87 protein-coding genes and 1 pseudogene (1 of these 88 cut by a window edge) are annotated in these 82,827 nt (G+C 66.7%); 40 read left to right on the top strand and 48 right to left on the bottom strand.

Annotated elements, in window-relative coordinates:
* Nucleotides 1-435 (top strand): HNH endonuclease (locus HB677_RS12990; protein WP_213816136.1); only part of this gene is annotated, 435 nt, incomplete at its 5' end.
* Nucleotides 436-663: 228 nt separating this feature from the next.
* Complete coding sequence (locus HB677_RS12985) at nucleotides 664-1,509, top strand: AbiV family abortive infection protein (protein ID WP_213816135.1); 846 nt, start codon at nucleotides 664-666, stop codon at nucleotides 1,507-1,509.
* A gap of 243 nt (nucleotides 1,510-1,752) precedes the next feature.
* On the opposite strand, the gene HB677_RS12980 is transcribed toward HB677_RS12985, so the two are convergent.
* The 7 genes from HB677_RS12980 to HB677_RS12950 all read right to left on the bottom strand — a co-directional run bounded on the left by HB677_RS12980 (nucleotide 1,753) and on the right by HB677_RS12950 (nucleotide 6,712).
* Nucleotides 1,753-2,880 carry an FtsX-like permease family protein gene (locus HB677_RS12980; RefSeq protein ID WP_213816134.1) on the bottom strand — a complete coding sequence of 376 codons (1,128 nt, stop codon included), beginning with the start codon at nucleotides 2,878-2,880 and terminating at the stop codon, nucleotides 1,753-1,755.
* Complete coding sequence (locus HB677_RS12975) at nucleotides 2,877-3,524, bottom strand: ABC transporter ATP-binding protein (protein WP_213816133.1); 648 nt, start codon at nucleotides 3,522-3,524, stop codon at nucleotides 2,877-2,879. Before HB677_RS12975 ends, HB677_RS12980 begins: the two co-directional genes overlap by 4 nt.
* Entirely contained in the window at nucleotides 3,521-4,351 is an 831-nt protein-coding gene (locus tag HB677_RS12970; RefSeq protein ID WP_213816132.1) for a peptidoglycan-binding protein, read from the bottom strand. The genes HB677_RS12975 and HB677_RS12970 overlap by 4 nt, the downstream gene beginning before the upstream one ends.
* 253 nt (nucleotides 4,352-4,604) lie before the next feature.
* Nucleotides 4,605-5,126 carry a hypothetical protein gene (locus HB677_RS12965; RefSeq protein ID WP_213816131.1) on the bottom strand — a complete coding sequence of 174 codons (522 nt, stop codon included), beginning with the start codon at nucleotides 5,124-5,126 and terminating at the stop codon, nucleotides 4,605-4,607.
* A gap of 40 nt (nucleotides 5,127-5,166) precedes the next feature.
* Nucleotides 5,167-5,499 carry a hypothetical protein gene (locus HB677_RS12960; RefSeq protein ID WP_213816130.1) on the bottom strand — a complete coding sequence of 111 codons (333 nt, stop codon included), beginning with the start codon at nucleotides 5,497-5,499 and terminating at the stop codon, nucleotides 5,167-5,169.
* 119 nt (nucleotides 5,500-5,618) lie between these two features.
* Nucleotides 5,619-6,173 carry an RNA polymerase sigma factor gene (locus HB677_RS12955; protein ID WP_255546605.1) on the bottom strand — a complete coding sequence of 185 codons (555 nt, stop codon included), beginning with the start codon at nucleotides 6,171-6,173 and terminating at the stop codon, nucleotides 5,619-5,621.
* Nucleotides 6,170-6,712, bottom strand: coding sequence for a hypothetical protein (locus HB677_RS12950; RefSeq protein ID WP_213816128.1), 543 nt, complete (start codon nucleotides 6,710-6,712; stop codon nucleotides 6,170-6,172). The genes HB677_RS12955 and HB677_RS12950 overlap by 4 nt, the downstream gene beginning before the upstream one ends.
* 1,181 nt (nucleotides 6,713-7,893) lie before the next feature.
* Here HB677_RS12950 and HB677_RS12945 point away from each other — a divergent pair.
* On the top strand, nucleotides 7,894-9,504 hold the full coding sequence (locus tag HB677_RS12945; RefSeq protein ID WP_213816127.1) for an SIR2 family protein: 1,611 nt from the start codon (nucleotides 7,894-7,896) through the stop codon (nucleotides 9,502-9,504).
* 55 nt (nucleotides 9,505-9,559) lie between these two features.
* Here HB677_RS12945 and HB677_RS12940 read toward each other — a convergent pair whose 3' ends face one another.
* Nucleotides 9,560-10,066: an SDR family NAD(P)-dependent oxidoreductase gene (locus HB677_RS12940; protein WP_213816151.1), complete on the bottom strand. Its 507-nt coding sequence runs from the start codon at nucleotides 10,064-10,066 to the stop codon at nucleotides 9,560-9,562.
* Nucleotides 10,067-10,418: 352 nt separating this feature from the next.
* Between HB677_RS12940 and HB677_RS12935 the strand changes: the two genes are divergently transcribed.
* From HB677_RS12935 to HB677_RS12925, 3 genes are all read left to right on the top strand, one after another.
* Nucleotides 10,419-10,628, top strand: coding sequence for a hypothetical protein (locus tag HB677_RS12935; RefSeq protein WP_213816126.1), 210 nt, complete (start codon nucleotides 10,419-10,421; stop codon nucleotides 10,626-10,628).
* Between the two features lie 175 nt (nucleotides 10,629-10,803).
* Entirely contained in the window at nucleotides 10,804-11,403 is a 600-nt protein-coding gene (locus tag HB677_RS12930; RefSeq protein WP_213816125.1) for a M15 family metallopeptidase, read from the top strand.
* A 157-nt stretch (nucleotides 11,404-11,560) separates the two neighbouring features.
* On the top strand, nucleotides 11,561-11,881 hold the full coding sequence (locus HB677_RS12925) for a hypothetical protein (RefSeq protein WP_213816124.1): 321 nt from the start codon (nucleotides 11,561-11,563) through the stop codon (nucleotides 11,879-11,881).
* Between the two features lie 9 nt (nucleotides 11,882-11,890).
* Here the strand turns inward: HB677_RS12925 and HB677_RS12920 are convergent, their stop codons facing one another.
* Nucleotides 11,891-13,210 (bottom strand): LLM class flavin-dependent oxidoreductase, encoded by a 1,320-nt coding sequence (locus HB677_RS12920; protein WP_213816123.1) that lies wholly within the window; start codon nucleotides 13,208-13,210, stop codon nucleotides 11,891-11,893.
* A gap of 270 nt (nucleotides 13,211-13,480) precedes the next feature.
* On the opposite strand from HB677_RS12920, the gene HB677_RS18880 reads away from it, so the two are divergent.
* Complete coding sequence (locus tag HB677_RS18880; RefSeq protein WP_213816122.1) at nucleotides 13,481-13,864, top strand: LysM peptidoglycan-binding domain-containing protein; 384 nt, start codon at nucleotides 13,481-13,483, stop codon at nucleotides 13,862-13,864.
* Between the two features lie 7 nt (nucleotides 13,865-13,871).
* Here the strand turns inward: HB677_RS18880 and HB677_RS12910 are convergent, their stop codons facing one another.
* Both HB677_RS12910 and HB677_RS12905 read right to left on the bottom strand, forming a co-directional pair.
* A complete protein-coding gene (locus tag HB677_RS12910) occupies nucleotides 13,872-14,369 on the bottom strand; it encodes a hypothetical protein (protein WP_213816121.1) in 498 nt (165 codons plus the stop codon).
* A gap of 112 nt (nucleotides 14,370-14,481) precedes the next feature.
* Nucleotides 14,482-15,462 (bottom strand): NAD(P)H-quinone oxidoreductase, encoded by a 981-nt coding sequence (locus HB677_RS12905; RefSeq protein WP_213816120.1) that lies wholly within the window; start codon nucleotides 15,460-15,462, stop codon nucleotides 14,482-14,484.
* A gap of 112 nt (nucleotides 15,463-15,574) precedes the next feature.
* Here HB677_RS12905 and HB677_RS12900 point away from each other — a divergent pair, with 112 nt between their 5' ends.
* Complete coding sequence (locus tag HB677_RS12900; RefSeq protein WP_213816119.1) at nucleotides 15,575-15,760, top strand: hypothetical protein; 186 nt, start codon at nucleotides 15,575-15,577, stop codon at nucleotides 15,758-15,760.
* Between the two features lie 90 nt (nucleotides 15,761-15,850).
* Here the strand turns inward: HB677_RS12900 and HB677_RS12895 are convergent, their stop codons facing one another.
* Genes HB677_RS12895 through HB677_RS12885 form a run of 3 tightly spaced genes read right to left on the bottom strand, consistent with a single transcriptional unit; the run spans nucleotide 15,851 to nucleotide 17,811 of the window.
* Nucleotides 15,851-16,471 carry a GNAT family N-acetyltransferase gene (locus HB677_RS12895; protein ID WP_213816118.1) on the bottom strand — a complete coding sequence of 207 codons (621 nt, stop codon included), beginning with the start codon at nucleotides 16,469-16,471 and terminating at the stop codon, nucleotides 15,851-15,853.
* Nucleotides 16,472-16,526: 55 nt separating this feature from the next.
* Nucleotides 16,527-16,796, bottom strand: a complete 270-nt coding sequence (locus HB677_RS12890; RefSeq protein WP_213816117.1) for an HPr family phosphocarrier protein — start codon at nucleotides 16,794-16,796, stop codon at nucleotides 16,527-16,529.
* A 10-nt stretch (nucleotides 16,797-16,806) separates the two neighbouring features.
* A complete protein-coding gene (locus HB677_RS12885; RefSeq protein WP_213816116.1) occupies nucleotides 16,807-17,811 on the bottom strand; it encodes a DUF1963 domain-containing protein in 1,005 nt (334 codons plus the stop codon).
* A gap of 50 nt (nucleotides 17,812-17,861) precedes the next feature.
* On the opposite strand from HB677_RS12885, the gene HB677_RS12880 reads away from it, so the two are divergent.
* Nucleotides 17,862-18,140, top strand: coding sequence for a helix-turn-helix transcriptional regulator (locus HB677_RS12880; RefSeq protein WP_213816115.1), 279 nt, complete (start codon nucleotides 17,862-17,864; stop codon nucleotides 18,138-18,140).
* Nucleotides 18,140-18,619, top strand: a complete 480-nt coding sequence (locus tag HB677_RS12875) for a hypothetical protein (RefSeq protein ID WP_213816114.1) — start codon at nucleotides 18,140-18,142, stop codon at nucleotides 18,617-18,619. Before HB677_RS12880 ends, HB677_RS12875 begins: the two co-directional genes overlap by 1 nt.
* Before the next feature lie 16 nt (nucleotides 18,620-18,635).
* On the opposite strand, the gene HB677_RS12870 is transcribed toward HB677_RS12875, so the two are convergent.
* From HB677_RS12870 to HB677_RS12850, 5 genes are all read right to left on the bottom strand, one after another.
* A complete protein-coding gene (locus HB677_RS12870; RefSeq protein WP_213816113.1) occupies nucleotides 18,636-19,016 on the bottom strand; it encodes a DUF2255 family protein in 381 nt (126 codons plus the stop codon).
* A gap of 74 nt (nucleotides 19,017-19,090) precedes the next feature.
* Entirely contained in the window at nucleotides 19,091-19,837 is a 747-nt protein-coding gene (locus HB677_RS12865; RefSeq protein WP_213816112.1) for a sulfite exporter TauE/SafE family protein, read from the bottom strand.
* A gap of 33 nt (nucleotides 19,838-19,870) precedes the next feature.
* Nucleotides 19,871-21,391 carry an SLC13 family permease gene (locus HB677_RS12860; protein ID WP_374193820.1) on the bottom strand — a complete coding sequence of 507 codons (1,521 nt, stop codon included), beginning with the start codon at nucleotides 21,389-21,391 and terminating at the stop codon, nucleotides 19,871-19,873.
* Complete coding sequence (locus HB677_RS12855; protein ID WP_213816111.1) at nucleotides 21,388-21,981, bottom strand: gluconokinase; 594 nt, start codon at nucleotides 21,979-21,981, stop codon at nucleotides 21,388-21,390. The genes HB677_RS12860 and HB677_RS12855 overlap by 4 nt, the downstream gene beginning before the upstream one ends.
* Before the next feature lie 103 nt (nucleotides 21,982-22,084).
* Nucleotides 22,085-23,251 (bottom strand): MFS transporter, encoded by a 1,167-nt coding sequence (locus HB677_RS12850; RefSeq protein WP_213816110.1) that lies wholly within the window; start codon nucleotides 23,249-23,251, stop codon nucleotides 22,085-22,087.
* Nucleotides 23,252-23,402: 151 nt separating this feature from the next.
* On the opposite strand from HB677_RS12850, the gene HB677_RS12845 reads away from it, so the two are divergent.
* Nucleotides 23,403-23,957, top strand: coding sequence for a TetR/AcrR family transcriptional regulator (locus HB677_RS12845; RefSeq protein WP_213816109.1), 555 nt, complete (start codon nucleotides 23,403-23,405; stop codon nucleotides 23,955-23,957).
* 100 nt (nucleotides 23,958-24,057) lie between these two features.
* Here HB677_RS12845 and HB677_RS12840 read toward each other — a convergent pair whose 3' ends face one another.
* Nucleotides 24,058-24,402 (bottom strand): Lsr2 family protein, encoded by a 345-nt coding sequence (locus tag HB677_RS12840; protein WP_213816108.1) that lies wholly within the window; start codon nucleotides 24,400-24,402, stop codon nucleotides 24,058-24,060.
* A gap of 104 nt (nucleotides 24,403-24,506) precedes the next feature.
* Nucleotides 24,507-25,322 carry an IclR family transcriptional regulator gene (locus tag HB677_RS12835; protein WP_213816107.1) on the bottom strand — a complete coding sequence of 272 codons (816 nt, stop codon included), beginning with the start codon at nucleotides 25,320-25,322 and terminating at the stop codon, nucleotides 24,507-24,509.
* Between the two features lie 228 nt (nucleotides 25,323-25,550).
* Between HB677_RS12835 and hutH the strand changes: the two genes are divergently transcribed.
* The 9 genes from hutH (at nucleotide 25,551) to HB677_RS12790 (ending at nucleotide 37,972) form a co-directional block, all read left to right on the top strand.
* Nucleotides 25,551-27,107 (top strand): histidine ammonia-lyase, encoded by a 1,557-nt coding sequence (hutH, locus tag HB677_RS12830; protein WP_213816149.1) that lies wholly within the window; start codon nucleotides 25,551-25,553, stop codon nucleotides 27,105-27,107.
* Nucleotides 27,091-28,209, top strand: coding sequence for an aminotransferase class I/II-fold pyridoxal phosphate-dependent enzyme (locus HB677_RS12825; RefSeq protein WP_213816106.1), 1,119 nt, complete (start codon nucleotides 27,091-27,093; stop codon nucleotides 28,207-28,209). The genes hutH and HB677_RS12825 overlap by 17 nt, the downstream gene beginning before the upstream one ends.
* A gap of 170 nt (nucleotides 28,210-28,379) precedes the next feature.
* Nucleotides 28,380-30,077: an ABC transporter ATP-binding protein gene (locus HB677_RS12820; protein ID WP_213816105.1), complete on the top strand. Its 1,698-nt coding sequence runs from the start codon at nucleotides 28,380-28,382 to the stop codon at nucleotides 30,075-30,077.
* On the top strand, nucleotides 30,074-30,934 hold the full coding sequence (locus HB677_RS12815) for an ABC transporter permease (protein ID WP_213816104.1): 861 nt from the start codon (nucleotides 30,074-30,076) through the stop codon (nucleotides 30,932-30,934). The genes HB677_RS12820 and HB677_RS12815 overlap by 4 nt, the downstream gene beginning before the upstream one ends.
* Before the next feature lie 9 nt (nucleotides 30,935-30,943).
* Entirely contained in the window at nucleotides 30,944-31,936 is a 993-nt protein-coding gene (locus HB677_RS12810; RefSeq protein ID WP_213816103.1) for an ABC transporter permease, read from the top strand.
* A gap of 124 nt (nucleotides 31,937-32,060) precedes the next feature.
* Nucleotides 32,061-33,644 (top strand): ABC transporter substrate-binding protein, encoded by a 1,584-nt coding sequence (locus HB677_RS12805; protein WP_213816102.1) that lies wholly within the window; start codon nucleotides 32,061-32,063, stop codon nucleotides 33,642-33,644.
* A gap of 91 nt (nucleotides 33,645-33,735) precedes the next feature.
* The gene (locus tag HB677_RS12800) at nucleotides 33,736-35,070 is read left to right on the top strand and encodes an LLM class flavin-dependent oxidoreductase (RefSeq protein ID WP_213816101.1); all 1,335 of its coding nucleotides are present in this window, start codon (nucleotides 33,736-33,738) and stop codon (nucleotides 35,068-35,070) included.
* A 272-nt stretch (nucleotides 35,071-35,342) separates the two neighbouring features.
* Nucleotides 35,343-36,062, top strand: a complete 720-nt coding sequence (locus HB677_RS12795; protein WP_213816100.1) for a class II aldolase/adducin family protein — start codon at nucleotides 35,343-35,345, stop codon at nucleotides 36,060-36,062.
* A gap of 245 nt (nucleotides 36,063-36,307) precedes the next feature.
* Nucleotides 36,308-37,972: an HNH endonuclease signature motif containing protein gene (locus HB677_RS12790; protein ID WP_213816099.1), complete on the top strand. Its 1,665-nt coding sequence runs from the start codon at nucleotides 36,308-36,310 to the stop codon at nucleotides 37,970-37,972.
* A gap of 29 nt (nucleotides 37,973-38,001) precedes the next feature.
* Here HB677_RS12790 and HB677_RS12785 read toward each other — a convergent pair whose 3' ends face one another.
* From HB677_RS12785 to hutU, 5 genes are read right to left on the bottom strand one after another with little or no spacing between them, the layout of a single operon-like run.
* Nucleotides 38,002-38,592, bottom strand: a complete 591-nt coding sequence (locus HB677_RS12785) for a HutD family protein (RefSeq protein ID WP_213816098.1) — start codon at nucleotides 38,590-38,592, stop codon at nucleotides 38,002-38,004.
* Complete coding sequence (gene hutI, locus HB677_RS12780; RefSeq protein ID WP_213816097.1) at nucleotides 38,582-39,760, bottom strand: imidazolonepropionase; 1,179 nt, start codon at nucleotides 39,758-39,760, stop codon at nucleotides 38,582-38,584. Before hutI ends, HB677_RS12785 begins: the two co-directional genes overlap by 11 nt.
* Nucleotides 39,757-41,115 carry a formimidoylglutamate deiminase gene (locus HB677_RS12775; protein WP_213816096.1) on the bottom strand — a complete coding sequence of 453 codons (1,359 nt, stop codon included), beginning with the start codon at nucleotides 41,113-41,115 and terminating at the stop codon, nucleotides 39,757-39,759. Before HB677_RS12775 ends, hutI begins: the two co-directional genes overlap by 4 nt.
* Entirely contained in the window at nucleotides 41,112-42,386 is a 1,275-nt protein-coding gene (locus HB677_RS12770; protein ID WP_213816095.1) for an allantoate amidohydrolase, read from the bottom strand. The genes HB677_RS12775 and HB677_RS12770 overlap by 4 nt, the downstream gene beginning before the upstream one ends.
* Complete coding sequence (hutU, locus tag HB677_RS12765; RefSeq protein ID WP_307852596.1) at nucleotides 42,387-44,051, bottom strand: urocanate hydratase; 1,665 nt, start codon at nucleotides 44,049-44,051, stop codon at nucleotides 42,387-42,389.
* Between the two features lie 200 nt (nucleotides 44,052-44,251).
* Between hutU and HB677_RS12760 the strand changes: the two genes are divergently transcribed.
* Complete coding sequence (locus tag HB677_RS12760; RefSeq protein ID WP_213816093.1) at nucleotides 44,252-44,944, top strand: hypothetical protein; 693 nt, start codon at nucleotides 44,252-44,254, stop codon at nucleotides 44,942-44,944.
* On the opposite strand, the gene HB677_RS12755 is transcribed toward HB677_RS12760, so the two are convergent.
* The 7 genes from HB677_RS12755 to HB677_RS12725 all read right to left on the bottom strand — a co-directional run bounded on the left by HB677_RS12755 (nucleotide 44,941) and on the right by HB677_RS12725 (nucleotide 49,667).
* Complete coding sequence (locus tag HB677_RS12755) at nucleotides 44,941-46,125, bottom strand: MFS transporter (RefSeq protein ID WP_213816092.1); 1,185 nt, start codon at nucleotides 46,123-46,125, stop codon at nucleotides 44,941-44,943. The genes HB677_RS12760 and HB677_RS12755 overlap by 4 nt on opposite strands.
* A gap of 106 nt (nucleotides 46,126-46,231) precedes the next feature.
* On the bottom strand, nucleotides 46,232-46,747 hold the full coding sequence (locus tag HB677_RS12750) for a DUF4190 domain-containing protein (protein ID WP_213816091.1): 516 nt from the start codon (nucleotides 46,745-46,747) through the stop codon (nucleotides 46,232-46,234).
* A 36-nt stretch (nucleotides 46,748-46,783) separates the two neighbouring features.
* Complete coding sequence (locus tag HB677_RS12745; protein WP_255546591.1) at nucleotides 46,784-47,197, bottom strand: DUF4190 domain-containing protein; 414 nt, start codon at nucleotides 47,195-47,197, stop codon at nucleotides 46,784-46,786.
* Nucleotides 47,198-47,238: 41 nt separating this feature from the next.
* Entirely contained in the window at nucleotides 47,239-47,619 is a 381-nt protein-coding gene (locus HB677_RS12740; RefSeq protein ID WP_213816090.1) for a hypothetical protein, read from the bottom strand.
* A 53-nt stretch (nucleotides 47,620-47,672) separates the two neighbouring features.
* A complete protein-coding gene (locus tag HB677_RS12735; protein ID WP_213816089.1) occupies nucleotides 47,673-48,092 on the bottom strand; it encodes a nuclear transport factor 2 family protein in 420 nt (139 codons plus the stop codon).
* Nucleotides 48,093-48,144: 52 nt separating this feature from the next.
* The gene (locus tag HB677_RS12730; RefSeq protein WP_213816088.1) at nucleotides 48,145-49,308 is read right to left on the bottom strand and encodes a hypothetical protein; all 1,164 of its coding nucleotides are present in this window, start codon (nucleotides 49,306-49,308) and stop codon (nucleotides 48,145-48,147) included.
* Nucleotides 49,305-49,667, bottom strand: a complete 363-nt coding sequence (locus HB677_RS12725) for a PadR family transcriptional regulator (RefSeq protein ID WP_213816087.1) — start codon at nucleotides 49,665-49,667, stop codon at nucleotides 49,305-49,307. Before HB677_RS12725 ends, HB677_RS12730 begins: the two co-directional genes overlap by 4 nt.
* Before the next feature lie 237 nt (nucleotides 49,668-49,904).
* Here HB677_RS12725 and HB677_RS12720 point away from each other — a divergent pair, with 237 nt between their 5' ends.
* The 4 genes from HB677_RS12720 (at nucleotide 49,905) to HB677_RS12705 (ending at nucleotide 53,173) form a co-directional block, all read left to right on the top strand.
* Nucleotides 49,905-50,462 carry a TetR/AcrR family transcriptional regulator gene (locus HB677_RS12720; protein ID WP_213816086.1) on the top strand — a complete coding sequence of 186 codons (558 nt, stop codon included), beginning with the start codon at nucleotides 49,905-49,907 and terminating at the stop codon, nucleotides 50,460-50,462.
* 88 nt (nucleotides 50,463-50,550) lie between these two features.
* Nucleotides 50,551-51,606: a type III polyketide synthase gene (locus tag HB677_RS12715; protein WP_213816085.1), complete on the top strand. Its 1,056-nt coding sequence runs from the start codon at nucleotides 50,551-50,553 to the stop codon at nucleotides 51,604-51,606.
* The gene (locus HB677_RS12710) at nucleotides 51,603-52,139 is read left to right on the top strand and encodes an isoprenylcysteine carboxyl methyltransferase family protein (protein ID WP_213816084.1); all 537 of its coding nucleotides are present in this window, start codon (nucleotides 51,603-51,605) and stop codon (nucleotides 52,137-52,139) included. Before HB677_RS12715 ends, HB677_RS12710 begins: the two co-directional genes overlap by 4 nt.
* Nucleotides 52,136-53,173 (top strand): FAD-dependent monooxygenase, encoded by a 1,038-nt coding sequence (locus HB677_RS12705; protein WP_213816083.1) that lies wholly within the window; start codon nucleotides 52,136-52,138, stop codon nucleotides 53,171-53,173. The genes HB677_RS12710 and HB677_RS12705 overlap by 4 nt, the downstream gene beginning before the upstream one ends.
* Here the strand turns inward: HB677_RS12705 and HB677_RS18515 are convergent.
* From HB677_RS18515 to HB677_RS12690, 4 genes and pseudogenes are all read right to left on the bottom strand, one after another.
* On the bottom strand, nucleotides 53,138-54,289 hold the full coding sequence (locus tag HB677_RS18515) for a bifunctional 2-methylcitrate synthase/citrate synthase (RefSeq protein WP_255546597.1): 1,152 nt from the start codon (nucleotides 54,287-54,289) through the stop codon (nucleotides 53,138-53,140). The genes HB677_RS12705 and HB677_RS18515 overlap by 36 nt on opposite strands.
* A 105-nt stretch (nucleotides 54,290-54,394) precedes the next feature.
* Nucleotides 54,395-54,934 (bottom strand): annotated as a pseudogene (locus HB677_RS18510) (GNAT family N-acetyltransferase); the annotation flags it as partial.
* Nucleotides 54,934-56,448 carry an MmgE/PrpD family protein gene (locus tag HB677_RS12695; RefSeq protein ID WP_213816147.1) on the bottom strand — a complete coding sequence of 505 codons (1,515 nt, stop codon included), beginning with the start codon at nucleotides 56,446-56,448 and terminating at the stop codon, nucleotides 54,934-54,936. The gene HB677_RS12695 and the pseudogene HB677_RS18510, both read right to left, overlap by 1 nt.
* 734 nt (nucleotides 56,449-57,182) lie before the next feature.
* Nucleotides 57,183-57,647: a MarR family winged helix-turn-helix transcriptional regulator gene (locus tag HB677_RS12690; protein ID WP_213816081.1), complete on the bottom strand. Its 465-nt coding sequence runs from the start codon at nucleotides 57,645-57,647 to the stop codon at nucleotides 57,183-57,185.
* A 75-nt stretch (nucleotides 57,648-57,722) separates the two neighbouring features.
* On the opposite strand from HB677_RS12690, the gene HB677_RS12685 reads away from it, so the two are divergent.
* A complete protein-coding gene (locus HB677_RS12685; RefSeq protein ID WP_213816080.1) occupies nucleotides 57,723-57,992 on the top strand; it encodes a hypothetical protein in 270 nt (89 codons plus the stop codon).
* Nucleotides 57,993-58,117: 125 nt separating this feature from the next.
* On the opposite strand, the gene HB677_RS12680 is transcribed toward HB677_RS12685, so the two are convergent.
* Complete coding sequence (locus tag HB677_RS12680; protein ID WP_213816079.1) at nucleotides 58,118-58,771, bottom strand: HAD hydrolase-like protein; 654 nt, start codon at nucleotides 58,769-58,771, stop codon at nucleotides 58,118-58,120.
* Nucleotides 58,772-58,922: 151 nt separating this feature from the next.
* Between HB677_RS12680 and HB677_RS12675 the strand changes: the two genes are divergently transcribed.
* The 4 genes from HB677_RS12675 to HB677_RS12660 are packed head-to-tail and all read left to right on the top strand — an operon-like array spanning nucleotide 58,923 to nucleotide 62,440.
* On the top strand, nucleotides 58,923-59,228 hold the full coding sequence (locus HB677_RS12675; protein WP_213816078.1) for a hypothetical protein: 306 nt from the start codon (nucleotides 58,923-58,925) through the stop codon (nucleotides 59,226-59,228).
* Nucleotides 59,228-60,529, top strand: a complete 1,302-nt coding sequence (locus HB677_RS12670; protein ID WP_213816077.1) for a putative T7SS-secreted protein — start codon at nucleotides 59,228-59,230, stop codon at nucleotides 60,527-60,529. The genes HB677_RS12675 and HB677_RS12670 overlap by 1 nt, the downstream gene beginning before the upstream one ends.
* Nucleotides 60,526-61,299, top strand: a complete 774-nt coding sequence (locus HB677_RS12665) for a hypothetical protein (protein ID WP_213816076.1) — start codon at nucleotides 60,526-60,528, stop codon at nucleotides 61,297-61,299. Before HB677_RS12670 ends, HB677_RS12665 begins: the two co-directional genes overlap by 4 nt.
* Nucleotides 61,292-62,440 carry a hypothetical protein gene (locus HB677_RS12660; RefSeq protein WP_213816075.1) on the top strand — a complete coding sequence of 383 codons (1,149 nt, stop codon included), beginning with the start codon at nucleotides 61,292-61,294 and terminating at the stop codon, nucleotides 62,438-62,440. Before HB677_RS12665 ends, HB677_RS12660 begins: the two co-directional genes overlap by 8 nt.
* An 84-nt stretch (nucleotides 62,441-62,524) precedes the next feature.
* Here HB677_RS12660 and nucS read toward each other — a convergent pair whose 3' ends face one another.
* Both nucS and HB677_RS12650 read right to left on the bottom strand, forming a co-directional pair.
* On the bottom strand, nucleotides 62,525-63,220 hold the full coding sequence (gene nucS, locus HB677_RS12655) for an endonuclease NucS (RefSeq protein WP_213816074.1): 696 nt from the start codon (nucleotides 63,218-63,220) through the stop codon (nucleotides 62,525-62,527).
* A gap of 9 nt (nucleotides 63,221-63,229) precedes the next feature.
* Nucleotides 63,230-64,510, bottom strand: a complete 1,281-nt coding sequence (locus HB677_RS12650; protein ID WP_213816073.1) for an MFS transporter — start codon at nucleotides 64,508-64,510, stop codon at nucleotides 63,230-63,232.
* Between the two features lie 80 nt (nucleotides 64,511-64,590).
* Between HB677_RS12650 and HB677_RS12645 the strand changes: the two genes are divergently transcribed.
* Nucleotides 64,591-65,655: a LacI family DNA-binding transcriptional regulator gene (locus HB677_RS12645; protein ID WP_213816072.1), complete on the top strand. Its 1,065-nt coding sequence runs from the start codon at nucleotides 64,591-64,593 to the stop codon at nucleotides 65,653-65,655.
* On the opposite strand, the gene HB677_RS12640 is transcribed toward HB677_RS12645, so the two are convergent.
* Complete coding sequence (locus tag HB677_RS12640; RefSeq protein ID WP_213816071.1) at nucleotides 65,645-66,907, bottom strand: MATE family efflux transporter; 1,263 nt, start codon at nucleotides 66,905-66,907, stop codon at nucleotides 65,645-65,647. The two genes, HB677_RS12645 and HB677_RS12640, sit on opposite strands and share 11 nt — an antisense overlap.
* Nucleotides 66,908-67,025: 118 nt before the next feature.
* Here HB677_RS12640 and HB677_RS12635 point away from each other — a divergent pair, with 118 nt between their 5' ends.
* The 3 genes from HB677_RS12635 (at nucleotide 67,026) to HB677_RS12625 (ending at nucleotide 72,730) form a co-directional block, all read left to right on the top strand.
* Nucleotides 67,026-68,993, top strand: coding sequence for a M13 family metallopeptidase (locus HB677_RS12635; protein ID WP_213816070.1), 1,968 nt, complete (start codon nucleotides 67,026-67,028; stop codon nucleotides 68,991-68,993).
* A gap of 35 nt (nucleotides 68,994-69,028) precedes the next feature.
* A complete protein-coding gene (locus HB677_RS12630; protein WP_213816069.1) occupies nucleotides 69,029-69,937 on the top strand; it encodes a serine hydrolase in 909 nt (302 codons plus the stop codon).
* A gap of 351 nt (nucleotides 69,938-70,288) precedes the next feature.
* Entirely contained in the window at nucleotides 70,289-72,730 is a 2,442-nt protein-coding gene (locus tag HB677_RS12625; RefSeq protein WP_213816068.1) for an LPXTG cell wall anchor domain-containing protein, read from the top strand.
* Between the two features lie 89 nt (nucleotides 72,731-72,819).
* On the opposite strand, the gene HB677_RS12620 is transcribed toward HB677_RS12625, so the two are convergent.
* Both HB677_RS12620 and HB677_RS12615 read right to left on the bottom strand, forming a co-directional pair.
* The gene (locus tag HB677_RS12620) at nucleotides 72,820-73,782 is read right to left on the bottom strand and encodes a Dyp-type peroxidase (RefSeq protein WP_213816067.1); all 963 of its coding nucleotides are present in this window, start codon (nucleotides 73,780-73,782) and stop codon (nucleotides 72,820-72,822) included.
* Between the two features lie 185 nt (nucleotides 73,783-73,967).
* Nucleotides 73,968-74,585: a TetR/AcrR family transcriptional regulator C-terminal ligand-binding domain-containing protein gene (locus tag HB677_RS12615; protein WP_307852595.1), complete on the bottom strand. Its 618-nt coding sequence runs from the start codon at nucleotides 74,583-74,585 to the stop codon at nucleotides 73,968-73,970.
* 92 nt (nucleotides 74,586-74,677) lie between these two features.
* Here HB677_RS12615 and HB677_RS12610 point away from each other — a divergent pair, with 92 nt between their 5' ends.
* Nucleotides 74,678-75,424 (top strand): SDR family oxidoreductase, encoded by a 747-nt coding sequence (locus tag HB677_RS12610; RefSeq protein ID WP_213816065.1) that lies wholly within the window; start codon nucleotides 74,678-74,680, stop codon nucleotides 75,422-75,424.
* Nucleotides 75,425-75,462: 38 nt separating this feature from the next.
* On the opposite strand, the gene HB677_RS12605 is transcribed toward HB677_RS12610, so the two are convergent.
* Genes HB677_RS12605 through HB677_RS12595 form a run of 3 tightly spaced genes read right to left on the bottom strand, consistent with a single transcriptional unit; the run spans nucleotide 75,463 to nucleotide 77,920 of the window.
* Nucleotides 75,463-76,059 carry a GNAT family N-acetyltransferase gene (locus HB677_RS12605; RefSeq protein ID WP_213816064.1) on the bottom strand — a complete coding sequence of 199 codons (597 nt, stop codon included), beginning with the start codon at nucleotides 76,057-76,059 and terminating at the stop codon, nucleotides 75,463-75,465.
* Between the two features lie 10 nt (nucleotides 76,060-76,069).
* Nucleotides 76,070-76,633, bottom strand: a complete 564-nt coding sequence (locus HB677_RS12600) for a GNAT family N-acetyltransferase (RefSeq protein WP_218624683.1) — start codon at nucleotides 76,631-76,633, stop codon at nucleotides 76,070-76,072.
* Between the two features lie 24 nt (nucleotides 76,634-76,657).
* Nucleotides 76,658-77,920, bottom strand: coding sequence for a glutamyl-tRNA reductase (locus HB677_RS12595; protein WP_213816063.1), 1,263 nt, complete (start codon nucleotides 77,918-77,920; stop codon nucleotides 76,658-76,660).
* A gap of 17 nt (nucleotides 77,921-77,937) precedes the next feature.
* Between HB677_RS12595 and hemE the strand changes: the two genes are divergently transcribed.
* Genes hemE through HB677_RS12570 form a run of 5 tightly spaced genes read left to right on the top strand, consistent with a single transcriptional unit; the run spans nucleotide 77,938 to nucleotide 81,382 of the window.
* Nucleotides 77,938-78,996 carry a uroporphyrinogen decarboxylase gene (hemE, locus tag HB677_RS12590; RefSeq protein ID WP_213816062.1) on the top strand — a complete coding sequence of 353 codons (1,059 nt, stop codon included), beginning with the start codon at nucleotides 77,938-77,940 and terminating at the stop codon, nucleotides 78,994-78,996.
* An 8-nt stretch (nucleotides 78,997-79,004) separates the two neighbouring features.
* On the top strand, nucleotides 79,005-80,354 hold the full coding sequence (locus HB677_RS12585; RefSeq protein ID WP_307852594.1) for an FAD-dependent oxidoreductase: 1,350 nt from the start codon (nucleotides 79,005-79,007) through the stop codon (nucleotides 80,352-80,354).
* A 48-nt stretch (nucleotides 80,355-80,402) separates the two neighbouring features.
* Nucleotides 80,403-80,741 (top strand): YtxH domain-containing protein, encoded by a 339-nt coding sequence (locus HB677_RS12580; RefSeq protein WP_213816061.1) that lies wholly within the window; start codon nucleotides 80,403-80,405, stop codon nucleotides 80,739-80,741.
* Nucleotides 80,742-80,744: 3 nt separating this feature from the next.
* The gene (locus tag HB677_RS12575) at nucleotides 80,745-81,152 is read left to right on the top strand and encodes a phage holin family protein (protein ID WP_213816060.1); all 408 of its coding nucleotides are present in this window, start codon (nucleotides 80,745-80,747) and stop codon (nucleotides 81,150-81,152) included.
* Nucleotides 81,153-81,154: 2 nt separating this feature from the next.
* Nucleotides 81,155-81,382 (top strand): DUF3618 domain-containing protein, encoded by a 228-nt coding sequence (locus HB677_RS12570; protein WP_213816059.1) that lies wholly within the window; start codon nucleotides 81,155-81,157, stop codon nucleotides 81,380-81,382.
* Here HB677_RS12570 and HB677_RS12565 read toward each other — a convergent pair.
* Together HB677_RS12565 and HB677_RS12560 are read right to left on the bottom strand one after the other, a co-directional pair.
* A complete protein-coding gene (locus HB677_RS12565; protein WP_213816058.1) occupies nucleotides 81,379-82,407 on the bottom strand; it encodes a zinc-binding dehydrogenase in 1,029 nt (342 codons plus the stop codon). The genes HB677_RS12570 and HB677_RS12565 overlap by 4 nt on opposite strands.
* Nucleotides 82,408-82,453: 46 nt before the next feature.
* Nucleotides 82,454-82,827: the end of a LuxR C-terminal-related transcriptional regulator gene (locus HB677_RS12560; RefSeq protein ID WP_213816057.1), read on the bottom strand. Its footprint extends 928 nt past the window's final position; only the last 374 of its 1,302 coding nucleotides appear in the window; the start codon falls outside the window, past its right edge — the gene reads right to left on this strand; it ends in the stop codon at nucleotides 82,454-82,456.

The raw sequence follows: 82,827 nt of genomic DNA, 5'->3' as shown, positions 1-82,827 counted from the left end.
GGGAAACCCGGCTCTGAAATTGACCACATCGCGGGGAGTACCGGCGAGCTTGAGAACCTGCAACTCCTCTGCGGGGACTGCCACCGAGCGAAAACCTCAACCCATTTGGTACCCGCGTCAACGGATCAGGCAGCGCTCTTGCAATCCTTGATGCTGAACCGAGTGGCGCCTGAGGCGCCACGGCTCCTCGCCGATGACGATGCCAACTGGCAGGACGCGTGGAGGGGCCTGAAAGCCGCTCGGAGGCGACGGTTCATCGACAAGCTCGAATCGGAAGGCGTAGACCTGCACGGCTTGAAGACACGGGCCGACATGGTGCTCGCTCGCGAAGACGCGATGGACGATTGGTCTTCCGGGCCTGTGTTCATGCTGGATGACGACGGCGGGTACGGACCGAGCTCGTATTTCGCTCGGCTGACGCGAAGTGACGACTAACAGAGACTTGAGAAGTCCTTAGCGCCGAGCTCAACCTCATTTGTGTGGCCGGGGCGTAGGAAAGGAGTTGTGCCGCCGGGTCCCGGTGAAGCGAGGGCTCTCGCTGCGCTTCGGAATGATGAATTAAGCGTTTGTCGGTACGGCGCCCCCGACTCAGGCATTCCGAAGTCGGCGACCTGTACAGGACGCGCGCCGCTTCACGAAACGGACCGCCATTAGAGTGTCGACGTGGAACCCAGAGCGCTAAAAGGAATCGTCAACTTACCGGAGGGCGAACGATACGGCGTTATCGCAGAAGGAATGCAGCTGCTTGTTCAGCATGTACGAGCGCTCTCGCTGAGCTCGGAGATCCTCCGTAAGGCCAGCCAGGAGACTTCGGCTGCCGTCTTGGATGCCTTTGCCAGAGAGGAAGCATCGAAGGTCTTGATTCTTCTGGACATGGCGCGTCATGGTTGGCGGGAGCACGAGAATATAGGTCGGCTAATCGCCAACTTCAGCAACCACATCGGACGAGGCGTCTATATCGAAGCATCGTCAATGAATCCCGGCACATTTTCTGAACTGCAGCGATTCGTGCAAAACCTGCTGCCCAGTCACTTTCTGGACGGGCCCAACGACATCGACTGGATCTTCCGTAACAGGATTGAATCTGAGCGAGAGGAGGCCCTCTATGTCGACTACATCAAGGATGAAGACGGACACAGGTGGATATCTCCTGACCACAAGAGGCCTGGGTACCCGGGGAGATACCAGAACGTCGAGACCGTCTTCGCGATGGACAACCTAGGGCTGCTGTCAGAACTGGGAATGCAGAAGACTTCTGACGCTTGGGCTGACACACAAAACTATTCCGACCTCGGATGGCCGGACAATCGTTCGCGGAACCACGAAGTGCTGAAAAAACTCTGGGAAGCGTCGGCGTTCAAGGGTGATACCTCAGAGTCCGACTTCTCATTCGTGCTCGAAAGATGGACCTTTCCTATGGGGACTCTCAACCTGCGAAAGAAGCCCGTAAAAACACGAGAGCTCGATCTGGAACGTACAAGTCAGAGTCAATCGGAGGATTACCGTTAGATTTGCCCCAATTTCGTAAGGACACTAGCGGGCCGGATATCGCTCAGTCTCCGCGTGGCCCGTCTGTTCAACAATCCGGCGTCGTTCGAAACTGATTGGGACCTCCGCCGTCGGCCGCATCCGGACTCGAACGGGAGCCCGCTTGATGCCTCGTCTGATGGCCGGGGGTGTTCGAAATCGCAACTCGTGTGGCCCGATGCTTCAGCTAGTCCTAGGAGCGCTGGAAGATCCGCGAAATCATGGTCACGGCACCCTCAGCTCCCGAATCGGTTCCCGCCTCGCCGCAATGATCGCCGGCAGAACACTCGCGATCAGAGCGATCAAGACGGACAACGTGCCCAGTGCCGTGCAGTACCCAATGTCGGGAAGTGGCGATCGGGTGATTGCCAGGTACGCGTAGGCGCCAATGGATCCGCAGACAGCGCCGACGACGGATGTGACCGCGGTTTGGAGAACGATGAGTGTGACGACGAGACGTCGTGATGCGCCGAGCGCTCGTCGACGTCCGAAGTCTTTTCGTTTCAGTACCACGAGTCCTAGGAGTACGGCTGAAGTGAGAACTGCGGAGGAAGCGAATAGGAGGATGATCAACACTCGTCCGGAGCCTGCGAGTTGCGAGTCCAATATGCCACGGAGGTCCGCAAGCGTGCGGCTTGTCTGGACTTTGACTTTGGTTGGATCGGATTCGCCGAGGAGTGTGAGCGCGGTGTGGGTGAGCGGCTCGACGGCGGCGGGCGAGTTCGCGACCAGCACAAGCACAGCGACCGTGTCCGTAGCGGGCGACGAAGCCTGAGCTGGCACGACGATCAGCGGTTCGAGGAACCGCAGGTACTGTGGCGTGTTCACTCCTCCGCCGACGCCGACAGTTCGGCCCGTTCCGGTGACCGCCACGCCTCGACCGTGTTGCATTCCGAGGGTGCTGAGCCCGCTCGAGGAAGCGAATGCGATCGGAGCCGACGTTGGTGCGCTCGGTCGGTCCAGGCCGACACCCGCAGGGTCGGTGGTCCATAGGGTGCGAAAGGCGACGTTGCCTGCAGCGCTGCCAAGCGCGCTATTGCGATAGTCGATGGCTTCCCCAAACGCGCCTGCCCACTCAACCTGGTCCAACGCGGTGAGCCGGTCGAGGACGGTCGGATCGACGCCAGCTCCGGCATCCATGGTGAAGATGATGGACCTGGTGCCAACTGAGTCGACGGCCGCGAGGACGTCTCGTTGGCTGGCGTCAGTGCGCCCGGCGGTGAGGAGGACTGTGGCGCACAGGGCTGCGAGCAACAGTGCTGTCATGACGGTCGTAACCGGTTGCGCCACAGCGGACCGGTACACCTCGGCAACGACGTCACCGGGACGCAGGTGGGTGCGACGCCGGGTCACAGCTGCAGGACCGAATCGCAGTGCGCCACGGTTGCCGGATCGTGAGTGACGATGACAACTGTGGACCCTTGCGACGCTCGTGATCGGAAGCCTTCGAGGACTGTGGATGCAGAGGTGGGGTCGAGATTCCCTGTTGGCTCGTCGGCGAGGATGATTTGCGGGCTGAGGATGAGGGCTCGAGCCAGAGCGATGCGTTGTGCTTGCCCTCCTGATACCTGTCCGGGGCGGGCGTTGGCGCGCACGTGCACGTCGAACTCTTCGAGCAGTTCCATCGCTCTGATCTTGAGCATTTTCCTGCTGGCGCCCGCGTACAGAGCTGCCTCGGTGACGTTGTCGAGGACGGTTCGTGTCGAGTCGAGAGCTGCGTCTTGGAAGACAAATCCGTAGGTGCGTGCGCGGAGTGCCGCCCGTTCTGCGTCCGACAGGCGAAGAAGGTCGGAAGGCGATTGGGAGCCGAAACTGACTGACCCGCTAGTCGGACGAAGCATGAGTCCCAATATGTAGAGGAGTGTGGATTTCCCTCGACCTGAGGGTCCGGTGACGGCGGTCAACGTGCCGGCCTCGAAACCGGCGGACCAGCGATTAAGTACTGGTTTGCCGCGTTCATATTCGAAGACAATGTCGGTGGCCTGGAGACCTATCACTGGGTGGCCGGGATTTGGTAGTGGGCACCGTCGTGCAGATTGGTGCCATCAACGATTGCCTGCCCTTGGGCTGTTGCACGAATGGTCACTGCCTGTTCTGTTCCGGCGGAATCCACGAGAGCGACTCCGCCGCCGTCTGTGGACACCAGCGCTGCCGTCGGTACTATCCAGCCGGTTGTCTTGGGCACGAGGACAACGTCAGCGTCTAAGGCGGTGACCCCTGAGGCAGGGAGCAGATCACACTGAGATGCGCAGATAGATTCCTTCGATGTCGGCGCTCCTAAATTGACGGTCACATTTCCGTCTGCAGCCTGAGCTCTTCCCGTTGTGAGCGCAGCCCACTGTTTACCGTCCGGGGACGTGATCGCCACCGCAGCGTTGTCGGGCACAGCTGCGGCCTGCTCTCCGGAGAGCACGAGGGAAAACTTCGGCGTGGCCAGGGTGCTGAGAACTTTCTCCCCGCCTACGAGAGGGAGACCGCGGGATACCACAGCTCCGTCCAAGAGAACCCGTATCGGAAGATGGTCGACGTAGATCACATCCGAAGCCGACACAGCGCCGGTGGCCTCAATCCCGAGGCTGCGCTGCCACGCACGCACGGCGCTATCCGTCCGTGCGTCGAAGATGCCGGTAATGGGATCGTGGAACAGCGCGAGCGACCTCAACATCGCTTGCAACTGGCGGACATCTTTGCCGCTAGACCCCGAAGAGAGGTCCTCATAGGAGGGGATGGTCCCCTGGGCAATTACTACCGGGCGCAAGCCAACCGTATAAAGGACGTCACCGGCTTTGACTTTGTCGCCGGGTTCGGCGTTGACAGTTGTCACGATGCCAGCTGCCAAGTTCGTGCCAGCGGTTTGGGCGGGCCAGCTGGCGGAGGCACTGTACGTGAGGCTGGACGCGAGCGTCCCCTGGGCGAGGGTGAATGAGGGAGGGGCTGCGGTGGGAGCTGCCGCGGGGACGAAGAGTCGGCTGGCCGACCACAACCCGAGAGCAACTACCGCAATGGAGAGAAGGACGACGGCCATGATGAGTCCTCGAGGGGAGGAGCCGCGCACTGATCCAGAGAAGCCGGCCACCTCACCACACCGGCTCGGGCTGGGGGCATTCGGAATTGATCACCGATTGCACCTTGGCGAGGGGAACGTTCGCGTACGGGTCCCACATACCGGCTTTGCCGTATGTGTCGCGGAAGGTTTGAAGGGACGGTTGATCGGGAACTGAGTACCCGTGATCCGTCAGACATGTTGCCGAGGCGACATTTTCGGCGAAGACCTTTGACCAGTCCGCGTCATCCCATGGTGCTGTGCCGGCGTCGACCTTGTCGCTGCACGCGCCCAGGTCAGCGTTCATCTTTTCTGCTTGTTCGTTGGGCACGCTGTATCCGCCGCCGGGGTTCTCCACGTACCCCCTTTCGGCCATGCAGGTCTTCATCACATCGGCTGCTTGAGCTTCTGAGCTGATGGCCGCTGTTGATGGGGAAGCTGTTGATGGGGCTTCGGCGTTCGGCGTGGAGCTGGTCGCGCAACCGCTTAATGCGAGGAGCAGCACGATTCCCGCTATGAGCGGGGTGGCCCCCTGAGTTCTATTGAGATTTTTCATTGATGTTCTCCTCAGGGGGCCGGTAATGCGGGTGGAATGGTTAGGACGAGCAGGTCACGTAGTTCGAGGCGGTTCCGCCCGAGAAGCCTCCCGTTGCGTAGAGGCTGTTGGCGACGGTCACCTGGTAGCGCCCCCAGTAGTGATGGATGATGTTGTTGCCGTCGGTGTACGTCGGGCTGGAAGTCGTTGTGGTGCTCGTTGCGTGTGAGTGGTAACCAGTTCCGCTGCTGAAGCTGGCGGTGTAGGTGACCCAGGCGGTAGTGCAGCTGCGACCGGGAAGACTGGTCGTCGCGGCCATCGCGGGGGCCGCCGCGCCGAATGCCAGCGCCAAGACCAACGCTGCCGAACCCAAACCGATAGTGCGTTTTCTCATTGCAATCTCCTGCTCATTGATTCCAAAGGTGAGGAATTCACCACAATGTGGATCGTATGTTAAGGAATATTCAATAACATGTCGGCATTAGAGAGGACTGACCGTTCTGTGCACAACGGTTATGGTTGCGGAAGTATGCGTAGACCTGCGGGGCCTGCTCGGTCGTGATGTGCGCTCGCTCCCTTTGATGCCGAACTTTCAAGCAGCGTCCGGAGTTCCGTCAGCGCGGCCGAGTATCGGCTTCTCGCTGTCGAGGCGTTCAGGCTGAGGACACTCGCAGCTTCGGCGATGCTCAGCCCGTCGCCATTGACGAGGAGCACCAGTTCGCGTTTCGCCTCAGGCAGTGCGAGCAGCGCACGCTCGAGATCGATGGATTCGGTGCGCATCTCGTACACTGATCCGTTGGATCGATCGTGCAGCAGCGAGGCGAGCCTCTCTGTCTTGATCGCGCTTCGTGCGTGAGAGAGCAGAACATTCCGCGCGATGCCGAAAAGCCACATGCGTGCCTCAACAGGTGCGGGTGGAAGGTCCGCGGCTCGACGCCATAAGACGACAAATGTCTCGCCCACGAGGTCGGCTGCATCCTCCGGGTTGTGAACGCGTCGGAGAAAATATCTCAATAGGTCCGCGGAGTTGTCTCGGACCGCTTTGCGCACGCGAGACGTTTTTGTCATCGGCATGACGTCGAAACGCTCCACGTGGCGCCAGAATCGGGATCCGCGAGTTGAAACATCTGATTTTGTATCGCGACGATAAGTGCTTGGCGCTCGGCAACGTGCGCAGTTGCTCCGGCTGAATCAGGGGCATCGCGCTCTGCGTCGGCCAGGTAGCCCAAGACCGTGTTGTCGTCGAGCTGGAGCCTCCGGGCGGCGTTGAGCACGTCAGCGACTTCGCTCGGCGTCGGCTTGCCCGCACTGTAGTTGGCGCTTGCGGTGATATTCGCGACGCACTCCAGTTGACCTGGGAAGGTGAAAGATTTGGATACGGCTTGGGGGAACAACCACGCCCACGTTTGAGGCGCGGCGTAGGCCACCGCGCTGCCGCCGACCAGGAGACCGCCCGTGATAGCAAGCGTTATAAGGGCGCGAAACCTGGTGTTGGAGCGATTTCGCGCGCCGGCTGCAAGACCCAAACGTTTTGTTTCTCTTATGGCCGCTGGTGAAACGTCAACTTGGAGGTGCGCACTTAACCGTTCTTCAAGCTCGCGATCCATGTCGGTCCCGCCTCCTTCCTTTACCTGTACATGTCCGTAGGCAGGCGAAGTGTCCAACCGCGTGGAAAAATTTCTGGGATTTCGTCGCCGACGTGGACTTCACCCGGGTGGGTCGGGAGTGATCGCTGGCGCGAGCCGCCGATTCAGAGAAACAGTACGAGCTGACATTGAGTACACCGCCAGTGTCCACCCTCATCCGGTTCCATGCGCGTTAAGTCGCGCGGACAGTTTGGCGTATCGAGGTCGTCGTCTTCGATGGGGTGAGCGTAGGTGGGTGGGGCGAGGGGTCGAGGGAGTTATCCAAAGGGCAATCGTTTCCTTCGAACATAGATTCGAATACGATCTGGGAATGGGGACAAACAGGCGGTACCCGAGCGATGCCTCGGCGGAAAAGATGAAACCTGCAGTGCCGCTTCCTGCTGCGGACACCGCAATCAGTCTCAGCGATGAAGAGCTGGACAAAGCGCATCAGCAACTGTTCACGGCAGGGAATCCGGTGCGGGCGCGGGCATGGGTGCGATTTGGTTCGCTCCCGGTTCAAGTCGAGTGCAGGGCGGTGGCCTGGACTAAGCGGGCGGTGCTCGTTGAATGGGATACGCCGGAGGCTGCGGGGGTAGGGCGCGTCTGGGGGTGGGCGTCAGCAGTTGAGCGCCCCCCTTCATTGAACCCGAGCCGGTACGACTGAATACGGCGTGTATATAGAGGCCGGACCCAGACTGCGGGGCGTCAGTTGCCGCAACGGTGAGGATAAGAACAACCGACTTTGCTGGAATCACTCTCATTCTCGGCGGCGAGGGGTCTGGAGATGTGCAGATGGCGCGTCGATTCAGGCAGCAATGAATCGCTGCCTTGTCGCAAACAGCGACTGTGCACTCAGGCCTAAGTAACATATTGATAACTAAACCCATGATCGGGGCGCGGATCTGACGCTTAGTGCGCAGTTTTGTTTAAACAGACCGGTCTGTGTGCGGTAGCTTTCATCAAACGGGCTCGAAAGTTGACGTGCGAGAAGAAGACGGCGGAGTTGTCGTGCCCGCGAACCCCGCGACCGAGTTCGGTCCTAGAGCCATCGTGTTCGACATCGGAGACCAAGAGCCCGGCGGGGCACCGGTTCGGCTGCAGCCCCGCCGGACTTCATGAATTTGGCACGATCAGGCGTGACTTTCGAAAGGATGGGGACCGTGAACACCGCGACACCCGTCCCGCGTACGTCTGTGTTGTTGGGCGCCGGAGCGTCTGTTGACGCCGGGCTGCCGCTGACCCAGGAACTTGCCGAACGGCTCGTCGAAATGGCTAACGAGGGAGATACGCGCTTCGTACGCAATTCATGGGTTCGCTCGCTCAACTTCGTTTACGGGGCAATGGTGGGTTATCAAGCCGAGGACGGCAGCAACCCGCTGACAGCGGTGAATGTCGAACGTCTCATCTCCGCTCTTCGGTTGTTGCGGAACTCCCGGGATCACGAAGTGGCTCCGTTCGTTGCCTCGTGGAAACCCGGAGCGTTGGGGGTGGGCCAGCCCAACCTCGACAGCTCGATGGGCCGCGCCGTGAAAGGTGCCATCGGCACGGCACTCGGGGGCGGCCATTTCGTTGGCGAACAGGAGCTGGTCAACAGCATCGCGGATATTGCAAGAGCCGTGTCTGGAGGAGGGAATCCCAGATCGTTCGCGACGGCGGAGGAACAGATTCTCGATGGTCTCTCCAAGATCCTGGGAGAGCTGGACAATGTTGACTATCTTCAACCGATTGCCGATCTCGCAAAATCTCAGCCTGGCGGCCTCGATGTACTGACCCTCAACTACGACCTGACCGTCGAGACCATGGCTCGCGATGTTCCTGTCGAGGTGGATCGCGGAATCGAACGGTGGACACCGGGGGTCCCGTTGGGGTTTGAGCACGTCGACGAGCGCATCAACTTGGTGAAGCTCCACGGGTCGTTGGATTGGCAGTATTTACGTTCCCGGTCGGTGGTGGCTGCACCGAAAGTGCGGGTGATGACTTCGGACCCCGAAGTCGATGATGCATACAACGACGGGCAGCCGCGTCAACCTTGGATCGTCGTAGGCGACCGGGAGAAATTGGGGACGGACGGCCCGACGCTTGCGCTGATGCGAGCCGCGGAAGACGCACTTTTCGCCACCACGCATCTGGTGGTCGTCGGTTACTCGTTCGGCGACGCCCATATCAACACCATGATTCGCGACTGGCTGCTCGGTGATGACGAACGGACCATCGCCATCGTCGACACCAGGTGGGAAGACCTCGATCCGTTCCGCGATGGCCTGCTGAGGGAGTACGGGGCATCGTCCAGACTTGGACGTCAATCCCGAATCATTCCTCTCAGAGGAACAGCGGCGCAGATGCTCGCGGAGGCTCTGACCGCCAAACCCGAAGTTACTCCCGAGACTTACGCCACAGCGTCCGTCGAATCCGTAGATGAAGACATCGTGTGCTTCCGGATTCGGTTACTGGGACCTCGTCTTCGGAGCGCCGCGGTGTATGCGATGTGGCCGGATAACTCGCGTGGACGGATGAAGAGCGTGAACGCGAGCAGTTTTGTCAGTCGCGAGGCATTGAATGCTGGGGATCAGCGTGTGATGTCGCCCAATTCCTGGATGACCGCGAATTTCGAACACTGGTCGCCGGGCGAAGACCGCCTCGTATGGGCCCGATGCCCTGACCTGACCATCGTGGAACTGAACCTCTCGGGCTATCGAGTGGATGGCATGGATTACGAGAACTTCGTGATTCATTTGGAGTCCGACGGTCGAGACATTCCGGCTCCCCACTGAATCGATCGAGTTGAGCCCTGCCGGTTTGTCGCATCGGGGGCCCGACGCCACGATCTCATTTCTGGGAGAACGGGTCGCTTCCGTCGTCGAGCAATCCACGGGCGAGTTCGGTCACCGGGCCGGAAAGAAGGGCTTTGACACGTCTGCTTGGCTCATCCGCGAGCACCTCAATGTCCCCTTCGGCCACACCGGAGAAGATGGCACGGACAATCTCGGCTGCATTCGCTTTTGGAAGCTTCAACGTCGTGGTCATCGGGGTGTCCGCGAAACTCAGATGGGCGCCGACGACCAACGTGCCTTGAGCGTCGTGCTCCATCCGAAGCGAGTTCGTGATCGCCCACAGGGCAGCCTTAGTGGAGTTATAGGACCCCGGACGTGGAACCCAGGTCATGACAGAGAGGATGTTCACCAGCGCACCACCTCCATGTGCGGCAAGAACTGGCGCGAATGCTTTCGCGACCGCGAAAGGCCCGAAGACATTCGTTTCGTAGATGGCTCTGATGTCGTCCATGTCGCTGAGCACCAAGGGGATTCGGCCAGAAATACCTGCGTTGTTGATCAGTGCGTTGACGTCCGGGCTGCGCGGACAGCGGCGTCAATGGATGAGGCGGCAGTCCCGTGATGTTGAACGGCACAGTGGCGCGCATCGGTGCGCACTCAGGCGTGCGCCGAGTCGATCTGTCATTTCGTCCTCCTTGTTGATTGCTTGTACATGTCGATTTAGGGGAGCAGTGTCCAATCGAAGGAGAAGTTCTTTGGACCGGAGAAGGAAAAGTGAGCCGGTAGCCGCTGATTATCTCGGAATCTTGGTGCCATGATGCTCCAACTTCCGGCAAAATGTGGCTTTCGCTCACTTCCCGCCGACCGTTAGCCTGAGCCTGATCGTGACCCCTGCACGAAGTTGGGAGGGTCGAATGACCTGGCTTAAGGGCGTGGGGATTGCGACGCTTGGTTGGGCGGTCACATTCGCAACCATCTACCTCATCGTTGTCATTGGTGACCTGCATCGTCTCGACGGACTGCTGTTCGCCGGGCCACTCGTGAGCGTGTGGTTGCTAGTGGACGCAGTGAAGGCAGCGCTCAGACGGAGACGGGAACGCCGTCGCGCCAACAGGCCCGAGTGAAGGCGATTCGTTGTAGCCCGCTGGGATGATTTCGGTTCATCACGCAGATGCAGGAACGGACGACTCCCGGGCGACGGCAAGGATTGCTGGCTCTGGAAGTGTCGTAGGTGGGGCTTGGCGGACGGGTCTATTGCCGCGATCGCCGTCCCCCGTTGACCACATCTAGGAGAACCACATGTCCCGCCGACACCCACATTCGCGCGCCGCAGTGACGGCGCTTGTGCTGACGGCGGCGATCGGACTCGGACTCGCCGCGTGTGCCGCGAGAAGCGGTTCCCTCCAGACGCTGGGAGAACAACTTGCTCCCGCCTCCTCGTCGGGCGGGAATAGTGCCCGCTCACCCGAGGATGGCTACATCCCCGACGATGCATCCGTGTCCCCCTTTGATGACACCCTGCCGGCTATCGCAAAGCTGAAGCCGAAGCTGCGCGCGGCCATCCAGGCCGCGGCAACCGACGCCCAGGCCGAGGGAGTCGAGATGGTTGTGGACTCGGGATGGCGCAGCAGGCGATTGCAGCAGGCCTTGCTCGATGCCGCCACGATCGAATACGGCAGCCTCGAAGAGGCGCGGAAGTGGGTGAACACTCCGGAGCTGTCTACCCACGTCACCGGAAACGCGGTGGACATTGGCTACACCGACGCGGACAGCTGGCTCAGTCAGCACGGTGCAAGGTACGGGCTGTGTCAGATCTATTCGAACGAGATATGGCACTTCGAACTGGCGACGACCCCGGGCGGGGAATGCCCCATTCAGCGCACGGATGCTGCGGGATGACCCGGGCCGCTGAGGTCAGGTATTCCGGCACAGATCAAGGACACGGCGCCGCTGATCTGATAACGTCCCGCGCCGGAATGCGCTCCCAGCGCACGGATAGCGCGTGCACAGAGTCGCGGTGCCAGACTTGACTCCTCACTCCTGAAAGAGGCGCACCGTGACCACTCAAGCTGCACGTTCGGCATACGAAGAACTGACCGACAACCTCGCTACCGAGGAGGGTGTGACCGTCGCCGATGAGGGACTGCTCGTGCACGGCAAGCTCTTCGCGTTCCTCGAGAACGACAATCTCGTCGTTGAGTTGCCGCTGGCGCGCGCGGAAGACCTCGAGGCGCGAGGCGTCGCCGCGAAGTTCCACTCGGACACGCATCCGGCCACCCGCCACTGGGTGCAGCTCAGCGACCGCGAGCTGTGGCCCGAGCTCGCAGGAGAGGCCCACGAGTACGTGGGCGAGCCCGCCTTCGGTGGGCAGTCCTAAGCCGACGAGCTAGCTGAGTTCGCCGAGTCCCAGGTTCTCGCGCAGCATCGATCCCTCGTATTCGGTGCGGAAGAGCCCGCGGTCCTGCAGGATCGGGATGACGTGCTCGGCAAAGTCGTCGAGGGTCTGCGGCAGCGAGGCCGGCACGATGTTGAATCCGTCGGCGCCGAAGTTCGAGAACCGGTGGATGAGGTTGTCCGCTACCTCTTCGCCGGAACCGACCACGAGCAGGTGTCCGTCTGACGAGGTCGCTTCGCGGCCCATCTGGCGGATCGTCTTCTTCTGCCCGACCGCCCATTCGCGGTACATCGCGAAGCGGCTGGGGTGGGTGGCCACGGAGCCGAGTTCCGGGATGAGGTGCTCGGGCACCGTGTCATCCAGATCCAAATCTGCCAGGTCGGCGTGCAGGGCGCCGCTGACCCGCTGCATGATGATCGACGGTGCGATCAGGCTGACGAGGTGCTCGAACTTGTCGACTGCCTCGGCGTGCGTGGCCGCGACGACCGGGCTGAGGCCGGGCATGATGCGGATCGATTCCGCCGGGCGACCCGAGTCGATCGCGATCTGGTTCATCTCGCGGTAGAACGCCTGCGCGGTGGGCAGGTCGCTCTGGGCGGTGAAGATGACGTCGGCATACTTTCCGCCGAACGCCTTGCCAGTGGCGGATGACCCGGCCTGGATCAATACCGGACGCCCCTGCGGTGACCGCGAGATGTTGAGCGGACCCTTCACCGAGAAGATCTTGCCGACGTAGTCGATCTCGTGCACCTTCGACGGGTCGGCGTAGATGCCGGTTTCGGCGTCCTCGATCTTGGCGTCGGCGTCCCACGAGTTCCACAGTGCCTTGACGACCTCGAGCATCTCGTGCGCGCGCTCGTACTTGGCCGCCTCGGACGGCATCTCGCTGAGGCCGAAGTTCTTGGCGCCGCCGAGCGACGTGACAATGTTCCAGCCGGCGCGGCCGCCGCTGATGTGGTCGAGTGACGCGAAGGTGCGGGCCAGCGGATACGGCTCGGAGAAGGTGGTCGACGCCGTCGAAACCAGGCCGACGTTCTCGGTAACCATAGCGAGCGCCGACAGCATGGTGATGGGCTCGAGCTCCCGCCAGGGCTGCTGGTACTTGAGGTTCTCGATGGTGACGTCGAGTTCCATGCCGTCGGCGGTGAAGATCATGTCGAACTTGGCGGCCTCGGCGGCCTTCGCCATGTAGACGAAGTCCTGGATGTTGGGGGTCGTGCCGCGGGGCCGGGCGAGACGCCAGGCGGCGGGGTGCACACCGGTGTCACCCAGGGAGATACCGAAGTGCATCTGACGCGTCGTGTCGACCATGTTTTCCTCCAGAACGAAGGGACGCATCGACGATGTCGAGGTGCGGCCCTGACCTGGTGTCAGTCAAGCGCGCGCACTACGGCCGCGGGAGCGATCTGCGAACGATGTGTCCGAGATGTCAGACAGGGCGATTCATCGTCGGGGAGAGCGACTCCGCACAGGGAGCCGGGCCCGAAACTACAAATGCTGATGGCGGCCGTGTTGCGACCTCGGAGGTGAGCGGGTAGCTTCGAATAAGTGACAACTGCTCGAATAACGCTACGGCATGTCGTGTCGGTTCGGGCCGGGGCGGCGATGGCAACGCTCGTGCTGCTCGCTTTCGCGATGACCGGATGCGTCGCCGGGGGTGACCCGGACGCGGCCGGGGTTCGCCAGCCCGGGGCATCCGCTTCCCCCACTGCCGTGCCGGGAATCAGGGCTCAGGTGGTCACGCCGCTTCCGCGCGACAGCGGCGGTCTGCCGGGTGCGTGGGGGCCGTCGCACGCGGGGACGTCCGGGCAGATGTGCTACACCGTTGTGCTCGGCGATTACGCGCGGGCGATTGCCGCCCGGTTTGGGGTGCGCGTCGAGCAGGTAACGACGTGGTCGGGGACGCGGGCGGGGAAGGGCACGATTCATCCGGGCCAGGTGCTGTGCCTGTGCCTGTGGCCGTAGCCGGAAGTTAGTCGCGGGCCGGTGGCCGCATGAAGATGGCGTGGTCTGGCTGCGCGGGTGCGCGTACCGGCGGCTCCGCCCGGGGGAGCACGGCGGTGGGGCCGGCGGGGTAGCTGGCCGTGGCCGACTGGTGCTGAGCGGGCGCGGGCTGCGTGGCGCCGTCGACGATGGCGACTGCCTCGGCCCGACGGCGTGCATTGATGTCGACGGCGCGGATGGCGATGGCGATGGCCGCGACGAAGATTCCGGCCTCAAGGACGTTCGGCATCACGGAAAACGCCACCTGCGCGAGCTGGGCAATGAAGGGGGTGCTGCAGTTTCCGTCGGCGTCGCAGTCCGAGCCCACGCCGCTCATCACGGTCGACCAACTCAGCAGCTCGAGCAGCAACGACCCCACGATGAGCACCGCCGCCACCGCCCACAGGGCGATTTCGTACCGATTGCGCGGCGCCCTGTCCCCACGGACGGGCACGTCGGCCGGCACGCCGCCGCGTGTAACCACCACAGCTGGTTGATCCGTCATCGTGACCCCCTCGTTCGCGAGTTTTCATCACGGTAGCAGCGGGTGGTCACCAACCGCGAGGTCCGCGGCAGGGGTCGATGCGATGCGCACCGGGCTACGGCGTCAGCAGAACCTTGCCGACGGCGCCACCGGCGGCGAGCAGACGGTGGCCCTCCGAGGCATCCGCCATCGAAAAAATGGAATCGATCACCGGCACGATCCGTCCCGCCTCGATGAGCGGCCACACGTTCTGCCGCACCTCGCGAATGATGGCGGCCTTCTGCGTGTGCGGGCGGCTGCGCAGGCTGGTGGATGTCACGCTGCCGCGCTTCGACATCAGCAACCCGATGTTCAGCGGGGCGTCGGGGGAGCCACCGGTGCTGCCGATGACCACGAGGTGCCCGTCCGGGGCAAGGGCGCGGATGTTGCGGTCGAGGTAGTCAGCTCCGACGATGTCGAGGATGACCTCGGCCCCACGCCCACCGGTTGCCGCGAGGGTCTCGGCCACGAAATCCTGCTCGCGGTAGTTGACCAGGGTGTCCGCGCCGAGGGCTGACACGCGGTCGAGCTTGCGCGCAGACCCTGCCGTGGTGACGACGGTCGCGCCGATCGCCTTCGCCCACTGGATGGCGAAGGTGCCGATACCGCTCGCTCCGCCGTGCACCAGCAGGGTCATCCCGTCGCCCAACCGGGCGTTCATCGCGAGGTTGGAGTACACGGTGCCGGCGGCCTCGGGCAGTCCGGCTGCCTCGATGAGGTCAACGCCGGTCGGAACGGGCAGGAGCATGTCGCCGGGGACAACCACTTCTTCCGCATACCCGCCGCCGGACAGCAGGGCGCACACGCGGTCGCCGACCGACCATCCGGAGACGTCGGCGCCGACCCAGGAGATCTCGCCCGACACCTCGAGGCCGAGGATCGGCGAGGCGCCCGCGGGAACGGGGTAGTGGCCCTGCCGTTGCAGCAGATCGGCGTTGTTGATGCCGGCGGCAGCGACGCGGATCACCACGTCCGTGGGGGTAGGGGTGGGAAGTTCTGTCTCGCCCCAGCCGAGTACCGAGGGGTCTCCGGGGTGGGAAATAGTAACGGCGCGCATTGCCTCAGTCTGTCACCGGCCACCCACACGAACGCCATGTGGAAATGTCAGACCCCACGTCGTAATGTCGTTCTTGCAGGGCCGGCTGCTCCCTCTTCACTAGGAGCAACCAATGCAGAACTGGAAACCACCGTGGCCGCCGATCCGAATCGGCATGAGCGAGTGGATTCTCATGCGCGACGATCACCGGCACCCGGCTGCCGTCGTTGTTGCGCTGAGATTCGGGCCACGAAAAGAGCTGTTCTACCGGGTCGTCACGTGGGCCCCGACGTCCGAGGGGCGCACCCTCGTCGGGTAATTTGCGACGCTCGAAGACGCCGACCGGGGAGTGCTGTTCAAACCGGAGCCGGTGCGCACCGAGCTGCAGCCTGGTCCGCGCTGAGGAAGGTTACTTCGCGGCTGCCTTGAGCTGCTTGTAGAACCAGACGCGCGGCTGGGGCGAGTGCGGCAGGGTCCAGCGGCGGCCGAGGAACGAGGGCAACAAGTTACCCGGCGCGAGCACCTGGAACCCACGGTTCTGGAAGTAGTCGGCGACGGGAACGCTCTCCGGGGTGTTGCCAATTCCACCGAACCAGATCTTCACCCCGGCGGCACGCAGGCGCTCCTCGAGCGCGGCGATGAGGGCCGTGCCGACACCACGGCGGCGCTCGCCGGGGGCCACCGCCATGATGTCGAGGTAGCTGACGCGCTCGAGCTCCAGCTCGTAGTCGACGGGCTCGAGGCCCTGGCCGACGGACGTGTAGTACGCCACCGCCATCGGAGACCTTCGGGTGACGATGGTGCCGATGATCTTTCCGGTCGGGGTCGCCGCCTGCAGCACCGTCGATGCGAAGAACTTGTCGTCGTCGAGCGACGGGATGACGCGGGATGCCTCTGCGCCGAACTGACCGGTGAGGAATGCCCGCACTGCCGCGCGTTCCTTCTCGGTCGCCGCGACGGTGATGATGGCGGCGGTGTCCTGGTCGGGCGAGGACGCGGACGGCGAAGCGGGGGATGACGGCGACTGCATGTATTCACGCTAGCCGTCGAATGACCGTAACCCGGTCACCCGGTTACGCGACGGGTTAGGCCTCGTCGAGGTTGCTTTCCAGCAGTGCCGTCAGGGTGGCGAGCGCCTCCTCGGCGTTGTCGCCCTCGGTGGTGAGGGTCACTTCTTCGCCGTGATCGATGCCGAGCGTGAGCAGGCCGAGGATGCTGGCCGCGTTGACGGGCTTGCCCCCGACCTTGCCGATCGTGACCGAAACCCCCGTGGCGGCCGCGGCCTGGGAGAAGAGAGAGGCGGGGCGGGCGTGCATTCCGGACGCAGAACCGACGACGGCTGTTGTGCTGGGCATGCAGGCGAGCCTATCCCTGCGTGACCATCGCTTCGATCCGGGAGAAGTTACCAGCGGCAATCTCCGCAGTCGGTCCGTAGAAATAGATGGGGTCGGCGTCCATGAGGTCGAGTTGCATCGCGTTGTTGGAATCGATCCGCAGGATCATCCGCCACTGACGCGCCTCCGTGGCAATCGCGCGCGCGTTCTCGGAGATCCACCGAATCTGCTCGATCTGGTTGGTGAGGCGTCGCACGACGAGGTCGTTCTTCTCGTCTTCGAGCTCCTCGGTCTTCACCTCGATGGCGACGCGGCGATCCTCGTCGGAGGCGTAGTAGTCCTCGAACTGTGCACCGCCGTGGCCGACCCGGTGGAAATAGAGGATGCGCCGGAAGTCGTCATCCGAGTGCGGGTTGCCAAACCCGCCGAGCTGGCCGATCGAGCCCTCGACACCGGTGGCGAACGCCTCGCGCAGGTCGTAGATGGCGTCGTCGTCCTCGAGGGCGAGCTGCAGCTCGGCCAGAAAGTCGGCCTGCGTCAGCGGCAGCGACACGTTGGGGGCGAACCGCACGCCGGTCGGCTCGAGGAATCCGGTGTACGGGTCGGCGAAATCGTCGTCGTCGGTCGGCGGCACGTGGCGCACGAGGTTGCGGTCGGGATGACTCAGGATGGCGCGCACCACGACCGGCTCCGCCGCGCTCTCGATGTAGGTCGTGAACAGGCTGAGCAGGCCCTCGTCGGGAAGGCCGATGCCGGGAGCGAACTCGGCGAGCTCGGCCAGGTCGAACTGGCCGAAGAAGTTTGCGTACTTTCCGTCGTCGTCGCGCGGCCAGTCGAGCCCGTCGGGCAGGTCGGGGGTGCCGCCCAGCCGCGTCGCTCCGAGGGCGAAGTCGCTCATCGTGGGACGGTCATTGCTCGGCACCACCAGGTCGAAGCAGCGCTCGGCGTACTTGATGCACACCGCCGTGGCGGCCTCGGCGGGCGTACCCGCGAGCGTGTCGGTAATCCACTGCTGTTCAACATCGCTCAGGGTCATAGGGCAAGGCTATCCGCGGCCGCACCCCACCGACCTCTACGCTGACAAACATGCCTCGTCCCACACGCACCCTGCCCCGCGATCGCGTGGCCGATTGGCCGGACAGGGAAGCGGATGACCCGAGCGCCGAGGTGGCCCGCCGCCTCGCCATCAACCTGCGCGCCGCGATCGGCGACCGCACGTTGCGCGCCGCCGCCGAGTCGTGCGGGGTCAATCACACGACGATCCTCGCGGTGCTGCAGGGCCGCAGTTGGCCCGACCTGGAGACGATCGCCAAGCTGGAACGTGGCCTCGCCACCGACCTCTGGCCCCGCCCGGCGGACTCGTGATGAGCGAAGAGACCCCGCCCGGCGAAACCCCGCCCGTGAGCAGCGGAAACTCCGTGGCATCCACCCCCTCGCCCGGCGGCACCTACGTGCTCGAGACCATGGCGTACGAGGCGCGCAGCTCGGCCTGGGTCTTCCAGCCGCACGTGCTCGTTGCGGCGTCCCGCGAGACCGTGTTCGCGTTCGGGAGCGGCATGTGGTCCGCGGATTCCGCGCAGTGGGTGGACGACTCGAACCTGCGTCTCGAAGTGCGCAAGTTTCCCGGCGGACACCAGCCCTCTTCGCTGCAGATCGTCATCGACTGCGCGGCCGGCTCCGCGAGTACTCCCGCCACGCCCCACGTCGCCCTGCGACAACTGGAGGCGGCGCTCGACAAGGAACTCACCTGGCCGCCGCCGGCCCGTGCCCGCCGGTCGCCGCGGCACTTCGTTGGCTTCGGCTCCCTGCCCTCGCTCGGGTCCCTCTTCCGCCGTCGTCGCTAGAGCGGATGACCCGGGGCTAGTGCTCCCGCGGAACCAGCCTGATCGTGGTGGGCGCGGCCTTCTCTCCGACCACTGTTTCCACGATGGCCGGGCCGTACCGGTCGTACTTCGCGTGGTACGCCGCGTCGATGTCGCCGAGGGAGTCCGGAGACGCGTCGGCGAACGAGACATCCGCTTCCACTCCGCCTGCCTTGATGCGGCCGATGCCGCTGGCGGTCGCGCGACGGAACCAGGGGTTGGTGGAGCCGTAGGCGGACCGCACGTAGAGGTTGTCGCCGGCGCGCACCACCCAGATGGTGACGTAGGGGCGCAGCGAACCGTCGTCGCGGTTCGAGGAGATCTGCAGTTCCTCGGCGGCGCCGACGCGGGTCAGTTGGTCGGGTGTCCAGTCACTCATGGGCGGTGTCTCCGTTCTCGTGGCGGTAGGGAGAGGGTACGTCCGAACGGGCCGCGGGGCGAGAGAAACAGCGGTCACGGATGCAGGAACAGCCATACCGCGAGGGCGAATCCCGACAGCGCGATGAGGATTCGCAGGGGACGATGGGGGATGCGCCGTGCGACGCTTGGCCCGATGAGGCCGCCGATCAGGGTGCCGACGCCCAGGGCGAGCACGGCCCACCAGATCACGGTGCCGAAGACAGCGAAGAGCACCGCGGGCAGCAGGTCCGCGGTGACGAGCAGGACGTTCTTGAGCGCGTTGGCGCGCAGGAGCAGAGGCTCGACGGTGAGCAGGAGCACGGCGATCATCAGCACGCCCGAACCCGCGCCGAAGTACCCGTTGTAGATGGTGACGCCCGTCACGGCGACCGCCGTCGCGCCGGTGGAGACCCGCCGGCTGTGGAATTCGTTCCACCGGGTGATGCGGGGTTGGAGCAGGAGGAGCGCGGCACCCGCAGCGACGAGGAACGGCACGATCCGGCCGAACAGGTCGGCCGGCGTCACGAGCAGCAGGATGGCTCCGGCCAGGGATCCGGCCACCACGACCGGGAGCCAGCGCGTCAGGGTCTGCCGGTGACCGATCAGATCGGGGCGCGCCCGAAGCGTCGAACCAATCCCCGAGCCGAGCATGGCAACGGACCCGGTGATGTTGGCGGTGAGCGGAGGTATGCCCACCGCCAGCAGCAGAGGATAGGCGACGAGGGAGGTGATGCCTCCCGCGGTGCCGATGATTCCGGCGATCACGCCGCCGACAACAAGGACGACGAACTCGATGGTCACCGGATCACGACGCCGCGGCAGTGGTGAACGGCGCTATAAGAACAGCGAGAGCAGCAGCACGACGGCAAGCCCGACGACGGAGATGATCGTCTCCATGACCGACCAGGTCTTGAGCGTCTGGCCGACGGTGAGACCGAAGTACTCCTTCACCAGCCAGAAACCCGCGTCATTGACGTGCGAGAAGATCAGGGATCCCGCGCCGATCGCGAGCACGAGCAGCGACAGGTGCGTCGGGGTGAGCCCGGTTGCCAGCGGCACGACGATGCCGGCCGCGGTGACGGTTGCGACGGTCGCCGAACCCGTCGCGAGGCGGATGAGCGCGGCGACGATCCAGCCGAGCAACAGCACCGACAGGTGGGTGGCAATGGCGATCTTCGCGATTGCGGTGGCTGTTCCACCGTCGACGAGTACCTGCTTGAATCCGCCACCGGCACCGACGATGAACACGACACCGACGATCGGGAGAAGGCTCTGGCCGATCTTGGTGCTGAGCACCGACGCGGTGAACCCGACGCGCACGCCGAACGTGATCATGGCCAGCAGCACGGCGAAGAGCAGAGCGAACACCGGGTCACCGATGAAGTCGAGAAAGTGGCGAACCGGCGAATCCGAGTCGAGCCAGATGTCGCCGCCGGCCTTCAGCAGCATGAGCACGAGCGGCGACAGTAGCGTCGCGAGCGTGATGCCGAACGACGGGGTGCGTGTCGCGTCCGGATCCTGGGCACGGGCCGCGGCGGGGTCGTTGTCCCCGGCGTCGCTCGAGCCGAACGACGAAGACGACGACGAGGACGAGGTGGATGACCCGACGGACGCTCGTGCGGCACCGGCGCCCACCACGGCCAGCGCAGCGCCGCCTGCTCCGACGGGAACCCAGCGGGCGGCGACACGGCCGAACAGCGGGCCGGCGATGATCACGGCGGGAATCGCAACGATGAGTCCGAGCGCGAGGGTGATGCCGACGTTGGCGCCCAGGATGCCGATGGCGGCGAGGGGGCCGGGGTGCGGCGGGATGAAGCCGTGCAGCACCGAGAGTCCGGCGAGTGCCGGGATTCCGAGGCGCATGGCCGGGCTCTTGGAGCGATGCACCACGAGCATGACCACGGGGATCAGCAGCACGAGGCCGATCTCGAAGAAGAGGGGGATGCCGATGATCGCGGCCACGAGCGCCATCTTCCAGGGAAGAGATGACTCCTTGCCCTTGAGCAGGGTGTCGACCACGCGGTCGGCTCCACCGGAGTCCGCCAGCAGTTTTCCGAGCATCGCGCCCAGCGCGATGAGCACGCCCGTCGATCCGAGAACGCCGCCGACGCCGGTTTCGAACGATCCGGTGACCTTGTCGAGCTCGATGCCCGACGCGAGTCCCACGAAGAGGGCGCTGATGATCAGGGCGAGGAACGCATGGAACTTCGCAAAGACGATGAGCACCACGACGATGGCGATGCCGATCGCCGCGACGATCAGCACCTGCGTGTCATGACCGCTCCACGGTTCATCCGCTGGATTCGTTGCCCGTGCCACGCCGGCAATCGCGCCGGCCATTCTTTCGATGCTCATGCGGCGTTCCCCTTGATCGAGTCGTGCAGATGGAGCCGGCGTTGAATTTCGTCGACGATGGCAGATGGTGTCGCGCCGTCGTCGACGCGAATGGCGGGCTCGTCGGCTGACGGCTCTTCCAGCGTTTCGAACTGGCTCGTCAGGAGCGACGGCGGCATGAAGTGGTCGGTGCGGGCGGCGAGGCGATCGGAGATCGTGTCTTCGCTACCCGCGAGGTAGACGAACTCGACGCCGTGGTGGCGGCGGTCGATGACGTCGCGGTAGCTGCGCTTGAGGGAGGAGCAGGTGATGACGCCGCTGCGGCCGGCATCAAGCTGCGCTTCGATCCACTCGGCGATGAGCTCGAGCCACGGCCAGCGGTCCTCGTCGGTGAGGGGATGCCCTGCCGCCATCTTGTCGATGTTCGACTGCGGGTGGAGCGAGTCGCCCTCTTCGAACTCCCAGCCCATGCGTTCGGCGAGCAGGGACGCGACCGTCGACTTGCCGCTGCCGGAGACCCCCATGAGCACGAGCACACGCGGCTCTGCCGGTGCGTCTCCCGCTGGATTGATCGTCTCGTTCGTCACTGTGACATCAGCGTCCGCAGACATTGCGCCCCCATCCTCGTGGTGTGTTTCCCACGCCGGCGACGCGAACAACCCTCAAGAACCCTACTCGGGTGGGCCGCCGCCGGTGCGGGGGTATGCAATTCCGCTATGCGGTGGCAGCGGTTGCGCGAACGCCGCGACCGAGGGCGACCGAGAGGATCAGGGCCGCGAGGCTGAAGACCGCAACCACACCCGCGCCGATGACCAGGGCGGTCTCGAGTCCGGATGCCGTCGCGACGGCCCCGAGGTACAGCGCGGTCGCGCCCTGCACCAGGTACGACACCAGGTAGACGGTCGAGATTGTCCCCGCGCGGTGGTGTGCGGGGGCCTTTGCGCTCACGACGCCGAGGCCGCCCGAGAACAGGAAGCTGTACCCGACGCCGGTGATGATCGCCGAGACGAGGAAGACGACGAGCGAGTGGTCGACCGACGAGATGAGCATGATGCCAACGCCGACGAAGGCGATGATGCCACCGAGGGAGACGAGGGTGTTGGGGCGGATGCCTCGTGCCAGGAGCGCCGCGACACCGATTGCCACCGCGTTGACCGCGATGACCGAGCCGTTGACCAGCGCGTTGTCGGACCCGATCAGCTCCTTGGCGATGTCGGCACCGAGGGACAGCACGATGACACCGACCGTGTAGGCACCGGTGACGGCGACGGCGCCGATGAGGAAGTACTTGCGGATGCCTCGGGGGATGGCCAAGGCGCGCGGACGCCACCGGCCCTGCGCCTCGGCGGAAGTGTGCCGCGGCAGGAACCAGGCGAATGCGGCAACCACCGCGATGACGACGAACAGAACCCAGAAGTTGAGGTGGGTGGGGTAGGGGGCGTACTGGATGAGCGCGCCGCCAATGAGGGTCGCCAGCACCAGGCCCGCCGCCGTCGATGCCGTCGTGACGGCGCTCGCCCGCTTCTCCTGTCCCGGCGCGCTGAACTCGACGACCGCCGCGGTGGCCGGAGCCAGCGACAGCGCGACCCCGATGCCCATGAACCCGCGCCCAACGAACAGCCACGACACGTCCTGGGCGAGCGCGAAGAGGAGCACACCGATCAGTCCCGCTCCGAGCCCGAGCAGGATCGTCGAACGGCGACCGATGTAGTCGGAGAGGTTGCCGAAGATCGCGAGCGCGATGACAACCACGAGGGGGTAGATCGCGAAGATCGTGGTGGTGGTCGCGGGGGTGAGGTTCCACTCCTCCGCGTACACCGGGTACGTCACGGTCGGTGCCGCGCTCGTCCACAGGGCGATGGCCGCCACTGACGCGGCCACGACGAAACTGGATCTTCTGCTGAGAGTGCGCATGGGGGCGGCTTCCTGGTGGTGGTTCGGCAAGATCTCGCTAAAGCAACGATTTTTGCAATTCCCCGAGCGTACTGCGTTGGGCCAACTAAAGCAAAGCGATTTGCATTACGATGACATCATGACCACAGAGACAACGACGGGCAAGCGACCCGGGGGCCGCAGCGCAGCGGTGCTGGTCGCCGTCAAGCGTGCGCTCGAAGACCTGATGGCGGAACGCGGCAGCGACCGGGTGACCATTCCGATGGTCGCGGAGCGCGCGGGAGTGAACCCCACGAGCGTGTATCGCCGCTGGGGCGACCTGCCGTCGATGATCAACGACATCGCGACGTACCGCCTGGATCCCAATCGTCCGATGGCCGACACGGGGGACCTCCGGGAAGACCTGACCTCGTGGACTGCCGAGTTCGTTCGCCACTACAGCATCCCGGCCAATGCCGCGCTGCTGCGAGCCGGGGCTGCGACCGCCGGTGAGACCGAGACCGACTGCCTGCGCAATCGTCGTGCGGAAGCCGGAGTGATTCTCGACCGGTTCGGAGGGGACGGCCCCGTTTCGGCGGAGGACATCATCGATCACGTCATCGCGCCCATCGTCTACCGGGTGATTTATCAGCCCCACACGCTCTCCGATGCGACCGCACCGAAACTCGTTAACTTCCTCATGGGAACTCGATAGGTCGTTCGGCTGTAGAAACAGATATATCCCCCCGGAATTGGGGGATTTCTGTGGCGGTAAAGAAAAGCGGCGCGCAGGTTTGACGGCCGCGTCCGGGAATTCAGCGGTGGGCGTCGATATACGCCGTGGTCACGTGCGCGGGGATCCGTCCCCTGCTGGGCACGGCAACGCCGTTGGCGATTGCCCATTCCCGGATGATGGAGGCACTCGATGCCGTGCCGTTCTGCGCGGGCCCGGCAGAAGCGCGGCCACCGGAATCCCTGCTGGAGCGGGCATTCTCGATGTAGGGCGCGAGTGACTTTCGCAGTTCTTCTGCGTGGCGGGCCGAGAGGTCGATCTCGAAGGAGCGCCCATCGAGCGAGAACGATATTGTCTCGCCCTGGCCGTCTTCGATGATCTCGTGTGAGATGTCATCGAAAAGCTGGACGGTAATTTTCTGCGCCATATCCACACTCCCGTTTCGATATGGATGCTATCAAAAACTCAATGGATAATCGCGCATAAAGCGGCGCTAAACAATTCCCCTCCGGCGCGAGGAGCCTCCCCGCCCTAGCTGGCGGCGCGCACCGGGACGACCCCACCGAAACGCTTGGTGAGGACCTCCGCCGAGCGCAGCAGGTGGGCAGCGATGTCGGGCCATTTGTCGCGCGGCACCGCCTCGGTGAGGAAGGACGCGGCCAGGCTCGCCACGGGCATCCCGTTGTGATCCATCGCCGCGGCCGCGATACAGGTGACTCCATCGGTAACGGAGCCATCCTCGATCGACCATCCGCGCTGCCTGTCGGCCTCGAGGGTCGACTTGAGCTCGCGGAGGTTGCGCGGGCCGCGTCCGGTGCGATCAACGAACGTGTCGGATGTCGCGAAGATGGCGGTGATCTGCGGGCTGGGAAGCCAGCACAGCATCGAGCGGCCGGTAGCGGTCAGGTGTGCGGGAAGGCGAACGCCGACCGCCGTGACGAGGGAGGTTGGTCGAGGTGGCTGTTCCTTGAGGAGGTAGAGAGTTTCGTGTCCGTAGAGGATGCCGAGGTGCACGGTCTGCCCGATCTGGCGAACCACCTTGGCAAGGAGCGGGCGGGCAAGGTGTTCCATCGGCTGGTGACGCAGGTATGCGGAGCCCAACTCGAAGACCCCGACGCCCAGCTTGTAGCCGCGGGACTCGGGAATGTGCACCACGAGGCCCTCATCCACGAGCACCTGCAGCAGCTGATAGGTCGAGCTCCGAGGCATCCCAATCTGACGCGCGATAGCGCTCGCCGGTACCGGACTGGGAGAGGACGCAAGGTGTCGGAGGGCGGCGACGCCGTGGCGAAGCGCGGGCATGCGCGGGCCCATCGGCTCTGCGGCGGCGGGAAGTTCTTCGAGCATTTTTCGTAATCCTTCCGGGAGATCGTCGGGAGCCGATGGGGAATGCCGTGCCAAATTTGTCGCTCAGTATATGGCGCGAATATTTCGATCAGAGCCTCGCTGAGGCGTGGGCGTGCGAAATCGCTCCCGCGTTTCTGGCAGTGACTCCTGTCTCAAATGTCAGACGCTTGACGCGAAAAGCGTGTTGTTGACCGGTGTACGCGCGGCTTCACTGTTCACATGCCCCTCATGACATCGACCGCAATCACGGTGGGAATTGGTCCCCTCACCGAAAACGACATCGTCCAGGTCGCCCGCTCGGGTGCCCAGGTCGAGATCGCGGAGGACGCCCTCGTCGAGATCGCCCGCAGTCGCGAACTGATCGAGGCGCTGGCGCTCGCCGAGACGCCCGTCTACGGGGTGTCCACCGGATTCGGTGCCCTCGCCACCAAGCACGTTGCACCGGACATGCGCACGCAGTTGCAGCGCAGCCTGATCCGGTCGCACGCCGCGGGCATGGGAGCCGAGGTGGAACGCGAAGTCGTTCGGGCGTTGATGCTGTCGCGCCTGTCGAACCTCGCCACCGGCCGCACCGGGGTCCGTCCCGTCGTCGTGCAGGCCTACGCCGATCTGCTCAACGCGGGCATCACCCCCGTCGTCTACGAATACGGATCGCTCGGCTGCTCGGGCGACCTCGCACCCCTCGCCCACGTGGCGCTGGTCATCATGGGCGAGGGGCGCGCCCGCCTCGCCGACGGCCAGCTGGTCAGTGGCGAGGAAGCACTTCTCTCCGCGGGACTCGAACCGATCCTGCTGGCCGAGAAGGAGGGCCTCGCGCTCATCAACGGCACGGACGGCATGCTCGGTCAGCTCGTTCTTGCCCTTCACGACATCGACGAGCTGTGCAATCTGGCTGATGCCGCGATGGCGATGTCGCTCGAGGCCCTGCTCGGATCTGACGAACCGTTCGAGGCCGAGCTCGTCGGAATGCGCCCGCAGCCCGGGCAGCAGATCTCGGCGGCGAACGTACGCGCCATGCTGCGCGGCTCGCAGATCATCGAGGACAACCGCGGTCCGCAGAAGCATCGCGTACAGGACGCCTACTCGATCCGCTGCCACCCGCAGGTTGCCGGGGGCGTTCGCGACACCGTCGAGCACGCCCGCCGGATCGCCGGGTACGAGCTCGCGTCGGTGATCGACAACCCGGTGGTCACGCCCTCCGGTCGTGTGGTGTCCAACGGCAACTTCCACGGAGCACCCGTCGCCTACGTACTCGACTTCCTGGCCATCGCGCTCGCCGACCTCGCCAGCATCTCCGAGCGCCGCACCGATCGCCTCCTCGATGCGAACCGCTCGCACGGGCTGTCCCCGTTCCTCGCGGACGATCCGGGCGTCGATTCGGGCAACATGATCACCCAGTACACGGCCGCGGGAATCGTCAGCGAGATGAAGCGACTCGCGGTTCCGGCATCCGTCGACTCGATCCCCTCCAGCGCCATGCAGGAGGACCACGTGTCCATGGGCTGGGCCGGCGCCCGCAAGCTGCGCCGCAGCGTCGACGGCCTGCGTCACGTCATCGCGATCGAGTTTCTCAACGCATCGCGTGCCCTCGAGCTGCGCGCTCCGATGACACCCGGCCCCGCGGCATCCGCTGTCATCGCGCAGCTGCGCACCAGCGTCGGCGGCCCCGGACCCGACCGGTTCGCGTCGCCCGAGCTGATCGCGGTCAGCGACATGCTGCTGGATGGCACGCTGCTGACCGTCCTCGACGAGGCGGGAGTTGACCTTCATGACCTTCACCACTGAGACCGACGCCGCGGCAGCTCCGGCTCCCCGCGACCACGTCAAGGACCTGCCGCTCTACACCTCGGCAACCGTTGGCGCGGTGCCCATCGTGTTCCGTGCCTCGTCCAACGAGTCGCCGTTCTCGCCGTCCGACGCGGTGACCGAGGCCGTGTCCGCGGCCATCGCCGGGGGCAACCGCTACCCCGCGCTGCACGGCGAGACGCTGGTGGTCGCGCTCGCCGAGCACATGGGGGTGGATGCCTCGACCGTCGCGGTCGGTGACGGATCGCTTTCCCTCCTCAACCACCTGCTGCTCGCCTACGTGCGTCCCGACCATGATGTCGTTCACGCCTGGCGCAGCTACGAGGCCTACCCGATCAGCATCGGTGCCGTCGGGGCCCGCTCGGTCGGGATCACGAACCTCGCCAACCACCAGCACGACCTGGTCTCGATCGCGAACGCGGTCGGTGACGACACCGACGCGGTGATCCTCTGCAGCCCGAACAACCCGACCGGCGCGGTGCTCAGCGCCAAGAACCTCGTCGACTTCCTCGACCGGGTGCCGAGCCGGGTAATCGTTGTGCTCGACGAGGCCTACCGCGAGTTCGTCGACCCGAGCTCGCCCGGGTCGTTCGACGCGGTTCCGCTGCTGCGTCAGTACCCGAACCTCGTGCTGCTGCGCACCTTCTCCAAGGTCTACTCGCTCGCCGGTTTCCGTGCCGGATACATGATCGCCAGCCCCGAGATTGTCGCCGCCACCCGCGCGGTGATGACGCCCTTCCCGGTGTCCTCGCCCGCTGTTGCCGCCGCCATCGCGTCGCTCGAAGAGCACACCTACCGCGCGGAGATCATCGAGAAGGTCACGACCAGCCGGGAAGAAGTCGCCACGGCCCTGCGCGTGCTCGGTCTGCCCGTGGCATCCGCCCATGGCAACTTCATCTGGCTGCCCGTGGGCGCCCAGGCGGAAGAGCTCGCCAACCTGTGCGCGGCGAGCGGCATCGCCGTGCGGTGCTTCACCGGCGAGGGCGTTCGCGTCAGCGTCGGGCAGTCCGGTCTGGCCAGGGCGTTGTCCACGGCGCTCGCCGGCTTTGTCTACACGCCACCGGGGACACCGCAGACCTGAACCAGCAGAACCCGAACACTTTTACAAACTGAGTCGTAAGTCCAAATAACTCCCGTAAATACCCGTCGAAATGGCGGTTATTTATCGATCCCAAAATTCGGGTAATACGGGAAACAAGATATTAATACAGAGCATTAATAGCCGAAATATAGAGGGGAGAGAATGACTTTATGAGCGAAAAATTGTTGGACCTCGACACCGCGCCTCACACGCCGCCGCAGCACCGTGCGGACCCCACCTCTTCCAGCCCCGTCGTCGCCATCTCCGGCCTCGAGGTGAAGCTCACCCGCAACGGGAAGACCGAGACGGTGCTGCACAGTCTCGACCTCGACATCCAGAAGGGCGAGGTCCTCGGCCTCGTCGGGCAGTCCGGGTCGGGAAAGAGCGTGCTCGGGCTCACCCTCATGGGATTGCTGCCCGACAGGTCGCGCCCGGAAATCACCGGCTCCGTCTCCGTCTGCGGCACCTCCGTCATCGGTGCGAGCGCCAGGAGCATGCGGAACCTGCGCCGCAACAGCCTCGGCGTGATCTTTCAGGACCCGATGACGTCGCTGAACCCGACGATGACCATCGGACACCAGGTGCTGGAGGCCGCGGGCACCAAGGCCGAGGCGCTCCGCCTTCTCGCGTTGGCCGGCATCAGCAACCCCGAGACCCGGTACGACGCCTTTCCCCATCAGCTCTCCGGCGGTCTGCGCCAGCGCGTGATGATCGCGATGGCCGTCGCGGGATCTCCCGCCCTCATCATCGCCGATGAGCCGACGACCGCCCTCGATGTCACGGTGCAGCGCCAGGTGCTCGACCTGCTGCGCGAACTCAAGTCGCAGTTGCACTGCAGCGTGCTCATGGTGACCCACGACCTCGGCGTCGCCGGCGAGATTTCCGACCGCATCGCCGTCATGAGCGCCGGGCGACTCGTCGAGATCGGCCCGGCCGCCACCATCCTCTCGAGCCCGAAGCACGAGTACACCAGGGCGCTGCTCGCCTCGCGCATCAGCCTCGACACCGACAAGAGCCTGCCGCTGCCGACCTTCAACCTCGGCGGGGATGAGCCAACGGTCGCCAGCGACGAGGTCTTCGACACCTTCGTGCAGCCCCCCGTGGACGCGCCGCTGTCGGTCGACGTCACCAACGTGTCGAAGACCTTCTCCGTCCGCGGCAAGAAGGGAGCGAACACCCTGCGTGCCCTGCACGATGTCTCCCTCGCGATCGCCGATGGCGAATCGGTCGCGATCGTCGGCGAGAGCGGATCGGGCAAGTCGACTCTCTTGCGCATCATTGCGGGACTCGAGACAGCGGATGCCGGTGTCGGCAGCATCTCGCGTATGAAGGGGTCCCGCCCGCAGATGGTGTTTCAGGACGCCGGCGCATCCCTGACCCCGTGGCTTCGCGTCGATGAGATCCTCCGCGAGCGCCTCGTGCTCGAGAACGTGCCGAGCTCGGAGTTCGCCGAGCGCATCTCGGAGTCCCTCGCGCTCGTCGGTCTCGGCCCCGAGATTCTGCGGGTTCACTCGCGGGATCTCTCGGGTGGCCAGCGTCAGCGGGTTGCCCTCGCGAGAGCTGCGATAGTCCCGCCATCCATTCTCCTGTGCGACGAGCCGACGAGTGCTCTTGACGCCTGGATGGCCGCCACCGTCATCAACCTGCTGCGCAGGCTGCGCAAGCGGGTCGGTATGTCCATGCTCTTCGTCACCCACGACCTGTCGGTGGCTCGCGTGATAGCCGACCGCATCGTGGTCATGAACAAGGGGGAGATCGTGGAAATTGGCGAGGCGAACCAGATCATTCACAACCCGCAGAACGAGTACACGAAGAAGCTCGTCGCTGCCATTCCCGACCTGACCTTCGCCGAGGAGCTCGCATCATGACCGCAGCAACTCTCGTCCCGGAACGCATGCGCCTTGCGCGTGGTCTCGGCGGCAGGCTCAGCAGCGAGATGCTGTCGTGGTTTTGCATCGGCCTCTTCGCGCTCGTCTGCCTGATCGTGGTCTTCGCGCCGCTCATCGCGCCGTACGACCCGATCCAGCCGATCGGTGCCCCGTACACGCCGCCGTTCACCTCGAAGTACATCCTCGGAACCGACAGCATCGGCCGCGACGTGCTCAGCCGCCTCATCTATGGCGTGCAGTCGACGTGGCCGCTCGGCATCCTCGTGGTTGTCATCGGCATCGCGATCGGTGGTGCCGTCGGTGCCATTGCCGGTGTGGTGGGCGGATGGCTCGACAACCTGCTCATGCGCGTGACCGACCTGTTCCTCGCCCTGCCGGCAGCCCTCGTCGCCATCGCGATCGTCGCCTTCCTCGGGCCCGGAACCACGAACATGCTCATCGGCATCTCGATCGTCTGGTGGCCGTACTTTGCCCGCATCGTCCGCGGCGAGGTGCACTCGCTCGCCGCCCGCCCGCACGTCGAAGCGGCGCGGATGACGGGTGTCGGCCGCCGCCGCATCGCCACCCGCCACATTCTTCCCGGCGTGGTCCCCACGCTGGTTGTGCTGGCGAGCATCGATATCGGATCCGCGATCCTCACGATCTCGAGCCTCTCGTTCCTCGGTCTCGGAACCCCGCCTCCCGCCGCGGAACTCGGGGCGGACGCCGCGCACAATGCCGGCTTCCTGCTGCAGGCCTGGTGGGTCCCGGTAATCCCCGGGCTCGGAGTCCTCGTGCTGACCATCGTCGCCAACCTCGCCGGCAGCGGCGTCCGCAACCTGATGTTGAGAAGGTAGGTACGCCGCGTGCTCAAGTTCATCGCCCGACGACTTCTGTCCCTCGTCATAATCCTTCTGGTCCTGACGTTCCTGCTGTTCCTCATGCAGACGTACAGCCCCATCGACCCCGTCCGCGCGATCCTCGGCGAGAAGGCGAATGCCGCGGCGCTCGCGGCGCTGCGCGCAAAGATGGGACTGGATGACCCGCTGTACGTGCAGTACTTCCACTACCTGGGCGGCCTTCTCCACGGCGACCTCGGGGTGTCCTACCGCAGCCGCCAGCCGGTGATCGATGACCTCAAGGCGTTCGTGCCCGCGACCCTCGAGCTCGGCATCGCGGGAATGGTCATCGCGGTCATCCTCGGCGTGATCTTCGCGCTCACCACGCTGAGCCGCAGCAAGCCGCTGGCGCTCTTCCGCGGGTTCATTCTCACGGGAGCTGCCGCACCGACGTTCCTGCTCGGCGTTCTCGGGGTCATCCTCTTCTATAAGACGCTCGGCTGGCTGCCGGCATCGGGACGAAGCTCGGAGAGCGGACACGGTCCCACCCGGTTCCTGCTCATCGATGACATCCTCGCCGGCAACATCACCGGATTCTTCGACGCCATCCACCACCTGATCCTGCCGGCGCTGTGTATCGCGATCGGGCCCTCGCTCGTGATCGGCCGGGTGTTCGCCTCGAGCCTGCGGTCGACCCTCGACTACGACTACGTGCGCACCGCCCAGGCCAAGGGTCTCACCGGTTCGCAGGTCGTCGGCCGGCACGTGATCCGCAATGCGTCCAGCCCCGTGCTGTCGCTCGTGGGCCTGCAGATCGGCGCCATGTTCGCCGGTGCCCTGGTGGTGGAGAACATCTTCAGCTGGCCCGGCCTCGGCCTCTACATGTCGGGCGCCATCGGGGCATCCGACTTCCCTGCCATCTCGGCGATCACCCTGATCCTCGGTGCCGGCTACATCCTCGTCAACGCGGCCGTCGACATCCTGCAGGGAGTCATCGACCCGCGACTGCGCGTCGCCTGATCCGGCGGCACGTCCTCCCCACCCCACCCCCACCAATTTCACCCGTACCGCCCTTCGCTCCACGCACTGCCCCTATCAAGCACCAAGCAAATCACTGCCCTGATTACCACTTGAGGAGACAACCGTGAATAAATACCGCGTGAAAACCGGCGCAGCGCTCGCCCTGGCGCTCACCCTGCTTCTGGCCGGGTGCTCCGCATCCAACTCGGACTCGGGCTCGACCGCAGCACAGGCCCCGACCGATGGCGTGCTCAACATCGCCATGCTCGGCGACCTGTCCGACCCGCCGGACCCCGACGTGTCTTACGGCGATGGCCTGAACATCGTCAACAACGTCTACGAGGGCCTCGTTCGGTACAGCAAGGGATCCAGCGACCTGACGGTCGAGCCCTGGCTCGCGACATCCTGGACCAACTCTGCCGACTTCAAGACCTGGACGTTCAAGCTTCGCGACGACGTCACCTTCCACGACGGTACGAAGTTCGACTCCTCGGCCGTTGCGCCGGCGATCGAGCGTCGCACCAAGCTCGGCAACGGCATGGCCTACACGGTCGCGGATGTCGCCAAGGTGGACACTCCGGATGCCACGACAGCCGTCATCACGCTGAAGGAGCCCAACTCCTCCTTCCTCAACATCATGGCGTCGCCGTTCGGCATTCGTTTCGCGAGCCCGACCGGACTCACGAAGAACGCCGGAACCGATGACGCACAGACCTACCTGCGCACCCACGACCTGGGATCCGGCCCGTACGAGCTGACCTCGGTCGAGGCGGCCGTCGGCTACAAGATGGACTACGCGGACTCGTGGTGGGGAACGAAGCCCACGTTCACGACGATCAACTACAAGGTGCTCAACGACGCGTCATCCATGCAGCTGCAGTATGACAACGGCGAGATCGACATCATCCTGCAGGGTCTGACCGGCGCGGCATTCGCGGACTACAAGACGCGCAAGAGCTCGACGACCTACTCCCTGCCGATCCTCCAGGTGGAGATGATGCGACTGAACCCGAAGAGCGGACCGTTCACCGACCCGGCCTTCATGCAGGCATTCCGCAACGCGATCGACTCGAAGACCCTTGCTACCCAGCTGTGGAACGGCGCGGTGACCCCGGCCACCACGATCTACGGCCAGAACTTCCTGCCAGAGGCGGACTCGAAGCAGAACGTGAGCTACGACCCGTCCGAACTCGAGACGATGATCAAGGCGCTTCCCGCCGACCAGAAGACGATCACCATCGCCTACCGTGCGGCCTCCGACCTGGACGCGCAGCTCGTGAACATCGTCGCGGCGCAGATGCAGGGCTACGGACTCACGGTGAAGATCTTCGCGTCGCCGAGTGGTGTCGAGTACGACTGGGCTTCCGACCTCGAGTCGGCACCCGGTGTGTTCTTCGCGGCAACGTACCCCGACGGTCAGGACCCGTACCTCTGGGCCCAGCTGTACTGGCCGACCACGGCGCCGCTCAACACGTTCGCCTGCACCGACCCGTTCATCGACAAGAACCTGCCGATCGCGCTCAGCACCGGTGACGAGGACCTGTACGCCCAGATCGGCCAGAAGGCCGACGAGATGGGGTGCTGGACCAACCTCGAGTACCTGAGCGACTTCATGGTGGCGCCGACCTGGATGACCGGAGTGAAGGAGTCGCACGACTTCACCGCACCGGGCTACCTCGACTTCACCACGCTGGGCACCAAGGCCTAGCACCCACGGAAGCGGGCGGGCGCTTCACGCCGCCCGCCCGCTTCACGCCCCACCCCACACGAACAGCACCATGCAGTTGGAGGAGAAACCAATGACTAGCAAGCCACGTCAGATGCACTTCGGAGTATCCCTGGGAGACAGCGGAGTTCACCCCGCGGCATGGCGGCTTCCCAGCAATGGGCTCGGCCCCGTGCCATCCCTCGATCATTTTGTAAACCTTGCGCAGACCGCCGAGCGCGGCCTGTTCGACATGGTTTTCACCGCCGACAACGTCTTCATGGACACGTCGAAGATTGAACGCCAGCAGCCCTGGCGTGAGTTCGAGCCGCTGACGATGATGGCCGCGCTCTCCGTGCTCACCTCGAAGGTCGGGCTGGTCTCGACGACCTCCACCACCTTCTCCGAGCCCTACAACGTCGCCCGCGCGTTCGCCTCGCTCGACCACCTGAGCGGTGGCCGCGCCGGCTGGAACATCGTCACCTCGCACGTGGGTGCCGAGAACTTCGGTATGGACGGTATTCCGACGCACGAGTTCCGCTACGGCCGCGCCGAGGAGTTCGTCGAGATCGTCGCCCGCCTCTGGGACTCGTGGGAAGCCGACGCGAAGATCCTCGACCGGGAGAACGGTATCTACGCCGACCCGTCGAAGATCCACGAGATCAATTACATCGGCGAGCACTTCAAGGTGAAGGGCCCGCTCAACATCAGCCGGACACCGCAGGGTCATCCCGTGATGGTGCAGGCCGGGTCATCCGGCTATGGCAAGGCGCTCGGCGCCAAGTACGCCGAGGTGATCTTCACCGCCCAGAGCGAGCTGCGGGAGGCGATGGCGTTCTACCAGGAGATGCACGACCTGGTGACGGCTGCCGGTCGGGACCACACGCAGTTGCGGATCCTTCCGGGCATCAGCCCGATCGTCGGACGCACCGAGGCCGAGGCCCGCGAGAAGTTCGCGGCCATGACCGAGCTGCTCGACCGCGACACGGTGCTGCGCCTCGTAGGCCAGTCGCTGCACACCGACCTGTCGGAGTACGACCTGGACGACACCGTGCCGGAGTCGGTGCTGCCGTCGATCGCCGAGGTCGAGGGGCACCAGAGCCGCTTCACGATCTACCGCGCGTGGGCCGTCGACGACAAGCGCACGATCCGCCAGATGGCGCAGGAGGCAAGCGCCTCGCAGGGCCACTGGCTCGTGGTGGGAACTCCCGAGCACGTCGTCGACGTCATGGTCGAGCGCTTCGAGAACTTCGCGGCCGACGGATTCAACATCGTGCCCTCGGCCATGCCGCAGACGCTCGATGACTTCGTCGACCTTGTGGTTCCCGTCCTGCAGGAGCGCGGTCTGTACCGCACCGAGTACGAGGGCGACACGCTGCGCGATCACCTCGAGCTCGAGATTCCCGTTTCCGCGCACGTCAGCGTCTGATCTGGCGTCGGCCGGGGTGACCCCCGTCATCCCGGCCGCGCTGATGCGCGGGACGTGCGATGCGGCAGCGCCCCGGCCCGATCGCGCAGCTCCGCTTAGACCGTGCCACCCCGCCGGATCGCGCCGCCCCGGGTCATCCGCTCTCCGCGCCGCCCCGGGTCATCCGCTCTCCGCACTCCGCTCTTCTCGCTTCCCACTTCGTCCACCGCTTCACCCCGTCGCTGTCGCCTCGTTCGCCGCCCGACCTCTCCCCCCCCCCACAAGGAGCCCCCATGTCTGATCTGTACCCGGTCGAGACGTTTGCGAGTGTCGAGGCCGAGCGTGCCAACATCCGCGCGCAGATCGTCGTGACGCTGCGGCTGTTCGCCGAGCTGGGATTCGAGTGGGGCACCGCCGGACACCTCACCGTCAAAGACCCCGGCGACAACGACCATTACTGGGTGAACCCGCAGAGTGTTGCCTACAGGCTCACCAAGACCTCGGACCTTGTGCTGGTGGATGCCACGGGCGCGGTGGTCGACGGAAAACACCCCATCGCGGGGTTCTCGTCGCAGTACCAGGTGCATATCGCGAGCCCGGAGAACCGGGCCGTCGCTCACGTGCACTCGCCCTACGGTTTCATGTGGTCGAGCAAGCCGGCGCTGCTGGAGCCTCTCGACGACGACTCGGCCTCCATCCATGGGCTGCAGGCGATCGCGCTCGATCTCTCCGAGGATGCGGGCGCCCACCTGGCGGGAGCTGCGCGGATCCTGATCCGCAAGAGCCACGGGTTCATGACCACGGGAGGAACGATCGGCGAGGCAGCGTTCTACCTGATGGCGGCGGAGCGGGCGGCGAAGGCGCAGCTCATCCTCGATGTGCACGGCAAGAAGGGCTTTGTGCAGGAGCCGTGGCTGAGCCGCTGGCAGATGTCCCCGGCGATGTCCGCGTTCGAATTCAAACCGCATTCGGACTACATCCTCGCGATGCATCCCGACCTCATCGACGACTAGGTTGTAGGTCTTCCGTCAGCCACGGACTCCCCGGGCCGCCACCTTCCTACCCGTGTTCGCCTCGGTACGTGGCTCCCGCATACGTTCTCCTCGGTACGGAGCTCCCGCCACGTTCTCGTCGGTGCGGGGCTCCCGCATCTCTCTCGCGCGGAGGTCTTCTCCTCCCCAGGTGCCGGGTTTCTGGCCCTGTCCACGGATCATCCGAACATCCGTTCTGGGCTGTTCCGTTGGCGTTGAATTGTTGTATGACGTTCAACCAGGAACCCCCGAACCGCGACGGCCATACCGGCCGCGGCCCGGTGGATCCTGCCAACCAGGCCCGACTTGCACAGATCGACACCCGTCTCGGACACCTCGCAGACAAGCTCACGGACGGCGAACGTCGTATCCGGCAAATATTTGCACAACGGTGCGACATTACCGACGAGATTCGTCGCCTCTACCGTGAGCGCAACACGATCGTGTCGGTAGACACCAGTCAGAAATGGACGCGCGAAGTCAGGGCCCACCGAGAGGCCGCGGCCGAAGTCGCTCTTGCCCTGGGTATGTCGGAGCGTCCGGCCCGCAACTTCGTAGAACGCGCCCAAGCAATCGTGCACGAACTTCCCGCCACTCGCACGGCCCTCGCCCGGGGCGACATCAGTTTCCGGCACGCGGAAATCATCACCCAGGAGGCCAGCTCCCTACCACCCGAGGGCCGCCCGATATTCGAGGCAGCGGCGGTGCCCGAAGCGATGACCAAAACTGCCGCCCGGTTCAAGAAACGGGCCCGAATCCTGCGCGAACGCGTTCACCCCATCCCGCTGCAGGAGCGCCACGACACGGCAATGGAGGACCGCACCGTCTACTGGGACCCCGAACCCGACGGCATGGCCACCCTGACCTACACCGACAACGCCGCAACCGTGCTGGCAATCTACAACCGCATCGATGGCACCGCCCGCGCACTGCAAGGACCCAACGAGTCCCGAACTCTTCCCCAGCTGCGCGCCGACACCCTCGGCGACCTCGGACTGAACGGCACGCCCAGCAACGACTACAACAAGGGTGTGACCCCCACCGTGTTGATCGCGGTGCCGGTACTGACGGCGATCGGCACCGGAACGGAGCCGGCCATGATGGATGGGTACGGCCCCATCGACCCGGAGACCGCGCGCAGGCTCGCCGCGACCGCGCCCAGCTTCCACCGCATCCTCACCCACCCCGATACCGGAGCGATTCTCTCCCTCGGGCGTAGCACCTACACAGTGCCGAAAGACCTGCGCCGCTGGCTGCAACTGCGCGACGGCACCTGCCGGGCCGCCACGGGATGTCCGACCACCACCGACAAGTGCGACATGGACCACACCATCGACTGGCAGTACGGCGGCGACACCGATGCCGAGAACCTCGCATTTCTGTGCCAATCGCACCACAACTTCAAACAATTCACCGCCTTCACCTACCGGCACCTTGGTGGTGGCAGGTTGGAATGGACATCTCCCAGCGGGCGCACCTACATCACCGAACCCGACAGCTTCGTTGGACCGATGCCCTTCACCCTGCCCGACACCCCAGGCGATCCCGCACTTGAACCACCCAAGACTCCTGATGGCCCCGCGGCCGGGCACCGGGTGTACGAAGCAGGTTCTCCCGCCGAAGCGGACTCTCCCGCCGAAGACGACCCGATCGACGAGTGGGCCATCCCCAACGACCCTCTCTACAACCAGCTCCACGGAACTCGCCTCACTGACGTACTCGGACCACCAACCCCGTCATTCGATCCGACCGCCCCACCCGATGACGGCCCGCCCGATGAAGATCCGCCCGATTACGGCCCGCCCGACGAGGAACCGCCCGCTCAAGACTCGCCCGACGAGGATCCGCCTGCTGATCACACCCCGCCCGACGAAGATCTCCACCGGGAGTGAGGGGTCGTGTGCGACCCTGGCGCCGGGGATCAGGTGGAGGTAATGCGGGCGACAGCCACCACGCCATCGCCCCGCATCACCAGCTGCGAGTCGAAGCGGGCGGGAGCCGCTCCGAGAAGCACCGCATCGCGATCGGCGAGCGGCTCGCCATCGGCGGTAAGGCTGCCGTCGAGGGCGACGATCAGGACGCTCTCGCCCCGCGACGAGTGCACCACGAGCTCACGGTCGATGGTGATGATTTCGAGGGAGCCGGTCGCGCACCCGCGCCTCACCATGAGATTCAGGTCATCGGACGCGGTGGTGACGCCGGTCGAGGCGACGGCGGTTTCGCCCGTGAAGGCGCACACGTCGAAGCGATCGAGCGTGCGCACCGCGCCGTCGACCGACAGGTCGAGGCGTCCCGTCAGCGGCACGAGAAAGCGATCGACGCCAGGAAAGTGCGAGAACTCGCTGTCGCCATCGATCGTGGCGATGCTCACCCGCCAGACGAAGCCATCGAGGGTCGAACCCGCGGGAAACGCCACCACGTCGGTGGTGCTTCCGCCGCCGTTGCGCCAGGGCTGCGTGGTGCGCCCGCTCGCCGGCATCCGCTTCACCGCCGTTGCTGTACTAGAAACCATGGGACAGGTCCGCCGTTCGGTGTCCACTCCGCCAGACGGCGGTCGTGAGGGGAACGCCTGGTCGATAGGCGATGTGGGAGACGGATGGCGCGTTCAGCACCTGCAGATCCGCGCGACCGCCCACGCGCAGGATGCCGACGGCGTCGTCGCCCTCATCGCGCAGCAGAGCTCGGGCGGCCCCGCGGGTGGCTGCCCAGACCGCTTCCTCGATCGTGAGGTGCATCTGCAGCACCGCGGTGGCAACGGAGAACTGCATCGACGTCGTGTAGGAAGTGCCGGGGTTGCAGTTGGTGGCAATCGCCAGTACTGCTCCGGCATCGAGGAGCTGGCGGGCGGGACCGAAGGGCTCCCGCGTCGAGAGGTCGCACGCCGGCAGCACCGTCGCGACGGTGCCCGAGGAGGCGAGCGAATCGACATCCTGGCGGGTCAGGTAGTTGCAGTGGTCGACGCTCGCGGCGCCCAGCTCGACCGCGAGGGCAACCCCGCCGCTGTGTCCGAGCTGGTTGCCGTGCACGCGGAGGGCGAGCCCGGCATCGCGTCCCGCGGTGAGCACCTCACGCGACTGCTCCACGTCGAAGGCACCGGTCTCGCAGAACACGTCGATGAACGTGGCCCACGGCAGCACTGCCTGCAGCATCGGGCCGGTGACCAGATCGAGGTAGTCCCGCGCCGAGATTCCCTCGGGCACCAGGTGCGCGCCGAGGTAGGTCACGACGTCCGCGCCGCGGGAGCCGATCTCAGCCGAGCGACGCTCGGACTCGACGTCGAGTCCGTATCCGGTCTTGGTCTCGAGGAATGTGGTGCCCTGCGCCTGCGCCTCGTCGCGCAACCGCAACAGGTTGGCCTCGAGTTCGGCGTCGGTCGCTGCCCGCGTCGCCCGCACGGTCGTGCCGATGCCACCGGCGGCGTACTTCTGTCCGGCCATCCGCGCCTCGAACTCCGCCGAGCGGTCGCCGGCAAACAGCATGTGGGAGTGGGAGTCAACCCAGCCCGGCAGAACGGCGCGGCCCCCCACCGACGTGCGGACGTCGGCATCGGGGGCATCCCGCGCCGCACCGATCCAGGCGATGCGGCCGTTCTCGACGACCAGCGCGGCGTCGTGCCGGCGCGACTCACCGTCGGCCTGCGTCGACAGCTCGCCAATGTCGGTGATCAGTTCGGAGGTCATACTCTCTCCCGCCGTGCGAGCACGTCATCGAGTTTGCCGAGGGCGTCGCCCAACAGAGCGGCCGGGTCGGAACGGAAGCCCGCCAGGTCGGCAGACACGAGCCGCCCCGAATCGGCGACCACCCTGCCTCCCACGATCACGCGCAGCACGTCGGAGGCGGTCGCGACGAGGGGCAGCTGCTCGACGGACGCCCCCGCGGTGCGCAGCGAGCGCGGATTGACCTCGACGAGGTCGCACCATGCGCCGGCGCGGATGCCCGCGACGCCGTGGCCCAGCGAGCGATACCCACCGGTGGTGAGCGCGGCGCTGAGCTCCGTGGGCGAAAAGCGCCCGCGCTTGCCGGACGACAGGCGTTCGCCCGCCTCGAGCCCGCGTGCTTCGAGGAAGGGATCAACGACCGCGTTCTGGTCGGATCCGAGAGCGATGGATGCCCCGGCATCGGCCAGCGCGCGGGCGGGACCGATCCCGTCACCGAGGTCGGCCTCCGTGGTGGGGCACATGACGACGGAGACACCCGCGGACCCCAACAGGGCGATATCGGTGGTGGTGAGGTGCGTAGCGTGGACGACGCTGAGCCGCGGTCCGAGTGCGCCGAGTTCGTTGAGCAGACCGGTCGGGGTCAGGCCGTACTCGGCCCGGCTCTCCGCATTCTCCTGGGGCTGCTCGGACAGGTGGATGTGAAGCGGCACGCCGGGTGGCAGCTCCGCGAGAATCGTGGCGATGGCGCCGCGGGGCACCGCCCGCACGGAGTGGATGGCGGCGCCGAGGGTGACATCGCCGCCCCCGAGGGAGTCGCGCAGTGACTGCCAGCGACGGATCCAGCTGCGCGCCGAGTCATCCCCAAAGCGCAGCTGCAGCTCGGAAAGGGGAAGGCCCGCCCCGCCCCGGAGGTAGACGGTGTCGAGCAGGGTCAGGCGAATGCCGATGTCGCGCGCCGCTGCCGCGATGGCGAGCTCCATGGCATGTGCGGTCGGGTAGGGGGTGCCGTCGTTCTGGTGGTGCACGTAGTGGAACTCGCCGACTGCGGTCCAGCCGCTGACCAGCATTTCCGAGAAAACGGCCACGGCGAGCTCGTAGTACAGCTCGGGGTCGAGGGCCGCCGCCGCCGCGTACATCGACTCGCGCCAGCGCCAGAAGTCGCCGCCGTCGGAGTGGGTGCGTCCGCGGAACGAGCGGTGGAACGCGTGCGAGTGGGCATTGCCCATGCCGGGGATGACCGTGCCGAGCGCGATGTCGCCGGGCCCCGGCTGCACGCCGACCTCGATGCGTCCGATGATGCCGTCTGGCGTGGTGTGCACGCGCACGTTGGACTCCGTGCGGCCGGCGATCAGCGCGGACGCGCACCAGAAGGTCACAGCAGGTCCCGCAACACGCGCTCGAGCGCGACGACGCCCTCGAGGCAGTCGTCGAGGCTCGCGAACTCCTGGGGGGAGTGCGAGACGCCGGTGGGATTGCGCACGAAGACCATCGCCGTGGGAACCCGCGAGGCGAGCACACCCGCGTCGTGGCCTGCGCCGGTGGGGAGAACGGGAATGGGGAGCGTGCCGCTCGGGCCGCCGGTGCCGCTGGGCCCACTCGTGCCGCTCAACGCGCCAACGAGCCTGTCGCGCAGCGCCGGGTCGAACGAGACCGATCCACTCCACGACTCCTGAGCGATCACGACGCCGCACCCCTCCGCGGCGGCAGCGTCGGTGACGCGGGCGGTGATGTCGGCCACGAGCGCGGACGTTTCCGCGTCGGTGACCGCGCGCGCGTCCAGCCACGTGCTCACGGTCGAAGAAATCACGTTGGTGCCTCCGGGGACGGCGTCTATCCTCCCGATGGTTGCACGTAAGCCCTCACTGGCGGCCGCGGCATCCCGAATCTCGACAATCGAGCGCGCGGCGGCGACCATCGGGTCACGCCGGTCCTGCATGCGCGTGGCCCCGGCATGGTTGCCCTCGCCGGTGAAGAGTAGCTTCCAGCGACCGTGGGCGAGAATGGATGACGCGACCGCGACGGGGCTCGCGAGGTCGATGAGACCCCGCCCCTGCTCGACGTGCAGCTCGACGAACACACCGATGCGGGCAAGCGCGGCGGCGTCTTCCCCGAGACTGCTCGCGTCGATGCCGGCGTTGCTCACGGCTTCGGCGAGGCTGATGCCATCGGAGTCCGTGAGGGCGCGGGCGCGGTCGGGGTCGATGGCCCCTGTCATCAGTCGCGAGCCGAGGCAGGCGATGCCGAACCTGGATCCCTCTTCCTCGGCGAAGACGAGAATGGCGCACGGTCTCGTGGGAACGAAGCCCGTCGCCTGCAGGCGCGCGATCGCATCGAGGGCGCTGACCACGCCGAGGGGTCCGTCGTAGGCTCCGCCGCCGGGCACCGAATCGAGGTGGCTGCCCGTGACGACGGCGTTGTCGCCGCGAGCACCCCACCACGCCCAGATGTTGCCGTTGCGGTCGACATCGACGTCGAGGCCCTGGCGCACCGCGCGCTCCACGAACCAGTCGCGCAGCTCGAGTTCGGCGGGCTGCCACGCGTGCCGCGAGTATCCGCCGCGGCGGGCATCGCGCCCGACCCCGCGAATCTCGTCAAGGCCGGCGAGAAGCCCGTGCGCGGTGGCGCCAGTGGGAGGAGAAACCGTCATCTACTCTTCCCACATCGGAACACGCAGGCCGCGCTCGCGAGCGACCTCGGCAGCACGCTCGTAGCCCGCGTCGACGTGACGCATGACGCCGGTGCCCGGGTCGTTGATGAGCACGCGCTCGATCTTCTCGGCAGCCAGCGGTGTTCCGTCGGCGACGATGACCTGCCCGGCGTGGATGGACCGGCCGATTCCGACGCCGCCACCGTGGTGGATGGAGACCCAGGTGGCGCCCGACGCGGTGTTGAGCAGCGCGTTGAGCAGGGGCCAGTCGGCGATCGCGTCGGATCCGTCGGCCATGCCCTCGGTCTCGCGGTACGGCGAGGCGACAGAGCCCGAGTCGAGGTGGTCGCGACCGATCACGATCGGTGCGCTGATCTCACCCGAGGCGACCATCTCGTTGAACTTGAGCCCGGCGAGGTGGCGCTCCTTGTAGCCGAGCCAGCAAATGCGTGCGGGAAGCCCCTCGAAGTGCACCTTCTCGGATGCCTGGCTGATCCAGCGGGCGAGCTTCTTGTCCTCGGGGAACAGCTCGAGGATGGCGCGGTCGGTCGCCGCGATGTCTGCCGGGTCACCCGAGAGCGCCACCCAGCGGAACGGTCCCTTGCCCTCGGCAAACAGCGGACGGATGTACGCGGGCACAAAGCCGGGGAACTCGAACGCGCGGTCATACCCGCCGAGCACTGCCTCGGCACGGATGGAGTTTCCGTAGTCGAACACCTCGGCTCCGGCATCCTGAAATTCGACCATTGCCTTGACCTGCTTGGCCATCGACGCCCGCGACGCGGCGGTGAATCCCTCGGGGTCCGCGGCTGCCTTCGCGTGCCATTCCTCGACGGTCACGCCCTCGGGCAGATAGTTGAGCGGGTCATGGGCCGAGGTCTGGTCGGTCACTACGTCGATGGCAATGCCCCGCGTCAGGAGTTCGGGGAAGACGGATGCCGCGTTGCCGACCAGTCCGACGGACAGCGCGCGCTTCTCATCCTTGGCGGCGAGCACGCGGGCAACAGCGTCGTCGAGGTCGTCGGTCATCTCGTCGAGGTAGCCGTGGTCGACGCGGCGCTTCAGGCGCGCGGGATCGACATCGACGATGAGCACAGCGCCGCCGTTCATGGTGACCGCGAGGGGCTGCGCGCCGCCCATTCCGCCGGCGCCACCGGTGAGGGTGAGCGTGCCGGCCAGGGTTCCACCGAAGCGCTTGTCGGCAACGGCCGCGAAGCACTCGAAGGTTCCCTGCAGGATTCCCTGGGTGCCGATGTAGATCCAGGAGCCGGCCGTCATCTGGCCATACATGGTGAGTCCGGCCGCCTCGAGCCGGCGGAACTCGGGCCAGGTTGCCCAGTCGCCGACGAGGTTCGAGTTGGCGATCAGCACGCGGGGAGCCCAGGTGTGGGTGCGGAAGACGCCGACGGGTTTGCCCGACTGCACGAGCAGGGTCTCGTCGTCCTCGAGGTCCTCGAGCGTGCGCACGATCGCGTCATACGCTTCCCAGCTGCGCGCGGCCTTGCCGGTACCGCCGTACACGACGAGGTCATCCGGACGCTCGGCAACCTCGGCGTCGAGGTTGTTCATGAGCATCCTCAGCGGCGCCTCGGTCTGCCAGCTCTTGGCGGTGAGGGTGTTTCCTCGCGCTGCTCGTACCGGGCGGGGTTCATGCGTGTGTGTCACGATGGTCGGCTCTCGTTCGATGTGGATGCCTCCATCTGACCGCATCCGTGCGCCCAGCGGTGCACGCTCCGACCCATTGGTGTCTGGGATTTGAGACACTTAACGCGACGGAAACCCCCGGGGAATTCCGCACCCGCCGGGTACGCTACAGCCATCGCGCCACCGATTGCGCGGGTATCCACCAACGCCCAAGGAGCCGCGTGGCCCACTCGTACCAACTACACGTCGATCTCGACGCTCAGTGCCTGTGCTGCCGGTCGCAGCAGCCCTTCCACTTCACCTCGGCGACCGACCAGGTCGTCTGCGCGCACTGCGTGCACCACCTCGGATCGGACAAGGCCGAGCGCCGCGACAGCGATCACGTCGCCCTCTGGCTGGATCTCTTCACCGAAGCGCAGCAGGACGCCGCGGCGCTCGCCGCCGACGCTTCCGAGACCATCGGCACGCGGGATGCCACCATCGCGGACCTCACCGAGCAGGTTGCCCAGCTCGCCGCGGTCGTGGCCGGCCAGTACGAGCAGGCAGCCGCCGACAGCGCCGCGGTAACTCCCGCCGGAGCCGGCGTGCGCGCGCTGCTCGAGAGCGACGCCGTCAAGCGCGCCGAGCGCAACACAGTTCTCGCGACCCGCCGCATCGACTGGGCGATGGCCGCCCTCTGGGCAATGTCGGAATTGCATCGGGATGACCCGGCGAAACCGATGTACTGCGTGTGCGGTAAATCCCTCAGCGCGTGTGCCGAGGGAAAGGCACTCGAGCCGGTGCGCCAGAGCATCCTCGACTGGGAGAAGAAGAACGTCGCCCTGCTGCAGGAGGGCAAGCGCCACGGCCTTCCCGATGACCACCCGGCCGTGGTGCTCGCGTCGGGTGGGCGCGCCCCGGGCCGATGGCGTTAGCCGAGCCGGGACATCCGCTCGGGCAGCACAACGAGCGATAGCAGCACCGTCACCAGGATTCCGCCGGCCACGATGAGGGGCACGGTTGTCGCCGCCGGAGAGTTCGCGACGGCGCCCGCGGCCAGGGTGCCAAGGGCGACGCCGACGTTCATGGAGCTGACGATCCACGCGTTGGCCTCGGTGAGGGACTCGGCCGGACTGATCTTTTCGATCGACTCGAAGACCTGCGCGAGGGTCGGGGGAAGCATGAATCCGGCGACCAGGGCGCAGACGAGCCACGCGCCCGGGGGCAGCCCGCCGACCGCGAGCGGCACGTAGCCGAGCCCGAGCAGGGCACCGCACGCGGCGAGGGCGCGCAGCGGCGACCGGGTGAGGGGTCGAAGCGCGAGCGTTGTCGCTCCAGCCAGCGCGCCCAGTGCATTGACGGCGAGGGCCCAGCCGGCGAAACTGTCGATCCCGTTGCGCTCGCCGTAGACGGTGACCGCGATCGTGAGTACGCCCACCGGCACACCAACGCCGAAGGTGAAGGCGACGAGCCGGCGGAACCGGGCGTCACGCACGGGCGACACGTGGCGGAGCCCCGCGTGCTCGGAGCGTCCGGCAGCCCGCGACACCCGGTTGGACGCGAACCCGAGGGTGCCGACGAGACCGAGCGCCGCGGCAAAGAGGATGTTTCCGGTCGCCCCGAACGCCCAGATCCCCACAACCGTGAGCAACGGTCCGGCGATGAAGAGCAGTTCGGTGGCACCCGCGTCGAGGCTGAATGCCGCCTTGAGCGGCTTTCCATCCGGGATGATCCGGGGCCAGAGTGAACGCAGCGACGGCTCGAGTGGGGGCGTGAACAGGCCGGCCAGCACGGCCCCGACCACCGCGATCACCGGCGCACTGTGTGCGCACAGCGCGACCGCCGCGAACGCGGCCGAGCTGAGGATCGCGGAAACGACGAGCACACCCGTCTGGCCGCGGCGGTCGACCCACCGTCCCAGCGCGGGTGCACCGACCGCCGAGGCGACGATGTAGATCGCGGTCAAAACCCCGGCGAGGGTGTAGCTGCCGCCCTGCAGCCGCACCAGCTGCACGATCGCGAGGGCCGCCATCGCCGTCGGGAGGCGTCCGATGAGGGAAGTGCCCAGCAGGTACAGGGCGCCGGGTGTCGACGCCACCGTACCGAGAGGATTCACGCGCTCATAGTAGCGGCGGGCAGGAGGCCGCCGACGCCAGCCGCGGGGCCCCTGCTGGCGCGCGGCTTTCCGTCGCCCGGCTACCTGCCCGACGCCGGTTGCGTGATCAGTACGAGTACGACGACGAGGACTCGGCGATCCCGGCGACCGTTGCCACGATGATGAACGCGAACCAGATCAGTCCGAAAAACACTCCGACGTAGCCGAGGATGAGGCCGGCGACAGCGAGACCGTTTCCGCCCTCGCCCGTGCGCTTGATCTGCGACAGGGCCATATGCCCGGTGATGACCGCGGCGGGCGAGAGGAAGAACGCCGTGACGAGCGAGATGATCGCGAGGGTGTTGGTGCGCTGGCTGGCAAGCGGAATGTACGGCGGCTGGTACGGGGATCCGGGCTGGCCGGCGTACGGCGGGACACCGCCGGGTTGTCCGTACTGCCGCGACTGGTAGGGCGCGGGCGCTGCCGGCGGGGCGTACGCGGGCTGCGCGTCGGCTACCGGAGGCGTGTAGGCGGGCTGCGCGTCGGCTACCGGGGGCGTGTAGGCGGGCTGCGCGTCGGCTACCGGAGGTGTGTACGGCGCGGGGGCCGGCAGCTGCGGCTCGCGGGGATCGGTGTCAGTCATGCGATGTCACTTTCGTGGGGTGAAGCGGATGGGTGTCTAGAGGGACGTTGTGCCCGGTGACGTGGCGTTGGTCACGACGATGATGATGACGGATGCGATCCACAGGATTGCCAGGGCGATGGTGCCGTAGCCAACCACCAGGCCCGCGATCGCGAGTCCACGGCCGGCCTCGCCCGTGCGTTTAATCTGCGACAGTGCGATGTGTCCGGTCACGATTGCGGCGGGCTGGACGAAGAACGCGGTGATAAGGGAGATGATCGCGAGCGTATTGGTGGGTCGGTAGGGCGCGACGCCATAGGGAAGCGTCCCATAGGGCTGCCCGTAGGGCTGCCCGTACGGCGGCGGCGCGTACTGCTGCTCATGCGACTGCCCGTACGGCGGCGGCGCATACTTCTGCTCAGGTGGCAGCTCGTACGGCTGCGGTATCGCCGGAGGGCGCTCGTCAGTCAAAGGAAGGCTCCGTGGGTGGGGGAAATGACGGGCGGGACCGACTAGTTTTCGAGCGTCGAGGCAAGAACGCCGGCGCCGGTGAGGGTCTTGCCGAGTTCGTGCGCGATGTTCTGGAAGCCGTTCGCCGTCTTGCTTGCCCCGATTGCGCCGCCCTTGAGCATGCCGGACGCGAGTCCGCGGTTGAGGCGGGCGACGGTACGGCCCTGGTCATCGGCGAAAAACTCCACGTCGAAACGCATGTGGAACTTCTTGCCCGCCATGGCGCCCCAGAGCACGGTGCCCGCAACGCTTCCGCGGGAGATCACAAATCCACCGGCGGGCGTGCTTGCGATGCTGTAGCCCTGCTCGGTGAGCGATGACGCCACCAGCGCCTTCGCCGCCTCGTGGTCACCGGTGATGAAGAAGTCGTAACTCGAAGCCATGAGAGTCTCTCGATTGTCGGACGGGATGCTCTGGATACTAGCGGGAGGAGGCTTCAGCTGGCCAGAACTTCGGCGGGGAGAACATCCTCGTGAAGATGAATGATGCGCCACGAGGCATCCACTCTCCGCATGACCGCCGTGACCCGGCAGATCTCCGGAGCGGCGCCGGGCCGGTCGGGAAAGTCCACGCGCAGCATGTACGCGGCGATCGCGAGGTCGTCGTCGACGGAGACGTGCACGTCGTATTCGGTCAGGACTTCGCTCGGCGGGCCGTCGGCGCTCGGGCGTCCGGCTCGCACATCGTTCAGCTCATCAAAGCCGGTAATCAGCGGGGTGTGCGCGGAGTCGTACATCGTGAAGCCGTCGGCGAGAACCTCGTCGATGCCGACCCGGTTGCCCGTCATGTAGTTGGCGTACATGCCGTGGATGACGGCGAGGACCGCCGCGTGATCGGGAGAAGAGGCGGCGGTCATCGTGTCACGGTAGCGCAAGTGGGGTGGATGCCTCGGCCAGGCGCCGCGCTGGTCAGGGCTTCTTCGTGGTCGTGGGTACGGGGGTGATCGACGGTGACGGAGCCGCCGTGGGGGTGGTTCCGGTTCCCGGGCCGACCGGCGCAGGGGTGGACGTGGGGAGCGCAGTCGGAGGCGCGGTCGCGCCCGGTGTCGCCGAGGGCTGCGCCGACGGGGTTGAGGTGGGGCTCGGGGTGATGGGTGCCAGCGCCTGCACGTGATCGAACGGGAGTTGCGCCGGAGTCAACAAGGGGTTCGTCGCGAGCGCGCTGAGGTTGGTCACGCCGTCGAGGGTCCCGGGCGGCGCGACGCGCAGCGGGTAGACGTTCCAGCCCGCGCGACCGGGAACGGAGGCACTCGGAACCACGACGGTTTCGGTCCCGGTGGAGTCGTCGTACTGCGTGACGTACATCGTGTCGTCGGTCTGCCCGGACAGGGGAGTGCCGTCCTGATCGAACAGCTGCACGTTGGTGAGCGGATTGCCGTCGGCGTCGTAGGCAAAGATGTTCGTCACGGCCCGCCCGTCCTGGGTCAGCCCCATCGGAGTCGCTTCCCCCACGGAGTCGTAGTAGACGGTCGAGTTGCCGATCGCGGCGGAGATGACCCCGGGCAGCGCGATGACCGCGACGATGCTGGCCGCAATGCGCACGAGCTTCAGCCACTGGTATGGCAGCCAGCGACCGCGTCCCCACTGCACGCTGAGCGCGACAAACAGCAGCACGATGACGAGGTGCGTGAGCGACTGGGGGATCAGCCGAACGGGCCCGCCGAAGAACACGAGATACACCAGCTCATACACGGCCCAGCCACGGGCGATCCACCACACCGGACGCAGGGCGATCGCCGTCTCCAGGATGCTCGCCGTAATGGGATTGCCCCGCAGGCTCGTGAGCAGACGCACCCGGAAGCTGGCGGCAAGTGCGAGCGTTTCGCTGAGCGGATGCACCGAGCGCTTGCCTGCCGCGGGCAGGGGCAGACCGGCCGCCGTTCGCAGTTCCTCCGCGTACGCAACCGGATCCCCGAGGTCGATGGATCCGGAGTCGCTCGCGCTCTCGGCGAGGTCGGCCTCGAGGCCGTCGGTGAGCTCGTCGATCTCGTCGGGGCTGAGGCCCGCGAGCGCCGTGCGAACCGCGGCGGCAAACTCGTTGATCACGGTGGGGGTGAGGTACACGGCGCTCATGAGCGATCTCCGATCGTGGCTGTGGATGCGCGGGTGGCTTCGCTGGTGTCCAGCAGCGCTGTCATGGTCGATGAAAAGCTGGCCCAGCTGCGGCGCTGGTCCTGCAGCATCGTGCGGCCCTGGGTGTTGATGCCGTAGTACTTGCGATGCGGACCGCCGTCCGACGGAACCACGTAGCTCGACAACGCGCCGGCGCTGTACAGGCGGCGCAGGGTGCCATAGACGGACGCGTCGCCCACCTCATCGAGGCCCGCCTGACGGAGGCGGCGCACGATGTCGTAGCCATAGCCGTCTTCCTCCTGGATGACGGCAAGTACGGCCACGTCGAGCACCCCCTTGAGTAGCTGGGTTGTATCCATGGGACTCCTTGAACGGTGGGCACGAGTGCGTTGGACTGTGCACCCCACACTAGTGTGCGTTCCGCAGTAGTGCGTGCTGCAAAGCACCGACACGCCGCACGAACATCGTTTCTGCCACTGCAACGCAACGGTCCGTCACGGTCGTGCGCAGATCATCCAATGCGAGGGTCGGATATTTCAAACTTCGTTGTTAATCCTCACAATGTGTCCGAGATGGCCCCGTCCTAGGCTTTCTAGATGACCGATCCTCGAATCAAGCGCACTCGTCTGCACGTTCTCGAGACGACCCGCGCCCTGCTGGCCGAGCGCCGCAGTAGCCCGCTCAGCTTCTCCGTGATTGCCGAGCAGGCGCAGGTTTCCCGTCGCACGCTGTACACGCACTGGGGAACCGTCGACAAGGTCATCAGCGAAGCAATCACCAGCCACCCTCCGGTGGGACTCGGCGACGCGGCCACCCTGCCCGCCAGCGATCGGCTGCGCGCTTTCCTGCGGGACATCCGCTCCTCCATTTCCGACGCCGTCACCAACGCCGCACTCGCGTCGCTGATGAACCTCGCGACGCACGATGACGGCGCCTCCAGCTCCCTCAAGGAGATGGGTCAGGCCCGCATCGAGCAGTTCCGCCAGAGCGTGGCTCCCATCACTGCGGAGCAGTACGCCCAGCTCGTCGGCCCGCTCTTCATCTCGCAGTTCATGAACGGTGAACCCGGCTCAGACGCCCTCATCGACGCCCTCGTCGTACACGGCTTGGCAACGCTCGACGTGGCCGATCACCTGGAACTCGTCAGCGCGTAGGTACACCCGCCCCAGCCGGGGCAAACGGATGCTGTCAACCGTCCGTGCCGGAATACCCGCTTCGGTCACCGCGTGCTACTTTCGGCAAATGCCCCGAATTGCGGCGGTCGCACCCGTGCTGCCCGACTACAGCTACACCCAGAGCGAGATCACCGCGGTGCTCGCGCCCCTCATCACGAGCGAGCCGAAACGCCACGCGGTACTGAGCCGCATGCACACGGCCACCGGCATTGGCACGCGCCACACGGCCTTGCCGATCGAGGCCTATCGCGACCTCGGGACGTTCCGTGAGTCGAACGACACCTTCATCCGCGTCGCGACGGACCTCGCCGAACGCGCGCTGACCACCGCGCTCGCGGACGCCGGTCTGACCGCCGCCGACATCGACTTCGTGCTCTTCACGTCCGTGACCGGCATCTCCGCGCCATCCATCGACGCCCTCCTCATCGCCCGTCTCGGCATGCGCCCCGACGTCAAGCGACTGCCGTCGTACGGTCTCGGCTGTGTTGCCGGAGCCGCCGGCATCGCCCGCGTCAACGACTATCTGGTCGGTCATCCCACCGAGGTGGGCGTGCTGCTGTCCGTCGAGCTCTGCTCATTGACCTTGCAACGGGATGACGCGAGCATGGCCAACTTCGTCGCGACGGGCCTCTTCGGCGACGGCGCAGCGGCGGTCGTCATGGTCGGCGATGCGCGGCCAGAGCCGGGCCCCCGCGTCGTGGATACCCGCAGCTATACCTACCCGGACACCGAGGAGACCATCGGGTTCCTCGTTGGGGGCACCGGCTTCGAGATCCTGCTCACCGCGGGTGTCGCCGACGTGATCGCCCGGCACTTTCCCGGCAACGCCGCCTCCTTCCTCGGGGACAACGGCATCGCGATTCCCGACATCGGTGCGTGGTTCGCTCATCCCGGTGGCCCGCGAGTGCTCGAGGCGTTCTCGGACGCCCTGCGCCTGCCCGACGGTGCCCTCGCCCTCAGCTACGACTCACTCGCCCGCGTCGGCAACCTGTCGTCGGCCGCGGTGCTCCACATTCTCTCCGACGGGTTCGCCCAGCCCGCAGGAACGCGCGGACTGCTCTTTGCGCTCGGCCCCGGGGTCAGCGCCGAGTTCGTCCTCCTGGAATGGGAGCCGCAGGCATGATCTGGTATCTCGTGCTCATCCTCGCCACCGGCGTCGAGCGCATCACCGAAGTGAGAATCTCCAACCGTCACGCGGCCTGGGCCTTCGAGCGCGGTGGCAAGGAGTTCGGCCAGCGCCACTTCCCCTGGATGGTCGCGCTCCACACGGCACTGCTGCTCGGCGCGCTCGCCGAGGTGTTCCTGCTCGACCGCCCCTTCATCCCGTGGCTCGGCTGGCCCATGCTCGTCATCGCACTCGCCTGCCAGGCGGGTCGCTACTGGGTGATCTGGGCGCTGGGCAACCAGTGGAACACCCGCGTCATCGTGGTACCCGGACTTCCGCGCGTGGTGCGCGGCCCCTACCGCTACTCCTGGCTGAGGCATCCCAACTACGTCATCGTGGCGATCGAGGGCATCGCGCTCCCGCTCGTCTACACCGCGTGGATCACCGCCATCGCGTTCACGGTGCTCAACGCGATCCTGCTGCTGCGCTTCCGCATTCCCACCGAAGACCGCGCGCTCACCGCCCTCACCGAGGCGGACACTCGCCGGTGATCTACGACGTCGCGATTGTCGGCGGCGGGCCGGTCGGTCTCGCGGCCTCCATTGCGGCGCGGATGGCGGGACTGACGGTGCTCATCATCGAGCAGCGTTCCGGACCGATCGACAAGGCCTGCGGTGAGGGACTCATGCCGGGCGCGATCCCGTTGCTCGCCGAACTCGGCGTCTCGCCCGAGGGCTCCCCGCTGCGGGGAATCACCTACCGGCAGGGCGACGCCGCGGTGACCCACCGGTTCGCTGCCGCGCCGGGTCGCGGGGTGCGGCGCACGGTCCTGCACGCGGCGCTGTCGGCCCGCGCCGCGGAACTGGGCGTCGAGCGCGTCACCGCGAAGGTGACGGAGCTGCACCAGGGCCCACTCGACGTGGAGGTGCGCACCGCGGACGACCGGTGGTTCTCCGCCCGCTACCTGTTCGGCTGCGACGGGCTGCACTCGACGATCGCGCGTCTCGCGGGGCTGGCCCTGCCGACGCCAGCGAAATCCCGGCGCTACGGCGTGCGGCAGCACTTCGCCGTCGCACCGTGGACCGACACCGTCGAGGTGTACTACGGCGAGAACGCCGAGTTCTACGTCACGCCGGTCTCGGCGGGTGTCACCGGCATCGCAATGCTGTCCCGCCGCGCGGTGGATTTCGACACCGCCCTTGCCGGACTGCCCGACCTCGCGGCGCGCCTCGCCGGGGCCACGCCTGCCAGCGAGCGGCGGGGTGCCGGCCCGCTGCGGCAACGCACGAGCGGCCGCACCACCGGCCGTGTGCTGCTCGTCGGCGACGCCTCGGGCTACGTGGACGCCATCACCGGCGAGGGACTCCGGCTCGGGTTCGCGCAGGCGCGGGAAGCAGTGCGCTGCGTGGCGTCCGATGCCCCGGGCAACTACGAGCGGGCGTGGCGTCGCACGACGCGTGACTTCCGCGTGTTGACCGGTGGGCTCGTGATGCTCGCGCTGTCGCCGGTGCGGCGCGGCATCGTGCCATCCGCTGTCCGCCTGCCGAAGCTATTCGGATTCGTCGTCGAGCGTCTCGCTCGGTGACACGTCGCGCTGCCCGGGTCCGACGTACTCGCTCAGCGGGCGGATCAGCGAGTTGGCGGTGAGCTGCTCCATGATGTGGGCGGTCCAGCCGACGATGCGGGATGCCACGAACAGCGGTGTGAACGTCAGGGTGTCGAACCCCATCAGGTGGTACGCGGGTCCGCTGGGGTAGTCGAGGTTGGGCTGGATGTTCTTCGCCTCGCGCATGGCAGTCTCGAGGGTCTCGTAGAGGTCGGCGAGATCGTGGCGGTCGTGGGACTCGATCAGGGTGTCGAGCGACGCCTTCATCGTGGGCACCCGCGAGTCACCGTTCTTGTAGACGCGGTGTCCGAATCCCATGATCTTGCGCTTCTCCGCGAGGGCGGTGTCGAGCCACGGCTGCACCTTGTCGGCGCTGCCGATCTCGTCGAAGACGTGCATGACCGCCTCGTTGGCGCCGCCGTGCAGCGCTCCCTTGAGGGCGCCGACCGCTCCCGTGACCGCAGAGTAGAGGTCGCTCAGGGTGCTCGTGATGACGCGCGCGGTGAAGGTGGACGCGTTGAACGAGTGCTCGGCATACAGGATCATCGACACGTCGAACGCGTTCACCTCGACCAGGTCGGGCACCTCGCCAAAGGTCATGTAGAGGAAGTTGGCCGAGTAGCCGAGGTCATCCCGCGGCTCGATGAGGTGCTCATCGCGCCGGCGACGCTGGTCGTACGCGACGATGGACGGCAGTTGGGCCAGCAGGGCCACGGACTTCTTCAGGTTGGCGTCGGGGCTCGCGTCCGAGGCATCCGGATCCATCGCGCCAATGACGCTGATCGCGGTGCGTACGACGTCCATCGGGTGCGCGGTCAGCGGCAGCTCGTCGATGACGCGCTTGACGACGGGGTCGATGCCGCGCAGGGAGCGCTCGAGGGTCTCGAACTCGGCGCGCTGCTCGTCGTTCGGAAGCTCGCCGTGCCAGATGAGGTACGCGACCTCCTCGAACGTGCACTGGGCGGCGAGCTCCTGCACCGGGTAGCCGCGGTAGAGCAGCGAATTCGTCTCGGGGTTCACCTTGGAGATCGTCGTGGTGTCGACAACGACACCGGCCAGACCCTTGTGGATGGTGTTCTGGACATCCGTGGTCATGTCGTTTCCCGTCTGTGTGTGTTCGGGGGTGGGGGTCGCCACTTCCCAGAGTATTTCGAGGCCGTCGATCTCATCCCACTGTTCGCCGACCTGCTCGAAACCGAAGCCGGCGATGGTGGCCTGTGATGCGAGATTGTCGGGACGAATGGATGCCCGCACCCGCGTGACGCCGGGCTCGCTTGCCGCCCGGTCGAGGAGTAGCCGCAGCATTTCCCGGGCGTAGCCGCGGCGGCGGAACTCGGGGTCAACCCGGTAGGCAACCTCGACGGTGCCGGATTCATCGGGGCCGCCGTGGAAGCCCGCGTGCCCGATGACCCGCTCGCCGTCGGTGGTGACCGCGGCCCGCGCGATCCAGTCGATGTCGGTCGGTGTCGCGTGAAGCTGGGTGGAGCGGTAATTCCAGAGGTGCAGGTTGTCGTCGTCGACGAAGTAGTCGGTGAGGTCGAGCTGCACGAGTTCGCGTGCGGCGTCGAGGTCGCCCGCGGCCAGCGCGTGGATCGCCTCCGCGGGGAACTGCACGAGGCGGATCACGGCGTCGGGCGCGCCGGGCTGGGGCGTGGTGCCGGTCTGCTCGCCGGTCTGCTGGGTTGCGGGCTCGGCGGCTGGCTCGACGCCCTCCGGGACGCCCTCCGCGTGGCGGCCCATCAGAAGAGTCCTTCCGGAGCGGCAACCGGATGCGCGACGGTCACCGTCAGTCCACCGAGCTCGGCGGCCGTGAGGTGGGGGAGACGCTGCGCGACATCCAGGAACCGCTCGATCTCGTCGGCAGCAAGCACGCCCTCGGCCAGCCCGCGGAACTTCGCCACGTACTGGTCGCGGGCGAACGGCCGGGCACCCAGCGGGTGCGCATCAGCCACCGCGATCTCGTCCACGATGCGGGTGCCGTCGGTCAGCTCGATCTCGACGCGGCCGCCGAACGCCTTCTCGGCGGGGTCGAGCGAGTGATAGCGCCGGGTCCACTCGGCGTCCTCGGCGGTGGTCACCTTGTTCCAGAGCGCGACCGTGTCGGCGCGCGAGGCCCGCTCGGGGGAGTAGCTGCGCTCGTGGTGCCACTGCCCATCCTGCAGCGCGACCGTGAAGATGTAGGGGATCGAGTGATCCAGCGTCTCCCGGCTCGCGGTGGGGTCGTACTTCTGCGGATCGTTCGCCCCCGACCCGATCACGTAGTGGGTGTGGTGACTCGTGTGCAGCACTGCCGCCACGATATTGGCGGGGTCCTTCAGCTCGGGATGCCTCGCGCCCAGGCTCCTCGCAAGGTCGATCCAGGCCTGCGCCTGGTACTCCGCGGAGTGCTCTTTCGTGTAGCTGTCGAGGATCGCGAGCCGGGGTTCACCCACCTCCGGGAGAGGCACCGCGTACGAGGCATCCGGCCCATCAAGGAGCCAGGCGATCACGCCGTCCTCGCCCTCGTAGATGGGGGTGGGACTGGTCTGGCCGCGCATCGCCCGGTCGACGGCCTCGATCGCCATCTTGCCCGCGAAGGCGGGGGCGTAGGCCTTCCAGCTGGAGATCTCGCCCTTGCGTGACTGTCGCGTCGCGGTGGTGGTGTGCAGTGCCTGGCCGATGGCCTGGAAGACGGTTTCGGCGCCCAGGCCCAGCAGCGTGCCGATGCCTGCCGCCGCGCTCGGGCCGAGGTGGGCGACGTGGTCAATCTTGTGCGCGTGGAGACTGATCGCCTTGACCAGGTCGATCTGGATTTCATAGCCGGTGAGGATGGCGCGGAGCAGCTGCTCCCCGGAGGCGCCGGCGTGCTGCGCGGCCGCGAGAATCGGGGGGATGTTGTCGCCCGGATGCGAGTACTCCGCCGCGAGGAAGGTGTCGTGATAGTCGAGCTCACGCACTGCGACGCCGTTGGCCCAGGCCGCCCACTCGGGGCTGAAGCGTCCCGGGATGCCGAAGACGGTAGCCCCGGCGTGGGTTGCGCTGCTCGCGACCCAGGGATGCGCCTCCGCCTGGCCCCGGGCTGCGACGACCGATGCGCGACCGAGGGACGCGACGGCGACGGCCGCGTTGTCGATGATGCGGTTGATGACCATGGCGGCAGCGTCATCTGTCGCAGCAATGTTTTCGGTGGCGACCGTGGCGATCTTCCAGGCCAGCTGATCTTCGCGGGCGAGGTTCTCGTCGCTGCGGTGAACGCGTACGGGGTGGAGTTTCAACGAGAGCCATTTCTGTCGAGAATCGGGCGCGACGGCGGTGTCGTGCTGTCCCTTCACTGTAACCACCGCGCCGAAGCGTGTCGCATCGGCCCCGGGGGCTGCCGCCGCAAGGGCGCAGTGGGCTAAGGCGGGTTGTGCCGCGCCTGCGCGGCGTCCTGGCGGCGTGCCACTCGTGTGCTCGGCGGGCTCGCGGCAGCGTGCACCCGCTCTCTCGCTCCTGACGGCGCGCTCGGTTCCACTGCGGGAGGAAATCCTGTCGCCGCAGCCCGCCCGGACCCCCGAATGGACAGAATCTCCTCCGCTAGCAAAATCGCCGAGTGCGCCTCGCCCGAAATACCGTCAAATTTGCCCGAAACCGCCCCCGGCGCGACATTCATTTCGCCAGATGAGGAGAATCAGCGTTCGCGGCGACCCAAACTCCTTATCTGGACCGAAGTCGCCGAAATCTCCTGATCTGCCGAAACCGGTTGGGCCGCTGGAGGTCGCGGGCAGCCGACCGCCGAACAGCCAGCCGCAGGTGCGGAAAGCGGATGCCCCGGGGCGACGCACCTCGCAGCCAGCCCCGGCCACGACCCACGCCGCCACTCCGCCCGTAAGTCAGCTCCGCGTGCGACCCGCCGCCGTCACCGCGCCGCTAGTCAGCCCCGCTCGTGGCGCGCCATCGCCACGGTCGCCGCGCCGTTACGGCCGCGTGCGACCCACGCCGCTGCGGCGCCGCCGCTACCCGCCCGCCACTACCCGCCCGCGCGAGCCGTCGTCGCCGCGCCGATCAACCCGGTGAGGGTGTCGCGGATCGCCTCGAGCTCCTCGACCGGCATCCCGAGCAGCCCCACGACCTTTCCGGGAACCTCCTCGGCCCGAGCCCGCAGCTCGCGTCCCGCGGCGGTCAACTCGATGGAGAGCGCGCGCTCATCCCGCAGGCTGCGGCGCCGTTCCAGCAGCCCGGCCGCCTCCAGCCTCTTGAGCAGGGGGCTGAGGGTCGCGGGCTCGAGCAACAGCGCGTCCGAGATATCCCCGGCGCTGCGCGGGCTTCGCTCCCAGAGGGCGAGCATCACGAGGTACTGGGGGTGCGTGAGCCCCAGCGGCTCGAGCACCGGACGGTACATCGCAATGACGCTGCGCGACGCGACGGCCAGGGCAAAACACACCTGGCGATCCAGAGCGAGCGGGTCCGTGGCGACACCATCGACATTTTCCATGTCCTGAGTATACTAATAGTTAGTGCACTAACTAAAGGTCAAACAGGCCGAGCTGAGCGCACGCACGGAGGAATCATGACGAAGAAGGCCCCCTGGTGGGATCGCCTCAACGCCGCCCTGCTGCCGAAGATCGGTCCGCCGCCGCTCGGCCCCTACAACGAGGCGCCCCTGCCGCCCACGGGAGCGAAGCCCTGTCCGGTCTGCGGCATGCCGATGAGTGAACACCGGATCGAGCGCGGCGTCACGGGAGATGCCCGCACGGCAACGCGCATCCACTGTCCTACCGCCGCCGAACACCGCGCGTTCCTGCTGGCCGACAGCGACTCGCCCACGACCGCGCAGTAGAGCGGCCCGACAGCGAGTCACCCACGCCTGCGCAATAGCGCCGCCCGACGGCGAGTCACAACCACGCAGTAGCGAGTCAGCACCATCTCCACGCAGTAGCGGCGAGCGGATGCCCCGGGCCGGGCTCAGAACAGCAGCGCCGCCAGTTGCTCGGGGGTATCCACGACGGCAACTGCACCGGCCTGCTCCTCCACGGAGCCGTAACCCCAGGTGACGAAGATCGTGGGAACACCGTTCGCGGCGGCCCCCTCGACATCGTGCTTGCGGTCCCCGATCAGCACCGGGTTCGACAGGTCCGCGCCAAGGGCCTTCAGGCGCACCAGCGCCTCGGCCACCACGTCCTTCTTGGCGCTGCGCACCTCGTCAGCGGAGGCGCCGGTGATCACGTCGAACTGGGTAGCCAGTCCGTAGTGCTCGAGGATCAGCGTCGCGGGCAGCTCGGGCTTCGAGGTTGCGAGCGACATCGGCAGCGGGCTGGCGCCAATGCGCTTGATGAGTTCGGCAACGCCCGGGTACAGACTGCTGTCGTAGGCACCGTCGTTGAGGTACTTCTCGCGGTAGATGTCGAGCGCCCTGTCCGACAGCTCCTGGTCCATCTTCGCGATATCCCGGAACGAATCGAGCAGCGGCGGCCCGACGTAGCGCAGCAACTCCTCGGGCGACGCGGGCGGAAGGCCGAGGCGCTCGAAGGTGTACGACAGGGTCGCGGTGATTCCGGGGGCGGAGTCCGTGATCGTGCCGTCGAGGTCAAACAGTATCGCGCTATAACCAGAACTCACGCGCTAAGCCTAAAGCCCCCGGATGAGGGGGATTGGCTGGCCGGATGACCCCACTTAGTGTCATCCTGTATCTGAGCCAATTTCGTGGATAACTCATACGACGCGTGCGCACGGCAGCAGGAATACGGGGGTAACTGTGGTTGATCTGCGGATGAACACCGACACAATGCGGGATCTCGGCACCGACATGGCGCTCATCGCGAGCGAGTTCGAGCATGCCAACACCCGCAGCGACACCATCGCCGAGGCGGTCGGCCACGAGGGCCTTGCCTCCGCGATCACCGACTTTGCCCACGGCTGGGACGATCGCCGCAAGGAAATGGTCGACTCGATCTCGTTCGTCGCGGACGCCGCAAAGGGCATCGCCGGCGGGTTTGACGACACCGACACCCAGCTCGCACAGGCGCTCACCGACGACGGCTCGCCCTCCAGCGCGAACCCGCGGGGAGCCGTCTGATGCGCCCCACCGACTGGACGCCCGTCGGCTATACCTCCGATCCCATTCCCGGTGACCCGTCGATCGTTCGCTCGGGCGGCCAGGACTACCTCGACGTCGCCGAAGCGATCCACAGTGCCGAGCGCCGCCTGCGGTCGCTCGACTCGGGCACGCTGGCGATTTCGCTCGCGGCCGACGCCCTGCAGGAGAAGTCGACCGAGGTGGCCGACAACGTGGGCCGTGCCTACTCGCGCTACGCCGCGGTCGGCAACGCCCTGCTTGCCTACGCGCCAGAACTCGAGTCGGCCCAGCGGGAATCAGCGGATGCGCTCCTGAGCGCCCGCAGTGCCAAGGACATGGCGGATGACTCGACAACGAGCCATCAGCACTACCTGCGTCTCGCCGAGCACGAGACAGACCCCGCCCAGAAGCTCGTCTACACCCAGCTGGCCGACAACTCGGAGCAGGACGCGGGATCGGCCACGTACGCGGTTCAGGCCGCCACGGGACGGGTGCACGACGCCATCAGCCACCGTGACACCGCGGCAGAAACGGCGATCTCCAGCATCGAAGACATCACGAAGTCCGACGACCTCGGCGACAGCTGGTGGGATGACTGGGGCAAGGACGTCCTCACGGCCATCACCGACATCGCCGGCAACGTCGCGATGATCGCCGGTGTGCTGGCGCTGCTCGTCTCGTGGATTCCCGTCGTCGGCCAGGTCCTGGGAGCCGCGCTCCTCGTGGTCGCCGGTGTCGCCGCCGTCGTCAACGCGATCGGCAACGTCGTTCTCGCCTCCACCGGTGACCGCACCTGGGGCGAAGCGGCGATCAGTGTCGTCGGCGCGGTGCTCTCCGTCGTGGGAATGGGTGCCGCCGTCAAGGTGGTCGGCCGGTTGCTCACCGCAGAGAAGGTCACCATGAAGGTCGGCCAGCAGCTCACGGTGCGCCAGGCGATCAGGCTGAAGCCCGCTAACGTGCGCCAGTACGTCACCGACATGCGCACTCCGGTACCCAAGCCCACGGCGGGCCGGCCCGTCTACCGCACCTACGGCGGCGGCGCCGATTCCGCCGGCGGATCGTGGAGCCCTGTCGACCCCCGCACGCTTCCCAACCCGCGCATGCAGCTCGGGTTGCCCGACGTCAACACCATGGACCGCGTGGTCGTCGCCCGCCTCGACGACGCCAGTGCGGTTCTGAAATCGCGTCACGGGCTTCCGTATGACGGCTATCTGGGTGGTGCTCCCGAGTACATCATTCCCCGCACCGCGCAGCCGGGCGCCATCACGGTGCTCGATGACGTGCCGTTCGTTCTGCCGTGATCTGGTCGCGAAAAACGGTCGCCGAGCTGGACTTCCCGATCGCCGTCGGCGCCTACTCCGACCTGCCCGGTTTTCAGGGGCGGCAGCTGGTGGCGTCGGCGAAGTTCGCCGGTTTCGGCGACGTGTTTGTGCGCGGCGACGACTCCGCCACGGATTACTTCTATGCCCAGCAGATCAATGTCAGCCAGGCGGATGCCACGGAGCAGGGCTCCTGGGAAGCGGAGTGCGTTCTCTACCCCGTCGACCCCGCGCTGACGCCAGCGGCGGCGAAGAAGCTCGTGCTCTCCGGAGTCGCGGACGCGCCCCGTGCCATCGGCACCGTGTTCTTCACCTCGGGCGTGGAGCGCGCCCGGGGGATCCAGGCGACGCTGGATGCCGCGCGGTCGACGACAGAAGCGACCGAACCGTGGCTGCGTGACCCGAACTACGCGGGGGACTACGCCACCGCGATGTGGGGTCACGACGTGAGCGGTCGCTACGGCGACTTCCCGGTGAAAATCCTCGACCGCGAATTCCCGCCCTATCTACCCCTGTTCTCCGCGCTTCGCCGGCCCGAGGGCTGGCCGCGCGCGCTCACGTTCCTCGCCGGACCGCTGGCGACCCCCGCGCCCAGCCTCGACGGACCCGCGGCCACGGTGCTCGTGTACGAGGTGCTCGCGGGGGAAAATGATTCCACCGCGTCCGCCGCCATCATGCGGGGTGAGCGCGAACCGGTCTGCGAACTGCTCGTCGGATCCCGCGACCTGATCAGAGAGGTCTCCCATGACTGACTCCAACGACAACACCGGTGGGGAGTTCCCCGCCGAGCTTCCGGTCGCCGCGCTGCCCGAGGTCGGGTCCGCCCCGCTCGCGGCCGCGCTCACCGCCCGCGACGTCGACGCGATCGGCCGTGCGCTGCGCCTCGACTACGTTGTGGTGCCCCTGCTTCGCCGCGAAGGTGGCACCAGCGAGATCCGCATCTTCGGTACCGCCGGCGCGACGCCAGAAAACCCCGAATGGGAGCTGTGCCTCTTTTCGTCGACCGAGGCGTTCGCGGCCTTCATCGGGGAGGCGCCCGACCGCGAGTTCGGCCTCCAGCGCGGCAGCTCGCTCGCGCCGTTCCTTGCCGAGCACGTCGAGTTCCTGAGCGCCGTCACCTTCGATCCGGCCAGTCCGCACGCCATGACGGCGTCCCCCTCCGATGTGCTGGCGATCCTCGAGCCACGTCCCGAGGACGACGAGGTCGAGTGGGCCACCTCCGGGGCTGACGACGCGCGCAGTCTCCCCAACTTTCCGGTTGACGGCGACCCCGCGGCATCCCGCGTTACCGGCTTCGACCTTCCGCTGGCCGGCGACTGGTTCCCGATCAACCTGCTCGACGAGGTGGAGCGCGACAAGCAGATCGCCACCCTCGTCGACCGCCAGCTCAAGAAGATCAAGGCGGCGCCCGTGCTGCACACCGAGCTCGCTGCGTGGCTCACCGAGTCGTGCGTGCGCGCGGCGGCCGGAGGCGCGCAGTTCCTCGCGTACCTGCTGCAGCGCTCGAAGGAGGGCGCGCTCGCCCTGAACGTCGTTCTCTACTGGCAGGAGCTGGGCCCGGCGATCACGAGCGTCAGCCACCTCGACCGCATGGGTGGCAAGCTGCAGCAGAGCCTCGCCGAGGGCGCCCAGCTGCTCGAGGCCGACACCCCCGGCGGGCCGCTCCTGCGCCACAGCCGCACGGTCGCGGGGCCCGAAGAGCTCGGCGCCGCAAACATCCCGTTGCTGCTGGCCGACTACTGGCTCGAGTTCCCCGACCACCGCGGGCTCTGCCTCGTCGCCTTCTCCAGCCCGCAGGTAGCGCAGACGGATCTGCTTCTCACCCTCACCGACAACATCGTGTTGTCGGGCGCGTGGGTGCTGGAGACCCCGGTCGACAAGCCGCAGGAGTAGCGCGGGCGCGGCCGGTCGCCCGGCGCGCCAGTGAGAGCGCGGGCCCGGCCTGCGCCAGTTAGCCCGGCCCTCAGCCGGCGCCGGTTAGAACAGGCGCAGGTGGCTGTCGTCCATGCCGCGCATCGCGTCGTAGTCGAGGAGCAGGCAGCGGATGCCTCGGTCCTCGGCCAGCGTGCGGGCCTGGGGTTTGATCTCCTGCGCGGCAAACACTCCCGTGACCGGAGCCAGGTGAGGATCGCGGTTCATCAGCTCGAGGTAGCGGGTAAGTTGCTCAACGCCATCGATGTCCCCGCGACGCTTGATCTCCACGGCGACCGACTTGCCCGAGGCATCCCGCGCCAAAATATCCACGGGACCGATCGCCGTCATGAACTCACGGCGCACGAAGGTGAAGCCCTCGCCGAGGAGTTCGATCTGCTCCGCGAGGAGCTTTTGCAGGTCGGACTCGGCGCCGTCCTTGGTGAGGCCGGGGTCGAAACCGAGCTCGTGCGAGCTGTCGTGCAGGATCTCGTGGATGGAGATCATGAGGAGGTCGGCGGTCTTCGCCTGCGCGACCTTCCAGATCTCGGTGACGCCGGCATCCGCCTGCTCGCTGTCGGGCTCGACCATCGCGATCGTGCACGGCGGGCTCATCCAGTTGAGCGGCTTGTACGACAGTGAATCGGAGTGCACGAGAACACTGCCGTCACTCTTGACGAGGAGGAGGCGGGTTGCGAGGGGCAGGTGCGCGCTGAGGCGACCCGCGTAGTCGACGGAACACCGGGCTATGACGAGACGCACCCGTCGAGGTTACCGGCTCGCGGGCACCGGCGCCGTCTTGCGGTTGCGGGGGCGCACCGACTCGGGCTCGCGGGCGGCGCCCGACGCGAGGCCGCTGATGGCGACGAGCACCAGGGTCACGAGCAGCGCGTTGAGGATGCCGACCTGCTCGCCGAGGAACCCGATGAGGGGAGGCCCGACGAGGAACGAGGTGTAGCCGATGGTGGCGACAGCGCTCACGCGGGCGGCGGCGGTCTTGGGGTTGTCGGCGGCGGCGGACATGCCCACCGGGAAGCCGAGCGAGGCGCCGAGGCCCCAGAGCACCACGCCGATGACGGCGACCCATACCCAGGGAACGAAGATCACGAGGATCAGCCCGACCGCGGCAAGGACCGTGGATCCGCGCAGCACCGGCACGCGACCGTACCGGTCGAGCACCTTGACCCCGAGGAGGCGCCCGGCGGTCATTGCGGTGACGAAGATGCCGAAGATCAACGCACCGTTGGCATTGGAGACTCCGTGCCCGTCGACCATGGCGAGGGCGAGCCAGTCGTTCGCGGTGCCCTCGGTGAAGGCCATGCCGAGAACGATGAGTCCGATGAGCAGGGTGGCGGGCTGGCGCCAGATGCTCAGGCGTCCGCGCCACGTCTTCGAGTGGTCGTCGGCCGGAACCTCGGCTTCACCGTCGGGCACGATGTGTTCGGACTGCAGGTTGCGCACGCCGATCCAGACGCCGCCGGTCATGAGAGCTCCAACGATCAGCGCGTGCACCGCGATGGGCAGGTGGATACCCTCGGCGATCGCTCCGAGGCCGGCACCGACCATCGTGCCGAAGCTGAAGAACGCGTGGTAGATCGGCATGATCGTGCGGCGAAGAACGCGCTCGTTGGCAGCGCCGCTCACGTTCATTGACACGTCGCACATGCCAGTGGATGCCCCGAAGATGGCGAGTCCGATAAAGACGACACCAAAGCTGGGGCCGAAAGTCGCGCCGAGTCCCGCGATGACGAAACCGACGGAACCGATGGTCAGGCACCACGCCATCGTGGTCGCGGCGCCGAAGCGTGCGATGACGTGGCTCGAGGCGAGCAGACCAATGATCGACCCGGCGGCGATGCCGAAGATCAGCAGTCCCATCTCGGCGGTGGACGCGTGCAGCGCGTCCCGCACGGCCGGCACGCGGGCGACCCAGCTGGAGAGCCCGAGGCCACACAGCGAGAAGATCAGGAAGAGGCTGTTTCGCCAGGCCACGACCTGCGCGCGACTGAGACCGCCCGCGTAACTCGAGGGTGTCGCGGAGGTCTGAGACATGGAGATTCCTTAGGAACGACGGCGGTTCTGAGAAGTATCGAATCGATTCGATCGATTCGATTCGACTAAGCTACCAATCCATGAAGCCCGAGGCAAGCGATTCGCACGCACGGCCCAATCTCGCCGCGGTCGCCGCGCTCGCGGGAGTGTCGGGGTCGACGGCATCCCTCGCGTTCAGCGGAGCCGGCCCGGTATCGGCCGCCACCCGCGCGAAGGTACTCGCCGCAGCCGAGACGCTCGGCTACGCCGGTCCCGATCCGCGGGCGCAGTCGCTCCGCCGCGGTCGCTCGGGAGTGGTGGGCGTCGTCATCGAGGACCGCCTGAGCGATGCGTTCCGCGATCCCATCAACATCGCCATGCTCGACGGCATCGCCGATGTCGCGGGGGCCGCGGGAGCGGGACTCCTTCTCCTCACCGAGACCGGCGATAACCGCGCGACGATCGCGTCTGCTCCGATGGACGCCGTGATCCTCGTCGGGTGCAGCACCCGACTGAATGAGACCGTCGCCACCTTGCGCCAGCGCGGCATGCCGATCGTCGCCATCGAGGCGGACGACATCCCTGGCGTGCTGGCCATCGGCCTCGACAACCGCCCGGCGTCGGCTCTCGCTGCCCGGTACCTCCGCGAGCTCGGCCACGAGCGCGTCGCCGTCGTCACGCTTCCACTGGACCCGCAGCACACGAGCGGCCCCATCCCCGCGGAGTGGGAAGCCACCGCCACCTCGTACACCGCAATCGAGCGGCTGCGCGGCGTCACCGATGTCTTTCCGGGCGTCGGGGGCTACATCGCCTCCGGCAGTTCGATCGAGGCGGGGCGTCGTGCGGGGTTCGCGCTGTTGCAGCATCCATCCGCCCGTCCCACCGCCATCATCGCCCAGAGCGACCTGCTCGCACTCGGCGTAATCCGCGCGGCGGAAGAGCTGGGCATCGCGGTTCCCCACGACCTCAGCGTCATCGGATTCGACGGCGTGCGTCTCGACGGCCTCGAGCCGTACGAGCTGACCACGCTGGTGCAGCCCGCGGTCGACAAGGGCCGTGCGGCCGGGGAAGCCGTCATGCGGCTCCTCGAGGGCGAGGACGTCGAGCCCGTCAACTTCAGCAGCGTCTTCCACGTCGGCAACACGACGGCGCCGGCTACCCCGTAACGATCCAGCGTTCGCCGCGCGCGCGGAGCCCGAGGGTGACGGCCCGCGCACCGAGGTATCCGATGCCGAAGGCGACCCAGAGCCAGACAACGCCGGCGTCGGTCACCGCCACGATCACCAGCAGCGGCACATAGACCGCGAGATTCACCAGCCCCGTCAGGGCGAGGTAGCGCGCATCGCCCGCACCAATCAGCACGCCATCGAGCACAAACACGTAGCCCGCCAGAGGCACGCCCGCGGCCATCACCAGCACGACGGCCGGCAGCAGGTTCAGGATGACCCGGTCGGACGTGAACACTCCGCCAATGACCCACGCCAGCAGTATGAGCACCACGCCCAGCGCGATCCCGCTGCCGAGACCCAGCTGCACCAGCCGCCGGGTGATCGCGCGCACCCGCACCACGTCGGCGGAACCGAGACCGTGCCCGATCATCGCCTGCCCGGCAATGGCGAGGGAGTCGAGCACGAACGCGAGGGTGAAGAACAGGGTCATCGCGATCTGCACTGCCGCGAGCGACTCGGTGCCCATACCCGTGGCGACCACCGTCGTGGCGAGCAGGGCCGCCCGCAGCGATGCCGTGCGCAGCAGCAGCCACCCTCCGGCGCGCGCGGCCCCGCCCACACCATCGAGGCCGGGGCGCAGGGGCGCGTTGAACCTGCGCGCCGCCCGAACGGCAATCACGAGGTAGACGGCGGCCATCGCCCACTGGGCGACGACGGTGCCTGCGGCGCTCCCGGCGATGCCCCAGCCGAACCCGTAGATGAAGACCGCGTTCAGCACCGCGTTCGCTCCGAACCCCGCTCCCGCGACGATAAGGGGAGTGCGGGTGTCCTGCAGCCCGCGCAGCAGTCCGGTCGCCGCGAGCACCAACAGCATGGCCGGCAGCCCCCAGAGCGACAGCGAGAGGTAGGTATAGGCGGCGTGCGTGGTTGCGGCATCGGCGTGGAACAGGCCCACGAGCCATCCGCTCGTCCACAACCCCACCACCAGCAGTACCGCGCCGACCAGGGCGGCCAGCCACAGCCCGTCGATGCCCGCGCGGATGGCGCCGGTGCGGTCTCCCGCGCCGAGTCGTCGCGCTACCGTGGGCGTGGTCGCGTAGGCGAGGAACACCAGCAGCCCGACGATCGTCTGCAGAACGGCACTGGCCAGCCCGAGGCCCGCCAGCTGCGCGGCACCCAGATGCCCAACGAGCGCCGTATCGGTCAGCAGGAAGAGCGGTTCGGCGACGAGAGCACCGAGCGCGGGCACGGCGAGACGTGCGATATCCCGGTCGAGGGGCGAGCGTAAAGTCAGGGCGGCGATACGTCGACTGTAGCGGCGACCTCCGACGTGCAGCGTCAGTGGTCACGGCATAGTGTTGATGCTTATGAGCCCCTCGACTCCCCTCCCGTCCGGAATCGTCCTCACCGAACTCGACGAGAGCGTGCGTCCGCAAGACGACCTCTACCGTCATGTCAACGGCAAGTGGATTGAGCGCACGCAGATCCCCTCCGACAAGGCGCGGTACGGCTCCTTCTACCTGCTGGCCGAAGAGGCGGAGCGTGCGGTTCGCGCGATCATTGAAGAGGCTCAGGATGCCACGCCGGGCAGTGAGCAGCGCAAGATCGGTGACCTCTACTCCAGCTACATGGACGAGGCCCGCATCGAGGCACTGGGTGCCGCCCCGCTGCTTCCCCTGTTGGCCGAAGTGGCGGCGGTCGACTCGATCGACTCGCTCCTGCGCCTGCTGGGACAGTTCGAGCGCAAGGGAACGAGCGGCTTCTTCCAACTCTTCGTCGACACCGACCCGGGCGACCCCGAGCGCTACCTCGTGCTCATCGAGCAGGGTGGGCTCGGCCTCCCCGACGAGTCGTACTACCGCGACGAGAAGTTCGCCGAGATTCGCACCAAGTACGTGGAGTACCTGCGCCGCATCCTGACCCTCGCCGGACTGGACGACGTCGACGCCCGCGCCGCCCGCATCCTCGCCGTGGAGACCGAGCTCGCCTCACACCACTGGGACAACGTGCGCACCCGCGACAACGACGCGACCTACAACCTGAAGACGTGGGACGAATTAAGCGAGCTCGCCGGCACCGTCGACCTCGACGTGTGGCTGTCGGCCATCGGTGTTCCGGATGGCTCGCTCAACGAGGTCGTCGTGCGCGAGCCCAGCTTCGTCTCCGCCCTGCAGACGGTTCTCGTTCCCGAGCGCCTCGACGCGCTCCGCGACTGGGCCGCGTGGCGCATCGTTCGGTCGAACGCCGCGTACCTCAGTTCCGACTTCGTCGAAGCGAACTTTGACTTCTACGGCCGCGCCCTCACCGGCACCCCCGAACTGCGTGCCCGCTGGAAGCGCGGCGTCTCCATGGTGGAGGGCTCACTCGGCGAGGCCGTCGGACACATCTACGTGGACCGCCACTTCAAGCCCGAGGCGAAGGTCGCGATGGACACCCTCGTCGCCAACCTCATCGAGGCCTACCGGCAGAGCATCACCAATCTTGAGTGGATGACCCCACCCACGCGTGCCCGCGCGATCGAGAAGCTCGAAAAGTTCACGCCCAAGATCGGCTTCCCGGCGAAATGGCGCGACTACTCCACCCTGCAGATCTCCGCCGATGACCTGCTCGGCAACGTTGCCGCGGCCAACGAGTTCGAATTCCAGCGTGAGCTCGGCAAGATCGGCCAGCCGATCGACCGTGACGAATGGTTCATGACGCCGCAGACGATCAACGCGTACTACAACCCGGGCATGAACGAGATCGTGTTCCCCGCCGCCATCCTGCAGTTCCCGTTCTTCGATGAGGCTCGCGATGCCGCGGCCAACTACGGGGCGATCGGTGCGGTGATCGGCCACGAGATCGGCCACGGCTTCGACGACCAGGGAGCCAAGTACGACGGCGACGGCAAGCTCACTGACTGGTGGACGGCCGATGACAAGGCGGCGTTCGAGAAGCGCACGAGCTCGCTCATCGCGCAGTACAACGCGCTCGCTCCGGCGCAGGTGCCGACGCAGCACGTCAACGGCGCACTCACCATTGGCGAGAACATCGGCGACCTCGGCGGTCTTGCCATCGCCTGGAAGGCGTATCTGATCTCCCTCGACGGCGCAGAGCCGGCGGTCGTTGACGGGCTGTCGGGGGCAGAGCGATTCTTCCTCTCCTGGGCACAGGCCTGGCAGCAGAAGTCCCGCGACGAAGAGGTCATCCGCCTGCTCTCGATCGACCCGCACTCGCCCAACGAGTTCCGGTGCAACCAGATCGTGCGCAACATCGACGAGTACTACGACACCTTTGGCGTGACGGAATCAGACGCGCTGTGGCTGGCTCCGGACGAGCGCGTCACCATCTGGTGACGCGTCGGTTCCCGACGCACCAGGAAAAGTGAGACGTGGCAGACGTGGAACGGGCGCGAGGGCGGCGCAGTAGGGCCCTCGAGCCCCGGCTGTCGCGTCATGGCGCCCTCGGTGGTGGCGAGAACTTCGCCGCCACCTTCCGCGAACTCGGCGCTCTCGCCTACGCGGGCGCGACGGTGTCGGCGAACGTCATCGACCTGCGCACCAGCCGCGTCCTCGTCGGCATCGACGACCGGATAGTGCTGCCGACGGGCGGCATCGGCAAGATCCTGCTTCTCATCGAGGTGGCGGCGCGACTCACGTCCCGGGAGTTCTCGGCGTACGCGATTCTGGACAAGTCCCCGGCGGATGTCGCCGGCGGCGCGGGCATCTGGCAGTACCTGCAGGCGCCATCGCTTCCGGTGGCGGACCTCGCCGCCCTCGTGGGCGCCACGGACGACAACCTGGCAACCAATGCCCTGCTGCGCCACGTGGGTCTGGACGCCGTGCGCGCCCGCGCGGAGTCACTGGGCCTCGCCCGCACAGCGCTGCTGGACCGAGCGCGGGACGTGCGCGGGCCGGATGACGCGCCCCAGGTGTCCGTTGGATCGACCGCGGAGCTGGCGTGGCTGGTCGGAGCGCTCGCGCGTGGGGAGGTCGTCGACGTCACGACCAGTGAGCGGGTCATCGGCTGGTTGTCCCTCAACTCCGATACCTCGCTGGTGGCGAGCGCCTTCGGCATGGATCCGCTGGCGCACGAAACTACTGACCACAACTCGCTTCTGATCAATAAGACCGGATCGGGAGCGGGCATCCGTGCCGAGGTGGGCGCGTTTCGCGGCATCCGCTCGTCCGTCGCCTATTCGGTGACAGTGCAGTTCTCCGACGACGAACTGGCAATGCGCATGGCAGTGCTTGACGCGATGCGGACGATTGGCCTCGACATTCTCGAGTACGTGCACTGAGGCCGAGGCCCGGGGACGGGCCAACTACGACTCACGGTGAGCTTATGTCACGTAGCAGCAATTTGGATTAAGTCAAGTCTCTTGTCCCCTTTTCGGGGGACCTGATAGCTTGACCGATGCACCTGGGAAAAGGCGACCCGAACGCTGATTCCGACCCGACTGTGTGCATTCGAGAGGTGAAGACTAACCGTTGTGATCGCGGACGATTTCTGGCCATTCTGAGCCGCTGCGTCCGTCGCTTGTAGACGTTTCCTATGACACGTTTGTGTCCCCGCTGCCCTGTGGGTGGCGTTATTTGGCGCGCCCGCTTGCGTATTCCTTTTACCCGATATATCAGGAGACCGCTAACCCATGAACAAGAAAATCGCCGGGCTGACTACAGCCTTGCTCGCCATAGCGCTGACAACCGCAGGTGCGGTTGCCCCGGTCAGCGCCGAGACAACCGCTCCCACCAGCAGCGCCACGTCCACCCCGAATGCCGCAGCTTCGTCTGCACCCGAAACGACTCCGTCGGCTACCCCCACCGAGGCGCCGGCGGCGACGCAGCCCGCCGCGGCGCCGACGGAAGCCCCAGCTGCCGCGCCAACAGCTGCCCCGGCTGCCGCGCCGTCAGCTACTCCCGCTCCTGCCGCAGCAGTGGAGCCCACCCCCGCCGCCACGAGCGCACAGGCGGCGCCGACCGCGTCTCCCGCGCCGGCGAAGTCCCCCGTGACCGCCAAGGCGAAGACGGCGGTGAAGACCGCGGCGCCCGCGTGTATCCCCGACTCCGCGATCAGCTACACGTACGCACCGGAGGATAACAACGGTGTCGTCACGGTGAAGGCCGTTGCCGGATCCACCGGCGTGCTGTGCCAGCCGCTCTACGTGGTTGCCACGAGCTGGAAGTTCACCACCAACGACTACTGGCCCCAGGCTCGTGACATCGTCAATGCCCTTCCGGCCATCACCACCCCCGGCGTGTACCACTACGGCGCCACGGTGACCTGTGGCCAGGGCGACATTTACGCCGGACGCTCGCCGGTGCCGTACCCGACCGCCGTGCTCAACGCACCCAGCGACCCGTACAAGGAGGTGTTCCTCAGCTCCATGGGCTTCGGCGGGGTCGGCACGACCGTCACCCTGACGCCCGACTGCTACACGCCGCCGAAGGTGACCCCGGTCACTCCGACCGCGAAGCCGATCTCCGCGTGTGACACGGATGGTTCCATCGTGGTTCCCGCGGACACTGCGACGATCGACTACACCCTGACGGGCAACGGCAAGACCGGCATCAACACCGTCACCGCGAAGGCCATCGCTCCCGCCGTTCTGGTGGGGTACCCCGCCGGGGGATGGACGTTCAACCTCGGACAGCGCTACACCTGCCCGACGCCACCCGTCGTCACCCCGACGACACCGACCGCCACGCCTATCACCGCGTGTGGGACCGATGGATCAATCGTCGTCCCCGCCGACACCGCCACCATCGACTACACCCTGACCGGTAACGGCAAGACCGGAATCAACACCGTCACGGCGAAGGGTATCGCCCCGGCAGTCCTGGCGGGCTACCCGGCAGGCGGCTGGACTTTCGACCTGGGGCAGCGTTTCGAGTGCCCGCCGGTGGTGACACCGACGACCCCGGTCGCCACGATCATCACCGCGTGCGGAACCGATGGTTCCATCGTGGTTCCCGCCGACACCGCGACGATCGATTACACCCTGACGGGTAACGGCAAGACCGGAATCAACACCGTGACCGCCGTCGCGATCGCCCCGGCAGTGCTGACCGGCTACCCGGCGGGCGGCTGGACCTTCGACCTCGGCCAGCGGTACGAGTGCCCGCCGGTCGTGACTCCCGCCACTCCCACCGCCACGATCATCACCGCCTGCGGAACCGACGGTTCCATCGCCGTTCCCGCGGACACCGCCACGATCGACTACACGTTGACCGGTAACGGCAAGACCGGAATCAACACCGTGACCGCCGTCGCGATCGCTCCGGCAGTGCTGACCGGCTACCCGGCCGGTGGCTGGACCTTCGATCTCGGTCAGCGCACCGAGTGCCCGACGCCGCCCCAGACGGTTGTCGCCGCGGCCGATGTGACGGCCCAGACCTGCCCCACCGATGGTGCCGAGACGCTGGATGGCGCGACGCTCACCGGTGACCAGCTCAGCGACACGGCAGACTCCGTCACGCCGATCTCGGGCAAGATCCACGTGGCACCCGCCGCACACGTCAGCTACACGATCAACGGTGCGCCCGTCACGAGCGAGTACACCAACGTGCCGCCGGGCACCTACACGGTGGTTGCAACCGCCGATGCCGGTTACGCGCTGCTCGGCACCGGTTCGTGGACGCTGGTCGTCGACCCCGCCGACTGCCTCCCCACCTTCGCCGCCTGGGAAGCTGACGCGTTCGCGACAGACCCGAGCTGTGTCGATGGGGCCGTCGCGGGTGGAAACATCACGGTCGTCTTCCCTGAGGGTGCCGAATCCGCCGTCCGCTACTTCATCGGTTCGACCGAGGTCACCTCGGCCGTGACGGCGGTGGCTCCCGGTACGTATACGGTGCGCGCCATTCCCCGGAATGCCACTGACACCATCCTGGGTGGCGGGGTCTTCACCCTGACGGTCGCGGCAGCCCCCACCGGATGCCTCACCCTCACCGAGGTTCCGGGAACGCCGGGTACCCCGACGCTGGCCACCACCGGCAGCAACGTCGCGCCTGAGCTGGGCATCGCCGCGCTGCTTCTCCTCCTCGGAGCCGCAGCGGTGTTCGCTCGTCGTCGTAACCACTCGACCGCCGAGTAGCGCGCAGCACTAACAACCACACAACATGAGTCGGGATGCCCCGGCCGCCACTCATCGGGCGGTCGGGGCATCCCCATGTCCATGTCTTGCTACGCGTCGGTCGCGAGCGCCTCCAGCACCTCGAGCGACGGCACAAAGAACGTCGCGCCGGTCTTCGCCGTGGAAAAGTCGAGGATCCGGTCGTACTGACCGTGCGGGTCTCCGATGAACATCGCGCGGATCATCTGCTCGATCACCCACAGCTCGCGCGCGTACCCGATGAAGTAGGTGCCGAACTCGGCCTGCCCGGGGCGGCCGAAGGGCATGTTGTCGCGCAGGATGTCGTGCTCGACACCATTGACGTCGACGATGGTGTTGAGGGACTTGTGCGACTTGCGGTCGGCGGGGTCCTGGTCAAGCTCGACGTTGTCGGACTTGGTGCGGCCGATGATGTGCTCCTGGTCGCTCGTGGACAGCGCGCCCCACGCATCGAGATTGTGCAGGTACTTCTGAATGACGACGTAGCTGCCGCCCTCGAAGCCGGGATCCTCGTGCCCGACGAGCGACGACTCGGCCATGGCCTGGCCGGTCGGGTTCTCGGTGCCGTCGACGAAGCCAAGCAGGTCGCGAGAGTCGAAGTAGCGGAATCCGGATGTCTCGTCGAGCACCGTGACCGCATCGCCCAGTTTGCCGAGCAGCAGTCGCTCCAGCTCGAAGCACATGTCGGCTCGTTCGGCCCTGATGTGAAACAACAGGTCGCCCCCGGTCGCCACCGCAGTATGCACATCGCCGCGGACCTCGGAGAACGGCCGCAGCTGTGCGGGTCGCCCGGACTGGCCGAAGCGATCCCAGGCGGCGCTGCCGATGCCGACGTTGCACGAGAGGTGGCCCCGCAGGTCGCGGAACCCCACGGCGCGCACCAGCCCGCCGATGTCGGCGATCACGTCGCGGGCGGTCGCCGCGGCAGCCTCGCCCTCATTGATGCGGAGCACGAGAAAGACGGCGGAAACCGAGAGCGGCGCATTCACGCTCTGCGGCTCGATGGGGACCCTGTTCCACGTGGCGTCAGTCATGGCCCCACGGTAGTGGAGCAGGCGTGCGCTCGGGCCGGGCTCCGCGCAATCGCGCACGCTGGGGCAATTCGCTGGCACAGAATGCCGGGCGGCGGGAGAAAAAAGCGACCGGCGGGAGCTACGACTCCCGCCGCGTGCTTTCTTCTCCCGCCGAAACCTGACGTAACTCCCGCCGATCGGGATTGTCAGGAGTGCGGTGACGCCGGGCCGCGGATCCCCAGCATGAGGTTGCGGATGAGGGCGTCTGCGAACGCGAGGGTGAGGGGCTGGTCCGGCAGCAGCAGGCGGTGGTAGCACGCGCCCCAGAGCTGGTCCACGAGCACCTCCGGATCGACGTCGGCGCGGATCTGGCCCCGTTCCTGGGCGCGCACGAAGGTGTCGACCGCGAGCTGGCGGCGCGGGCGCGTGTAGCTCTCCGCAAACGCCGACGCCAGATCGGGGTCCGTCTGGGCCGCGCCGACGAGTTCCGCGATGACCCGCCCACCGCTCTGCTCGGTGATCAGGTGCACGAACGCGTGCAATTGCGAGGTGAGGTCACGCTCGACATCGCCGGTATCGGGAAAGGCGAGCGACGCCTTCACCGCCGCGAAATACGCCTCGAGGGCGAGAGCGCCCGGGGACGGCCACCACTTGTAGAGGGTCATCTTGCTCGCGCCCGCCCGCTGGGCGACCTTCTCGAACGTGATGCCGGTCAGGCCGGTCTCGAAGAGCAGCTCGCCAGCGGCGGTCAGCACCGCCTGCCGCACCTCGGCCGCGGGTCGGCGTCCCCGCCCCTGCCGCACTGCCACGCCCTGCTCGCTCACGAAATCTCCCTGCCACTTGAAGTATATGGACAAACAGTCTACATTTGTCACTAGTGGACGAATCGTCCATAAATGAGAGTAAGGACTCCTCCGTGGCATCCACGTCAGAAACCACCACCCGCGTCGCCATCGTCACCGGTGGTTCCGGCGGCATCGGTCGCGCGACCGCAGAACGCCTCGCGGCCGACGGCATGGCGGTAGTCGTGCACTACGCCGGCAACAAGGCCCGCGCCGATGAGACCGTCGACGCGATCACCGCGGCGGGCGGCACCGCCACCGCGATCGGCGGCGACATCGCCGACGAGACCGAAATGGCGGCACTCTTCGAGCAGACCCAGGCGCTGTACGGCGGCGTCGATGTCGTCGTCAACACGGCCGGTGTCATGCTGCTGTCCCCGATCGTCGACCTCGACTTCGCCGATTTCGACCGGATGATGCGCACCAACGTGCGCGGAACATTCGTCGTGTCCCAGCTGGCCGCCCGCCAGCTTCGCTCCGGTGGCGCACTCATTAACTTCTCCACCTCGGTGTCACGCCTGCAGCAGCCGACCTACGGTGCCTACGCCGCCACCAAGGGAGCTGTCGAGTCGCTCACGATGATCCTCGCCCGCGAACTGCGGGGCCGCGACGTCACCGTGAACGTCGTCGCTCCCGGACCGACCGCCACCCCGCTCTTCCTCGACGGCAAGCCGCAGCAGGTCATCGACCACATCGCGTCGCTCGCCCCACTCGAGCGCCTCGGCACCCCGGACGACATCGCCGAGACGGTCGCCTTCCTCGCCGGTCCCGCGCGCTGGGTCAACGGCCAGGTGCTTTACATCAACGGCGGCATCGCCTAGGCAGCAGCGCAGGACGAATGGATGCCCCAGGGGCGCGGCTACCGGACCCGCGCGGCCCACTCGCGGTCGAGTATCGCGTAGATTCCCGTGTCGGCCCACTCGCCGCGGAACGCGAGGTCCTCGACGAAGTGCGCCTCCTCGCGCATTCCGAGCCGACGGCAGAGGGCGATGGACGCGTCATTGCGCGGGTCCAGGTCGGCGGCGACCCGGTGCAGTCCGAGGGTGGTGAACGCGAAGTCGAGCACGGCGCTGGCGGCCTCGGCGGCGTAACCGCGTCCCGTGAAGTCGGGGTGCATCGTCCAGCCGATCTCGCCACCGAGGTTCGCGACGCTCTTGACGGAGAAGTAGGAGTCACCGATAACACGGGCCGGGGCATCCGCACTCGCCGGCAATTCCAGCGCAAGCTGCAGAAAGTCGCCGTCCTTCTCGAGCGTCGTGGCCGTCGAGTAGAAGGCGACCTTCTCGGCGACGGTCTCGCGCGACCGGGGTTCGAACAACAGGTAGCGGCACACCTCGTCGAGCGACTGGTAGGCGTGGATGTCATCGACGTCGTCGAGCGTCATCGGCCGCAGGATGAGCCGCTCCGTGCGAATAGGCGCGTCGATCGTGACGGGGGTGAACGCTCGGGGTTCCATGCAGTTCAGGCTAGGCCCGTGCGCGCAGCGCCGACCGCTCGGAGGCGAGGATCGCGTAAATCCCGACATCCACCCACTCGCCCTTGAACAGCTCGGACTCGACGTGGTGGGCCTCCTCGCGCATGCCAAGCCGCCGGCACAACGCGACGGACCCGGCGTTGCGCGGATCGAGGTGGGCGTACACGCGGTGCGACCCGAGGGAGCCGAAAGCGAGGTCGAGCACGGCGCCGGCGGCCTCGGCGGCAAAGCCCTTGCCGGTAAATTCGGGGTTCAACACCCAGCCGATCTCGGCCTGCGCGTTCTCGATGCTGCGCAGAAAGAGCGTGATGTCGCCGATGAGGCGGCCGTCCAGCTCGATGCCGAGCACCATCGCGTCGTCGTCGGCCTCGAGGCGGTCGAGCTTCATTCGCATGGCGAGGTGGGCAGCCGACTCCTCGCGGGTGCGCAGCGGCCAGGGCAGAAACCGGATGACCTCGGGATCCGACTGGTAGGCGAAGAGACCATCCCGGTCGCGCGCCAGCATCGGCCGCAGCAGAAGGCGCTCCGTCGCGATGGGCGAGGTCACCTGCAGCATGGGCGCGATGGTGGGGAGCTGCGATTACGCCGAGGCGAGGGTGTCGCGGTCGTCTTCGATGTCGGCGGCCGAGACATCCTGAACCAGAGCGGATCGCACGCCGTACACGGCGTCCAGTCCGTCGACGAACTCGTTGGCGCGACCCTCCTTGGCCAGCAGTCGCGCGCGAACGGATGGCTCGTGCAGCAGAACCCCGGCCAGGTGACGCAGCGCGGCTTCCGTTTCATCCCCGGCGCCGCGCGAACGGGCGCGGGCGATCTCGGCGTCGAGCAGGTCGAACACGTGGGACCGCAGGGCAACGATGGCGGGTTCGACCGAGCGGTCGGCGGCGAAGTCGGCGGCGGCAAGGCCGACGAGCGCGCGGGCGTCATCGGCGGCGGTGAGTGCCTCGACAGGAGCGTGCAGGCTGATCGTCTCGAGGTCGAGCAGCTCGACACCCGGGAGCGACGCGACGGCAGGGTCGACGTTGCGCGGGAGTCCGAGGTCGATGATGAGGCGGCGGTTGTCGTTCGGGATGACCGTTGCGTCGACGGCGGCGTACGCGGTGCAGGTGATCACGATGTCGCTTGCCCCGATGGCCTCGCTGAGGTCGTACTGCGCGCGCAGCTCGTGCTTGAGGGCGAAGGCCTGTGCGCGGCCCGACGGCGAGAAGACGCTGATGTCCACGACGCCGCGGTCGCGGAGGGCAACGACCGTGGTGGCTGCGTACTGGCCGGTGCCGACCAGGAGAACGCGGGTCTGCGCCCAGTCGGTGACGCGGCTGGTGGCGAGCTCGAGGCCGAGGCGCACGAGCGAACGTCCGGCTCCGCCGAGAGCGGTCTGCGTCTTGACGCCGCGGCTGGTCTGGGTCGCCTTCTGGAAGAGACGTTCGAGACCGGATGAGGTGGTGCCGACCTCGCGCGCACGCTCGAGCGAACGGCGCACCTGGCCGGAGATCTCGTCCTCGCCGACAACGACGGATTCGAGTCCGCTGGACACGGCAAACAGGTGCTCGACGACCTCGTCGCCGCGCAGCACCGTGAGCACGTTACGCAGGGCGTCGGCATCGACACCGCTGGCGGCACTCATCGTGTTGATGGTGTTCGCGGCGGCGTTCTCGCTCGCGTGCAGAACGTCATCGATCTCGAGGTAGGCCTCGAAGCGATTGCAGGTCGCCAGTACGACAGCGCCTTCGACGATCGCGCTGTCGGCGACCAGGGTGGTGGCGGCTCCGGGTGCTGCGAAGGACAGCTTCTCGAGAAGGTCAAAGCTGGCATTTTGATGGTTGGCGGTCAAGCACAGGAGCACCTTCTAATGTTAACCACGTGCCACTCCCTTTAAATCACCCGTTGGTTGACGGTCGCACCGCCAACTCCCCCCTCATCCGCGCGTACCGGGGCGATCGCCCCGAGCAGACGCCCGTCTGGTTCATGCGCCAGGCCGGTCGCTCGCTGCCGGAATACCGCGAACTCCGCGTAGGTACAGCGATGTTGGACGCCTGCCTGAACCCGGAGCTCTCCAGCGAGATCACGCTGCAGCCCGTTCGCCGTCATGGCGTCGACGCCGCCATCTTCTTCAGCGACATCGTAATTCCCGTGAAACTCGCAGGTGTTAACGTCGAAATCGTCCCCGGGCGAGGCCCGGTTCTCGAGAATCCCATTCGCACTGTGTCGGATGTCGCGGCGTTGCGGCCACTGGACCCGGACGCGCTTGCCCCCATCATCGAGGGAGTTCAGCGCACCGTTGCCGAGCTCGGGACCACCCCGCTCATCGGTTTTGCCGGCGCTCCCTTTACCCTCGCGTCGTACCTCGTCGAGGGAGGACCGTCCAAAGACCAGCTGCGGGCCCGCACCATGATGTACTCCGAGCCCCACGCCTGGGCGACGCTGCTCAACTGGTGTGCGGACATCACGGGTGAGTTCCTCAAGGCACAGATCACGGCCGGGGCATCCGCTGCCCAGCTCTTCGACTCCTGGGTGGGCTCGCTGAGCGAGGTCAACTACCTGCGCCGCGTTGCGCCCCACTCGAAGCGCGCGCTGTCGCACCTGCGCGGATTCGACGTTCCGAAGGTGCACTTCGGGGTCGGTTCCGGCGAGGTCCTGCACGCCATGCACGGCATCGGCGCCGACGTCATGGGCGTCGACTGGCGCATCCCGCTGGACGAAGCCGATCGTCGCCTCGGCGGCGGAGTTCCGCTGCAGGGCAACATCGACCCAGCCCTGCTCGGGGCTCCGTGGCACATTCTCGAGGCGCACGTGCGCGACGTCATGGACCGGGGCCGCGTCGCCCCCGCCCACGTCGTCAACCTCGGACACGGGGTTCCCCCGGAGACCAACCCGGACGTGCTCACTCGCATCGTGCAGCTCGTCCACAGCATCGCCTAGGAGACCGCGTGACTGACGCGACCCCCACCCCGCCCGAGGACCGCGGTCCGGAGGAGCCGGTGACCGGGGACGAACCCGATGTGGTCGAGACCTCCTACGAGGGCACCCACGCCATCGTCGTCGGCGGTGGCGTAGGCGGTCTCGTGGCCGCCCGCCGGCTCGTTCTCGGCGGCATGACGGTGACCCTCATCGAGGCGAGCGATCATCTTGGCGGCACCGTCACTTCCCACGAGGTGGGCGGGCTGACGCTCGACGCGGGGGCGGAGAGTTTTGCCATCCGCGGCAACACCGTGGCGACCCTCGCGACATCGCTGGGTCTCGGCGCGGACATCGTGGAGCCCAACCCCGAAGGTGCGTGGCTGCACCAGGTGGCGGGACCCGCCGTTCCCCTGCCGAAGCTGAGCCTGCTCGGGATCCCCGGCTCCCCGCTCGCGGCCGATGTCATTGCCGTGCTCGGATTCGGGGCGGCGTTCCGCGCGTTCCTGGAGGCGCTGCTGCCCGGCACGTTTGCGGCGAAGTCCGTGACCCTCGGTGAACTCGTGCGTCGGCGCATGGGTAACGCGGTCGTTGAGAAGCTCGTCGCCCCCATCGTGCGGGGTGTGCACTCGGGCGAGCCCGATTCGCTCGATCTCGATCGGGTCGCGCCCGGCGTGCGCGCGGGAATGCGTCGCACGGGTTCGCTGGCGCGAGCGGTACTCGAAGTGCGGACTGCCCGGGCCGGGTCGGCGGTCGCCGGCATCCGCGGGGGGATTTACCGGATCGTGGACGCGCTCGCCGCGGAGCTCGAGCGCTTTGGCGTCGAGGTGCGGCTGAACACCACCGTCACCGCAGTCGACGAGGGTCGCGTCATGATCGGCGACGAGGAGCTTACCGGGCACGTGGTTGTCGCGACACCGGGAATCCTTGGTGCACCAATCGCCGCGGGCCACCTCGCGGTGCTCGCCACCCTCGTGGTGGATCAACCACTGTTGGATGCAGCGCCTCGGGGAACCGGAGTTCTCGTTGCCGCCGGCGCCCCCGGCATCCGCGCCCGTGCACTGACTCACGCAACGGCAAAGTGGCCATGGCTGGCCGAGCGGGCAGCGGGCACACACGTTCTTCGTCTCTCGTACGCCGAACGTCTCGACGGCCTCGAGGAAATTGCGCGTGCCGATGCGGAGGCTCTTCTCGGAGTTCCGCTGCCGGCGGGGAGCGTGCTGGGCTTCGATATCGTCGAGTGGCGTCGCCCGGAGCGTCAGGAGCATACGCCGAACGGCATATCGCTGGTCGGCGAGACGGCGTCGGGCACGGGATTGGCGGCAGTCGTGGCGCAGGCGGAGACGCGCGCGAGCGATTTGCTCAGAGACTTTGCCCCGTAGCCGGGACTACGCTGGAACATACATTCAGAAAACGGAACGGAGAACACCATGAAAGGCAAGATCCTTTTGGTTGTCGGCGTCGGAGTCGGCTACGTGTTGGGTGCCCGCGCCGGTCGCGAACGATACGAGCAGATCAAGCGCCTGAGCGACAAGTTTTGGAGCAGCGCACCGGTGCAGAAGCAGGTGCACAACGCCGAGGACTACGTGAAGGACAAGGCCCCCGAGGTCGTCGAGTTCCTCGCGGACGGCGCAAAGAAGGTTGTCTCGCAGGTTGCCGGCTCCAAGAAGTCGACGCCCGCCCGCTCCGTGACGAGCAAGGCAGCACCCGCCAAGCCCGCGGCGCGCAAGACGCCGACCCCCAGAACCTCCACCACAGCGAAGAAGTAGCAGATGGCAGAGATTCCGCGCGAGAAGAAGAAGTCGCTCTTCGCCCTGCTGGGTGACCTGCCGACGCTCGTCCGCGAGCTCGTGCTCGGCGAGATCGAGCTGCTCAAGGCCGAGGTCATCCGCAAGCTGAAGGCCGCCGGCATCGGCGTTGGCTTCATCCTTGGGGCCGTCGTGGTGCTGCTGTTCTTCATCGGCGTTCTGCTGACCGCCGCGATTCTTGCGCTGTCTCTCGTGATGCCGGGGTGGCTCGCCGCCCTCATCGTCGCCTTTGTGCTCCTTGTTGTCGTCGCCATCCTCGCCTTGCTGGGCTGGCGCAGTCTCAAGAAGGCAATCCCACCCCTGCCGGAAAAGACGATCTCCGGCGTGAAGCTCGACATCAACGTCATCCGTGGCGTAGGAAAGCGAGAGTAACCATGAGCGACTCAGAAATTCAGGCGCGCGTCGCAGCGACGCGCAAGGAGCTCGAGAACACCCTCGACGCGATCGAGGACAAGCTCAACGTTCCCAAGCAGGTCGGGAAGCTGACGAAGAAGGCGGAAGCTTCCTTCGACAAGAACCCGGTCCCGTGGCTCGCCGGCGGTGCCGCCGTGGCGGTGGGCATCGTGAGCCTCGTCGCCTGGGCGCTGTCCTCCGACGACTAAGCGTTTCCCGGAAGGTCGATCAGGACCTTTCCCACCGCATTCCCCTCGACCGCACGGTGCGCATCTGCCGTGTTCTCGAGGGGATAGCGCGTTAAGGGCAGCCCGGCGTCTTCGCCCACGCCCATCGCGCCATCGGCGACAGCGGCAGCCACCGCGGCGACGGCGTCGTCCTTCTGAGCGGTGCTCGTTGTGTAAGTCAGAATGAATTGGTAGCGGATGTTCCGGCTCATGCTCACCCGCGCCGGGATGGCCACCTCGTCCTCGTCGTCCGAGGTGTAGATCGCGATGGTGCCACCGGGGGCGATGACGGCCGTGTCGTCGCTGAGGTTGGCCCGAAGATTCACGTCCACGATCGTGTCCACGCCGTCGGGAGCGATTTCCCGCACGCGCGCCACCACGTCTTCCTCGCGGTAGTTGATGATGTGGTGGGCCCCCGCCGTGCGTGCGAGCTCCGCCTTATCGGGGCTGCTGACCGTCGTGATGACGGTGGCACCGGCCCACGTCGCGAGCTGGATCGCCGCGTGGCCGACCGCCCCGGCACCACCGGTCACGAGAATCGTGTGGCCCGCGAGGGCTCCCGGGGCGAGACGGGAGGGACCGGTCTCCGCCGAGGTGAGCGCGCGGTGCGCCGTCAGCGCCGGGATCCCGAGCGAGGCGCCCACGTCAAACGACGCGGCGTCCGGCAGCGGAACGACCTGGCGAGCAGGCAGGGAGACGTATTCCTGGCTCGTTCCGTTGCTGCGTTGGAACGCGGCATCCCACACCCACACCCGCTGGCCGACCGACAGACCCGTGATGCCATCTCCGACCGCGTCGATGACGCCGGCGCCGTCCTGCCCGGGAACCTTGGGTTCGCTGAGCGTCTCGGTCGTGCCGGAACCGGCGCGCGACTTCCAGTCGGTCGGGTTCAGCCCCGACACCGCAACGTGCACGCGCACCTCACCGGCAGCGACGTCGGGGATGGCGCGGTCCACGCTCTCGAGAACGTCAGCGGAGCCGGTGCGGGTGTACTGGATGGCTTTCACGGGTGCCTCCTTGCGGCGGTGAGTATTCCTTCCAGTCTGCTCCCGGTCAGCGCGTGAGTGCTGCCAGTTCCGCGCGCGTGGCAGCTCCGACCTTGCGCAGCAGGCTCGCCACGTGGAACTTCACGGTGTTCTCGCTGATGGTCAGAGCGGAGGCGATGGCACGGTTGCGTGCGCCCGTGGCCACCAGCTCCAGCACCTCGTGCTCGCGGGCGGTGAGCCCCCAGCCGTCGGCCGTCACCAGCGGCACGGACGGCGCGTCCAGCGGCAACATCACCGCGATCTCCGATCCCCAGCCGGGAGTCGCCTCGATCCGGAGGTCGCCCTCCAGCGCCGACACCCGGGCGCTCAGTTGGCGAACGGATGACACGTCCGGCGTCAGGTCTCCGGGTCCGTCATCCCGGATATTGATGAGCAGGTTGC

The sequence above is a fragment of the Glaciihabitans sp. dw_435 genome (genome assembly GCF_018449675.1).
GTDB lineage: Bacteria > Actinomycetota > Actinomycetes > Actinomycetales > Microbacteriaceae > Glaciihabitans.
Note: the sequence above shows the minus strand (reverse complement) of the source record. Positions and strands in the feature narration are given on the sequence as shown.

Excerpts from the sequence above, each read along its gene's own strand:
- hutH (WP_213816149.1), top strand. The coding sequence starts at position 25,551 with ATGACATCGACCGCAATCACGGTGGGAATTGGTCCCCTCACCGAAAAC.
- HB677_RS12900 (WP_213816119.1), top strand. The coding sequence starts at position 15,575 with ATGCAGAACTGGAAACCACCGTGGCCGCCGATCCGAATCGGCATGAGC.
- HB677_RS12920 (WP_213816123.1), bottom strand. The coding sequence starts at position 13,210 with ATGGTCGACACGACGCGTCAGATGCACTTCGGTATCTCCCTGGGTGAC.
- HB677_RS12625 (WP_213816068.1), top strand. The coding sequence starts at position 70,289 with ATGAACAAGAAAATCGCCGGGCTGACTACAGCCTTGCTCGCCATAGCG.
- HB677_RS12905 (WP_213816120.1), bottom strand. The coding sequence starts at position 15,462 with ATGCGCGCCGTTACTATTTCCCACCCCGGAGACCCCTCGGTACTCGGC.
- HB677_RS12710 (WP_213816084.1), top strand. The coding sequence starts at position 51,603 with ATGATCTGGTATCTCGTGCTCATCCTCGCCACCGGCGTCGAGCGCATC.
- HB677_RS12790 (WP_213816099.1), top strand. The coding sequence starts at position 36,308 with ATGACGTTCAACCAGGAACCCCCGAACCGCGACGGCCATACCGGCCGC.
- HB677_RS12750 (WP_213816091.1), bottom strand. The coding sequence starts at position 46,747 with ATGACTGACACCGATCCCCGCGAGCCGCAGCTGCCGGCCCCCGCGCCG.
- HB677_RS12965 (WP_213816131.1), bottom strand. The coding sequence starts at position 5,126 with ATGAAAAATCTCAATAGAACTCAGGGGGCCACCCCGCTCATAGCGGGA.
- HB677_RS12580 (WP_213816061.1), top strand. The coding sequence starts at position 80,403 with ATGAAAGGCAAGATCCTTTTGGTTGTCGGCGTCGGAGTCGGCTACGTG.
- HB677_RS12840 (WP_213816108.1), bottom strand. The coding sequence starts at position 24,402 with ATGGCGCAGAAAATTACCGTCCAGCTTTTCGATGACATCTCACACGAG.
- HB677_RS12600 (WP_218624683.1), bottom strand. The coding sequence starts at position 76,633 with ATGCTGCAGGTGACCTCGCCCATCGCGACGGAGCGCCTTCTGCTGCGG.
- HB677_RS12785 (WP_213816098.1), bottom strand. The coding sequence starts at position 38,592 with ATGGTTTCTAGTACAGCAACGGCGGTGAAGCGGATGCCGGCGAGCGGG.
- HB677_RS12770 (WP_213816095.1), bottom strand. The coding sequence starts at position 42,386 with ATGACGGTTTCTCCTCCCACTGGCGCCACCGCGCACGGGCTTCTCGCC.
- HB677_RS12645 (WP_213816072.1), top strand. The coding sequence starts at position 64,591 with ATGAAGCCCGAGGCAAGCGATTCGCACGCACGGCCCAATCTCGCCGCG.
- HB677_RS12635 (WP_213816070.1), top strand. The coding sequence starts at position 67,026 with ATGAGCCCCTCGACTCCCCTCCCGTCCGGAATCGTCCTCACCGAACTC.
- HB677_RS12715 (WP_213816085.1), top strand. The coding sequence starts at position 50,551 with ATGCCCCGAATTGCGGCGGTCGCACCCGTGCTGCCCGACTACAGCTAC.
- HB677_RS12675 (WP_213816078.1), top strand. The coding sequence starts at position 58,923 with ATGAACACCGACACAATGCGGGATCTCGGCACCGACATGGCGCTCATC.
- HB677_RS12660 (WP_213816075.1), top strand. The coding sequence starts at position 61,292 with ATGACTGACTCCAACGACAACACCGGTGGGGAGTTCCCCGCCGAGCTT.
- HB677_RS12885 (WP_213816116.1), bottom strand. The coding sequence starts at position 17,811 with ATGACCCTGAGCGATGTTGAACAGCAGTGGATTACCGACACGCTCGCG.
- HB677_RS12815 (WP_213816104.1), top strand. The coding sequence starts at position 30,074 with ATGACCGCAGCAACTCTCGTCCCGGAACGCATGCGCCTTGCGCGTGGT.
- HB677_RS12720 (WP_213816086.1), top strand. The coding sequence starts at position 49,905 with ATGACCGATCCTCGAATCAAGCGCACTCGTCTGCACGTTCTCGAGACG.
- HB677_RS12740 (WP_213816090.1), bottom strand. The coding sequence starts at position 47,619 with ATGGCTTCGAGTTACGACTTCTTCATCACCGGTGACCACGAGGCGGCG.
- HB677_RS12730 (WP_213816088.1), bottom strand. The coding sequence starts at position 49,308 with ATGAGCGCCGTGTACCTCACCCCCACCGTGATCAACGAGTTTGCCGCC.
- HB677_RS12690 (WP_213816081.1), bottom strand. The coding sequence starts at position 57,647 with ATGGAAAATGTCGATGGTGTCGCCACGGACCCGCTCGCTCTGGATCGC.
- HB677_RS12875 (WP_213816114.1), top strand. The coding sequence starts at position 18,140 with ATGAGCGAAGAGACCCCGCCCGGCGAAACCCCGCCCGTGAGCAGCGGA.
- HB677_RS12960 (WP_213816130.1), bottom strand. The coding sequence starts at position 5,499 with ATGAGAAAACGCACTATCGGTTTGGGTTCGGCAGCGTTGGTCTTGGCG.
- HB677_RS12835 (WP_213816107.1), bottom strand. The coding sequence starts at position 25,322 with ATGCTCGAAGAACTTCCCGCCGCCGCAGAGCCGATGGGCCCGCGCATG.
- HB677_RS12605 (WP_213816064.1), bottom strand. The coding sequence starts at position 76,059 with ATGGAACCCCGAGCGTTCACCCCCGTCACGATCGACGCGCCTATTCGC.
- HB677_RS12890 (WP_213816117.1), bottom strand. The coding sequence starts at position 16,796 with ATGCCCAGCACAACAGCCGTCGTCGGTTCTGCGTCCGGAATGCACGCC.
- HB677_RS12955 (WP_255546605.1), bottom strand. The coding sequence starts at position 6,173 with ATGACAAAAACGTCTCGCGTGCGCAAAGCGGTCCGAGACAACTCCGCG.
- HB677_RS12855 (WP_213816111.1), bottom strand. The coding sequence starts at position 21,981 with ATGTCTGCGGACGCTGATGTCACAGTGACGAACGAGACGATCAATCCA.
- HB677_RS12870 (WP_213816113.1), bottom strand. The coding sequence starts at position 19,016 with ATGAGTGACTGGACACCCGACCAACTGACCCGCGTCGGCGCCGCCGAG.
- HB677_RS12820 (WP_213816105.1), top strand. The coding sequence starts at position 28,380 with ATGAGCGAAAAATTGTTGGACCTCGACACCGCGCCTCACACGCCGCCG.
- HB677_RS12860 (WP_374193820.1), bottom strand. The coding sequence starts at position 21,391 with ATGAGCATCGAAAGAATGGCCGGCGCGATTGCCGGCGTGGCACGGGCA.
- HB677_RS12930 (WP_213816125.1), top strand. The coding sequence starts at position 10,804 with ATGTCCCGCCGACACCCACATTCGCGCGCCGCAGTGACGGCGCTTGTG.
- HB677_RS12950 (WP_213816128.1), bottom strand. The coding sequence starts at position 6,712 with ATGGATCGCGAGCTTGAAGAACGGTTAAGTGCGCACCTCCAAGTTGAC.
- HB677_RS12575 (WP_213816060.1), top strand. The coding sequence starts at position 80,745 with ATGGCAGAGATTCCGCGCGAGAAGAAGAAGTCGCTCTTCGCCCTGCTG.
- HB677_RS12735 (WP_213816089.1), bottom strand. The coding sequence starts at position 48,092 with ATGACCGCCGCCTCTTCTCCCGATCACGCGGCGGTCCTCGCCGTCATC.
- HB677_RS12725 (WP_213816087.1), bottom strand. The coding sequence starts at position 49,667 with ATGGATACAACCCAGCTACTCAAGGGGGTGCTCGACGTGGCCGTACTT.
- HB677_RS18515 (WP_255546597.1), bottom strand. The coding sequence starts at position 54,289 with ATGACCACGGATGTCCAGAACACCATCCACAAGGGTCTGGCCGGTGTC.
- HB677_RS12880 (WP_213816115.1), top strand. The coding sequence starts at position 17,862 with ATGCCTCGTCCCACACGCACCCTGCCCCGCGATCGCGTGGCCGATTGG.
- HB677_RS12800 (WP_213816101.1), top strand. The coding sequence starts at position 33,736 with ATGACTAGCAAGCCACGTCAGATGCACTTCGGAGTATCCCTGGGAGAC.
- HB677_RS12795 (WP_213816100.1), top strand. The coding sequence starts at position 35,343 with ATGTCTGATCTGTACCCGGTCGAGACGTTTGCGAGTGTCGAGGCCGAG.
- HB677_RS12685 (WP_213816080.1), top strand. The coding sequence starts at position 57,723 with ATGACGAAGAAGGCCCCCTGGTGGGATCGCCTCAACGCCGCCCTGCTG.
- HB677_RS12895 (WP_213816118.1), bottom strand. The coding sequence starts at position 16,471 with ATGCAGTCGCCGTCATCCCCCGCTTCGCCGTCCGCGTCCTCGCCCGAC.
- HB677_RS12845 (WP_213816109.1), top strand. The coding sequence starts at position 23,403 with ATGACCACAGAGACAACGACGGGCAAGCGACCCGGGGGCCGCAGCGCA.
- HB677_RS12570 (WP_213816059.1), top strand. The coding sequence starts at position 81,155 with ATGAGCGACTCAGAAATTCAGGCGCGCGTCGCAGCGACGCGCAAGGAG.
- hutI (WP_213816097.1), bottom strand. The coding sequence starts at position 39,760 with ATGACCTCCGAACTGATCACCGACATTGGCGAGCTGTCGACGCAGGCC.
- HB677_RS12670 (WP_213816077.1), top strand. The coding sequence starts at position 59,228 with ATGCGCCCCACCGACTGGACGCCCGTCGGCTATACCTCCGATCCCATT.
- HB677_RS12825 (WP_213816106.1), top strand. The coding sequence starts at position 27,091 with ATGACCTTCACCACTGAGACCGACGCCGCGGCAGCTCCGGCTCCCCGC.
- HB677_RS12620 (WP_213816067.1), bottom strand. The coding sequence starts at position 73,782 with ATGACTGACGCCACGTGGAACAGGGTCCCCATCGAGCCGCAGAGCGTG.
- HB677_RS12935 (WP_213816126.1), top strand. The coding sequence starts at position 10,419 with ATGACCTGGCTTAAGGGCGTGGGGATTGCGACGCTTGGTTGGGCGGTC.
- HB677_RS12650 (WP_213816073.1), bottom strand. The coding sequence starts at position 64,510 with ATGTCTCAGACCTCCGCGACACCCTCGAGTTACGCGGGCGGTCTCAGT.